Origin of the sequence: Streptomyces sp. BHT-5-2 (assembly GCF_019774615.1) — a bacterium.
GTDB lineage: Bacteria > Actinomycetota > Actinomycetes > Streptomycetales > Streptomycetaceae > Streptomyces.
In genome coordinates this window covers 5,441,166-5,554,829 of the sequence record NZ_CP081496.1, presented here as the reverse complement: position 1 = coordinate 5,554,829, position 113,664 = coordinate 5,441,166, and the positions used below count along the sequence as shown (strand labels likewise).

General features: G+C 73.6%; 97 protein-coding genes, 1 tRNA gene and 2 pseudogenes (2 of these 100 running past the window's edge). 58 read left to right on the top strand and 42 right to left on the bottom strand.

The features are described 5' to 3' along the window. From K2224_RS24605 to K2224_RS24585, 5 genes are all read left to right on the top strand, one after another. On the top strand, positions 1–33 hold the end of the coding sequence (locus K2224_RS24605) for a transglycosylase family protein (protein WP_221908683.1). 546 nt of this gene lie to the left of the window's left edge; the window shows 33 of its 579 coding nt (coding positions 547–579); its start codon lies off the left edge, out of view; it ends in the stop codon at positions 31–33. A gap of 227 nt (positions 34–260) precedes the next feature. Further along, on the top strand, positions 261–1,520 hold the full coding sequence (locus K2224_RS24600) for a glycosyltransferase (protein ID WP_221908682.1): 1,260 nt from the start codon (positions 261–263) through the stop codon (positions 1,518–1,520). An 83-nt stretch (positions 1,521–1,603) separates the two neighbouring features. Further along, on the top strand, positions 1,604–2,470 hold the full coding sequence (locus K2224_RS24595) for a hypothetical protein (RefSeq protein ID WP_221908681.1): 867 nt from the start codon (positions 1,604–1,606) through the stop codon (positions 2,468–2,470). A gap of 10 nt (positions 2,471–2,480) precedes the next feature. Continuing rightward, the gene (locus K2224_RS24590; RefSeq protein WP_313904793.1) at positions 2,481–3,416 is read left to right on the top strand and encodes a MerR family transcriptional regulator; all 936 of its coding nucleotides are present in this window, start codon (positions 2,481–2,483) and stop codon (positions 3,414–3,416) included. 377 nt (positions 3,417–3,793) lie between these two features. Then, the gene (locus tag K2224_RS24585) at positions 3,794–4,018 is read left to right on the top strand and encodes an I78 family peptidase inhibitor (protein ID WP_221908680.1); all 225 of its coding nucleotides are present in this window, start codon (positions 3,794–3,796) and stop codon (positions 4,016–4,018) included. Between the two features lie 120 nt (positions 4,019–4,138). Here the strand turns inward: K2224_RS24585 and K2224_RS24580 are convergent, their stop codons facing one another. Both K2224_RS24580 and K2224_RS24575 read right to left on the bottom strand, forming a co-directional pair. Further along, positions 4,139–5,173, bottom strand: coding sequence for a phosphatase PAP2 family protein (locus K2224_RS24580; protein ID WP_221908679.1), 1,035 nt, complete (start codon positions 5,171–5,173; stop codon positions 4,139–4,141). 265 nt (positions 5,174–5,438) lie between these two features. Beyond that, entirely contained in the window at positions 5,439–6,632 is a 1,194-nt protein-coding gene (locus K2224_RS24575) for a hypothetical protein (protein WP_221908678.1), read from the bottom strand. A 223-nt stretch (positions 6,633–6,855) separates the two neighbouring features. Between K2224_RS24575 and K2224_RS24570 the strand changes: the two genes are divergently transcribed. After that, positions 6,856–8,490, top strand: a complete 1,635-nt coding sequence (locus tag K2224_RS24570; protein WP_221908677.1) for an MFS transporter — start codon at positions 6,856–6,858, stop codon at positions 8,488–8,490. Positions 8,491–8,623: 133 nt separating this feature from the next. After that, complete coding sequence (locus K2224_RS24565) at positions 8,624–9,817, top strand: acyl-CoA dehydrogenase family protein (protein WP_221908676.1); 1,194 nt, start codon at positions 8,624–8,626, stop codon at positions 9,815–9,817. Between the two features lie 36 nt (positions 9,818–9,853). Here the strand turns inward: K2224_RS24565 and K2224_RS24560 are convergent, their stop codons facing one another. The 3 genes from K2224_RS24560 to K2224_RS24550 all read right to left on the bottom strand — a co-directional run bounded on the left by K2224_RS24560 (position 9,854) and on the right by K2224_RS24550 (position 12,055). Then, on the bottom strand, positions 9,854–10,303 hold the full coding sequence (locus tag K2224_RS24560; RefSeq protein WP_221908675.1) for a cell division protein SepF: 450 nt from the start codon (positions 10,301–10,303) through the stop codon (positions 9,854–9,856). 292 nt (positions 10,304–10,595) lie between these two features. Then, positions 10,596–11,552, bottom strand: a complete 957-nt coding sequence (locus K2224_RS24555; protein ID WP_221908674.1) for an ABC transporter substrate-binding protein — start codon at positions 11,550–11,552, stop codon at positions 10,596–10,598. Continuing rightward, positions 11,549–12,055, bottom strand: a complete 507-nt coding sequence (locus tag K2224_RS24550) for a GNAT family N-acetyltransferase (RefSeq protein WP_221908673.1) — start codon at positions 12,053–12,055, stop codon at positions 11,549–11,551. Before K2224_RS24550 ends, K2224_RS24555 begins: the two co-directional genes overlap by 4 nt. 500 nt (positions 12,056–12,555) lie before the next feature. Between K2224_RS24550 and K2224_RS24545 the strand changes: the two genes are divergently transcribed. The 10 genes from K2224_RS24545 to K2224_RS24500 all read left to right on the top strand — a co-directional run bounded on the left by K2224_RS24545 (position 12,556) and on the right by K2224_RS24500 (position 24,072). Beyond that, positions 12,556–13,419 carry an amino acid ABC transporter permease gene (locus tag K2224_RS24545; protein ID WP_221908672.1) on the top strand — a complete coding sequence of 288 codons (864 nt, stop codon included), beginning with the start codon at positions 12,556–12,558 and terminating at the stop codon, positions 13,417–13,419. After that, positions 13,416–15,302, top strand: coding sequence for an FAD/NAD(P)-binding domain-containing protein (locus tag K2224_RS24540; RefSeq protein ID WP_221908671.1), 1,887 nt, complete (start codon positions 13,416–13,418; stop codon positions 15,300–15,302). The genes K2224_RS24545 and K2224_RS24540 overlap by 4 nt, the downstream gene beginning before the upstream one ends. A gap of 2 nt (positions 15,303–15,304) precedes the next feature. Next, positions 15,305–16,237 carry an amino acid ABC transporter permease gene (locus tag K2224_RS24535; protein WP_221908670.1) on the top strand — a complete coding sequence of 311 codons (933 nt, stop codon included), beginning with the start codon at positions 15,305–15,307 and terminating at the stop codon, positions 16,235–16,237. Continuing rightward, the gene (locus K2224_RS24530) at positions 16,234–16,995 is read left to right on the top strand and encodes an amino acid ABC transporter ATP-binding protein (RefSeq protein ID WP_313904792.1); all 762 of its coding nucleotides are present in this window, start codon (positions 16,234–16,236) and stop codon (positions 16,993–16,995) included. Before K2224_RS24535 ends, K2224_RS24530 begins: the two co-directional genes overlap by 4 nt. A 40-nt stretch (positions 16,996–17,035) precedes the next feature. Next, on the top strand, positions 17,036–18,004 hold the full coding sequence (locus K2224_RS24525; RefSeq protein ID WP_221908669.1) for an ABC transporter substrate-binding protein: 969 nt from the start codon (positions 17,036–17,038) through the stop codon (positions 18,002–18,004). Positions 18,005–18,051: 47 nt separating this feature from the next. Beyond that, positions 18,052–19,164: an LLM class flavin-dependent oxidoreductase gene (locus tag K2224_RS24520; protein WP_221908668.1), complete on the top strand. Its 1,113-nt coding sequence runs from the start codon at positions 18,052–18,054 to the stop codon at positions 19,162–19,164. Then, positions 19,164–20,483 carry an NtaA/DmoA family FMN-dependent monooxygenase gene (locus tag K2224_RS24515; protein ID WP_221908667.1) on the top strand — a complete coding sequence of 440 codons (1,320 nt, stop codon included), beginning with the start codon at positions 19,164–19,166 and terminating at the stop codon, positions 20,481–20,483. The genes K2224_RS24520 and K2224_RS24515 overlap by 1 nt, the downstream gene beginning before the upstream one ends. A 1-nt stretch (position 20,484) precedes the next feature. Beyond that, a complete protein-coding gene (locus tag K2224_RS24510; RefSeq protein WP_221908666.1) occupies positions 20,485–21,291 on the top strand; it encodes a DUF1684 domain-containing protein in 807 nt (268 codons plus the stop codon). Between the two features lie 380 nt (positions 21,292–21,671). After that, entirely contained in the window at positions 21,672–22,625 is a 954-nt protein-coding gene (locus tag K2224_RS24505; protein WP_221908665.1) for a slipin family protein, read from the top strand. A gap of 418 nt (positions 22,626–23,043) precedes the next feature. After that, complete coding sequence (locus K2224_RS24500) at positions 23,044–24,072, top strand: S1 family peptidase (RefSeq protein WP_221909902.1); 1,029 nt, start codon at positions 23,044–23,046, stop codon at positions 24,070–24,072. A 115-nt stretch (positions 24,073–24,187) separates the two neighbouring features. Here K2224_RS24500 and K2224_RS24495 read toward each other — a convergent pair whose 3' ends face one another. Together K2224_RS24495 and K2224_RS24490 are read right to left on the bottom strand one after the other, a co-directional pair. Then, a complete protein-coding gene (locus K2224_RS24495; protein WP_221908664.1) occupies positions 24,188–24,628 on the bottom strand; it encodes a subtilase-type protease inhibitor in 441 nt (146 codons plus the stop codon). A gap of 301 nt (positions 24,629–24,929) precedes the next feature. Then, a complete protein-coding gene (locus K2224_RS24490; RefSeq protein WP_260693039.1) occupies positions 24,930–25,673 on the bottom strand; it encodes a TetR/AcrR family transcriptional regulator in 744 nt (247 codons plus the stop codon). Between the two features lie 118 nt (positions 25,674–25,791). On the opposite strand from K2224_RS24490, the gene K2224_RS24485 reads away from it, so the two are divergent. Continuing rightward, the gene (locus K2224_RS24485; protein ID WP_221908663.1) at positions 25,792–26,562 is read left to right on the top strand and encodes an SDR family NAD(P)-dependent oxidoreductase; all 771 of its coding nucleotides are present in this window, start codon (positions 25,792–25,794) and stop codon (positions 26,560–26,562) included. 154 nt (positions 26,563–26,716) lie between these two features. Here K2224_RS24485 and K2224_RS24480 read toward each other — a convergent pair whose 3' ends face one another. Beyond that, positions 26,717–27,790 (bottom strand): DUF3533 domain-containing protein, encoded by a 1,074-nt coding sequence (locus K2224_RS24480; protein WP_221908662.1) that lies wholly within the window; start codon positions 27,788–27,790, stop codon positions 26,717–26,719. 184 nt (positions 27,791–27,974) lie between these two features. Between K2224_RS24480 and K2224_RS24475 the strand changes: the two genes are divergently transcribed. From K2224_RS24475 to K2224_RS24465, 3 genes are all read left to right on the top strand, one after another. Further along, positions 27,975–31,538 carry a DNA polymerase III subunit alpha gene (locus K2224_RS24475; RefSeq protein WP_221908661.1) on the top strand — a complete coding sequence of 1,188 codons (3,564 nt, stop codon included), beginning with the start codon at positions 27,975–27,977 and terminating at the stop codon, positions 31,536–31,538. After that, positions 31,535–32,608, top strand: a complete 1,074-nt coding sequence (locus K2224_RS24470; RefSeq protein ID WP_221908660.1) for a hypothetical protein — start codon at positions 31,535–31,537, stop codon at positions 32,606–32,608. The genes K2224_RS24475 and K2224_RS24470 overlap by 4 nt, the downstream gene beginning before the upstream one ends. 307 nt (positions 32,609–32,915) lie before the next feature. Beyond that, a complete protein-coding gene (locus tag K2224_RS24465) occupies positions 32,916–33,773 on the top strand; it encodes a triacylglycerol lipase (protein WP_221908659.1) in 858 nt (285 codons plus the stop codon). A gap of 94 nt (positions 33,774–33,867) precedes the next feature. Here K2224_RS24465 and K2224_RS24460 read toward each other — a convergent pair whose 3' ends face one another. After that, complete coding sequence (locus K2224_RS24460) at positions 33,868–35,160, bottom strand: APC family permease (RefSeq protein ID WP_260693037.1); 1,293 nt, start codon at positions 35,158–35,160, stop codon at positions 33,868–33,870. An 81-nt stretch (positions 35,161–35,241) separates the two neighbouring features. Here K2224_RS24460 and K2224_RS24455 point away from each other — a divergent pair, with 81 nt between their 5' ends. After that, positions 35,242–35,709: an Lrp/AsnC family transcriptional regulator gene (locus K2224_RS24455; protein ID WP_221908658.1), complete on the top strand. Its 468-nt coding sequence runs from the start codon at positions 35,242–35,244 to the stop codon at positions 35,707–35,709. Between the two features lie 31 nt (positions 35,710–35,740). On the opposite strand, the gene K2224_RS24450 is transcribed toward K2224_RS24455, so the two are convergent. Continuing rightward, positions 35,741–36,703 (bottom strand): lytic polysaccharide monooxygenase, encoded by a 963-nt coding sequence (locus tag K2224_RS24450; RefSeq protein ID WP_221908657.1) that lies wholly within the window; start codon positions 36,701–36,703, stop codon positions 35,741–35,743. A 324-nt stretch (positions 36,704–37,027) separates the two neighbouring features. After that, complete coding sequence (locus tag K2224_RS24445) at positions 37,028–39,559, bottom strand: SpoIIE family protein phosphatase (protein WP_221908656.1); 2,532 nt, start codon at positions 39,557–39,559, stop codon at positions 37,028–37,030. Between the two features lie 181 nt (positions 39,560–39,740). Here K2224_RS24445 and K2224_RS24440 point away from each other — a divergent pair, with 181 nt between their 5' ends. From K2224_RS24440 to ddaH, 4 genes are all read left to right on the top strand, one after another. Further along, entirely contained in the window at positions 39,741–40,430 is a 690-nt protein-coding gene (locus K2224_RS24440) for a bifunctional 2-polyprenyl-6-hydroxyphenol methylase/3-demethylubiquinol 3-O-methyltransferase UbiG (protein ID WP_221908655.1), read from the top strand. Between the two features lie 433 nt (positions 40,431–40,863). Then, positions 40,864–42,714 carry an asparagine synthase (glutamine-hydrolyzing) gene (gene asnB / locus K2224_RS24435; protein WP_221908654.1) on the top strand — a complete coding sequence of 617 codons (1,851 nt, stop codon included), beginning with the start codon at positions 40,864–40,866 and terminating at the stop codon, positions 42,712–42,714. Positions 42,715–42,874: 160 nt separating this feature from the next. Then, positions 42,875–43,261: a GntR family transcriptional regulator gene (locus tag K2224_RS24430; protein ID WP_221908653.1), complete on the top strand. Its 387-nt coding sequence runs from the start codon at positions 42,875–42,877 to the stop codon at positions 43,259–43,261. A 71-nt stretch (positions 43,262–43,332) separates the two neighbouring features. Then, positions 43,333–44,109: a dimethylargininase gene (gene ddaH / locus K2224_RS24425; RefSeq protein ID WP_221908652.1), complete on the top strand. Its 777-nt coding sequence runs from the start codon at positions 43,333–43,335 to the stop codon at positions 44,107–44,109. A gap of 111 nt (positions 44,110–44,220) precedes the next feature. Here the strand turns inward: ddaH and K2224_RS24420 are convergent, their stop codons facing one another. Beyond that, entirely contained in the window at positions 44,221–45,333 is a 1,113-nt protein-coding gene (locus K2224_RS24420) for a DUF5925 domain-containing protein (protein WP_221908651.1), read from the bottom strand. 501 nt (positions 45,334–45,834) lie between these two features. On the opposite strand from K2224_RS24420, the gene K2224_RS24415 reads away from it, so the two are divergent. Continuing rightward, positions 45,835–46,542 carry a YoaK family protein gene (locus K2224_RS24415; RefSeq protein ID WP_221908650.1) on the top strand — a complete coding sequence of 236 codons (708 nt, stop codon included), beginning with the start codon at positions 45,835–45,837 and terminating at the stop codon, positions 46,540–46,542. Between the two features lie 69 nt (positions 46,543–46,611). On the opposite strand, the gene K2224_RS24410 is transcribed toward K2224_RS24415, so the two are convergent. Then, positions 46,612–47,850, bottom strand: a complete 1,239-nt coding sequence (locus tag K2224_RS24410; RefSeq protein WP_221908649.1) for a S8 family peptidase — start codon at positions 47,848–47,850, stop codon at positions 46,612–46,614. A 314-nt stretch (positions 47,851–48,164) separates the two neighbouring features. Here K2224_RS24410 and K2224_RS24405 point away from each other — a divergent pair, with 314 nt between their 5' ends. Continuing rightward, positions 48,165–48,971 carry an SGNH/GDSL hydrolase family protein gene (locus tag K2224_RS24405; protein ID WP_221908648.1) on the top strand — a complete coding sequence of 269 codons (807 nt, stop codon included), beginning with the start codon at positions 48,165–48,167 and terminating at the stop codon, positions 48,969–48,971. Between the two features lie 239 nt (positions 48,972–49,210). After that, positions 49,211–49,474, top strand: a complete 264-nt coding sequence (locus K2224_RS24400) for a hypothetical protein (RefSeq protein WP_221908647.1) — start codon at positions 49,211–49,213, stop codon at positions 49,472–49,474. Between the two features lie 176 nt (positions 49,475–49,650). On the opposite strand, the gene K2224_RS24395 is transcribed toward K2224_RS24400, so the two are convergent. Beyond that, positions 49,651–50,922, bottom strand: coding sequence for a type ISP restriction/modification enzyme (locus K2224_RS24395; RefSeq protein ID WP_221908646.1), 1,272 nt, complete (start codon positions 50,920–50,922; stop codon positions 49,651–49,653). 195 nt (positions 50,923–51,117) lie between these two features. Here K2224_RS24395 and K2224_RS24390 point away from each other — a divergent pair, with 195 nt between their 5' ends. Continuing rightward, positions 51,118–52,539, top strand: a complete 1,422-nt coding sequence (locus K2224_RS24390) for an MFS transporter (protein WP_221908645.1) — start codon at positions 51,118–51,120, stop codon at positions 52,537–52,539. A 17-nt stretch (positions 52,540–52,556) separates the two neighbouring features. Here the strand turns inward: K2224_RS24390 and K2224_RS24385 are convergent, their stop codons facing one another. Beyond that, positions 52,557–53,306 carry a GntR family transcriptional regulator gene (locus K2224_RS24385; RefSeq protein ID WP_221908644.1) on the bottom strand — a complete coding sequence of 250 codons (750 nt, stop codon included), beginning with the start codon at positions 53,304–53,306 and terminating at the stop codon, positions 52,557–52,559. A gap of 33 nt (positions 53,307–53,339) precedes the next feature. Further along, positions 53,340–54,665 carry a homogentisate 1,2-dioxygenase gene (gene hmgA / locus K2224_RS24380; RefSeq protein ID WP_221908643.1) on the bottom strand — a complete coding sequence of 442 codons (1,326 nt, stop codon included), beginning with the start codon at positions 54,663–54,665 and terminating at the stop codon, positions 53,340–53,342. Positions 54,666–54,993: 328 nt separating this feature from the next. Between hmgA and K2224_RS24375 the strand changes: the two genes are divergently transcribed. From K2224_RS24375 to K2224_RS24365, 3 genes are all read left to right on the top strand, one after another. Then, complete coding sequence (locus tag K2224_RS24375; RefSeq protein ID WP_260693500.1) at positions 54,994–55,695, top strand: TetR/AcrR family transcriptional regulator; 702 nt, start codon at positions 54,994–54,996, stop codon at positions 55,693–55,695. A 38-nt stretch (positions 55,696–55,733) separates the two neighbouring features. After that, a complete protein-coding gene (locus K2224_RS24370; RefSeq protein WP_221908641.1) occupies positions 55,734–57,128 on the top strand; it encodes an aldehyde dehydrogenase family protein in 1,395 nt (464 codons plus the stop codon). 79 nt (positions 57,129–57,207) lie between these two features. Next, positions 57,208–58,308 (top strand): Zn-dependent alcohol dehydrogenase, encoded by a 1,101-nt coding sequence (locus K2224_RS24365; protein ID WP_221908640.1) that lies wholly within the window; start codon positions 57,208–57,210, stop codon positions 58,306–58,308. On the opposite strand, the gene K2224_RS24360 is transcribed toward K2224_RS24365, so the two are convergent. Both K2224_RS24360 and K2224_RS24355 read right to left on the bottom strand, forming a co-directional pair. After that, on the bottom strand, positions 58,305–58,484 hold the full coding sequence (locus K2224_RS24360; RefSeq protein WP_221908639.1) for a DUF397 domain-containing protein: 180 nt from the start codon (positions 58,482–58,484) through the stop codon (positions 58,305–58,307). The genes K2224_RS24365 and K2224_RS24360 overlap by 4 nt on opposite strands. Next, a complete protein-coding gene (locus K2224_RS24355) occupies positions 58,481–59,110 on the bottom strand; it encodes a TetR/AcrR family transcriptional regulator (protein WP_221908638.1) in 630 nt (209 codons plus the stop codon). The genes K2224_RS24360 and K2224_RS24355 overlap by 4 nt, the downstream gene beginning before the upstream one ends. Before the next feature lie 89 nt (positions 59,111–59,199). Here K2224_RS24355 and K2224_RS24350 point away from each other — a divergent pair, with 89 nt between their 5' ends. Continuing rightward, positions 59,200–60,354, top strand: coding sequence for an acyl-CoA dehydrogenase family protein (locus tag K2224_RS24350; protein WP_221908637.1), 1,155 nt, complete (start codon positions 59,200–59,202; stop codon positions 60,352–60,354). Positions 60,355–60,475: 121 nt separating this feature from the next. Next, entirely contained in the window at positions 60,476–61,099 is a 624-nt protein-coding gene (locus K2224_RS24345; protein WP_221908636.1) for a TetR/AcrR family transcriptional regulator, read from the top strand. Between the two features lie 39 nt (positions 61,100–61,138). Here the strand turns inward: K2224_RS24345 and K2224_RS24340 are convergent, their stop codons facing one another. Next, the gene (locus K2224_RS24340) at positions 61,139–61,600 is read right to left on the bottom strand and encodes a MaoC family dehydratase (protein WP_221908635.1); all 462 of its coding nucleotides are present in this window, start codon (positions 61,598–61,600) and stop codon (positions 61,139–61,141) included. A 126-nt stretch (positions 61,601–61,726) separates the two neighbouring features. Here K2224_RS24340 and soxR point away from each other — a divergent pair, with 126 nt between their 5' ends. The 3 genes from soxR to K2224_RS24325 are packed head-to-tail and all read left to right on the top strand — an operon-like array spanning position 61,727 to position 63,252. Then, positions 61,727–62,284, top strand: coding sequence for a redox-sensitive transcriptional activator SoxR (gene soxR / locus K2224_RS24335; protein WP_221908634.1), 558 nt, complete (start codon positions 61,727–61,729; stop codon positions 62,282–62,284). A gap of 57 nt (positions 62,285–62,341) precedes the next feature. Next, a complete protein-coding gene (locus K2224_RS24330) occupies positions 62,342–62,776 on the top strand; it encodes a hypothetical protein (RefSeq protein WP_221908633.1) in 435 nt (144 codons plus the stop codon). Positions 62,777–62,814: 38 nt separating this feature from the next. Beyond that, positions 62,815–63,252 (top strand): hypothetical protein, encoded by a 438-nt coding sequence (locus K2224_RS24325; RefSeq protein WP_221908632.1) that lies wholly within the window; start codon positions 62,815–62,817, stop codon positions 63,250–63,252. Positions 63,253–63,377: 125 nt separating this feature from the next. Here K2224_RS24325 and K2224_RS24320 read toward each other — a convergent pair whose 3' ends face one another. The 3 genes from K2224_RS24320 to K2224_RS24310 form a co-directional block, all read right to left on the bottom strand. Next, the gene (locus K2224_RS24320) at positions 63,378–64,820 is read right to left on the bottom strand and encodes an amidase (RefSeq protein ID WP_221908631.1); all 1,443 of its coding nucleotides are present in this window, start codon (positions 64,818–64,820) and stop codon (positions 63,378–63,380) included. A 417-nt stretch (positions 64,821–65,237) separates the two neighbouring features. Beyond that, on the bottom strand, positions 65,238–65,969 hold the full coding sequence (locus K2224_RS24315; protein ID WP_221909900.1) for a 3-keto-5-aminohexanoate cleavage protein: 732 nt from the start codon (positions 65,967–65,969) through the stop codon (positions 65,238–65,240). A 79-nt stretch (positions 65,970–66,048) separates the two neighbouring features. Further along, positions 66,049–66,663 (bottom strand): hypothetical protein, encoded by a 615-nt coding sequence (locus tag K2224_RS24310; RefSeq protein ID WP_221908630.1) that lies wholly within the window; start codon positions 66,661–66,663, stop codon positions 66,049–66,051. 262 nt (positions 66,664–66,925) lie between these two features. Here K2224_RS24310 and K2224_RS24305 point away from each other — a divergent pair, with 262 nt between their 5' ends. Together K2224_RS24305 and K2224_RS24300 are read left to right on the top strand one after the other, a co-directional pair. Further along, on the top strand, positions 66,926–69,748 hold the full coding sequence (locus K2224_RS24305) for a penicillin acylase family protein (RefSeq protein ID WP_221908629.1): 2,823 nt from the start codon (positions 66,926–66,928) through the stop codon (positions 69,746–69,748). Between the two features lie 157 nt (positions 69,749–69,905). Continuing rightward, positions 69,906–70,964, top strand: a complete 1,059-nt coding sequence (locus K2224_RS24300) for a LysR family transcriptional regulator (protein ID WP_221908628.1) — start codon at positions 69,906–69,908, stop codon at positions 70,962–70,964. Positions 70,965–71,001: 37 nt separating this feature from the next. Here K2224_RS24300 and K2224_RS24295 read toward each other — a convergent pair whose 3' ends face one another. Both K2224_RS24295 and K2224_RS24290 read right to left on the bottom strand, forming a co-directional pair. After that, on the bottom strand, positions 71,002–72,327 hold the full coding sequence (locus K2224_RS24295; RefSeq protein WP_221908627.1) for an MFS transporter: 1,326 nt from the start codon (positions 72,325–72,327) through the stop codon (positions 71,002–71,004). A gap of 98 nt (positions 72,328–72,425) precedes the next feature. After that, a complete protein-coding gene (locus K2224_RS24290; RefSeq protein ID WP_221908626.1) occupies positions 72,426–73,706 on the bottom strand; it encodes an exo-beta-N-acetylmuramidase NamZ domain-containing protein in 1,281 nt (426 codons plus the stop codon). Positions 73,707–73,909: 203 nt separating this feature from the next. On the opposite strand from K2224_RS24290, the gene K2224_RS24285 reads away from it, so the two are divergent. From K2224_RS24285 to K2224_RS24275, 3 genes are all read left to right on the top strand, one after another. Continuing rightward, a complete protein-coding gene (locus K2224_RS24285; RefSeq protein ID WP_221908625.1) occupies positions 73,910–74,683 on the top strand; it encodes an SDR family oxidoreductase in 774 nt (257 codons plus the stop codon). Then, positions 74,680–76,332: a class I adenylate-forming enzyme family protein gene (locus K2224_RS24280; RefSeq protein WP_221908624.1), complete on the top strand. Its 1,653-nt coding sequence runs from the start codon at positions 74,680–74,682 to the stop codon at positions 76,330–76,332. The genes K2224_RS24285 and K2224_RS24280 overlap by 4 nt, the downstream gene beginning before the upstream one ends. 108 nt (positions 76,333–76,440) lie before the next feature. Beyond that, positions 76,441–77,052: a TetR/AcrR family transcriptional regulator gene (locus K2224_RS24275; RefSeq protein ID WP_221908623.1), complete on the top strand. Its 612-nt coding sequence runs from the start codon at positions 76,441–76,443 to the stop codon at positions 77,050–77,052. Positions 77,053–77,227: 175 nt separating this feature from the next. On the opposite strand, the gene K2224_RS24270 is transcribed toward K2224_RS24275, so the two are convergent. The 6 genes and pseudogenes from K2224_RS24270 to K2224_RS24240 all read right to left on the bottom strand — a co-directional run bounded on the left by K2224_RS24270 (position 77,228) and on the right by K2224_RS24240 (position 83,138). Beyond that, the gene (locus K2224_RS24270) at positions 77,228–78,454 is read right to left on the bottom strand and encodes an acyl-CoA dehydrogenase family protein (RefSeq protein ID WP_221908622.1); all 1,227 of its coding nucleotides are present in this window, start codon (positions 78,452–78,454) and stop codon (positions 77,228–77,230) included. A 7-nt stretch (positions 78,455–78,461) separates the two neighbouring features. Further along, positions 78,462–79,511 (bottom strand): phosphotransferase family protein, encoded by a 1,050-nt coding sequence (locus tag K2224_RS24265; RefSeq protein WP_221908621.1) that lies wholly within the window; start codon positions 79,509–79,511, stop codon positions 78,462–78,464. Positions 79,512–79,690: 179 nt separating this feature from the next. Then, positions 79,691–80,647: an MBL fold metallo-hydrolase gene (locus K2224_RS24260; RefSeq protein ID WP_221908620.1), complete on the bottom strand. Its 957-nt coding sequence runs from the start codon at positions 80,645–80,647 to the stop codon at positions 79,691–79,693. Positions 80,648–80,750: 103 nt separating this feature from the next. Continuing rightward, positions 80,751–81,302 carry an NUDIX domain-containing protein gene (locus tag K2224_RS24255; RefSeq protein WP_221908619.1) on the bottom strand — a complete coding sequence of 184 codons (552 nt, stop codon included), beginning with the start codon at positions 81,300–81,302 and terminating at the stop codon, positions 80,751–80,753. A 179-nt stretch (positions 81,303–81,481) separates the two neighbouring features. Then, positions 81,482–82,128 (bottom strand): annotated as a pseudogene (locus K2224_RS24245) (TetR/AcrR family transcriptional regulator). A 113-nt stretch (positions 82,129–82,241) separates the two neighbouring features. Then, positions 82,242–83,138 (bottom strand): DMT family transporter, encoded by an 897-nt coding sequence (locus K2224_RS24240; protein WP_221908618.1) that lies wholly within the window; start codon positions 83,136–83,138, stop codon positions 82,242–82,244. 327 nt (positions 83,139–83,465) lie between these two features. On the opposite strand from K2224_RS24240, the gene K2224_RS24235 reads away from it, so the two are divergent. Continuing rightward, the gene (locus K2224_RS24235) at positions 83,466–84,188 is read left to right on the top strand and encodes a winged helix-turn-helix domain-containing protein (RefSeq protein WP_313904791.1); all 723 of its coding nucleotides are present in this window, start codon (positions 83,466–83,468) and stop codon (positions 84,186–84,188) included. Beyond that, positions 84,185–85,567, top strand: a complete 1,383-nt coding sequence (locus tag K2224_RS24230; RefSeq protein WP_221908617.1) for an MFS transporter — start codon at positions 84,185–84,187, stop codon at positions 85,565–85,567. Before K2224_RS24235 ends, K2224_RS24230 begins: the two co-directional genes overlap by 4 nt. A gap of 55 nt (positions 85,568–85,622) precedes the next feature. Here K2224_RS24230 and K2224_RS24225 read toward each other — a convergent pair whose 3' ends face one another. Together K2224_RS24225 and K2224_RS24220 are read right to left on the bottom strand one after the other, a co-directional pair. After that, positions 85,623–86,369 carry a response regulator transcription factor gene (locus K2224_RS24225; protein WP_221908616.1) on the bottom strand — a complete coding sequence of 249 codons (747 nt, stop codon included), beginning with the start codon at positions 86,367–86,369 and terminating at the stop codon, positions 85,623–85,625. A gap of 172 nt (positions 86,370–86,541) precedes the next feature. Continuing rightward, the gene (locus tag K2224_RS24220) at positions 86,542–86,949 is read right to left on the bottom strand and encodes a (2Fe-2S) ferredoxin domain-containing protein (RefSeq protein ID WP_221908615.1); all 408 of its coding nucleotides are present in this window, start codon (positions 86,947–86,949) and stop codon (positions 86,542–86,544) included. A gap of 142 nt (positions 86,950–87,091) precedes the next feature. On the opposite strand from K2224_RS24220, the gene K2224_RS24215 reads away from it, so the two are divergent. Continuing rightward, the gene (locus K2224_RS24215) at positions 87,092–88,519 is read left to right on the top strand and encodes a cytochrome P450 (RefSeq protein ID WP_221908614.1); all 1,428 of its coding nucleotides are present in this window, start codon (positions 87,092–87,094) and stop codon (positions 88,517–88,519) included. Positions 88,520–88,863: 344 nt separating this feature from the next. Continuing rightward, positions 88,864–90,489: an ABC-F family ATP-binding cassette domain-containing protein gene (locus K2224_RS24210; protein WP_221908613.1), complete on the top strand. Its 1,626-nt coding sequence runs from the start codon at positions 88,864–88,866 to the stop codon at positions 90,487–90,489. A 49-nt stretch (positions 90,490–90,538) separates the two neighbouring features. Here K2224_RS24210 and K2224_RS24205 read toward each other — a convergent pair whose 3' ends face one another. Beyond that, positions 90,539–91,222: an HAD family hydrolase gene (locus K2224_RS24205; RefSeq protein ID WP_221908612.1), complete on the bottom strand. Its 684-nt coding sequence runs from the start codon at positions 91,220–91,222 to the stop codon at positions 90,539–90,541. Positions 91,223–91,897: 675 nt separating this feature from the next. Between K2224_RS24205 and K2224_RS24200 the strand changes: the two genes are divergently transcribed. Beyond that, positions 91,898–92,800, top strand: coding sequence for an RNA repair domain-containing protein (locus tag K2224_RS24200; protein WP_221908611.1), 903 nt, complete (start codon positions 91,898–91,900; stop codon positions 92,798–92,800). 66 nt (positions 92,801–92,866) lie between these two features. Here the strand turns inward: K2224_RS24200 and K2224_RS24195 are convergent, their stop codons facing one another. The 4 genes from K2224_RS24195 to K2224_RS24180 form a co-directional block, all read right to left on the bottom strand. Continuing rightward, positions 92,867–93,652: a hypothetical protein gene (locus K2224_RS24195; RefSeq protein ID WP_221908610.1), complete on the bottom strand. Its 786-nt coding sequence runs from the start codon at positions 93,650–93,652 to the stop codon at positions 92,867–92,869. A gap of 111 nt (positions 93,653–93,763) precedes the next feature. Beyond that, the gene (locus tag K2224_RS24190) at positions 93,764–97,816 is read right to left on the bottom strand and encodes a GDSL-type esterase/lipase family protein (protein WP_221908609.1); all 4,053 of its coding nucleotides are present in this window, start codon (positions 97,814–97,816) and stop codon (positions 93,764–93,766) included. A 193-nt stretch (positions 97,817–98,009) separates the two neighbouring features. Continuing rightward, positions 98,010–98,351 carry a hypothetical protein gene (locus K2224_RS24185; RefSeq protein WP_221908608.1) on the bottom strand — a complete coding sequence of 114 codons (342 nt, stop codon included), beginning with the start codon at positions 98,349–98,351 and terminating at the stop codon, positions 98,010–98,012. 515 nt (positions 98,352–98,866) lie between these two features. Next, positions 98,867–99,409: a hypothetical protein gene (locus K2224_RS24180; RefSeq protein ID WP_221908607.1), complete on the bottom strand. Its 543-nt coding sequence runs from the start codon at positions 99,407–99,409 to the stop codon at positions 98,867–98,869. Positions 99,410–100,051: 642 nt separating this feature from the next. Between K2224_RS24180 and K2224_RS24175 the strand changes: the two genes are divergently transcribed. Further along, positions 100,052–100,198 carry a hypothetical protein gene (locus K2224_RS24175; RefSeq protein WP_221908606.1) on the top strand — a complete coding sequence of 49 codons (147 nt, stop codon included), beginning with the start codon at positions 100,052–100,054 and terminating at the stop codon, positions 100,196–100,198. Between the two features lie 88 nt (positions 100,199–100,286). Here the strand turns inward: K2224_RS24175 and K2224_RS24170 are convergent. Next, a tRNA-Leu gene (locus tag K2224_RS24170) sits at positions 100,287–100,374 on the bottom strand. Positions 100,375–100,677: 303 nt separating this feature from the next. On the opposite strand from K2224_RS24170, the gene K2224_RS24165 reads away from it, so the two are divergent. The 3 genes from K2224_RS24165 (at position 100,678) to K2224_RS41445 (ending at position 103,582) form a co-directional block, all read left to right on the top strand. Further along, the gene (locus K2224_RS24165; protein ID WP_221908605.1) at positions 100,678–102,003 is read left to right on the top strand and encodes a M20/M25/M40 family metallo-hydrolase; all 1,326 of its coding nucleotides are present in this window, start codon (positions 100,678–100,680) and stop codon (positions 102,001–102,003) included. 246 nt (positions 102,004–102,249) lie between these two features. Beyond that, entirely contained in the window at positions 102,250–102,483 is a 234-nt protein-coding gene (locus tag K2224_RS24160) for a chaplin (protein ID WP_221908604.1), read from the top strand. 196 nt (positions 102,484–102,679) lie between these two features. Then, positions 102,680–103,582 (top strand): chaplin, encoded by a 903-nt coding sequence (locus K2224_RS41445; RefSeq protein WP_221908603.1) that lies wholly within the window; start codon positions 102,680–102,682, stop codon positions 103,580–103,582. Positions 103,583–103,666: 84 nt separating this feature from the next. Here the strand turns inward: K2224_RS41445 and K2224_RS24150 are convergent, their stop codons facing one another. Next, positions 103,667–103,855, bottom strand: a complete 189-nt coding sequence (locus tag K2224_RS24150) for a DUF5703 family protein (RefSeq protein ID WP_014059547.1) — start codon at positions 103,853–103,855, stop codon at positions 103,667–103,669. A gap of 47 nt (positions 103,856–103,902) precedes the next feature. Here K2224_RS24150 and K2224_RS24145 point away from each other — a divergent pair, with 47 nt between their 5' ends. Then, the gene (locus tag K2224_RS24145) at positions 103,903–104,586 is read left to right on the top strand and encodes a hypothetical protein (RefSeq protein WP_221908602.1); all 684 of its coding nucleotides are present in this window, start codon (positions 103,903–103,905) and stop codon (positions 104,584–104,586) included. An 87-nt stretch (positions 104,587–104,673) separates the two neighbouring features. Here K2224_RS24145 and K2224_RS24140 read toward each other — a convergent pair whose 3' ends face one another. Both K2224_RS24140 and K2224_RS24135 read right to left on the bottom strand, forming a co-directional pair. Further along, positions 104,674–107,085: a helix-hairpin-helix domain-containing protein gene (locus K2224_RS24140; RefSeq protein ID WP_221908601.1), complete on the bottom strand. Its 2,412-nt coding sequence runs from the start codon at positions 107,083–107,085 to the stop codon at positions 104,674–104,676. Beyond that, positions 107,082–108,065, bottom strand: coding sequence for an aldo/keto reductase (locus K2224_RS24135; protein WP_221908600.1), 984 nt, complete (start codon positions 108,063–108,065; stop codon positions 107,082–107,084). Before K2224_RS24135 ends, K2224_RS24140 begins: the two co-directional genes overlap by 4 nt. Positions 108,066–108,224: 159 nt before the next feature. Between K2224_RS24135 and K2224_RS24130 the strand changes: the two genes are divergently transcribed. Both K2224_RS24130 and K2224_RS24125 read left to right on the top strand, forming a co-directional pair. Next, entirely contained in the window at positions 108,225–109,280 is a 1,056-nt protein-coding gene (locus K2224_RS24130; protein WP_221908599.1) for an LLM class F420-dependent oxidoreductase, read from the top strand. Between the two features lie 257 nt (positions 109,281–109,537). Next, on the top strand, positions 109,538–110,326 hold the full coding sequence (locus tag K2224_RS24125) for a ferritin-like domain-containing protein (RefSeq protein ID WP_221908598.1): 789 nt from the start codon (positions 109,538–109,540) through the stop codon (positions 110,324–110,326). 24 nt (positions 110,327–110,350) lie between these two features. Here K2224_RS24125 and corA read toward each other — a convergent pair whose 3' ends face one another. After that, on the bottom strand, positions 110,351–111,343 hold the full coding sequence (corA, locus tag K2224_RS24120; protein WP_221908597.1) for a magnesium/cobalt transporter CorA: 993 nt from the start codon (positions 111,341–111,343) through the stop codon (positions 110,351–110,353). Positions 111,344–111,428: 85 nt separating this feature from the next. Between corA and K2224_RS24115 the strand changes: the two genes are divergently transcribed. The 3 genes and pseudogenes from K2224_RS24115 to K2224_RS24105 form a co-directional block, all read left to right on the top strand. Further along, the gene (locus K2224_RS24115) at positions 111,429–112,127 is read left to right on the top strand and encodes a histidine phosphatase family protein (protein ID WP_221908596.1); all 699 of its coding nucleotides are present in this window, start codon (positions 111,429–111,431) and stop codon (positions 112,125–112,127) included. A gap of 132 nt (positions 112,128–112,259) precedes the next feature. Continuing rightward, positions 112,260–112,850, top strand: coding sequence for a DUF3090 domain-containing protein (locus tag K2224_RS24110; protein ID WP_221908595.1), 591 nt, complete (start codon positions 112,260–112,262; stop codon positions 112,848–112,850). Between the two features lie 5 nt (positions 112,851–112,855). Further along, positions 112,856–113,664, top strand: a pseudogene (locus tag K2224_RS24105) (SCO1664 family protein) (it continues 68 nt past the right edge of the window).

Genomic DNA, 113,664 nt, shown 5'->3' with positions numbered 1-113,664 from the left:
CTGTGCGCCGGTCTCCGGCTCAGGCTCCGCTGACCCGCGGACGCCGCCGGGGCGCGGGGCACGCCGTCCGGAGAGTTCCCTACCTGCCATACCGATGCCCTAACTTTTTCGGCACGACTTGGCCAATACCCCCAACCCCGAAGGCCGTTCCGCGGTCTTACTCTTCAACAGCCGGACGACCGGGCGCCGTCGTGCGCCCGGCGGCCGGGAACCGCGGGGGAACCAGGACGAGTGCGAGGGACCAGGGGACACGGGGACGGATGCACATCTCATTCCTGATTCACCATGCGTACGGCACCGGCGAGACGGTCCGGGCGACCTTCGGTCTGGCAAAGGCGCTCGCCACCCGGCACGACGTGGAGATCGTCTCCGTCCTGCGGCGCCGCGACACCCCGGCGCTGGACCTCGGGCCCCGGGTGGCGCTGCGGCACCTGGTGGACCTCCGGGAGCACGGGCCGACCGGCGACCGCATGGACCCCGCGCGCGGCCGGCCCGCCCGGGTCTTCCCGGCCGCCGAGCCGGGCTCCGCCCAGTACAGCGAGCTCACCGACCGCCGGATCGCCGAGCATCTGCGCCGGACCGAGGCCGACGTGGTCGTCGGCACCCGGCCCGGCCTCACCGTGCACGTCGCCCGGCAGACCCGCCGCGGACCGCTCCGGGTCGGCCAGGAGCCGCACTGCCTGGCCGCGCACGGACGGGAGCTGCGGCTGGCGCTGCGCGGCGCCTACCCGCGGCTGGACGCGCTGGTCACCGCCACCGAGGCGGACGCCCGCGCCCACCTCCGTCTGATGCGGTTGCCCGGTGTCCGGGTCGCGGCGGTGCCCCGGGCGGTCCCGGCCCCGCGGCTGGCGCCCGCCGACGGCACCGGCCGGTGGGTGGTGGCGGCCGGCCGCCTCACCCGGGCCAGGCGCTACGACGTGCTCGTCCGGGCCTTCGCCGCGGTGGTCGCCGAGCGCCCCGACTGGCGGCTGCGGATCTACGGCGGCGGCCCCGAGAAGCCCGCGCTGCGCACCCTGATCGACGAACTCGGCCTCTACAACCACGTCTTCCTGATGGGCCCGGCCGGCCCGCTGGAGTCCGAGTGGGCCAAGGGCGCCGTCGCCGTGGACCCCGCCTGCCGGGAGCCCGCGGGGACGGCCCTGGCCGAGGCGATGCGCTGCGGGCTGCCGGTCGTCGCCACCGACAGCCCCTACGGGCCGGGCGAACTCGTCGAGGACGGTGTCACCGGGCGGCTGGTGCCCGCCGGCCACCCCGCCGCCCTGGGCACCGCCCTGCTGGAGCTGATCGGCGACGACGCCGCCCGGACGGTGCTGGGCGCCGCCGCGCTCGCCTCGTCCACCCGCTTCGACCCGGCCGAGGTCGCCGGGCGGCACGCCGCGCTCTTCGGCGAGCTGCTCGACCGGCGGCGCGGCAGCGGACTGCGCGGCTCGCTGCACCGCGCCCGGGGCGCGCTGATCGGCGGCGCCTACGCCACCAAGGATGCGGCCCGCGCCGCGGTGAGAGGGGTGCGGACGGTATGAACGCCTCGACGCAGTCACCCGTGACCGGGCCCGGAGCGGCCGAGCGCCCGCGGCGGACCGCCGCGACAGGAGGAGGGGCGCCGGTGCCCGTGGACCTGAAGGCCGACTGCATCGCGGACTCCGCGGGCGGCCTCACCTTCGACCTGGACGTCCCTCAGGGCACCGGCGCCCCCTGGAGCGCGGCCCTGGTGCTGCGGTTGAGGGACGGCGCGGACGAGACCGGCGGCACCGCCGACAACGATGCCGACGACGAGGTGCGGCTGCCGCTCGGGCCCAACGGCCCCGGCCGGCTGCGCGCCGTGCTGCCCAGTACCGTCGCGCTCGCCGAGGGCCGCTGGCACGCCTACGCAGACCTCGGCGACGGTGCCGACCCGCGCCGGCTGCTGCCCGGCGTCAACGACCTGCGGTCGCTGGTGGACCGCCGTCCGCTGGCCGGCATCGGCCGGCTCGGCGTGCGCATCCCCTACGCCACCAAGCTGGGCAACCTCGCCCTGCGCAGCTGGCTGCGCGGGCCGCACGCCGAGGCCGGCGACATCATCGTCGCCCCCGAGGGCATCACCGTCAGCGGCCGTCTCTACGGGGCGGTCCCCGGGCCAGGCGCCCGGGCCGAGGCCGGTCCCCGCAGCGGCGGCCGGGATCCGGTCGCCGTCCCGCTGACCGTCGACGGCCCGGACTTCCACTTCCACTTCACCCTCCCCTACGGCGAGCTGGCCGCCCGCCGGCGGCACGGCAACGAGCACTGGGACCTGTGGCTGCGCCCCGACGACGGCGCGCCGAGGGTCCGGATCGCCCGGCTCCTGGACGACGTCCCGGAGAAGGAGCAGGTGTTCAGCTATCCGGCGCGGCCGGTCCCGGCGCCCGGCGGCGAGCTGCGCATCGGCCCGTACTACACGCTCGACAACGATCTGGCCGTACGGGTCACCGGCCCGGCCGGCCGGGGCACGCCCTAGGGGCCGGCCCGTGGAGCGGGTGCCGGGCGGGGAGCTGCTGGGGATCGGGGAGCTGGCCCGCCGCGCGGGCGTGACGGTCAAGACGGTGCGCCACTACTCCGACGCCGGGCTGCTGCCGGAGTCCGGCCGGAGCGCCGGCGGGCACCGCCGCTACGCCCCGGACGCCCTGGACCGGCTGCACCGGATCCGTGATCTGCGTGCCGTGGGGATGCCGCTGCCCGCCGTGGCCGAGGCGCTCGCCGGCGGATCCCTGGAGCAGGCGCTGGCCGAGCAGTTGGCCGCCGTCGGGGACCGGCTGGTCGCGCTCCGCTGGCGGGAGGCCGCCCTGCACGCGCTGACCAACGCCCCCGAGGAACGCCGCCCGGAGCTGCTGCGCCTGCTGGGCGGCCTCCCGCAGCCGCCCACCTCCGACGCGCTGGTCCGCTTCTGGCACCGGCAGCTGCCCCGCGCGCTGCCGCCCGCGCTGCGCGCCGCCGTCGTCGAGGCCGCGGTGCCCGCCCCGCCCACCGACCCCCGGCCCGCCCAGGTCGTCGGCCACGCCCGGCTGCACGCACTCGCCGCGGACCGCGCCGGCGGGCTGGCGGAGCGCTGCCGCCGGGTGCGCGCGGCCGCCGCCCTGCCCGGCGAGACCGATCCGGTGGCGCTCTACGAGGGCCTCGCCGAGGCGTACGCGCTGGCCGCGACGGCCCTCGCCGCGGGCCGCCGCCCGGCGCCCGGGGACGAGGCGGACTGCTTCGTGGCCGCGCACGCCCGCGCGTACCGGCGGCGGGACGGCGCCGCCTTCCGCGCCGCGCTGCGGGCGTCCCTGCGGGCCGGGGACGATCCGCGGATGCGGGCGTACTGGCGGTACGCCGAGGAGGCGGCCGGCGGCGGGGGCCCGTCGATGGGTGCCGCGCACGACTGGCTGGTCGCCGCCCTCGACGCCGAGGACGCGGCCGGGGCGTGAGCCCGCCCGCTGGGCCGCCCGTTGGGCGATGTGCGGGAAATGTGTGCGGAATGTGTGTCGTTGGCCAATTCCGGGACGGCCGGAAAAGGGCGTCCGGTAAGGGGATTCCGGGGCGGTCGGGCGATTAATTCCGGCGTGCTGTCCGGGCTTGCCCGAACCGGCGGCACGCCCTTCCGTAACTGATCAAGGGGGAATTCCGGCCGCTTTGTTTTCCACCCGGTTGCGGTGGTGTACCGCGCGTAAGGGCGACGGAGGTTCCGGCAAACGCGGGAGCGTGCGCCGTGACACAAGTGTGACCAATGGCGGACCGCCACGGGACGTCGCTGTGCGCGGGACCGCCCTTCCACCCGCCGCCGCGGGCGCCTACGGTGGCTGACATGGCACCCGAACCGAACCTTCCCGGCGACATACCGGAGATCCACGACGACCCCGAGGCGTATGTCGGCCTCGGCCAGGCGGCCGCCGAGGAGCGGGCCCGGGAGCAGGGCTGGAGTACCGTCCGGGCGCTGCCGCCGGGCGCGATGATCACCATGGAGTACCTCGTCGGCCGGATCAACTTCGAGGTCGAGAACGGCGTGGTGGCGCGCAGCTGGCAGGGCTGACGGGCGGTCCGCCCGCGGCCCGGCGGACAACGGCGAAGGCCCCGGCCGCTTCCCAGGGGGAGCGGCCGGGGCCTTCGTGCGGGGCGGGGTTGTGCGTACCGGGCCCCGCCGCCGGGGTGGTCAGCCGGTGCCGTTGCGGGGGCGGCCGGCGGTCGGGCCGAACGGTGCGGCGCCGCGCGGGACGCGGTCCGCGTGCGGCGGCCGGCGGCTGCCGGTCGGGGTGACCGGGGTGCGCTCGGCGCGCGAGGTGTGCGGGCGCGGCGGGTGGTGCGGCCAGCCGTCGGGGGCGCGGGTGGCGCGGCCGGTGGCGGCGCCGACCGCCTCCCGCACCAGGAACTCGCCGTCCGGCGCGATCCGCTGCCGGGAGAGCTCCGAGGCCAGTGCGCCGGCCGGCAGCGGGCCGCGCAGCGAATCGGGGCGCAGCCGCAGCCACAGCCGCAGCAGGACGCCCATGAGCCGGTCCTCGACCCAGGTGATGCCCGGCTCCAGCCACGGCATGGCGAGCAGCACCAGCAGGCCCGCGGCCCAGCCCAGCAGGACGTCGCTGACCCAGTGGGTGCCGAGGTAGACGGTGGTCATCCCGACGCCCAGCGCGCCCAGCGCGGCGATCACCGACAGGGTGCGGCGGCGCAGCGGGGTGGTCGCCAGATAGGCCAGCACGCCCCAGGTGACCACCGCGTTCGCGGTGTGGCCGGAGGGGAATATGTCGCCGTTCTGCCACATCTCGTTGGAGCCGACCGTCGTCGCGTAGTGCGGACCGAGCCGGCCCATCCCGAGCTTGGCGGCGCCGACGGTGATGTTCAGCAGCAGCAGAGAGGCGCCGAGCACCAGCAGCGGGTGGAGGTTGCGCTGCCGCCAGCAGCGCCAGCCCAGCCAGGCCGCCACCGCCACCGCGGTCGGGCCGCGCTGCCCCAGCACGACGAAGTAGTCGAGGAAGGCATGGATCTCCGGCCACTGCTTGTACGGCCGGAACAGCATCAGCTGCCAGTCGATGGTGACCAGGGAGGTGTCGGCCAGCACCCCGGCGACGATCACCGCATACACCGCCAGCGTGCCCCAGAACAGCCACAGGCGGGTCCGGGTCATGCGCGGCGGTCTGACGCGATCGGTCGGGAGGCGCTCCTCCATCTGGTCGAGCTTGTCATCGGTACGCACTCAAACGACGTTACCGCGTGTGATGTATGCACTTGGTCAAACCGTGCGCTTTGTAATGACGATGTGATGTGGAATGGGTCTCAATCCCGGTCGGCTTCCCGGGATTTCGAAGAGAATTCTCCGGGCGCCGGATTCCGTTCCAGCCATCCGCGTGTCGCCGTCATAGGTGCTTATCTGTTTTTCGCCGTCGGAGTTTATCCGCCATTCGTACGGGTGTCGCGGCGCGTTTTCCTCGGCGCGGCGTTTACGGAGCGGGATCTTCCGGTCACGGCGGGCCGGAACCGTTGAGCCAGAACGCGCCGTAGACCGCCGAGCCGGCCGCCACCACCCCGATGACCAGCCACGACCGTGCCGGGCGCCACCGGGCCAGGCCCGCCGCGAGCGGCAGCAGCAGCGGGAAGGCCGGCATCATCAGCCGCGGTTTCGACCCGAAGTAGCCCTTGGCGGTGAGTGCGATCAGCAGCACCGTTCCGCCGTAGACCGCCAGCGGCAGCGGCTGGCCCTTTCGGACGCCGTGCACATACAGCCAGATCACCAGTGCGACGCCGACCAGCAGGGCCAGGCCGGCGGCGAAGGCGGGTCCGGTGAGCTGGTGCCCGATGAAGGAGGCGAAGGCGAGGCCGCCGTCGAAGCCGTTGTGCCAGCCGGCCTGGACGTCCAGATAGCCGGTGAGCGAGCCCTGGCGGGCGCCGACCCACAGGACGTAGGCGCACCAGCCGAGCGGGGCCAGTGCCACGCCGAGCAGCATCCGCCGGTGCCGGCCGCGGAGGAGGGCGCGGGCCCGGACCCCGCCGGCCCGCTCGTTCGCCACCGTCACCGCTGCGCTGATCCATACCGCGGCGACCACCGCGGCGCCGACCGGCCGGGTCAGCCCGGCGAGCGCGGCCAGCGCGCCGGCCCAGACCCAGCGCCCGGTCAGTACGCAGTAGACGCCCCATGCCGCGAGGGCGGTGAACAGCGACTCCGAGTACGCCATCGACTGCACGATCCCGACCGGCAGCGCGGCCCACAGTGCGGCCAGCAGCACCCCGGCCCGCGGTCCGTGCAGCCGCTCGCCGGTGACGTACAGCGCGGCCGCCGCGGCCAGCGACGCCGTCCAGGCCACGGCCATCCCGGCGTCCGCGGCGGACAGCGGGGCGAGCGCCGACAGGCCGCGCTCCAGCCAGGGCAGCAGTGGGAAGAAGGCCAGGTTGGAGTGGACGTCGCCGTTGGGCAGGTGGACGGTGTAGCCGTAGCCCTGCTCGGCGACCCGGGTGTACCAGAGGGAGTCCCAGCGGGCGGTCAGCAGGGTGTGCCAGTCCTTGCCGTCGGCGGCGGACCAGGCCATGAGCACGATCAGACCGAGCAGCCGGATCGCCGCGTACGCCGCCAGGCCGGGGACGGCGCGGCGCAGCGCGGCACGGACGGCGGGCGGACACAGGGCCCGGCCGGGTGCGGCGGTGGAGGCAAGATCGTTCATCCGGACGATTATCCAGGTGGCGGGGGCGCGACCGTGCGGTGCGGTCGCGCAACGTCGGGGCTGCGACGAGCGTCTCACCGTGAGGTGGACCACGCGGGCCTCCGGGCGACTCGCGTAGTCTGACGTCTCAACTCGCCCGTGCCGCCGGTTCCGCCGGCGCGTCGTCGCGCCCTTGACCGCGGCCGCGAGACCACTACGGCGAGCGCATGACAGGAGGTACTGGATGTCAGGGACGACCGCGTCCGGCAGGGGGCGGACGGGTGGTGTTCCCGGGCACACAGGCGGCGGCGTGAACCGCTGGACGGTGCTGACGGTGCTGTGCGTGAGCCTGCTCTTCGTCGCGCTGGACACCACCATCCTCTACGTGGCGGTGCCCTCCATCACCGAGGACCTGCGCCCCGGTCCGGTCGAGCTGCTGTGGATCGTCGACGTCTACCCGCTGATCGCGGCCTCGCTGCTGATCCTCTTCGGCACCCTCGGCGACCGCGTCGGCCGCCGCCGGGTTCTCCTGCTCGGCTACGGGCTCTTCGCGCTGGCCTCGGCCGCCGCGGCGCTCGCGCCCAACCCGCAGATCCTGATGGCGGCCCGGGCGCTGCTCGGTATCGGCGGCGCCATGATCATGCCGGCGACGCTGTCCATCCTGCGCCAGGTCTTCCCCGACCGGCGGGAACGGGCGGTGGCGATCGGGGTGTGGAGCGCGGTGGCCGCGGTCGGCGCCGCGGTCGGCCCGGTGCTCGGCGGCTTCCTGGTCGAGAACTTCTGGTGGGGCTCGGTCTTCCTGATCAACATCCCGATGATGGCGGCGATGTTCCTGATAGGGCGCTGGCTGCTGCCGGAGTCGCGGGGCGAGCGCAACGGGCCCTGGGACCTGGCCGGCGCGCTGATCGCCGCCCTCGGCGTGCTGGGCATCGTCTTCGGCGTCAAGCGGCTGGGCAGCGGGGCGCCCATCGTCGGGGTGACGACGCTGCTGCCGATCGCCGTCGGCGTCGTGCTGCTGATCGTCTTCGTCCGCCGGCAGGGCCGCCGTGCCCATCCGCTGATCGACATGCGGCTGTTCGCCCGGCCCGCGTTCGGCACCTCGATCGGGTGCATCGTGCTGGCGATGCTGGCCCTCGTCGGGCTGCAGTTGATCGCCGTCCAGTACCTCCAACTGGTGCTGCACCTGAGCCCGCTGGCGACCGGGCTGCGGATGCTGCCGCTGGTGTTCGCCGCGATGGCCGCCGGGCTCACCGGCTCCCGGCTGCTACAGGCCCTCGGCCCGCGGCTGATGGTCTCCGGTGGCTTCACCCTCACCGCGATCGCGGTGGTCTCGCTGACCGCGCTGGGCGGCCAGGACCGCTTCTGGCAGCTCTCCCTCGGCTTCGTGCTGCTCGGCTTCGGCTTCCAGTCCACGCTCTTCGGGGCCTACGAGTCGATGCTCAGCGAGGCTCCGGCGGCGCAGTCCGGCGGTGCGGCGGCGCTCGGTGAGACCGCCTACCAACTGGGCGCCGGGATCGGTGTGGCGCTGCTCGGCAGCGTGATGAACGCCGCCTACGCGCCGGGTCTGAACCACGTCGCCGGGGTCTCCGACCGGGCCTCCAACTCGGCGTCGCACTCGCTCGGCGAGGCGTACAAGGTCGCCGCCGGGCTGGGCGAGCACGCCCGGGAGGCGCTCCGGCTGGCCGCCCGGGACTCCTTCGTGCACGGCCTGCGGGTCACCCTCGTCGCCAGTGCGGTGCTGCTGCTGGCCGGTGCCGGGCTCGCGCTGCGGCTGCCGCGCCGGGCCGCGGAGTCCGCGGAGCGGGCCGACGCCGCGGCCGAGGAGGGCGCCCCCGCCGGGCGCGAGGGGACGCCGGCCCCCGCGAGCTCCGGCCGCTGACGGGGCCGGGACGGCCGGTCCCGCCGCGCGGCGGCGACCCTTGCCCGCCCGGCGCCGCGGACCGTACCGTCGGGCGCACGTGACTACCACTGCTAGTTTTCGTGCGAGCGCCGATACCGCCGGAGGACCCGCCATGCCCGCAACGCCGTCCCCGCTCCCGCCGTTCGACCCCAGCGACCCCCTGGGCCTGGACGACCTGCTCTCCGACGAGGACCGCGCGGTCCGCGCCACCGTCCGCCGGTGGGCCGCCGACCGGGTCCTGCCGCACATCGCCGACTGGTACGAGCGCGGCGAACTCCCCGCAGTCCGTGAACTCGCCCGCGAACTGGGCTCGCTCGGCGCCCTGGGCATGTCCCTGACCGGCTACGGCTGCGCCGGCGCCTCGCACGTCCAGTACGGACTGGCCTGCCTGGAGCTGGAGGCCGCCGACTCCGGCATCCGCTCCCTGGTCTCCGTGCAGGGCTCGCTGGCCATGTACGCGATCTGGCGGTTCGGCTCCGAGGAGCAGAAGCGGCAGTGGCTGCCGCGGATGGCCGCCGGCGAGGTCATCGGCTGCTTCGGGCTGACCGAGCCGGACCACGGCTCCGACCCCGCGGGCATGCGCACCCACGCCGAACGGGACGGTACGGACTGGGTGCTGACCGGGCGCAAGATGTGGATCACCAACGGGTCGGTGGCCGGCGTCGCGGTGGTCTGGGCACAGACCGACGACGGCATCCGCGGCTTCGTCGTCCCCACCGACAGCCCCGGATTCGCCGCACCCGAGATCCGGCACAAGTGGTCGCTGCGCGCCTCGGTCACCAGCGAGCTGGTCCTGGACGGGGTGCGGCTGCCCGCCGACGCGATGCTGCCGGAGGCCCGCGGGCTGGGCGGCCCGCTGCGCTGCCTGAGCCACGCCCGCTACGGGATCGTCTGGGGCTCGATGGGGGCGGCGCGGTCCTGCTTCGAGGCGGCGCTCGACTACGCCCGCACCCGCGAGCAGTTCGGCAAGCCCATCGGCGCCTTCCAGCTCACCCAGGCCAAGCTCGCCGACATGGCGCTGGAACTCCACAAGGGCGTGCTGCTCGCCCACCACCTCGGGCGGCGGTTCGACGCCCGGCGGCTGCTGCCGGAGCAGATCAGCTTCGGCAAGCTCAACAACGTCCGCGAGGCGATCGACATCTGCCGCACCGCGCGGACGATCCTCGGCGCCAACGGGATCTCGCTGGAGTACCCCGTCATGCGGCACGCCACGAACCTGGAGTCGGTGCTGACCTACGAGGGCACCGCCGAGATGCACCAACTGGTGCTGGGCAAGGCGCTCACCGGGCTCGACGCCTTCCGGTGAGCGCCCCGCGGCCGCCGGCAAGGATCCGCGGGCCGCTCAACTCTGGTTGAAGAAGCCGCCGTTGCGGTTCCCGCGGGGCTCGCCGGTGACGATCTGGTAGTCGGCGGGGGTGAGCAGGAACACCCGGGTGGCGACCCGCTCGATGGAGCCGCGCAGACCGAAGGTGAGGCCGGCGGCGAAGTCCACCACGCGCTTGGCGTCGGCGGGCTCCATGGCCGTCAGGTTGACGATCACCGGGACGCCGTCCCGGAACAGCTCGCCGATGCCACGGGCGTCCCGGAAGGAGGCCGGGGTGACCGTGGCGATGCGGGTGCCCTGGGTGCGGGCGGCCTCGTCGGCGACCCGGACCCGGGGGTCGGTGACCCAGGGACTGCCGGCCGAGTCGGCGGACTCGGGTCCCTCGGCGTAGTCGTCGTCGTAGTAGCGCTCGTCATCGTTGTCGTCGACGAGGCCAAGCCAGGCGCTCGCCTTGCGTACCGATCCCATTGACGCCTCCTCTCACTCGCGGCGGGTGCGTTCCGTTCTCCCTATCGTCGTCCATGAGGGCGAGGGTGTGCCAAGCGGATAGCCGCCGCACGGGGGGTTCGTGACATATCTGGTGCAAAGAGGGTGGTGCACCGTCAGTGCGCGTGCCCTGGCGGTGAACTGACAGTATGAAAGGCGTCACGATCGGTGTGTGCGGGGTGCCGGCGGCCGGCCGGCGGGGCGGGAGCGGTGGCGGTTCGCGAGGAGGATCGGGCGTCGGACCGGGGTTCGGGGCCGTGGCGGTACCGCCGGGTCAGTGGATTTCCGGCGGGCTGATCCGTGAGACGGCGAGGGCGGAGGGGGTGGTTCCCCACTTTCTGAGGATCCGGTCGTAGGTCCCTTCCTTCTTGAGCCGGTTGACCGCGGCCCGGAAGGCGGGGGCCAGCGGGGTGCCCTTCTTGAAGGCGAAGCCGACGTCCAGGCGCTTGAACTCGTTGAGGAAGCGCAGGCCCGGCTGCTGGGCGACGGCGTAGCGCAGGCCGTTGACGGTGCTCATCACCACGTCGCTGCGGCCCTGCTGGAGGGAGATCCACAGTGCGCCCTGGTCGGCGTAGGTCTGTACGTCGTAGGGCGGCTTCCCGGCGTCCGTGCACTCGTGGCGGTGCTCGGCGAGGGTGGCCTCGAAGGTGGTGCCGGCGCCGGTGGCCACCTTCAGGCCGCACAGCCGGGTCAGTGCGGTGACCTTTTTCAGCGGGCTGTCCCGGCGGACCGCGAAGCCCTGGCCGTCGTTGATGTAGGTGACGAAGTCGAGGGTCCTGCGGCGTTCGTCGGTGACGCCGAAATTGCCGGTGCCGACGTCGTACTTGCCGCTGTCCAGGGCCGGCAGGATCGCCTCGAATCCGGCCACCTCCCGGGTGAGTTTCAGGCCGAGCACCTTGCCGACCGCGTCCGCGAAGTCGATGTCCTGGCCGGCCGGCGTCCGGCCGTCGGGCAGGTAGGTGGCGCCGGGCGGGGTGCCGATGCTGCTGGCCAGGCGGAGGGTGCCGCGGGCGCGGACGTCGGCGGGCAGCAGCGCGGCGGCGGCCGGGTCCTTGCGGACGCCGGAGACCACGTCGGTGGTGGGGATCCGGGCCTGCGCGGCGGCCGGTCCGGCGTCCCGGGCGCCGGCGGCCGTCCCGCCGGCGCCGCAGGCGGTGACCGTCAGGGCGGCGGCGACCAGGAGGGCGGCGGTGCGCGGCGCGGTGGCGGCGGGCATACGGGTGCGGGTCATGGGCGCGGGGTCTCCAGGTGCTTCTCGAACGGCAGCGGGCCGATCGACTCCGGGTCGGCGGTCAGGTCGAACAGCGGGCGGTAGCCGGCCGCGAGGTAGAGGCCCCGGGCCTCGGGCTGGCGGGGGCCGGTGGTGAGGTGGATCCGGGTGTAGCCGCGCGCGGCGGCGTGCTGTTCCAGGGCGGTCAGCACGCGCCGGGCCAGGCCGCGGCGGCGGTGCGCGTGGTGCGTCCAGATCCTCTTGAGCTCGGCGGTGTCCGGGGCGTGGCGGCGGTAGGCGCCGCCGGCGACCGGGGCGCCGTCCTCCAGGAGCAGCAGGAACGCGCCTGTGGGCGGGGTGAATTCGGCGGCGGGGCACTCCCGGCTCAGGTCGACGGGGCGGCCGTAGCGGGTGGTGTACTCGTGCGTGAGCTCGTCCAGGAGCGGACGGGCGAGCGGATCGGTGACGGTGGTGTGACGGATCGTCAGGCGGGCCGCGCGGGGCGGCCGTGGCGCGACGGGCATCGGGGCGCCTCCGTGGTCGTGACGGTGCTCGGCGGTGTCCGAGCGTGCCGGTTGAACGGGGGGCGGAGAAGGGGGAGTTGGCGGGGTGCGGCGTGCGCGGTGGTGCGAGGGGAGGGGTGCGCCGGACGGCGGCGCGGGTGTGAAGGCGCGCGGCGGGGAAGGAGAAACCGCGGAAAGGGCCCGGCCGGGAACGGCGGGCCGCAGGGGCAGGGGGTCAGCTCAACAGGAGGACGACCACACACGACCGAAGTCGATGTGGTCACGGGTGACCAGCCGCTGCCATGGATGCATGCGACCAAGTGGAACAGGCATCCGTTTCCGCGTCAACCACGACGTGATCCATCGCTCACCGTGCGCCCCGTGTCCGGCCGGCCCTTGACAACCGGCGGTGCCCTCCCCATAGCCTCAAGGGCCGGTCGTGCTGAGGGGTGCGACCCGTTCTGCCTGTGTGAAGGCGCTCAACTCCCGTGCTGGAACCCACGTGTCCACGGAGCCTTCGCATGCCTTCCCGCACCCTCGACGTCCCCGCCGTGCCCGCGGCGCCACCCGGTCCACCGGACCGCGCCGTCCCGCGCATCGTGCCGCGCCGCCGCACCGGCCAGTGGGCGGCCGCCGCCGTCCTCCTCGCCCTGCTGGCGCTCGCCCTGGCCTCCGCGGTCCGCAACCCCGCCTTCCAGTGGGACGTGGTCGCCGACTACTTCCTGACCCCCGCCGTGCTGCGCGGCCTGGGGCTGACGCTCTGGCTGACCGCCGTGGTGATGGTGCTCGGCTTCGCGCTGGGCACCCTGCTCGCCGTGCTGCGGCTGTCCGGCAACCCCGTGCTGCGCGGCATCGGCCGGGGCTATGTCTGGCTGTTCCGGTCGATGCCGATCCTGGTGCAGCTGCTGTTCTGGTTCAACATCGGGGCGCTGTACCCGGTCGTGCTCGGCGTCCGGACCGTCGACCTGCTCTCGCCGGCCGCCGTCGCCGTCATCGGACTGACCCTGCACGAGGCCGCGTACGCCGCGGAGGTGGTCCGCGGCGGCATCCTCTCCGTCGACCGGGGGCAGTCCGAGGCCGCCCAGGCGCTGGGGCTGGGGGCCGGGCGGCGGCTGCGCCGGATCGTGCTGCCGCAGGCGATGCGGTCGATCCTGCCGCCGACCGGGAACATGCTGATCGGCACCCTCAAGGGCACCTCCATCGTCAGCGTCATCGCCGTCCAGGACCTGCTCTACTCCGTCCAGTTGGTCTACCACCGCACCTACCAGGTGATCCCGCTGCTGCTGGTGGCGACCCTCTGGTACGTCCTGGTCACCTCGGTCCTCGGCGCCGGGCAGTACTTCGTCGAGCGGCACTACGCCCGCGGCACGGCCGGTGCCCGGTGAGCCCGGCCGCGCGCAACCCGGCCCGGCCGTCCGTGGTCATCGTCGGCGCCGGCCCGCGGGGCACCGGAGTGCTGGAGCGGATCGCCGCCAACGCCCCCGAGTTGTGGGGCGACGCGCCGCTCGACCTGCACCTGGTCGATCCGCACCCGCCCGGCGGCGGCCGGATCTGGCGCCGGGAGCAGTCCCCGCTGCTGTGGATGAACTCCACGGCCGAGGACGTCACCATGTTCACCGACGAGACCGTCGAGCAGGCCGGGCCGGTGCGCCCCGGCCCCTCGCTGGCCGAGTGGGCCCGCGCGGTGCGCGAGGGGCGGCTGCCCGCCCCGCCCGGCCCCGGCGGGGACGCGGCGGCGCTGGGCCCGCGGGACTTCGCCGGGCGCCGGCTGCTCAACGGCTACCTCCGCTGGGCCCACGAGGACGCGGTGGCCGCCCTGCCGCCCGGCGTCACCGTGCACACGCACCGGACGACCGCGGTACGCGTCTCCGGCCCGCGCGAGGGGCGCCAGCGGGTGTGGCTGGCCGGCCGCGCCGCCCCGCTGCCGGCCGACGCGGTCGTGCTGACGCTGGGCCACCTGGAGTCCCGACCGGGACCGGAGGAACGGGAGTTGGGCGGGTTCGCGGCCCGGCACGGGCTGACGTACCTGCCGCCGGCGTTCACCGCCGACAGCGACCTGGGCGTGCTGCGGCCCGGTGAGCCGGTGCTGGTGCGCGGCTTCGGGCTGGCCTTCGTCGACCTGATGGTGCTGCTGACCGAGGGGCGCGGCGGGACGTACACCACCGGCCCCGGCGGGGAGTTGACCTACCACCCCTCCGGCCGGGAACCGGTGCTGCACGTCGGATCCCGGCGCGGGGTGCCCTACCACTCCAAGATCGGCTACCCGCCGGTCGGCGAACGGCCGCCGCTGCCACGGTACTTCGGACCAGCCGAGGTCGACGCGCTGCTCGCCCGCCCCGGCGGCGTCGACTTCGGGCGGGACGTCCGGCCGCTGATCGACAAGGAGCTGGGCTTCGCCCACTACCACCGGCTGTTCACCGCCCACGCCGACCGCACCCGGATGGCGTGGCCGGACTTCGAGGAGAAGTACGCCGCGTGCGAACCGGGCGGTGCCGCCCTCCAGGCCCTGGTCTCCGCCGCCGTCCCCGACCCGGCCGACCGGCTCGACCTGGACGCGCTGGACCACCCGCTCGACGGCGTCCGCTACGCCGACGACGCGGCGCTCCAGGCCGGGCTGCGCGGCCACATCGAGGCCGACCTCAAGCGCCGCCACGACCCCGCGCACAGCCCCGACCTGGCGGTCTTCCTCGGGCTGCTGTCGGTCTACGGCCAGTTGACCCGACTCGGCGACCAGGGGCCCTGGTGGCACGGCTTCTTCAGCTTCCTCGCCTCCGGGCCGCCCGGCCCCCGGCTGCGGCAGCTGTCGGCGCTGTCCCGGGCCGGGATGGTGCGCTTCCTCGGCGCCGGGCTGACCGTCACCGCCGACGAGGCCCGCGGGGTGTTCCGTGCCCGCTCCACCAGCCTGCCGGGACCGGGGACCACGGCCCGGGCCCTGGTGGAGGCGCGCCTGCCGGAACCCTCCGTGGCCCGCACCACGGACCGGCTGCTGCGCGCCCTGCACGCCGACGGCGCCCGCGCCACCGCCGGCGGGCTGCTGGCCGTCGACCCGGCCGACGGCCGGATCCTGGACCGCGCCGGCCGGCCGCACCCGCGCCGGTTCGCCCTCGGTCCGCACACCGACGCCCGGTCGAGCGGTGCCTTCGTCCGCCCCCGTACCAACGCGCCCGCCCTCCGGCAGAACGACGCGAGCGCCCGGGCCCTGCTCACCCTCCTCCGCGACCGCACCGCCCCACCGGTCCCGGTCCCCGCACTCACCCCCGAGGACTGACCATGCCGCTGACCAGCGACTCCGCCCTCGCCGGCGATCCTCCCGCCGGCCCCGCCCCGGCCGCCCGGCCCGTCCCGCAACGCGCCGGACCACCGGCAGGGGACGATCCGGTGGCCCTGAAGGTCGTCCCCGTACGCCACCCCTGGCGCTGGGCGGGCATCGCGGTGACCGCGGTGCTGCTCGCGCAGTTCGCCCACGGCCTGATCACCAACCCGGCCTGGGAGTGGGGGGTGTTCGCCCGGTTCTTCACGAGCGGCACGATCCTGAAGGCCGTCGGGGTCACCCTCCAGCTGACCGCCTACGGCACCGCCCTCGGCTTCGCGCTCGGCCTGGTGCTGGCCCTGATGCGGCTGTCCGCCAGCCCGTTCCTGCGCTGGGTGGCCTTCGGCTACGTCTGGGCCTTCCGGTCCATCCCGCTCATCGTCCAGCTGCTGTTCTGGTTCAACCTCGCCTATCTCTACCGGCGGCTGGACTTCGGGATCCCGTTCGGCCCCGGCCTCTTCCACTTCGACACGATGGGGCTGGTCGGCGCGATGGGCGCGGCGGTCCTCGGGCTGGCACTGCACCAGGCCGCGTACGCCGCGGAGATCGTCCGGGCCGGGGTGCAGGCCGTGGACGGCGGCCAGGTGGAGGCCGCCGCCGCGCTCGGCCTGCCGCGGCTGCGCCGGCTGCGCCGGATCGTGCTGCCGCAGGCGATGCGCTCGATCCTGCCGAACGCCACCAACGAGGTGATCTCCCTCTTCAAGGGCACCTCGATCGTCTCGGTGATGGCGATCGGCGAACTCTTCTACCAGGTCCAGGTCGTCTACGGACGGAACGGCCGGGTGGTGCCCCTGCTGATGGTCGCCACCGCCTGGTACATCCTCCTCACCACCGTGCTCTCCGTCCTCCAGCACTACGTCGAACGCCACTACGCCAAGGGGGCCGCACGATGAGCGCCATGGTCGAAGTCCGGTCCGTCCACAAGAGTTTCGGGTCCAACGAAGTGCTGCGCGGCATCGACCTCGCAGTCGCCGCCGGCGAGGTGGCCGTCGTCCTCGGCCCGTCCGGATCGGGCAAGTCCACGCTGCTGCGCACCATCAACCACCTGGAGAAGGTCGACAGCGGCTGGATCAGCGTCGACGGCGCGCTGGTCGGGTACCGCAGGTCCGGCGACAAGCTGTACGAGCTGCGGGAACGGGAGATCCTCAAGCAGCGCACCGGGATCGGGTTCGTCTTCCAGAACTTCAACCTCTTCCCGCATCTGACGGTGCTGGAGAACCTCGTCGAGGCACCGGTCGCGGTGCAGCGCCGCCCGCGGGCGCAAGCCGAGGACACCGCCCGCCGGCTGCTGGCCCGGGTGGGCCTGGCGGAGAAGGCGGACGCCTACCCCCGGCAGCTCTCCGGCGGTCAGCAGCAGCGGGTCGCCATCGCCCGGGCGCTCGCCCTGGAACCCCGGCTGCTGCTCTTCGACGAGCCGACCTCGGCGCTCGACCCCGAGCTGGTCGGCGAAGTCCTGGACGTCATCAGGGACTTGGCGCACCAGGGCACCACCATGATCGTCGTCACCCATGAGATCGGCTTCGCCCGCGAGATCGCCGACACCGTCGTCTTCATGGACGGCGGACGGATCGTCGAGCAGGGTCCGCCCGCCCAGGTGCTCGACCACCCGCGCCACGAGCGCACCCGGGCCTTCCTCTCGAAGGTCCTGTGACGTGACCGCCGCCCCCGTACGCCGCCCGAGGAGGCACCCCGTGATCCGCCGTACGCTCGCCGCCGCCCTCGCCCTCGCCGCCGGCGCCGCCCTGCTCACCGCCTGCGGCACCGGTGACACGGCGAGCGCGGAGGTCGCCGCGGGGAACGGCGGCCCGAAGCTCGACATCGGCCCCGACCAGCACCGCATCCGCGGCAGCAAGGACCCGGCGAGCGCCGCGCTGGTGCCCGCCCGGGTCAGGCGGACCGGTGAACTGCGGATCGGTGTCGGCGCCGAGAGCAGCCCCCCGCTGACCTTCTACGCCACCGACGACACCACCCTCATCGGCGTCGAGGAGGACCTGGCGACCCTCGTCGCCGACACCCTCGGGCTGAAGCCGCACTTCGAGCCGCTGTCCTGGGAGAACCTCTTCGTCGGCCTGGACAGCGGCAAGCTCGACGCGGTCTTCGCCAACGTCACCGTCACCGAGGAGCGCAAGGAGAAGTACGACTTCGCCACCTACCGCCTGGACCAGCTGGCCATGGAGGCCAGGAAGGGCAGCGGCTGGAAGGTGCGCGGCCCCGCGGACGTGGCGGGCCGGACCATCGCCGTCGGCTCCGGCACCAACCAGGAGAAGATCCTGCTGGACTGGAGCCGGGAGGACGAGCGGGCCGGCCGCAGGCCGGTGGACGTCAAGTACTTCCAGAAGCCCTCGGACGTGCAGCTCGCGCTCCAATCGGGCCGGATCGACGGCTACTTCGCGCCCGACCCGACCGTCGCCTACCACGTCGCCGCCGCCGGCCGGACCGAGATCGCCGGCACCTTCTCCGGCGGCGGCGCCCACCTCCGGGGCGAGATCGCCGCCACCACCGGCAAGGGCAGTGGCCTGGTCGGGGCGTACGCCGCGGCCCTGCGCAAGGTCATCGCCGACGGCCGCTACGCCCGGGTGCTGGCCCGCTGGGGGCTGTCCGGCGAGGCCGTGGCGACCTCGCGGATCAACCCGCCCGGACTGCCCAGGACCGCCGACTGAACCCCGACCCAGGCCCTGGCCCCTTACCGCACGGAAAGGCCCCCACCATGCCCGTACCGCACCACCCGCCGCGGCTGGCCGTCGCACTGGACGCCCCGCAGGACCCGCCCCGCCCCGACGCCGCCCACTACACCGCGCTCGCCCGGCTCGCCGAGCGCGGCACCCTGGACTTCGTCACCCTCGGCGACCGCTTCGGCGGGCCCGGTCCGGACGCCCTCGCGGTGCTCGCCCGGATCGCGCCGGCCACCGCCCGGATCGGGCTGGTCCCGACGGTGACCACCACCCACACCGAGCCGTTCCACGTCTCCACCGCCGTGGCCACCCTGGACTGGGTCAGCCGCGGCCGGGCCGGCTGGACGGTTGAGGTGTCCACCACCGAGGCCGAGGCCGCGCTCGTGGGACTCCCCCAAGTGCTCGGCTTCGCTCGAACAGGGAGGGACCCCCATCCGGCCGCCCCGTCCGCCGAGGTCTGGTCGGAGGCCGGCGAGGTCGCCGAGGTCGCCGGGCTGCTGTGGGACAGCTGGGAGGACGACGCGGAGATCCGCGACCGGGCCACCGGCCGCTTCGTCGACCGCGACCGGCTCCACCACGTCGACTTCACCGGCCGGACCTTCTCGGTCCGCGGGCCGTCCATCGTGCCCCGGCCGCCGCAGGGCCGGCCGGTCACCGTCGTCGACGCGACCGGGGACACCGGCGGGCCCGACGGGGGTCCCTCCCCGTTCGGGGGAAGTCCGGAAGCCGGGGGAGCGGCCCGCCTGGAGGTGGCCGCCGCCCGGGCCGATGTCGCGCTGGTCCGGGCCGAGGACCCGCAGACCGCCGGCGCCGCCCGCGCCGCACTGCGCGAGCGGGCCCGGGCGCACGGCCGCGACCCCGGCGCCCTGCTGGTGCTGGCCTCGCTGCCGGTCGAGCTGGAGTCCGCGGCCGACGCCGCCGGCCTCGCCGACCTGCTCGGCGACTGGTACGCCCAGGGCGCCGCCGACGGCTTCCATCTGCGCCCCGCCGACCCCGCCCGGGACCTGTCCCGGATCGTCGAGGGCACCGTCCCGCTCCTCCGGGAGCGCGGCCTGCTCCGCCGCTCCTACGAGGGCACCACCCTGCGCGCCCACCTCGGCCTGCCGCGCCCCGCCAGCATCTACGCCCTCGCCCGGGAGGTTTCCTGATGGGCACCGACCCCCGCCCCCGCAAGCAGATCCACCTCGCCGCGCACTTCCCCGGCGTCAACAACACCACCGTCTGGGCCGATGACCGGTCGGGCAGCCAGATCGACTTCGCCTCCTTCGAGCACCTGGCGCGCACCGCGGAGCGCGGCCTGTTCGACTTCTTCTTCCTGGCCGAGGGGCTGCGGCTGCGCGAGCACAAGGGCCGGATCCACGACCTCGACGTGCTCGGCCGGCCCGAGTCGCTCACCGTCCTCAACGCCCTGGCGGCGGTCACCGAGCGGCTGGGCCTGGCCGGCACGGTCAGCGCCACCTTCAACGAGCCCTACGAACTCGCCCGCCGGTTCGCCTCCCTGGACCACCTCAGCGGCGGCCGGGCCGCCTGGAACGTCGTCACCACCTCCGACGCCTTCACCGGGGAGAACTTCCGCCGCGGCGGCTACCTCGACCGCGCCGACCGCTACACCCGCGCCGCCGAATTCCTCGCCACCGCACGGGAGTTGTGGGACTCGGGCGCGGACGGCGGGGTGCCGCACCGGGTCGAGCACCGCGGCCCGCACTTCACCGTCCGCGGCGAGTTCGCCCTCCCGCGCAGCCCGCAGGGCCACCCCGTCGTCATCCAGGCCGGGGACTCCGCCGAGGGCCGGGAGTTCGCCGCCTCGGCCGCCGACGTGATCTTCACCCGGCACAGCGGCCAGGAGGCCGGCCGGGCCTTCTACGCGGACGTCAAGCGCCGGCTCCCGGCGTACGGGCGGCGGCCCGCGGACCTCAAGATCATGCCGGGGGTGACCTTCGTCCTCGGTGACACCGCGGCCGAGGCCCAGGAGGCGGCCGTCGAGATCCGCCGCCGGCAGGTCTCCCCGCAGACCGCGCTGCTCACCCTGGAGCAGGTCTGGGGAGTGGACCTGTCCTCCTACGACCCCGACGGGCCGCTGCCGGAGATCGACCCGGACCCGGACGGCGAGCTGGCCCGGGGCCGGGTCCGGATCGCCGACCCGCAGGCCGTCGCGGACAAGTGGCGGGCGCTCTCCCGCGCCAAGGGGCTGTCCATCCGGGAGACCGTCATCGAGGCCACCGGGCGGCAGTCCTTCGTCGGCACCCCTGCGAGCGTCGCCCACGAGATGGACGCCTTCGTGCAGAGCGACGCCGCCGACGGCTTCATCCTCGTCCCACACCTCACCCCCGGTGGCCTGGACCCGTTCGTGGAGCGGGTCGTCCCGCTGCTCCAGGAGCGCGGCGTCTTCCGCACGGAATACACCGGGACCACCCTGCGCTCCCACCTGGGGCTGCCGGAACCGGCGCGCCCCGCACGGAAGGACTGAGATGACCCGCAGCACGACCCCGCCGGACGCCGCCCGGGAGTGGCAGGAGTGGCACGAGGCGCGCCTGGCCACGGTCACCGGCCCCTACGGCCCGCTCGCGCTCGCCGGCACGCACTGGCTCGCCGACCACCCCGACGGCCGGATCGACGGGCTGCCGGGCCGCTGGACGGCCGCCGCCGACGGCACCGCGGTGATCCTGGAGGCCGCGCCCGGGGACGGCCTCACCGTGGACGGCGCACCAGCCGCCGGCACCCACCTGCTCGACCAGGACGCCGGGCCCGCGGCCGCCCGGGTCCGCCACGGCGCGCGCCGCCTGGTGGTGCTGCGCCGCGAGGGGCTGTGGGCGGTCCGCGACTTCGACCCGGAGTCCCCGGCCCGGCGCGCCTTCGCCGGCCTCGACGCCCATCCGTACGAGGAGCGCTGGGTGCGGCCGGGCCTGTTCCGCCCGTACGCCGCGCGGCGTACGGTCCAGGTGGCCAACGCCGACGGGCGGGAGCGGGACTTCGTCCTCGGCGGGGAGCTGGCCTTCCCCCTCGACGGCGACGAGCACACCCTCCAGGTCGCGGTGGAGCCGGACGGCTCGCTGTGGGCGGTGCTGGCCGACGCCACCAGCGGCACCGACAGCTACCGTTTCCGCTTCCTGCGGCCGCCCGCGCCGGCCGCCGACGGCACCGTGCCGGTCGATCTCAACCGCACCCAGCTGCCGCCCTGCGCCTTCGCCGACCACTTCCTGTGCCCCTTCCCGCCGCCCGGCAACACCCTGCCGTTCGCGCTGCGGGCGGGGGAGCGGCGCGCGCTCTTCGGCTGAGCCGGGCCCGTCCCGCCGCCCCGGCAGCCGCCAACCCGGCTGCCGGGGCGGCGCGTTGGGGACGTCCGGCGGGGTGGTGCGCCGGGGCGCGGAATCGGGTCCTGCCTCTTGCACCGCGGGACGGCGAACGCCACGGTGAACCACGGCAACGGCGACATCGTCTCCGGCCTCATCCGGACCACGGTCGGCGCCGAGCCCGGCGACAGCGGCGGCCCCCTTGTCCGGCCGCGCGGCGGCGGAGGGCCCTTGCCGACCGGTCGACGAGGGCCCGGCGGCGGCCCTGCCGCGAGCCTCGCCCCGGCCACTGGGCCGGGCCTACCATGGGAGACAGGTCGACCTGGACGACGCGACGACGCAACGGCACATGTCAGGGGGCCGTGATGGTCGGAGAAGTGGTGGCGGCCGTAGTGGCGCTGGCCTCCGCGGGGACGGTCTATCTGATGGCCGCGGCACGGGTGGTCAAGCAGTACGAGCGCGGTGTGGTGCTGCGCCTGGGGCGGCTGACCTCGCCGGTGCGCGAGCCGGGGTTCACCATGATCATTCCGGCCGTGGACCGGATGCGCAAGGTCAACATGCAGATCGTCACGATGCCGGTGCCGGCCCAGGAGGGCATCACCCGGGACAACGTCACGGTCCGGGTCGACGCGGTGGTCTACTTCAAGGTCGTGGACGCCGCCGACGCGATCGTCCGGGTCGAGGACTACCGCTTCGCGGTCTCCCAGATGGCCCAGACCTCGCTGCGGTCGATCATCGGCAAGAGCGAACTGGACGATTTGCTCTCCAACCGCGAGAAGCTCAACCAGGGCCTGGAGCTGATGATGGACAGCCCGGCCATCGGCTGGGGCGTGAGCGTGGACCGGGTCGAGATCAAGGACGTCTCGCTGCCGGAGACGATGAAGCGCTCGATGGCCCGCCAGGCGGAGGCGACCCGGGACCGCCGGGCCCGCGTGATCAACGCCGACGCCGAGCTGCAGGCGTCCCGGAAGCTGGCGGAGGCCGCCGCGGCCATGTCCGACCAGCCCGCCGCGCTGCAACTGCGGCTGCTGCAGACGGTGGTGGCGGTCGCCGCCGAGAAGAACTCCACCCTCGTCCTGCCCTTCCCGGTGGAGCTGCTGCGCTTCCTGGAGCGCTCCGGCCTCCAGGCCCAGGCGCAGACCGCGTACGCGGAGGCGGCGGCCGAACGCGCCCGCGGGCAGCGGCCGGCGACCCCCGACGCGGCCCCGGCCCCGGCGGCCCCGAGCCCGCCGCCGGCCCCGTCTCCGGTGGAGAACGGCCACATCGACGACGTCCTGCCGGCGCTGGAGGACCTCCCCGAGGCCGAGAACCTCCCGTAGCAACCCCGAGGCACTGCCGCACGGCCCCGGTTTTCCGCCCCCCGCTCCGGAAAACCGGGGTCGTTTTCCGGACAGGTGCGACCCTCACACTTCGCGCGCCCCCGGAGGCGCCGTCCCCCCTCTGATGTCCGCACTCGGGATACGGGTGCGCGCATATCGGTGTGAACGAGGCGTGCCGAAAACGTGAACTCCCGTACCGGAGACCGGAACCCGGTCTTGTGCACGAGTGGGACGGATGGGAATACTCGGCTGCGTTGGCATGGACGCGACGCCCCGTGGCGGTCGCCACGGAGCCGACCCGTCCGTGCTCGGTACTCGCACCTCGCTCTCGGGCCCGCCCGACTCCCCACAGTCCCGGGCCCATCCCCCCACGGGAGGCACTGAGTTGACGCACCGACGCATATCCCACCGTCGCGCGATCCTGGCCGGCGCGGGCGCCATCGCGCTCGCCGCCACCGCGACCGTCACCCTCGCCAACGCCCACGCGGCCCCCGCTCCCACGGTGGCCAGGCTCTCCCCGGACGCGGCGACCACCCTGGCGTCCCAGCTCAAGTCTGGTACGGCCGGCGCGTTCTACGACGCCAAGGCGCAGAAGCTGGTCGTCAACGTGGTGGACGAGGCGTCCGCCGCGGCCGTCCGGGCCAAGGGCGCCGAGGCCAGAATCGTCAAGCACTCGATGGCCCAGCTCGACGCGGCCCGGCAGACGCTGAAGGACCGGGCGACGATCCCCGGCACCGCCTGGGCGATGGACCCCAGGACCAACAAGGTCGTGGTGTCCGCCGACCGCACGGTCACCGGCGCCGGGCTGGACCGGCTCACCAAGGTCGCCAAGGGCCTCGGCGACACCGTCGAACTCCGGCGGACCAAGGGCGAGATCAAACCCCTGATCGCCGGCGGCGACGCGATCTGGGGCAGCAGCGCCCGCTGCTCGCTCGGCTTCAACGTCACCAAGGGCGGCCAGCCGGGCTTCCTGACCGCCGGGCACTGCGGCAACGACGTCAAGGAGTGGTCCGACCAGCAGGGCGGCCAGACGATCGCGACCACCGAGGATTCCAAGTTCCCCGGCAACGACTACTCGTTCGCCAAGTACACGGGCAACACCGAGCACCCCAGCGAGGTGGACCTCTACGGGGGCACGCAGAAGATCTCCAAGGCCGCGGACGCCACCGTCGGCGAGAAGGTGAAGCGCAGCGGCAGCACCTCCAAGGTGCACGACGGCAGCGTCAAGGCGCTCAACGCCACCGTCAACTACCAGGAGGGCACGGTCAACGGCCTGATCCAGACCGACGTCTGCGCCGAGCCCGGTGACAGCGGCGGCGCCCTCTTCGACGGCGAGAGCGCCCTCGGCCTGACCTCCGGCGGCAGCGGCGACTGCAGCCAGGGCGGCGAGACCTTCTTCCAGCCGGTGCCGGCCGCCCTCCAGGCGACGGGCACGCAGATCGGCTGAACCGGACGGCCGATCGGCTCCGGCCAACGGCACGAACCGGCCCCCGGACGCTCTCCTCGTCCGGGGGCCGGTGCCGTTCCGCCGCGGCGACGCGTCATCGCGCCGGCGTGCCGGCTCAGAACTCGAAGACCGTGCCCTTGCCGTCCGCCATCTCGCAGGAGTTGGCGAAGGTGTGGGTGTACGAGATCCGGCGGCCCTGCCAGACGCCGTCCGCGGTGACCACTATGGGGGCCCAGATCTTGTTGCACATCCGCTGGCCCTCGGCCTCGGTCACCTTGGTGAAGTCACCGGAGACCAGGCGAAGTTGGGCGCAGGCGGCCTTCGCGTACGGGTGGCTTCCGCTCGCGGTCGGCATACAGCTCAGCGTCGCCGCGCGCAGCGACGTGGCGGTCGCGCGGCTGTCGCCCTGACCAACTGTCAGGACCATCTCGGTGGGCGCGTAGAGGCCACCGGTCCGGGCGGGCTGGGCCGGCGCGGTGGCGGCCTGCGCGGTGGTGGACAGCGCGCCCAGAACCAGCGCCGCGCCGAGTGCGACCGCCCCAGTGATGTACCGCATGACGAACACTCCTTTGTGTCGTGGGTGGAGATTCCGGACGGGAGTCTGGCCCAACCGCATCTCAAACGCACGCGGCCCGATCACTTTCAGTCGATAGATGAAAGCTGAGGGTAATGGCGCGAAAGTGCCCGGGGGTGGGGGAGTGGTGTGCCCGGGGTCGGTGCACTGCCAGCGCGGATGGAATCCCTCCGGTGGGGTTCGAGCCGCCCCCGGGCGGGGGATTCCGGCCGCCGACCGTCCGTTCGGCCGGGCTTCGATCTCCGGCGATTGGCCGAAGGGCGGGGCCGGATCCGCGGATGGATCAGCGTGCGGACGGGTCCCGGCGGCCGCCGGTGGCCCCCTCGGGACCGTCCGCACTCCCGTCGCCGCCGCCCCGCCCGCCGGGGCGCCCGTCCAGATCGGCCAGTCCCGCGGTGAGCGCCCGCATGGCGCGGACGACCAGCTCCGCGGGGCCGTGCGGGCCGTCCGCCCGTGCGTCGCCCGCGGCCCACTCCTCCACCGCGACCCGCATCGCGGTGTTCGCGGCGGCCGCGGCCAGCCGCACGGTCAGCGGATCGGCGCCGGTGAGCCGCGCCAGCACCGGCCGCAACTCCTCCTCGGAGTCGTGGTGGACGCGGTGCCAGACCGCGCGCAGCGCCGGGTCGCCGGGCATCGCGCGCAGCAGCCCGCGGGTCCAGCGCAGCGCCTCCGCGGCCGGTTCGTCGGCGGGGGTCAGCGCCCGGCGCGCGGCCTGCTCCAGCGCCGTGCGGGCGGGTGGTGCGTCCGGCCCCGCGGTGGCGGCGGCCAGGTCGCCGATCCACTGCCGGACGCCGACCGCGAGCAGCGGGGCCACCGCGTCCTCCTTGGTGCGGAAGTACCGGTAGAAGGTGCGCAGCGCGACGCCCGAGGTGCGGGCGATCTCGTCGGCGGTGGCGCCGGGCCCGCGCTCCGCGAACAGTGCCGCCGCGGTGCGGGCGATCTCCAGCTGGGTCTCGGCCTTGCGGCGCTCGGTGAGGGACGGCCGCGCGGGGGTGGACGCGGCGGCGGGGCGTGGTGCGGTGGGCATGGGGCCAGCTTACGGAGCGCGGTGGCATGTAGGCATGTCATGCGAATCTGGCACATTGTGCCAAGTGGGCGTACGGTGCGGAGAAGCCCCCAGGCCCTTCACGAAACGGAGCAGGACCATGAACCGCTTTGACGGACGCCGCGCACTGATCACCGGAGCCGGCTCGGGCATCGGGCAGGCCACCGCCCACCGGATCCTCGCCGAGGGCGGCCGGGTCGTCGCGGTGGACGTCGACGAGGCGGGCCTGGCGGCCACCGCCGAGCGGGCCGCCGCGGACGGCGCCGCCCGCCGCCTGGAGACCGCGCGGCTGGACATCGCGGACGAGGCCGCGGTGCGGTCCGGCGTGGCCGCCGCGGTGGACCGCCTCGGCGGGCTGGACGTGCTGGTCAACGCGGCCGGCATCCTGCGCTCCGCGCACACCCACGCGACCACCCTGGAGCTCTTCAACCGGATCGTCTCGGTCAACCTGACCGGCACCTTCCTGATGATCCGTGAGTCGCTGCCGGCCCTGCTGGCGGGGCAGGCGCCGGTGATCGTCAACTTCAGCTCCACCTCGGCCTCGTTCGCCCACCCGTACATGGCGGCGTACGCGGCCAGCAAGGGCGGCATCCAGTCGATGACCCACGCCATCGCGAGCGAGTACAGCCGGCAGGGGCTGCGCGCGGTGTGCGTGGCGCCGGGCTCCATCGCCAGCAACATGACCACCGGCCGCGGCCCGGGCCTGCCCGAGGACGCCGACATGAGCCTGTTCACCAAGCTCGCCCCGGCCATCGGGCAGGGCTTCGCCGGCCCGGAGACCGTCGCCGGCGTGATCGCGATGCTCGCCTCGGAGGACGGCGCGTTCATCACCGGCACCGAGATCCGGATCGACGGCGGCACGCACATGTGACGGACCGGCGGCGGCCGGGAATCGACGGTTCCGCGGGGGTTTGCCCGCGGGCCGGACCGAAGACCGCGAGAATGGGGACGGCGCCTCGTGCGTGCCGCGTCGGGAGGGGCGTGGCAGGCGCGGGGCGCTTCTCGTCCGTGCCGGGCGCCCGGGGTCAGGCCGGCAGGCTCCCGGCGTCGCCGGTCGGCCCGCCGCCGGCCCGGTCGTCGGCCGTCCGGTGCAGCGTCGCCAGGACGACGGTGACCAGCGCGCCGCCCACCGCCCAGGCGGAGAGCACCAGCAGCGGCCCGGTCAGCGCCCGGCCCCCGAAGTACGCGATCGAGCGCGCCGCCCAGGTGCCGGCGCCCGGCGGCAGCGCGGGCCCGATCGCCCGCCAGAACGGCGGCAGCAGCGGATACGGATAGGCGCCGCCCGCGCTCGGGTTGCCGAACACCACGATCACCAGGATCGCCAGGCCGATGCCGATGATGCCCAGCAGCCCCTGGAAGGCCAGGGTGGTGGCGCCCACCGCGAAGACGGTCAGCGCGCCCAGGCCCCACAGCCCGAAGAGGCTGCCGGGCAGCGCGCCGAGCACCGGGCCGACCACGAGCGCCCCGGCCAGCCCGGCGGCGATCGCGTAGAGCGCCAGCGCGGCCAGCCGGATGACCGCCCGCGGGCGGTTGGCCGGGCGGGCCCCGGCGCTGATCGCCAGGATCGCGGCACACAGATAGCCGCCCACGCACCATCCCACGACGAGGTAGAAGGACGACAGGCTGCGGCCGTCGCCGGGGTCGGCCGGGATCACGTCCTCGGTGCGGACGGTCCGCCCCTGCTGCTTCTCGGCCGCCGTCACCACCGCCTCGACCGCCTGCGCCAGCGAGGCGCCGCCGCCGCTCGCGACCAGCAGCCGGTCGGTGGTGCCGCGCGGATCGACCAGCAGCGCGGCGTCGCGGGTGCGGTCCCCGATGCGGCGCCGGGCGTCGGCTTCGGAGGCGGCCGGGCTCGGGTCCAGCGGTGCGCCCGGGAGCCGGTCGAGCTTTCTCACCAGCTCGCCGCGGACCTGGGCGGGGGCGACCACGGCGAGTGGCACCCGGTCCGGCTCGGGGTGGTGGAAGGCACCGGCGTACGACGTGATGAACGCGACCATCAGGCCCAGCACCCCGATCACCAGGAGCGCCGCGCGGGTCGTCACGGCGCTCCGCACCTCCTCGACGAAGGTGAGGGGCCTGCCGTCGTCGGTCGTGGCCATGCGCCGCTCCGTTCGGGATCCGTAGATCTTCCAGGTGTTTTATATCTCTTTGCGGCGATATCTCCCGGCCAGAGCGGCCCCCGGGCGTGTGTTCGTACGAATGTTCGAAGACGCGTTATGGTGGAGGAAGTGAAACAAGGGACGCGAATACAGCCGGGGGGCGTATGAGGTGCAGGAGGTGCGGATGCCCGAGTTCACGCATCTGCACACCGCTTCGGGCTTCTCGCTGCGCTACGGCGCCTCCCATCCGGAGCGGCTGGCCGAGCGCGCCGCCGAGCGCGGGCTGGACGCCCTCGCGCTGACCGACCGGGACGGGCTCGCCGGCACCGTGCGGTTCGCCAAGGCCGCCGCCGAGGCCGGCGTCCGGCCGCTGTTCGGCACCGAACTCGCCGTGGCCGAAGGGGAACCGGCGCCCCGGCCCGCCGCTCGTCCCCGCACCCCGGTGCGCGGCGGCGCCTTCCTCGACGAGTCCGCCGCCCGGGTCGTCTTCCTGGCCCGGGACGGCGCCGTCGGCTGGGCCGCCCTGTGCCGGCTGGTCTCGGCCGCCCACGCGGCCCGGGGCGAGCGGCCCGTACTTCCCGCGGACGCCCTGGAATCCGCCACGGACGGGCTGACCGTCCTGCTCGGACCGGACTCCGAGGTCGGCCGGGCGCTGTCCGCCGCCCGCCCGGACCGCGCCGCCCGGCTCCTCGCCCCCTGGCGCGAGCGGTACGGCGACGCGCTGCGCCTGGAGGTCGTCGACCACGGCCGGCCCGGCAGCGGCCCCGGCTCCCTGCGGCTGGCCGCCCGCACCCTCGGCTTCGCCGTCGACCAGGGCGTCCGCGCCGTCCTGACCAACGCGGTCCGCTACGCCGACCCCGGCCAGGGCCCGGTCGCCGACGTCCTGGACTCCGCCCGCCGCCTGGTGCCGGTGGACCGCCGCCGCCCCGAGACCTGGGACGGCGGCGAACGCTGGCTCAAGGACACCGCCGCGATGGCCGCCGCCGCCGAGCGGATCGCCGAGGCGGCCGGCTTCCGGCGCGGCCTCGCCCACCGGCTGCTCGCCATGACCGAGGAGACCGCGGGGGAGTGCCGGGTGGATCCGCGGGGCGACATCGGACTGGGCCGCATCCACTTCCCCGAGCCCCGGCTGGTCGGCGCGGAGCACCGCACCGCCGCCCGGGTGCTGCGCTCCCGCTGCGCCGCCGCGATGGTGCTGCGCGGCCACGACCGCGACCGGGAGCGCTGGGCGCGGCTGCACGAGGAGCTGCGCACCATCGAGCGGCTCGGCTTCCCCTCGTACTTCCTGACGGTTGCTCAGGTCGTGGCGGACATCAGGGAGATGGGGATACGCGTCACGGCCCGCGGGTCCGGCGCAGGCTCGCTGGTCAACCACCTCCTGGGCATCGCGCACGCCGATCCGGTCGAGCACGGGCTGCTGATGGAGCGGTTCCTGTCCGAGCGGCGGCGCGCGCTGCCGGACATCGACATCGACGTCGAGTCGGCCCGCCGGCTGGAGGTCTACCGCGCGATCTTCGACCGCTTCGGCGCCGAGCGGGTGGCGACCGTCTCGATGCCCGAGACCTACCGCGTCCGGCACGCCGTACGGGACGTGGGTGCCGCCCTCGGCATGGACCCGGCGCGGGTGGACCGCCTCGCCAAGGCGTTCCCGCACATCCGGGCCCGGGACGCCCGCGCCGCGCTGGCCGAACTGCCCGAGCTGCGCGGGGTGCGGGAGGGCGCCGACGAACGACTGTGGGAACTGGTCGAGGCGCTGGACGCGCTGCCCCGCGGGATCGCCATGCACCCGTGCGGGGTGCTGCTCTCCGACGCCACGCTGCTGGACCGCACGCCGGTCGTGCCCACCAGCGGCGAGGGGTTCCCGATGTCCCAGTTCGACAAGGACGACGTGGAGGACCTGGGGCTGCTCAAGCTCGATGTGCTGGGCGTCCGGATGCAGTCGGCGATGGCGCACGCGGTCGCCGAGATCGGCCGGGCCACCGGCGTCCGCCTCGACCTGGACGACCCCGCGCAGGTGCCGCCCGGCGACCCGGCCACCTACGGCCTGATCCGCTCGACCGAGACGCTGGGCTGCTTCCAGATCGAGTCGCCCGGCCAGCGCGACCTGGTCGGCCGGCTCCAGCCCGCCACCTTCCACGACCTGGTCGTCGACATCTCCCTCTTCCGGCCGGGCCCGGTCGCCGCCGACATGGTCCGGCCCTTCATCGAGGCCCGGCACGGCCGCGCGGCCGTCCGCTACCCGCACTCCGACCTGGCGGAACCGCTGCGCGAGACCTACGGGGTGGTGGTGTTCCACGAGCAGGTCATCGAGATCCTGCGGATCATGACCGGATGCCGCCGGGACGAGGCGGACGAGCAGCGGCGCGCCCTGGCGGACCCGGAGCGGCAGGCCCGGGTGCGCACCTGGTTCGCCCGGCGGGCCGCCGCCCGCGGTTACGCACCCGACGCCGTCGCGCACACCTGGGAGATCGTCGAGGCGTTCGGCGCCTACGGCTTCTGCAAGGCGCACGCCGTCGCGTTCGCGGTGCCCACCTACCAGTCCGCCTGGCTCAAGGCGCACCATCCGGCGGCCTTCTACGCCGGGCTGCTCACCCACGACCCCGGGATGTACCCCAAGCGGCTGCTGCTCGCGGACGCCCGGCGGCGCGGGGTGCCGGTGCTGCCGCTGGACGTGAACCGGTCGGCGGTCGCCCACCGGATCGAACTGGTGTCCGGTAAGGAGGGTGCCCCCGACGCCTGGGGGCTGCGGCTGGCCCTCTCCGACGTGCACGGAATGAGCCGGGCCGAGGCCCGCCGGATCGCGGACGGGCAGCCCTACCGCTCGCTCCAGGACCTCTGGCAGCGGGCCCGCCCCAGCCGCCCGGTGGCCGAACGCCTCGCCCGGGTCGGCGCGTTGGACGCCTTCGGCGCCAACCGGCGCGACCTGCTGCTGCACCTCGCCGAACTGCACCACCACGGACGGAGCGCCCCCGCCGGGCAGTTGACGCTCCACACGGCTCAGGAGGAAGCGGCCGACCCGATCGAGCCGGCGGGCCTTCCCGACCTCACCGACGTGGAACGGCTCAGCGCCGAACTGGGCGTCCTCGGCATGGACGCCTCCCGCCATCTGATGGCCGACCACGGCGCGTTCCTCACCGAGCTGGGCGCGGTGCCGGCCCGGCGGCTGCGGGACGTCCGGCACGGCGAGACGGTGCTGGTCGCCGGTGCCAAGGCGGCCACCCAGACACCGCCGATCCGCTCCGGCCGCCGAGTCATCTTCACCACCCTCGACGACAGCACCGGCCTGGTCGACTGCGCCTTCTTCGACGACACTCACCAGACCTGCGCCCGCACCATCTTCCACTCGTGGCTGCTGCTGGTGCGCGGTACGGTCCAGCGGCGCGGCCCGCGCAGCCTCAGCGTGGTCGGCAGCGCTGCCTGGAACCTCGCCGAGCTGGCCGAACTCCGCCGCACCGGCGGCCTGGAGGCGGTCACCGCCGAGCTCTCCGGTGCAAGCACCGGCTCCACCGGAGCGGCTGGCGCCGCGCCCCTTGCTGCGTCCCCGGAGCCCGTGCTCCGGGACGGCGCCCCGGCGGACGGCGCCGCCCGCGAGCCCGCGCCGGAGCCCGCCGAGGCGCCCGGTTCCGGCCGCACCATCCGCCTGGAGACCGGCTACGAGCTGCACCCGTGGGCCGACCTCCAGCCGCCGGGCGAACGCGCCGCCACCGGCCGCAAGTTGTGGCACGCCAGCCCCGGGAGCGCCGGATGACCCCCAAGGCCCCACCTGTCCCGCCGCCCCCGGCCGGTGCCCGGCGCCCGCCCGGCACGCTGTACGTCCGCTTCCGGACCGCCGCCGGCGAGCCGGTGGGCGCCCGCCGGTACGAGCAACTGCTCGGCCTGCTGGGCCAGTTCACCCCGGTCGTCCAGGCGCTGTCGCCGGACGCCGCGCTCGCCGACGTCCGCGGCGCGCTGCGCTACTTCGACCGCGACGCCGCGGGCATCGCCGCGCTGGTCCGGCTGCGCGCGCTCGCCTGGTACGGCGTGCGGTGCACCATCGGCGTCGGCGCCAACCCGCAGCTCGCCCGGATCGCGGCCCAGGACGCCCCGCCCGGTGGGATCGGCGCGGTGCCCGCCGACCCGCGGTCCGTCGCCGCCTTCCTCGACCGCCGCCCGGCCTCCGCGCTGTACGGCGTCGGACCGGCGGCCGCCCGCGCGCTGTCCGCCTACGGGCTCGACAGCATCGGCAAGATCGCCGCCGCACCGCCCGCCACCCTCCAGCGGATCCTGGGCGCCCGGGCCGGCCGGGCGGTCTCCGAACGCGCCCGCGGGATCGACCCCACCCCCGTCACCCCCGACGCGGTCGCCCGCTCGATCGCCGCCGAACACCGCTTCGCCCACGACGAACTGGACCCCGACCGGCGCCGCCGGGCGCTGCTCTCGCTCGCCGACGAACTCGGCGCCCGACTGCGGGTCGACGGGCAGGCGGCCCGCGCGCTCACCCTCACCGTCCGCTACGCCGACCGCTCCACCACCACCCGCACCCGCCGGCTGGACGCACCGACCGCTCACGGTCCCGCGCTGACCGCGGCCGCCTACGCGCTGCACGCCGCCCTCGGCCTCCAGCGGGCCCGGGTGCGCGCGCTGGCCCTGCGGGCCGAGGACCTGTGCCGGGCCGAACGCGCCGCGCGCCAGCTGACGTTCGACGCCGCCGACGACAAGGCCCACCGCATCGAGGCGGCCGTCGACCGCGCCCGGGCCCGCTTCGGCGCCGCGGCGATACGCCCCGCCGGAGCGTTCGGACCGGCCCCGGGAACGGCCCGCCGGCACCCCCGGCCGTAGGGCCCGGCCCGGCACCGCCCGGCCGCCGCGACTCCCCTTCCCCAACTCCCCTTCCCAACTCCACTTCCGCTAACGGTCATTGAGGGTCGTATACCCCGGGCCGCCGTCTCCCCCGCATGCAACCGGTATTGCGCGCCCGGGCGTGCGGTGCGGATCGCGTGCTGCTTCCTTCACCGTCACGACACTGGTACGTCCTGCTTACCCGCTCGTAACTTACTGGGAAGTCACCACGTCGGCCCTCGCGATCCGGATCGCAGCTGAAACGGCTCACCGAGCCCCGGAACCCCCTCATCCGCAAGGAGTTCGTATGAAGCTGCGCTGGTCGAGACTGTGCGCCGTCCTTCCGGCGGCCGCCCTGGCCCTCGGTCTCACCACGGCGACACCCGCTGCGGCGTCCCCCACCGTCAGCAGCGGTTGGAACGACTTCTCGTGCAAGCCCTCCAGTGCCCATCCCCGCCCCGTCGTCCTCGTCCACGGCACCTTCGGCAACGCCGTCGACAACTGGGTCGGCCTCGCGCCCTACCTGGTCGCCCGCGGCTACTGCGTCTTCTCCCTGGACTACGGCCAGTTGCCCGGCGTCCCGGTCTTCCACGGGCTCGGCCCGGTGGACGCCTCGGCGCAGCAACTCGCCGACTACGTCGACCGGGTGCTGGCCGCGACCGGCACCGACAAGGTGGACCTCGTCGGACACTCGCAGGGCGGCATGATGCCCCGGGTCTACCTGAAGTTCCACGGCGGCGCGGACAAGGTGCACACGCTGGTCGGACTGGCACCGGACAACCACGGCACCACCCTCAGCGGCCTCACCAGGCTGCTGGGCCTCTTCCCGGGCGCCAAGCAGTACCTCGACAAGTTCACCCCGGGGCTGACCGACCAGGCCACCGGGTCCGACCTCCTCAACCGCCTCAACGCCGGCGGCGACACCGCCCCCGGCGTCCACTACACCGTCATCGCCACCAAGTACGACGAGGTCGTCACGCCCTACACCTCCGGTTTCCTCAACGGCCCCGACGTCCACAACGTCGTGCTCCAGGACCTGTGCGCGGCGGACCTCTCCGAGCACGTGGCCATCGGGACCGTCGACCGGATCGCCTTCCACGAGACGGCCAACGCCCTCGACCCGGCCCACGCCACCCCGACCACCTGCGCCTCCGTGGTGAGTTAGGGCCGGTCGGGAGGCCGACAGGCCGGACCGGCCCCGCTCCGGCCCGGCCCGCGGTCGGCGCGCGGGCCGGGCCCCGGGCCGGGGCGCCCGTCAGTCAGCGGGTGCCCCGGCCCGTCCTGCGCAGCGTCAGAAAGCCGGCGGACGCGCCCGCCAGCACCACCGGGATCAGCAGCAGCCACCCGGAGAAGGCGAGCACCCCCGCGGTCAGCAGGGCACTGGCCAGCCCGCCCCACCACAGCGGGGTGCGGCGCGGCAGCAGCACCAGTGCGGCGGCCAGCCCCGCCAGGGTCACCGCGGCCAGGCAGGTGGCGGTGGCCCGCATCAGCAGGTCCAGGTCGGCGACGCCGGACGCGGCCGGCACCGCCAGCGCCGCGGCCACCACGCCGAGCACCGCCAGCGACCGGCGCGGCACCTCGCCCGGCTCGCCGCCCTTGGCCAGCCAGCGGGGTGCCGCCCCGTCCCGGCCGAGCGCCGCGCCGAGCCGGGAGGCCCCGGCCAGATACGAGTTGACCGCCCCGAAGGTGAGGAACAGCGCCGCCGCGGCCGCCACCGGGCGGGCGGCGGTCCCCACGCTCTGCGCGAGCAGCGCGGTCAGCGGGGTGTCGGTCCGGGCGGCGGCCGGCCCCAGCGCCCCGATGGTGGTGACCGCCAGGCCCAGGTAGAGCACGGTGATCACGGCGAGCGTGCGGCGGGTCACCCGCGGCAGGTCCCGCGCCGGGTCGGCGAACTCGCCGGAGAGGTGACTGGCCGCCTCCCACCCGGCGAACGCGAAGAACAGCACCGAGGCCGCCGACCCCACCGACGTCCAGCCGCCCGGCAGGAACGGCGTGAAGTGCGCCGCGGACACCCGGGGCGCGGCGGCCAGCACGGCGCACAGCAGCACCGCCGCCAGCAGCCCGCCGAGCAGCAGCTGCACCCGGCCCGACATCCGCAGCCCGACCGCGTTGGAGGCCAGCGACCCGACGAGCACCGCGGCGCCGACCGCGGCCGCGCCGCCCCCGCCCCAACCGGCCGCGTCCGCCACGTACTTGCCGCCGATCCAGGCGGCCGAGACCACCCCGAGCGGCACCGCCCCGTAGAACCACCACCCGACCACCGCCGCGGCCCGCGGCCCGACCGCCCGGTGCACATACGTGGCCACGCCCCCGCCGTCGGGGAACCGCGCGCCCAGCGCCGCGAACGACGCGGCCACCGGGACGCACATGGCCAGCAGGACGACCCAGGCCAGCAGGGAGGCGGGGCCGGCCGCGGCGGCGGCCAGCGACGGCAGCGTCAGCACACCGGGGCCCAGGACGGCGCCGGCGCACAGCGCGGTACCGCCACCGATACCCAGCCGCCGTACATCCGGCCGTGCGGAAGCAGTGAGAGATGTTTCTTGTACGGACACAGCCGCAGACGCTAGCCGTAACTTTGATCATATTGATGCGCTGCCGAACAAAATTCGGTGACGACGGGCACCATGGGGGGCATGGACGACATTGATTCGGCGATTGTCCGGGAACTCCAGCGCGATGCACGGCAGACCAACCGCGAACTGGCCGGCAAGCTCGACATCGCCCCCTCCACCTGCCTGGAGCGGGTCCGCGCGCTGCGCGCCCGCGGCGTGATCACCGGCTACCGCGCGACGGTGGACCTGCGCGCCCTCAACCGCCCGGTGCAGGCGCTGCTCACGGTCCGCATCCGCCCCATGAACCGCGAGGTGATCGAGCGGTTCAAGGCGTTCCTGACCTCCCTGCCCGAGGTGCTCAACGTCTACGTCGTGGCCGGCGGCGACGACTTCCTGGTGCATGTCGCGGTGCCGGACGTGGACCGGCTGCACGCCCTGCTGATGGACCGGATCTTCAAGCGCCGCGAGGTCGTCGACTGCCGCAGCTCGGTGATCTACCAGCACGTCGCCAACGACATCGTCGAGCCGCTGCCGCCCGAGCGGTCCTGACGGGACCGGCCGGGCGGCAGCGGCGGGCGGCTCAGCCCTGCCGGGCGGCCTTGCGGCGGGCGGCCGCGAACAGCACGCCGGCGCCCAGCGCGAGCACCGCGGCGCCCCCTACGGCCAGCGGGGCGGTGGAGCCGTCGCCGCCGGTCTCGGCCAGGCGCTTCCCGCCGACCGGCTTCGACGCGCCGTCCGGGTGCGCGCCGCCGGCGGCCGGATCCGCGCCCGTGGCCCCTCGCCCGGGGGCGGCGGCGCCCATGGCGTGGTCGTGGTGGCTCATGTCCATCGAGGACCGGCCGGCGCCTGCCGCGATCTGCCGGTCGGTCGGCGCGGCCGCCGTCGGCGTGCCGACGGCCCCGCCGCCGGCCTTGCCGAAGACCACGTCGGAGCAGGTGTAGAAGGCTTCCGGGCTGTCCGAGCGCTGCCAGATGCTGTAGATCAGGTGGCGGCCGGACCGGGCGGGCACCGTGCCGTCGAAGACGTAACTGCCTTTGGTCAGCGTCGGGTTCGTCACCTTCGCGAACGGGGTGGCCTCCAGATCGGACCACTTCAGCGGCTTCGTCGGGTCGTAGCCGGCCTTGGTGAGGTACAGCTCGAACGTGCCCTTGTGCGGGGCGGTCGCCTTGTAGTGGAAGGTGTGCCTGCCGGCCTTCATCGGGGTGGACGGCCAGTCCGCGCGCGCCAGGTCGAGCCCCTTGTACTCGTCGTTGCCGGCGCTGCACAGCTTGCCGTCGGGGATCCGCTCCCTGGACCTGCCGCCGGCGTTGCCGTCCCGGACCGCGTTCCAGTCGTAGAGCGCCTGGGCGCCGCCGACCTGTACGGCGGCCTTGCACGCGGCGGAGGTGGGGTGTTCGGGGCCCTCCGCATAGCAGGCCGCGACCCTGCTGACCGGGTTCGTCATCGACCCGTGCGCGGCGGCCGGGGTCGCGGTGAGCGCGGTGAGCGCCAGCGGGCCGAGGCCGAGCAGCGCGAACACGGTGGCCTTGCGTCCAGCGGTCATCGTGGGGGGTCTCCTTCGTCGGATGTGGGGGGTGGGGGTGTGGGGGGGGCGCGCGGCGCACCGAGGGGCGGGAGGTGCGCCGCGCGCGTCCGGGGTGGCAGGCGGGGTGGGGGGTCGGTCCCGCCGGTGCCGCCCCCGGTGAACGGCACCGGCGGGCCCGCGAACCCGCCTTGCGGAGCTGACGCTAGCCGCCCTGAGCAGCGGATCTGAGCCCGGAAGGCGGTTCGGGCGGATCCTTATGGTCCTCTTAAGGAGCCGCTAAGCGGGGCCACAGGAACGTTGCCGGGAAGGGGAGTTGGGAGAGTCCTGCGGGGGCGGTCGCGCTCACCGGCCGGTGTCGGGGAGCGGTGTCGTCGGGTCGCCGAGACCGTCGAGGTCCTCGGCGAGCGCGTCGAACGCCGGCGCCGCCGGGGCGTCGGGGTCGGCTTCCAGCGGGAGTTCGGCCCAGATGAACTTGCCCTGCGGGGTGTGGCGGGCGCCCCACCGCCGGGCGTACCCGGCGATCAGGAAGAGCCCCCGGCCGCCCTCGTCGGTCGTCCGGGCGTGCCGCAGATGCGGTGCGGTGCTGCTGCCGTCGGAGACCTCGCAGATCAGCGTGTCGGCCCGGATCATCCGCAGCCCGATCGGCCCGGAGGCGTGCCGGATGGCGTTGGTGACCAGCTCGCTGACGATCAGTTCGGTGGAGAACTCCAGCCCCGACAGCCCCCATCGGGCGAGCTGGCCGACGACCGTGCGGCGGGCCTCGCCGACCGCCGACGGGTCCGCGGGGATGTCCCAGGTCGCCAACTGCTCCTGCGGCAGGGCCCGGGTGCGGGCCAGCAGCAGTGCCACGTCGTCCACCGGGCGGGGGCCGGGCAGGGTGCCGACGACCCGCTCGCACAGCTCCTCCAGTGGGGCCTGCGGATCGGCCAGCGCGGTCCGCAGCCGGTTGATCCCGCCGTCCGGGTCGAGGGCCTTCCCCAGCAGCAGCCCGTTGGTGTAGAGCGCCAGCAAGCTGCCCTCGGGCAGCGGCAGTTCGACGGACTCGAAGGGCATCCCGCCCAGCCCCAGGGGCGGTCCGGTCGGCAGTTCCACCATCTGGCAGCCGCCCGCCGGCCCGACCAGCAGCGGCGCGGGGTGCCCGGCCCGGGCCATCGAGCAGCAGCAGGCCACCGGGTCGTAGACCGCGTACAGGCAGGTCGCCCCCACCACCCCGTCGTCGCTGTGCGCGTCGTGCGCGACCCGGTTGACCATGTCGTCCAGGTGGGCCAGCAGTTCCTCCGGGGACAGGTCCAGATCGGCCAGCGCCTGCACGGCGGCCCGCAGTCGGCCCATCGTGGCCGCGGCGTGCACCCCGTGGCCGACCACGTCGCCGACCACCAGCGCCACCCGCGCCCCGGACAGCGGGATCACGTCGAACCAGTCGCCGCCCACCCCGGACCGCGAGTCGGCGGGCAGATAGCGGTAGGCCGCCTCCACCGCGCTCTGCTCGGGCAGGTCGCGCGGCAGCAGACTGCGCTGCAGGGTGAGTGCCGCGGAGTGCTCCCGGGTGTACCGGCGGGCGTTGTCGACGGACATCGCCGCGCGGGTGACGAACTCCTCGGCCAGGACCAGGTCGTCGGGCTGGAACGGGCCGGTGGGGCGCCAGCGGGCGAACGCCGCCGCGCCCAGGAAGTTGCCCCGGGCCCGCAGCGGCACCACCATCAGCGAGTGGAAGCCGAGCTCCCGCAACTGCCCGGTCCGCACCGGGTCGTCGGCCGCCCAGTCGGCCAGCTCCAGATCCAGGTCCGGGATCAGCACCGACTCGCCCTCGGTCAGGCTCAGCACCACCGGCGCCGACGGCGGGTAGGCGGTCCGTTCCCCGATCTCCACCACCGCCTCCGGGCAGCCCTCCCGCACCGACCGCTGCCCGGCCCGGCGCATGGTGAACAGGTCGGCGGTCCCGACCGGTCCGGACGCGGGCTCGTCACCGGTGAGCATCGCGTCGAGCAGGTCGACGGTGACGAAGTCGGCGAGATCCGGAACGGCCACGTCCGCCAGTTCCTGGGCGGTCTGCCAGACGTCCAGGGAACCGCCGATCCGCTCACCGGCGCGGTTGAGCAGCGCCATCCGCTGCCGGGCGCGGTAGCTCTCGGTGACGTCGATGACCATGTAGCAGATGCCGAGCACCTGGCCGGTCTCGTCCTGCAGCCGGAAGAAGGACGTCGAGTAGGCGTGCTCGTGCTGCGGATCGGACTCCGGGTGTCCGAGGTACTCGAAGCCGAGGGAGGGCACTCCGGTGCGCAGCACCCGCCCCATCTCCGCCTCCACGGACTCCACCGCCAGCCCCGGCAGCACCTCGCCCAGCCGTTTGCCCAGCCGCTCGGCGCGGGAGGTGCCGCCCATCCGCTCCAGGGTGTCGTTCAGCCAGACGTACCGCAGCTCGCGGTCGAGCATCGCCACCCCGATCGGGGACATCCCGAGGATGCCGTTCAGCAGTGACCGGCCCGCCCCCGTCCAGGGCGTACGGGCCGTCTCGGCGGCCAGCACCAGGCGCGCGGACGGCTCCCGGCCGGCCAGCACCGGCAGCACCCGGACCTCCAGGTCGAGCCGCCGGCCGGCGCGGTCGCGCACCGCCGTCAGCCCGCTCCAGCCGTCCTGCGCCGCGAACCGCTCCCGCCAGACCCGCTCCCCGACCGCCGACCGGGCGTCCGCCGCCGCGAACAGCTCCGCCAGCGGGCGGCCGACGGCGGCGGACACCGGATGGCCGAGCAGCCGCTCGGCGCCGGCCGTCCAGCCCCGCACCACTCCCGTCCGATCGGCCAGCACCACGGCGGTCCGGGTGAGGTCGAGGGCTCCGTCTCCGGGGAGGCCGTTGCTGCTCGGGGAGGCACTCATAGACGACCGTTCCAATGCCGGCTCGGGCCCTGCGGCGGTCCTGCCGCCGGCCGCCGCCGCGCACCACCAGCCCCTCCAACGGTACTCCCGGAACCTCCCGGGGCGCTTGCCCGCGGCCCCGCCGCCGGGCCGTCCGCACAGCTCACCGGCGGTTGTCAGTGCCGGCTGGCACTCTTGCGACATGAGCCCCGAAGCATCCGCCGCATCCGCCGCAGCCGGCGAATCCGCCGTGTCCGCCGCACCGGCGCCCGGACCCCTGCCCGACGCGACCGCCGCCTACTGGCAGGCGGTCGCGGAGACCTACGACGACGAGCCCGACCACGGCCTGCGCGACCCGTCCGTCCGCACCGCCTGGGCCGACCGGCTGCGCGGCTGGCTGCCGCCCGCCCCCTCCGCCGTCCTCGACCTCGGCTGCGGCACCGGCAGCCTGGCCCTGCTCGCCGCCGAGGAGGGGCACCGGGTCACCGGCGTCGACCGCTCACCGGCCATGCTGGCCGTCGCCCGGCGGAAGCTCGCCGGCCGGGCCGCCGTGCTCGTCGTCGGCGACGCCGCCCAACCACCCGTGGGGGAGCGGCGGTTCGACGCCGTCCTGGTGCGCCATCTGCTGTGGGCGCTGCCCGACCCGGCGGCCACCCTGCGCCGCTGGGCGGCCCTGCTCGCCCCCGGCGGCCGGCTGGTGCTGGTGGAGGGCTGCTGGGGCGAGTCCGCCCGGATGGGCCTGACCGCCGCCGAACTCACCGCGCTGACCGCCCCGTTGGCCTCCCGCACGGAGCTGATACCCCTCTCCGGCGACCCGGCGCTGTGGGGCCGGGAGGTTGCCGACGAGCGGTATGCGCTGGTCGTCCATGTCGCCTCCGGACGCGGAGCGTGACCGACGTCAGGTCCGCCCCGACTCCCGCACCTCCTCGCCGCACCCCCGGTAGCCGAGGCCGTGGTTGACGGCGCGCATCGGGCGTTGGCGGCGTCGTTCGGGGGTGCGGATCGGCGCCGAAGCCCGCGCCGGTGCGCAGCCGGACGCCGGGGGCTGGGTGGTGGGCAGCGGCGGCAGCGCGGCGGACGGTACGCCGGTGCGGTGCGCTCCGCCGCCCGTTTGCCGGGCGCCGGTGACGTTCCGGGGCCACTTCCGCCGTGCGTGGTACGGGAGTTGACGGTGGTTCTCCGGTGAACGGTGAGGGCGTGGCTCATTCCGGACGGTCGCCCCGATGTATAGGTGGTGCCTGCAACTATCCGGGCGTACGGTGATCGCGCAGGCCACCGTCGGGAAGGCGGGCGGCCCGCCGTACCCCGAAGGAGGAGCCGCAGGCATGTGCGGAATCACCGGATGGATCTCCTACGACAACGACCTCACCACCCAGCGCCCCGTCCTCGACGCGATGACCGCGACGATGACCTGCCGCGGCCCGGACGCCGGCGGCATATGGCTCGCCCCGCACGCGGCGTTCGGCCATCGCCGGCTCGCCGTCATCGACATCGACGGCGGCACACAGCCGATGAGCGTCGAGCAGGACGGCCGCACCCTGGTCGTCACGACCTACAGCGGCGAGGTGTACAACTACCGCGAACTCCGCGCCGAACTGGAGAAGCTGGGCCACGCCTTCCGAACCAGCAGTGACACCGAGGTCGTGCTGCACTCCTACCTCCAGTGGGGCGAGGCGTTCGTCGAGCGCCTCAACGGCATGTACGCCTTCGCGCTCTGGGACCCGCGCACCGAGCAACTCCTGCTGGTCCGCGACCGGATGGGCATCAAGCCGCTCTTCTACCGCCCGACCCGCGACGGTGTCCTCTTCGGCTCCGAGCCCAAGGCGGTGCACGCCCACCCGGACGTCCACCCGGTCGTCGACGCCGAGGGCCTGGCCGAGCTGATCACCTTTACCAAGACGCCCGGCCACGGCGTCTACAAGGGCCTGCACGAGGTCCGCCCCGGCCACGTCGTCCGGGTCGACCGCAACGGTGTCCACGTCAGCCGCTACTGGGCGCTGGAGGCCCGGGAGCACACCGACGACCTCGACACCACCGTCGCCCGGATCCGCGAACTGCTCGACGACATCGTCGCCCGCCAGCTGATCGCCGACGTCCCGCTGTGCACCCTGCTCTCCGGCGGCCTGGACTCCTCGGCCATCACCGCGCTCGCCGCCAGGGCCCTGGGCGCCCAGGGCAGCGGCCCGGTCCGCTCGTTCGCCGTCGACTTCACCGGCTACACCGAGAACTTCAAGCCCGACGACCTGCGCGGCACGCCCGACGGCCCGTACGCGCACGCGCTGGCCGAGCACGTCGGCGCAGACCACCACGACATCGTGCTGGACACCGCGGCCCTGATGGACCCGGCCCACCGCGCCGCGGTGCTCGCCGCCCGCGACCTGCCCAACGGCTTCGGCGACGGCGACACCTCGCTCTACCTGCTGTTCAAGGCGGTCCGCGAACAGTCCACGGTCGCCCTGTCCGGCGAGTCCGCGGACGAGATCTTCGGCGGCTACCGCTGGTTCCACGACCCCGAGGCGGTCCATGCCGACACCTTCCCCTGGATCGCCGCGGGCGTCGCCGGCCGGTTCGCCGGCGGCGACGCGGTCCGCGAGGCACTGCTCGACCGCGCCCTGCTCAAACGGATCGACCTGCCCGGCTACGAGCACCGCCGTTACCGCGAGGCGCTCGCCGAAGTCCCCTACCTGGACGGCGACACCGGCCACCAGCGCCGGATGCGCGAGGTCAGCTATCTGCACCTGACCCGCTTCGTGCAGATCCTGCTGGACCGCAAGGACCGCGCCAGCATGGCCGTCGGTCTGGAGGTCCGGGTCCCGTTCTGCGACCACCGTCTGGTCGACTACGTCTTCAACACCCCCTGGGCGATGAAGACGTTCGACGGCCGGGAGAAGTCGCTGCTGCGCGCCGCCGCCCGCGACGTGCTGCCCGACCTGGTCGCCGACCGCGTCAAGAGCCCCTACCCCAGCACCCAGGACCCCGGCTACGGCGAGGCGCTCCGCGGCGAGCTGCGGGAGCTGGCCGCCGACCGCGACGCCCCCGTCCGCCCGCTGGTGGACTCCGGGGCGCTCGCCGAGGCCACCGCCCCCGGTGCCGGGCACGACATCCGCCCCGGCGCCGAACTGGTCCTGGGCATGGACGCCTGGCTGCGCACCACCGGCACCACCGTGGAGCTGTAGGGACTGCCGACACAGGCCCCAGGTCCCCTCGCCCGGCCCCCGGGCACGGTGGCCGCTCCTGGCGCACAATGGATGCGACAAAACCGCGCACCCGCGCCGGCGGACCCGCGCACCCCGCACCTCCGCCGCCCGCGCCACCACCAGCACCAGGAGCGCCACCGTGTCCCCGCAGACGCTGACGATCACCATCGACCCGGAGGCGGCCGAGGCCCCGTTCGAGCAGGTCCGCACCCAGATCGCCGACCAGGCCCGGACCGGCACCCTGCCGGTCGGCCACAAGCTCCCCACCGTCCGCGGCCTCGCCGAGGAACTGGGCCTGGCCGCCAACACCGTCGCCAAGGCGTACCGCGCCCTGGAGACCGACGGGGTGATCGAGACCCGCGGCCGCAACGGCAGCTTCGTCGCCGCGGCCGGAGACGCCGCCCGGAAGGAGGCCGCCGCGGCCGCCGCGACCTACGCCCACCGCGCCCACCGCCTCGGCCTGGACCGCGCCGCCGCGCTCGCCGCCGTCACCGACGCACTGCGCGCCACGTACGACGACGCCTGAGGGACCGTCCCCGACCAGCGGCCGGGCCCCCGACCGGGCGGCCCGGCCCCGCCCCAGCTCCGGAGGAGCCCATGCCCAGCCGGCACGCCCTCGTCCGACGCCCCGGACCCCGCCTGACCGACGGCCTGGTCACCCGTATCGAGCGGCGGCCGGTGGACGCCGCACGGGCCCTGCGCCAGTGGGAGGCGTACGTCCAGCTGCTGCGCGACCACGGCTGGCGGACCACCGAGGTCGCGCCCGCCGACGACTGCCCCGACGCGGTCTTCGTCGAGGACACCATGGTCGTCTTCCGCAACGTCGCGCTGCTCGCCCGCTCCGGCGCCGACGCCCGCCGCCCCGAGCTGCCGGCCGCCCGCGAGGCCGCCGAGGCGCTCGGCTGCTCCCTCAACGCGGTGCGCGCCCCCGGTACCCTCGACGGCGGCGACGTCCTCAAGGTCGGCGACACCGTCTACGTGGGCCGCGGCTGCCGCACCAACCTCGAAGGGGTCCGGCAACTGCGCGCCGCCTTCGAGCCGTTGGGCGCCAAGGTGATCGCCGTGCCGGTCAGCCGGGTGCTGCACCTGAAGTCGGCGGTCACCGCCCTCCCCGACGGCACCGTCGTCGGCTATCCGCCGCTGGTCGAGGACCCGTCGGTCTTCCCGCACTTCCGTCCCGTCCTGGAGGAATCCGGGGCGCATGTCGTGCTGTTGGGCGGCGACGCGCTGCTGATGGCGGCCTCCGCGCCCCGGACCGCCCAGCTGTTCACCCGCCTCGGCTACCGCCCGGTGCCCGTCGACATCAGCGAGTTCGAGAAGCGGGAGGGCTGCGTCACCTGCCTGTCGGTGCGCCTGCGCGAACTGCACGAGTAGGCGTACGGGCACCCGTACGCGGCCGGGCGTCGGGATCCGTCGGGAGGTGATGGTGCCTCAGGAGCGCTGCCCCGACGCCGTCACGCGTCGACCGCGCATCGACGGCGGGCGTCACAGGTACAGCCCCGACGCCGTGCCCCGGGGCTGGGACGGCAGCCCGGCGGGCCCGCTGCCGCGGCGGAGGGCGTACAGCTCGGCCAGGGTGGCGCCGTCGCGGCCGATGCCCTCCTCGGTGCCGAGCCAGGCGAGGGCCTCCGGGCGGGACAGCGGGCCGACCTCGATACGGGCCAGGCAGCGGCCGGGCCGGACCACTGCGGGGTGCATCCGCTCCAGATCCTCGTTGGTGGTGACGCCGACCAGGACGTTGCGCCCCTGGCCCAGCAGGCCGTCGGTGAGGTTGAGCAGGCGGGAGAGCGCCTGGCCGGCGGTGTGCCGGGCCTCGCCGCGGATCAGCTCGTCGCAGTCCTCCAGCAGGAGCAGCCGCCAGCGGCTCCGGCCGGCGGCGTCGTCCTCCCCGATGGCGATGTCCATCAGATAGCCGACGTCGGAGAAGAGCCGCTCCGGGTCCAGTACGCAGTCCACCTGGCACCACTCCCGCCAGGACCGGGCCAGGGTGCGCAGCGCGGAGGTCTTGCCGGTGCCGGGCGGGCCGTGCAGCAACAGCAGCCGGCCGGCGATCTCCTCGGGGGACACCGCCATCAGTCGGTCCATCGCCGCGGCCACCGGCGCGGTGTAGTTGGCCCGGATCTCCTCCCACGACCCGGCGGCGATCTGCCGGGAGGTGCGGTGCGGGCCGCGGCGCGGGGAGAAGTACCAGAAGCCCATCGGGACGTTCTCCGGCTGGGGTTCGGGTGCGTCCTCGGCGCCGTCCGTGGCCTGCCCGAGGACCTTCTCCGCCAGCTCGTCGGTGACCGCGGTGACCGTCACGTCGGCGCCGCGGTTCCAGCGGGACACCAGCAGCGTGAAGCCGTCGCCCTCGGCGAGGGTGGCGCCGCGGTCGTCGTCCCGGGCCGAGCGCAGGATCCGCACCCCGGGCGGCAGCAGCGTCCGCCCGGTCTTCACCCGGTCCAGGGTGCGGCCCCGGGCGCAGGGCTGCTCGCCGCTGGCGAACCGGCCCAGGAAGAGCGCGTCGACGACATCCGACGGCGAGTCGCTGTCGTCCATGGTCAGCCGGAGCGGCACGGACTCCTCGGCGCGGGCGGGCGGGACCTGATCGGCACTCATACCGGCATGATCCGCCAGAGCGGCCCCCCGCGTACAAGGAATATCCGGGCCGCGCCGGCCGCTTGCGCCGACCGGTCCCCCGGGGGCGGTACGCGCGCCGGAACGCGCCCTGTGCGCGCCCGCCGGGCCGGTCCTAGGGTGGTCCGCCGTGCGACGTCGAGGTGGGGAACGTCAGGGGCGGCCGGACGGGCCGGGGCGAGCGGACGGCGGGCGGCTGCGGGGGCGCCGGGGGACGGCCTTCGGGGTGGCGGTCGTGGTCGGGGTGGCGGCGCTGGCGCTGCTGCTGGTGATGTGCGGCGCGGGCGGTGGACACCGGGCCGCGTCCCGGGCGGGCCCGGCGGCGGACGGCCGGTCCCGCACCGTCCCGTGCCGACGCCCCGTCATGGCAAGGCGCCCACAGACGGCGCAATGGCCCGGTACCGCGAGGGCCGTCCGGAGACTGACAGGACGCCGAACTGTCGGGACGCCGAATCGGGGTGCCCGGTGGAAGGAGCCGATCCCGTGGAGCCGCCGAGCGGAGCCGCCCTGACGGTGGTGATGGTCTGCCTGACCGTGGTGACCGGTGTGCTGGACGCCGCCAGCTTCCTGACCCTCGGGCATGTCTTCACCGCGAACCAGACCGGCAATCTGCTCTTCCTCGGCTTCGGCCTTGCGGGACAGGGCGGGCTGCCGGTGGCCGCGCCGGTGGTCTCGCTCGGCGCGTTCCTGGCCGGGGTGGTGGCCGGGGCCCGGCTGGAGTCCGCGCTGGGCGTCCGCCGGCGCCCGTGGTTCCCGGTGGGCCTGCTCGTCGAGGCGGCCCTGCTGGCCGGCGCAGCGGCGGCCGGCTGGGAGTCCGGACCGGCCCGCGAAGTCGCCCCGGCGCAGCGCTATCTGGTGATCGCGCTGATGGCGGTGGCGATGGGGGTGCGCAATGTCACCGCGCTGCGGGTGGCCGCCCCGGACCTGCCCACGACGGTGGCGACCCGTGCGCTGACGGCCCTGGTGAGCGGTTCGGCGCTGGGCGGCGACCGGCGGCTGGGCTACGGCACCGGCGCGCTGCCCCGTCGGCTCGGCTCGGTCGGCGGGATGCTCGCGGGCGGGCTGCTGGGCGCCTGGCTGATCGGACTGGGCACCCGTACGCCGCTGGTCCTGCTGCTGGCGGCGGTGACCGTGGCGGCCACCGCCCTCCTCGTGCCCGGCCTCGCCCACGGGCGGAACGCCGACGGCTGACCGGCCGCCGGCGTCCGCACCCGGCAGGCCCCGGCAGGGCCCGCCTTCGGGGCCCCGCCGGGACGTCCGCTACGGGACGAGCTTCAGCAGCTTGTTGGGCGAGCCGCTGCCGGGGTTGGTCACGACCCCGGAGGTGGCGCCGTTCACCAGGGCCGCGGCGACCTGGGCCGGGGTGGCGGTCGGGTGCCCGGCGAGGTAGACCGCGGCGGCGCCCGCGACGTGCGGGGTGGCCATCGAGGTCCCGGAGATGGTGTTGGTGGCGGTGTCGCTGGTGTTCCAGGCGCTGGTGATGCTGCTGCCGGGCGCGAAGAGGTCCACCCGGGAACCGTAGTTGGAGTACGAGGCGCGGGCGTCGGTCGAGGTCGTCGCGCCGACGGTGAGGGCCTCGGGGACCCGCGCGGGGGAGTGGTTCTGCGCGTTGTCCCCCGAGTTGCCGGCCGCGACGGCGTAGGTCACGCCGCTCTTGATGGAGTTCTGCACCGCGGTGTCCAGCGCCGCGTCCGGGCCGCCGCCGAGCGAGACGTTCGCCGCCGACGGGCCCTTGTGGTGCTTGGTGACCCAGTCGATGCCCGCGACGACCTGGGCGGTGGTGCCGGAACCGGAGTCGTCCAGCACCCGCACGGCGACGATCTTCGCCTTCTTGGCGACGCCGTACGACGTGCCGGCGATGGTCGCCGCGACATGGGTGCCGTGGCCGTTGCCGTCCTGGGCGACGTTGTCGTTGTCGACCGCGTCGTAGCCGTTCGCCGCCCGGCCGCCGAAGTCCTTGTGGGAGATCCGCACGCCGGTGTCGATGACGTACACCGTGGCGCCGGAGCCCGCGTCGGCGGGGTAGCTGTACTTCTTGTCCAGCGGCGGCTTCGCCTGGTCGATCCGGTCCAGGCCCCAGGACGGCGGGTTGTTCTGGGTGTCCAGGGCGTGCACGGTGCGGTCCTGGTAGACGCGGTCGACGGCGGGGTCGGCCGCCAGGCGTCTCGCCTGGGCCTCGGACAGCGTGGCGGCATAGCCGTTGAGCGCGGCCGTGTAGGTGCGCCTGACGGTGCCTCCGTAGGCGGATATCACACCGCGGCCGTCCGCCGAGGCGGCCTTGAGGCCGGCGCTCGGCTTGAGCGTGACGAGGTAGCTGCCGTGCACGGCGTCCGCGGCACCGGCGCCGACGACGGTGCCCTGGGCGGGTGCCGCCTGGGCGGGCAGCGCCAGGGCGCCGAGCGTGGCGGCGGCCGCGGCCGCGGTGACCGCCGTGGCGATCCGCAGGGTGGTGGCACGCCGGTGGGCGGCCCGGGTGGTGGTGGAACGCATCACTGCCATCGCGAGGGATTCCTCCTCATCGGTGGCGCGCCGTGGTGCGCGCGCAAGGTGGGCGTACGGGTTCGGTACGCAATCAGCCGATCCAGGAACGTCCTTGACCGGTCGTCAAAAGGTTCGATGAGTCGTGGGCCGGTATCAAGAGTCCCAACGCGATGTCATATACGCGTCATAGAAAGGCAATGCCGGTGCAGTGCGGAATCTGACATGGCGGCAGATTTGTGATGAACTCTGTAGCACTTTTGGCATGGACACTATCAACGGCACGGGTCTCCTGATACGACGGATCGAGCAGCGATCCTGCTATGGGAGGTTCCATGAGAGTGTCCCGATATGCGGCATTGACATCCGCCTTCTTCGTCGCCTCGTCGCTCGCGCTCACCGGCGCCGGCGCCGCCGCGGCATCCCAACTCCCCGCCGCCGGAGGCTATGTGGCCCTCGGCGACTCCTACTCCTCCGGGGTCGGCGCCGGCGACTACGACAGCGGCAGCGGCTCCTGCAAGCGCAGCACCAGGGCGTATCCGGCGCTCTGGGCGGCCGCGCACCACCCGTCGTCGTTCGCCTTCACCGCCTGCTCGGGAGCCCGAACGGGTGATGTCGTCAGCGGCCAGCTCGGCCCGCTGAACTCCGCCACGAACCTGGTGAGCATCACCATCGGCGGCAACGACGCCGGCTTCGCCGACACCATGACCACCTGCAACCTCCAGGGCGAGAGCGCCTGCCTCGCCCGCATCGCCCAGGCCCGCACCTATATCGACAACACCCTCCCGGGCAAGCTCGACACCGTGTACACGGCCATCAAGAACAAGGCGCCCAACGCACACGTCGTCGTCCTGGGATACCCCCGCTTCTACGAGCTCGACGGCGACTGCGCCGTCGGCCTCACCGAGAAGTCCCGGGCCGCCGTCAACGCCGCCGCCGACGACATCGACGGCGTCATCGCCAAGCGCGCCGCGGACCACGGCTACGCCTTCGCCGATGTCAACCCCGCCTTCGCCGGCCACGAGCTGTGCTCCGGCAGCCCGTGGTTGCACAGCGTGACCTATCCCGTCGACGAGTCCTACCACCCCACCGCCGCGGGCCAAGCCGGCGGCTATCTCCCGCCGTTCGGCTCCGCTGCGTGATCTTCCGTGCACAGGGCGCGGGGGTGGGTGCCTCCCCCTCCGCGCCCGGCCGTCGCCGGACCCTTCCGCGGTCGCCCAACTCGCCCTGGCGCACGCGCAGTACGTGACATTCCGTATGGTGTTCGTCAACGTCAAGGCAAGGCAGGTGAATCCGTTGACCGGTCTGCACGCGTGTCCTCCAAGAGAGATAGGGTTACCCTGCCCGTTGGCCGGGTGCCCTCGTACGGGTGGGGAGAGTCATGGAACAGATAACAGTGCGCAGCAGGGCGCGGGTCCCTGCCATCACATGCGGGAGCAGCGCGTCCAGCGCGCGGCTCGACCGTCATCTCGCGGTGCTCGGCGGTCCCGCCATCCCGCAGCGCGAGGTGGAGGGGGCCACCTCGCTGATGCAGGAGATCACCGCGCGTGACCACACGCGCATGAGGAAGAGCCGCGGACACCGGGTGTCGCTGTTCGCCCCGCTGCGCAGGCTCCGCCGCTCGCTCTTCGGCGGCCACGGCTGAGCCACTTCTGAAGCGGCACCACCGGCTCAGGGGACCCACCGCCCCGGCTCGGCACAGCGCCAGGTGCCTCCTTCTCACCACCCGTCACCTCGTGGCGGGTGGTTCCTTGTGTACCCGGACACCTGCCGCGCGGCGCGCGCCGGCGGCGCCGGAGCGGGCTGCTCCCGATAGCAGGTTCACAAGAGCGCGAACTGGCCGTCCGGGCCCTCCTCCCGGTGGTCCAGCACGGACGCCGGACGGGTCGCCGCGGGCGGCACCGGCAGCACCCCCGCGGCCCGCAGCTCCGCCGCCCCGATCAGTGGACCGTCCGCCACCGCCCCCGCCAACTGCGCCAGCTCCGGCTCCAGTTCGGCCCGCAGCGCCAGCACCGTCACCAGCTCCAGCAGCTCCGACGTCCACTCCTGCGGCCAGGCCGCGGGCCGCAGCGCCGCCAGGGAACCGGGCTCGGCGGGCTCGCCGCCGGCGGCCCCGGCGCCCGCGCGCTGTGCGAACCACTCCGCCAGCACCCGTACGCCCCCGGCGTGGAAATCCCAGGCACCCGACGGGACCGGTGCGATCCGGCCGGCGCCGAGCGACAGCGCCTCGTCGTCGGGGTCGTAGCCGAGGGCGTCGGGCAGTCCGCGGGCGGGCAGCGCGGCCCGGACGTAGGGCCGCCGGCCGCCGGGCAGCCGCGGCCGCCCACCGGGCCCGTCCGGGCCGCCGCCCTGGTACGCGCCCCAAGTGGACAGCCACAGCAGCCGGGTGCCGAGCGCCACCCCGCGGTCCCACAGGGCCGGGTCGGCGGTGAGCGGCACGGCGGTGCCGTCGGGGGAGTGCACGGCGGTGGCGGCGATCCAGGCGAGCAGGCCGTCCGGTGGGACCGTGCGGCCCAACCGGCGGGCGAGGAGCGCCACGAGGCCCGGCGCGAGGTTGGGTTCGGTGCCGCCGGGCCGGCGGTGGAGCGGACGGATCCGGCCGGGGCGCCCGGCGGGCGAGCAGCCGTCCGGGAGCAGCGCGGAGCAGACCACCGCGGGGCCGGAGGTCCCCGGCACCTGCCCCAACTCCACCAGGAACAGCTGGTGTTCGTCGGCCACCCGCCACAGCTCCGGGCGGGCCGCGTCGATCAGCCGGTGGTCGGGCAGCAGCCACTGCCGGTCGAACGGCCCGTGCAGCACCCGCACCGGCTCCGGGCACGGACCGACCGCCCGCGCCAGCCGGGCGGTCGGGGTGTCCCGCCCGGGGAGCTGGCCGACCGCGGAGTGCAGGGTGCGGGCCCGGGACGGGCGGAACAGCCGCTCCCGGTCGGCCGGCTCCGCGGTGTCCGCGAGCATCTTCCAACGGGCGCGCAGGGTGGCCGGATCCGGGCCCATCACCCAGGAGCGGCCGAGCCGCAGCGGCGCCGTGGACCACGGCATCAGATCGGACAGCCGTGGTGCGTCCAGCCCTGGCGCGCCCTGCTTCGCCGTCACGCGGAGCCCCTCCCGGACCGTGTCGTTGACCCCCGGCATCGTAGCGGCGGGCCCGGCGCCCGTTCACCGTGCCCGTCCCGCCGCCGACCGCGGCCGCCCCCGCCGCGGGCCGCCCGTGGGGAGGACGCGGTCTTCCGCTTGCCGATCTTGGCCGGGTACCGTCCTGGCCGGAACGCCTGCCGAGGGAGGAGCGCCATGCCGGAGACTTCCCCCATGCCCGAACGGCGCGCGGGGACCCCCGACGCCATGCCCGCACCGCGTCGAGGGGCCGCCGCCGGGGCCCGGGTCGCCGCCCGGCTGGACCGGCTGCCGCCGTCCCGATGGCACCGCCGGATCACCCTCGTCGTCGGCATCGGTGCCTTCTTCGACCTCTACGAGATCTTCCTCGGCGGGGTGCTCGCCGCGGTCCTGGCCGACCGGTGGGGCCTGGACCACACCGCCAAGTCCTGGGTGATCGCCGCCGGGTTCCTGGGGATGTTCGCCGGTGCCAATGTGCTGTCGGTGCTCGCCGACCGGCTCGGCCGGCGCCGGATGTTCCTCGTCAACCTGGGCGGCTATGCGCTCTTCTCGCTGGCCGCGGCCTGCGCGCCGGACCTCGGATGGCTGCTCGCCCTCCGCTTCCTGTCCGGCCTCGGACTCGGCGCCGAACTCGTCCTGGTCGATACCTATTTGGCCGAGTTCCTTCCGAGGGCGGTCCGCGGCCGCTACCTCGCCTGGGCCTACACCTTCGGATTCGTCGGCGTCCCGGTGGCGGCACTGCTCGGCGCCCGTCTGGTGGCCGGACACCCGCTGTTGGGCGTGGACGGCTGGCGCTGGCTGCTGGTCGCCGGCGCGCTGGGGGCCGTCTTCATCCAACTGATGCGACGTCAACTTCCGGAGTCACCGAGGTGGTTGTGCGTGCGGGGGCGCGAGGGGGAGGCCGACGGGATCGTGTCCGGCATCGAGCGGCGGGTGGCGGCGGAGGTCGGCACCAGCCTGCCGTCCGTCCCGGACGTCGAGGAGATCCCGGAACGGAAGGTGCCGCTGGGGGAGATGTTCCGCGGCGACCACCGGCGCCGGACGTTCATGTGGTGGATCTTCCAGGTGCTCCAGACCGTCGGCTACTACGGTTTCGGTTCGCTGGCGCCGGTGGTGCTCACCGCCAAGGGGCACACCGTCACCGACTCCCTGCTGTACGCGGCGCTGAGCTTCTGCGGCTATCCGATCGGCTCGGCGGTGTCGGTCCCGCTGATCGACCGGATCGAGCGCCGGACGCTGATCGTCGCCTCCGCGCTCGGCATGGCCGGCTGTGGTCTGGCCTTCGGCTTCGCCGCCGCCACCTGGGCGATCGTCGCCTTCGGCTTCCTGCTGACGGTGTGCAGCAACGTCTTCTCCAACGCCTTCCACGTCTACCAGACCGAGATCTTCCCGACCGGCCTGCGCAGCAGCGCGATCGGCATCGCGTACTCGCTGTCCCGGCTCACCTCGGCCGTGCTGCCGTTCGTCGCGCTGAGCGTGCTGTCCGCCCTCGGCGCGCCCGCGGTCTTCGTCGGCTCCGCGGTGCTGCTGGTGCTGCTCTGCCTGGACGTGGCGCTGCTGGGGCCGCGCAGCACGGGACGGAGCCTGGAGCGGATCTGAGGGGGCGCGTCCGCCGCTCAGTGCGCGTCCAGCGTCACCGTGAACGAGAACCGGTCGCCGCGGTAGTGGATCAGGGCGACGTCCAGCACCCGGCCGGACTCGTCGTAGGTGATGCCGGTGTAGTGCAGGATCGGGCTGAGCAGCGGCACCCGCAGCAGCCGGGCGGTCTCCGGGTCGGCCAGCCGGGCCTCGACGGTGTCGGTGATCCGGCCGATCCGGATGCCCACCGCGTCCCGCAGCACCTTCGTCATCGGCCACCGCTCCAGGTCCGCGAGGTCGATCCGGGCGGCGACGTCGGGGCGGACGTAGTTGCGCGCGTGGTTGGTCGGCTCCGCCGTCGCCTCGTCGCTGCGCAGCCGCCGAAAGCCGGCCACCTCCGCCATGTCCGGGAAGTACTCGGACAGTTCGGCGGGGACCGGAACCGGCCCGTGCTCCAGCAGGGCGGTGCGCATCCCGGACTGCTGGGCCACGATCGCGTCCACGGAGCCGAGCAGCCGCACCGGCGCACCGCGCCGCGCATGCGGCTCGATGAAGGTGCCCCGGCGCCGGTGCCGGCTGATCAGCCCCTCCTCCTCCAGCTCCTTGAGCGCCTGACGCATCGTCAGCACGCTGACGCCGTAGTGCGCCGCGAGCGCGTCCTCGGTCGGCAGCCGCAGCGGCGCCTCCGGGGAGCGGCCGAGTATGGAGGCGCGCAGGGACTGCGAGACCTGGTACCACAGCGGCAACTTGCGGTTCAGGGCGAGCGAGTCGGGAGCGAAGGTGGTCAAGGGCGTTCCCCGGTCTGTAGAGCTGGACACGCCCTACGGGCGGAAGTGGCGCTGGAGACCCTGCCACACGCCGTCGTAGCCGCGCTGGAGGTGGTCGGCGTCCCGGGCCTGCTCGGTGAGGGTCAGCGGCCAGCGGGTCTCGAACATGAAGGCCAGCCCGTCGTCGATCTTCTGCGGGGCCAGCTCCGCGGCGCTGGCCCGCTCGAAGGTCTCCCGGTCCGGGCCGTGCGCCGACATCATGTTGTGCAGCGAGCCGCCGCCCGGGACGAAGCCCTGCGCCTTGGCGTCGTAGGCGCCCTCGATCAGGCCCATGTACTCGCTCATCACGTTGCGGTGGAAGTACGGCGGCCGGAAGGTGTCCTCGCCGACCAGCCAGCGCGGCGCGAACACCACGAAGTCGACGCCGGCCAGCCCCGGGGTGTCCGAGGGCGAGGTCAGCACCGTGAAGATCGACGGGTCCGGGTGGTCGTAGCTGATCGTGCCGATGACGTTGAAGCGGCGCAGGTCGTAGACGTAGGGGACGTGGTTGCCGTGCCAGGCGACCACGTCCAGCGGCGAGTGGTCGTAGGTCGCGGTCCAGAGGTGGCCGCAGAACTTGTTGACCACCTCGACCGGCTCCTCGACGTCCTCGTAGGCGGCGGTCGGGGCCAGGAAGTCCCGGGCGTTGGCCAGGCCGTTGGCGCCGATCGGGCCGAGGTCGGGGAGCTCGAAGGGACGGCCGTAGTTCTCGCAGACATAGCCGCGCGCGGTGGCGTCCAGCAGCTCGACCCGGAAGCGGACCCCGCGCGGGATCAGCGCCACATGGCCCGGCTCGGCCCGCAGCAGCCCGAACTCGGTGCGCAGCAGCAGCCCGCCGCGCTCCGGCACGATCAGCAGCTCGCCGTCGGAGTCGCCGAACACCCGCCGTTCCATGGAGGTGTTGGCGTGGTAGAGGTGCACCGCCATGCCGGTGCGCTGGGTGACGTCGCCGTTGCCGCCCAGCGTCCACAGGCCGTCGACGAAGTCCGTCGGGTCGGTGGGCTCCGGCAGTGGGTCCCAGCGCAGGCGGTTGGGGTCGGGCAGGCACTCGGTGAACGGCGCGGAGCGGATCTCGCCGCGGTTGGCGCGGGCGAACGGCGGGTGCGCGGCCGACGGCCGGATGCGGTACAGCCAGGACCGGCGGTTGTGGCGGCGCGGCTCGGTGAACGCCGAACCGCTGAGCTGCTCGGCGTAGAGCCCGAGGGGGGCCCGCTGGGGGGAGTTGCGGCCCACCGGCAGCGCGCCGGGGACCGCCTCCGAACTGTGTTCGTTGCCGAAGCCGGAGGAGTGGGCGAGGCCCTCGGCCGCCTTCCTCGCCTGCTCGTTGGCCGTACCTGTCATCACACGCTCCCGCCGCTCACGGAACCAGACGTCCACGGAATCGAAGGCACCACGGGATCCGGGACCGGCCCAGAATCCTATGCAAGACCTTAGGATTGAGTGGAGGGCACGTCAACGAGGGGTGCCGCCCTGTTCGGGCCGGGCCGGGAAGGCCGGGCCGGGGAGGCGCGGGATCCCGGCCGGGGTGGCCGGATCGCCCCGCCCGGCGATCCCCGGCCCGCGGGCCGGGCAAGATGAGCCCGTGCAGCCTTCGACGCCCCCACCGGTCCCCCGGTCCGCCCCCGTCCCGCCGCCCGCCGCCACCCCCGCGCCGTCGTCGCTCCGCCGTGTGCCCGTCCAGCGGCGCAGCGCCCAGCGCCTGGCCCGGATCCTCGACGCCTGCGCCGAACTGCTCGACGAGACCGGCTACGAGGAGCTGAGCACCCGCGCGGTGGCCGGCCGCGCCGGGGTCCCGATCGGCTCCGTCTACCGCTTCTTCCCCAACAAACGCGCCATGGCCGAGGCGCTCGCCCGGCGCAACCTCGACGTCTACGCGGACCGGATCAGCGCCCGGCTGGCCGCCCCCGGGCAGCCGCCGGGCTGGCGCGCCGCGATGGACGTGGTGATCGACGAGTACCTGGCCATGAAGCGGACGGTGCCCGGCTTCGCCCTGGTGGAGTTCACCGTGCCCGCCCCGCGCGAGTCCCGCGAGGCCAACCACGAGGTCGCCGACCGGCTGCTGCGGCTGCTCGCCGGGCGGCTCGGCCTGGACCCCGCCGACGACCGGTTGCGCACCGTCTTCCTGGTCGGCGTGGAGACCGCCGACGCGCTGCTCCAACTCGCCTTCCGCACCGACCCGGAGGGCGACCCGGAGATCGTCACGGAGACCAAGGAACTGCTCCGGGCCTACCTGGCCCGCGACCTGGACAGCGCGCCCGGGACGGCCGGCGCGTCCGAGCCCGCCGTGACGGCCGGATCCGCCGACGGCACCGAAACTAACGGCGCTAGTTTGACCGGTGGCACCCTGGGAAGGGCCCCTGGGCACCCCTAGGGTGCGACCACCGGCAGTCGGCCAGGGAGGACCACGGCGTGCAGCACCACGACACGATGTACATCGGCGGGCGCTGGCGGCCCGCCGCGGGCAGCGGCACGATCGAGGTCGTCGATCCGGCCGACGAGCAGGTCATCGGCACCGTCCCGGCCGGCTCCGCCGAGGACGTGGACGCCGCGGTGCGGGCCGCCCGCGCCGCCCTGCCCGGCTGGGCCGCCACCCCGCCCGCCGAGCGCGCCGACCGGCTCGCCGCCCTGCGCGACCGGCTCGCCGAACGCACCGAGGAGATCGCCGGGACCGTCACCGCCGAACTCGGTGCGCCGCTCGCCTTCAGCCGGACCGTGCACGCCGGGGTGCCGGTCGCGGTCTGCGGCTCGTACGCCGAGATCGCCCGTGCGCACGCCTTCGAGGAGACCCTCGGCAACTCCACCGTGCTGCACGAACCGGTCGGCGTGGTGGGCGCGATCACCCCGTGGAACTACCCGCTGCACCAGATCGTCGCCAAGGTGGCCCCGGCGCTGGCGGCTGGCTGCACCGTCGTCCTCAAGCCCGCCGAGGACACCCCGCTGGTGGCCCGGCTGTTCGCCGAGTGCGTCGACGCGGCCGGGATACCCGCCGGTGCCGTGAACGTCGTCACCGGACTCGGCCCGGTCGCCGGCCGGGCGCTGGTCGAGCACGACGGCGTCGACCTGGTCTCCTTCACCGGCTCGACGGCCGTGGGCCGGACCGTCGGCGCGCTCGCCGGCGGCGCGGTCAAGCGGGTGGCCCTGGAACTGGGCGGTAAGTCCGCCAACGTCATCCTGCCGAGCGCGGACCTCGGCCGGGCGGTCGCGGTCGGCGTCGCCAACGTCATGGCCAACTCCGGCCAGACCTGTAGCGCCTGGACCCGGATGCTGGTCCACCGGGACCAGTACGACGAGGCCGTCGCGCTGGCCGCCGCCGCGGCCGCCAAGTACGTCCCCGGCGAGCGGCTCGGGCCGCTGGTCAGCGCCCGCCAGCGGGACCGGGTGCTCGGCTACCTCGAACGCGGCGTCGCCGAGGGCGCCCGGCCCGTCGCGGGCGGCCCGCGCCCGCCCGAGGGCCCCGGTTTCTACGTCCACCCCACCGTCTTCGCCGACGTCACCCCGGAGATGACCATCGCCCAGGAGGAGATCTTCGGCCCGGTCCTGACGGTGCTGCGCTACGAGGACGAGGACGACGCCGTGCGGATCGCCAACGGCACCGTCTACGGCCTGGCCGGCGCGGTCTGGGCCGGCGACGACGCCGAGGCGGTCGCCTTCGCCCGCCGGCTGGAGACCGGCCAGGTCGACATCAACGGCGGCCGCTTCAACCCGCTCGCCCCCTTCGGCGGGTACAAGCAGTCCGGGATCGGCCGGGAGTTGGGGCCGCACGGCCTGACCGAGTACCTCCAGACCAAGTCCCTCCAGTTCTGAGCCCCGCCCGGCACCGGGCCGGGCCCGCCCGCCGCGGCCCCGGCCGTCCCGCCACCCGCCCACGCCCCGAGGAGTTCCCGTGGTACGCGCCGCCGTCCTGCCCGCCGTCAACGCCCCGCTCCGGGTCACCGAGATCGAGCTGCCGGAACCCGGCCCGGGCCAGGTCCGGATCAGGCTCGCCGCCGCCGGCGTCTGCCACTCCGACCTCTCGCTGTCCAACGGCACCCTGCGCCAGCCGGCCCCGGCCGTGCTCGGCCACGAGGGGGCGGGCACCGTCACCGCGGTGGGGCCGGACGTGACCGGGGTGGCGGCCGGCGACCGGGTGGTCCTCAACTGGGCGCCGTCCTGCGGTGACTGCCACTTCTGCGGACTGGCCGAGCCCTGGCTGTGCGCCGACGCCGGGCGGGCCGCCGGCGCCCCGTACGCCACCCTCGGCGCCGACGGCAGCGCGCTCTACCCGGGCCTGGGCACCGCCGCGTTCGCCGAGGAGACCGTGGTGCCCGCGCGCGCCGCGCTGCCGCTGCCGGACGGGATCCCGCTGACCGACGCGGCCCTGCTCGGCTGCGCGGTGCTCACCGGCTGGGGCGCCGTCCACCACAGCGCCCGGGTCCGGGCGGGGGAGTCGGTGCTGGTCTTCGGCGTCGGCGGGGTGGGCCTGGCGACCCTTCAAGCGGCGCGGATCGCCGGGGCGGGCCCGATCGTGGCGGTGGACGTCTCGCCGGCGAAGGAAGAGCTGGCCCGCGCGGCCGGCGCCACCGACTTCCTGGTCGCCGACGGCCCGGCGTTCTTCGAGAAGGACGGCGCCAAGCGGGTCCGGGCGCTCACCGGCGGGGTCGGCGCCGATGTCGCGGTGGAGTGCGTGGGCCGCGCGGAGACCATCCGCGCGGCCTGGTCCGCGACCCGCCGCGGCGGCCGGACGACGGTGGTGGGCATCGGCGGCAAGGACCAGCAGGTCGTCTTCTCCGCCCTGGAACTCTTCTACTTCGGCCGCACGCTCGCCGGCTGCGTCTACGGCAACAGCGACCCGGCCCGCGACCTGCCGGTGATCGCCGAGCACGTCCGCTCCGGCGCGCTCGACCTCTCCGCGCTGGTCACCGACCGGATCGGACTGGACGGGATCCCGGCCGCGTTCGAGGCGATGCTCGCCGGGAAGGGCGGCCGGGCGCTGGTGGTGTTCTAGGCCACCGCTCCGCCTTTGACGGCGGCCACGAAGGCCCCCCAGGCACCCGCGGGGAAGACGAGCGCGGGGCCGTGGGGGTCCTTGCTGTCGCGTACGGGGACGAGGGCGGGGGGGTTGTCGGCGATCTCGATGCACTGGCCGCCGTCCGGGTTGCTGTAGCTGGACTTGCGCTTCACCGTTCCGGATGCTGGAGCGCCAGCCCGTCCACCAGGGCCCGCAGGCCGTCCTCGAACGCGCCCTCGTCCACCTGGCGTTGGTGCTCGGCAAGCCGGTGGGCCTGGCTCAGGTGGGGGTAGTCGGCGGGGTCGTACGCGCTCGGATCGTCCACGAAGCCGCGGGCGAACGAGCCGAGCGCCGAGCCCGCGACGAAGTACCGCACCATCGCGCAGACCCTGGTGGCCAGCGCGGGCGGCCAGCCCGCCTCGACCATGCCGCCGAAGGCCGCGTCGGCCATCCGCAGCCCGGCGGGCCGGCGGCCGGGGCCCTGGGCGAGGAACGGGACGATGTGCGGATGGGCGGCGAGTGCCGCGCGGTAGGAGCGGGCCCAGGCGAGCAGGCCGGCCCGCCAGTCGGTGCCGTCGGCCAGGGCCGAGACGTCGACCCGGGCGACGACGGTGTCGGCCACCGCGTCCAGGATCTCGTCCTTGGTCGTGAAGTGGTTGTAGAGGGAGGGGCCGCTGACGCCCAGTTCCGCCGCCAGCCGCCGGGTGGAGAGCGCGGCCAGCCCCTCCGCGTCGATCAGTGCCAGCGCGGTGGTGACGATGCGCTCGCGGCTCAGCAGGGGCTTGCGGGGTCGGGCCATGCCGCACATAGTAGGGGCTGCTCCACAAAAACTAGCACCGCTAATTAATGGCCGCCGCACCTCCCGTTCCCGCCGACAAGGGGCCCGAGATGAACCTGGAGCTCACCCCCGAGCAGTCCGCCGTACGCCGACTCGCCGCGGACTTCACCGACCGCGAGATCGCCCCGCACGCCACCGCCTGGGACCGCGCCGAGGAGGTCGACCCGGGCATCGTCCGGAAACTCGGCGACCTGGGCTTCCTGGGGCTGACCATCCCCGAGGAGTACGGCGGTTCCGGCGGTGACCACCTCGCGTACGCGCTGGTCACCGAGGAACTGGGGCGCGGCGACTCGTCGGTCCGCGGCATCGTCTCGGTCTCGCTGGGGCTGGTCGCCAAGACCCTCGCCGCCTGGGGCGACGAGGAGCAGAAGCGCGCCTGGCTGCCCCGGCTGACCTCCGGCGAGGCGCTCGGCTGCTTCGGGCTGACCGAGCCCGGCACCGGCTCCGACGCCGCGTCCCTGACCACCCGCGCGGTCCGGGACGGCGAGCGCGGCGACTGGATCGTCGACGGCGGCAAGATGTTCATCACCAACGGCACCTGGGCGGACCTCGTCCTGCTCTTCGCCCGCACCGGCGGCCCCGGTCACAAAGGGATCAGCGCCTTCCTGATACCCGCCGACACCCCGGGTCTGACCCGCCGCCCGATCCACGGCAAGCTCGGGCTCCGCGGCCAGGCGACGGCCGAGCTCGTCCTGGAGGGCGTGCGGGTGCCCGCCGGTGCCCTGCTGGGCCCCGAGGGCAAGGGGTTCTCGGTCGCCATGTCCGCCCTGGCCAAGGGCCGGATGTCGGTCGCCGCCGGCTGCGTCGGGATCGCCCAGGCCGCGCTGGACGCCGCGCTCGGGTACGCCGGGCAGCGCGAACAGTTCGGCGCCCCGATCGCCGGGCGCCAGCTCGTCCAGGAACTGCTCAGCGACATCGCGGTGGACGTGGACGCGGCCCGGCTGCTGACCTGGCGGGTGGCCGATCTGATCGACCGCGGCGAGCCGTTCGCCACCGAGGCGTCCAAGGCGAAGCTCTTCGCCTCCGAGGCCGCGGTCCGCGCCGCGGGCAACGCCCTCCAGGTCTTCGGCGGCTACGGCTACATCGACGAGTACCCGGTCGGCAAACTGCTGCGCGACGCCCGGGTGATGACCCTCTACGAGGGCACCAGCCAGATCCAGAAGCTCCTCATCGGCCGCGCACTGACCGGCGTCCCCGCCTTCTGATCGGCCCGTCGCCGGCCCGTCGCCCCCTCCCGGGCAGCCCCTAAGCGCTTGCTCAGCGGCACGGTATGGTGTTCGATCCGGCAGAGGAAGGCCCCTGGCGGAGCGAGAGCGGGGAGAGGCGATGGGTGCGGCCGAGCGGGCGGCGGAGGAGAGCGACGAGTGGTCCGACGTGACCCCGGACGCCGCGCGGCGGCTGGTCGCCGCGGCCGTCCAGGCGTTCGCCGAGCGCGGCTACCACGCCACCACCACCCGTGACATCGCCGGCCGCGCCGGGATGAGCCCCGCCGCGCTCTACATCCACTACAAGACCAAGGAAGAGCTGCTCTACCGCATCAGCGGCATCGGCCACGAGAAGGCCCTGCGCATCATGGGCGCCGCCGCCGAGGCCGGGGGCAGCGCCACCGACCGGCTCCGCGACGCGGTGCGCACCTTCGCCCGCTGGCACGCCGAGCACCACACCACCGCCCGCGTCATCCAGTACGAGCTGCAGGCCCTCGGCGCGGACCACTACGCCGAGATCGCCGCGCTGCGCCGCCGTACCGACCGTATGCTCCGGCAGATCATCCAGGACGGCGCGGACAGCGGGGAGTTCGGCGTGGACGACGTGCCCGGCACCACCCTGGCCGTGCTGTCGCTGTGCGTGGACGTCGCCCGCTGGTTCTCCGCCGAGGGCCCGCGCACACCCGACGAGGTCGGCGCCCTCTACGCCGACCTCGTCCTGCGGATGGTGGGCGGCGCCTCCTAGGTCCGGTCCGACGGGCCGTGCCCGGGGCCGCCGCACCGGCTAGAGGTGGAACCGGCTGACCGACTCCGCCACGCACACCGGCTTCTCCGCGCCCTCCCGCTCGACCGTGACCACCGTGGTGAGCTGCACCCCGCCGGTCACCTCGGCCACCTCCGCGATCCGCGCCCGGGCCCGGATCCGCGAGCCGACCGGGACGGTGGCCGGGAAACGCACCTTGTTGGTGCCGTAGTTGATGCCCATCTTCACGTTGTCCACCCGCAGCAGCTGCGGGACCAGGACGGGCAGCAGGGACAGCGTCAGGTACCCGTGGGCGATGGTCGTGCCGAAAGGGCCGGCCGCGGCCCGTTCCTGATCGACGTGGATCCACTGGTGGTCGCCGGTGGCCTCCGCGAACAGGTCGATCCGCTTCTGGTCGATCTCCAGCCAGTCGCTGGGGCCCAGCTCCTCGCCGACCGCCGCCCGCAGTTCCTCGACCGACCCGAACACCCGGGGCTCTGCCATCCTCGTCCGCCTCCTCAGCCGGTGTTACTAAGCGCTTGCTCAGGATGCGAGGGCGGGCGCCCGCTGTCAACGCCCCGGGCGGCGGGCGCCCCGGCGGATCCCCGGGCAGGCCGTAGGGTTGACGGCGTGCCCCAGCTTCCGTTCAAGGTCCATGAGCTCTCCGTCGGCCAGCTCTCCGCGCGCAGCGGCGCGGCCGTCTCCGCGCTGCACTTCTACGAGTCCAAGGGGCTGATCAGCAGCACCCGGACGGCCGGCAACCAGCGCCGCTACACCCGCGAGACGCTGCGCCGGGTCGCGTTCATCCGGGCCGCGCAGCGGGTCGGCATCCCGCTCGCGGTGATCCGCGACGCCCTGGCCGAGCTGCCGGACGAGCGCACCCCCAACCGCGAGGACTGGGCTCGGCTCTCCGAGGTCTGGCGCACCGAACTCGACGAGCGGATCGGCCAGCTCGTCGAGTTGCGCGACCGGCTCACCGACTGCATCGGCTGCGGCTGCCTGTCGCTGCAGACATGCGCGCTGTCCAACCCCTACGACAACCTCGGCGTACAGGGGCCCGGCGCCCGCCGGCTGCGGGTGGACCGGCGCGCCGAGGACCCGGCGTCGGCCCCGAAGGCGGCTTCCCCGACCTGTGCCCCGGACGCCCCGACCTGTGCGCCCGGGGAAGCAGAGCACCAAGAGCCCTGACGGTCGCCGGCCCCGGAGGCCGTCACCGCACCCGACAGCCCCGCGCAGCGGCTGGACATGCCGACCAGCCCCGCACTGCTGGGCCGGAAGACGCACAAGGGCAAGCCCGTCCGCGACGACCAGGGCAGCCCGATCAGGGCCACCGAAACCCCCGTCGTGACCCGCGAGGAGTTCGACCGGATCGGCGCACTACTGGCGCCCAAGCCGACGGTGGAGAAGGCGCCGACGCGCAAGGACTCGGCGGCGCTGCCGCTGCGCGTGATCCACTGCACCGGATGCGGCAGCCGCATGTACCTGAACAAGTCGTCCAACGCCCTCAAACCGACGCCCACACCCAGGGAACCCTCTGGCCGGGAAGTGAAGCCCCGGAAGCGCCGCCGGCGAGCGGCCACCCCCGGACGACATGAGCAGATAGCACACGCACGCTGTGAGCCTCGTTCGGCCATGTGTCGGACGAGGTTTCACTTATCCATCCATGGAACGGCATGGTAGGCATCGTTGATCACGAACGCGCTCACGTAGGGGAGAGCATGAAGCGCATAACCACGGCCGTACTCGCAACGGCGGTTGCCATCGCGGCACTGTCCGCATGCGACATCGACGCCCCGAGCACCAAAACGCCCAGGCCCGCGCCGACGACCACGGCACCCACCGCCGGGAGCACCCCGAACGGCGAGGACATGGGCGCACCGACGAACGGCCCCGCGCCCTCCCCGAACGCTGAACAGACCCAAAAGCTCATGGGCGCACTCAAGGCCGTAGACCCGGCCCTGGGCGGCAACCAGCGATGGGCAGTCACTGCGGCCAAGACCATCTGCGCAGACATCCAGGCGGGCCAGGCCGACCCCGATGTGCGGCAGGGGGCGCAACTGCGTTTCCAGGGGTCCACGCCCGGCACCCTCAAGTCAGTGTCGGATGGCCAGGCGCGCCGGATCGTCGATGCGGTGAAAACGTCGTTCTGCCACTGAGCGCTACTGACCAGTGCCCCGTCCGGGACCACTCCGGACGGGGCACTCTCAGGCCCATCACAGAAGTACCGGTACGAGCTTCGGGCAGCCGACAACAGGGGAAGCCGGCCGAGCGCAGCGCGTACTCACCAGATGGGCGGCTTGCGGTGCGCCCACGGGCGGGCCGCCTCCAGCTGCGCGGAGAGTGCGATCAGGGTGGCCTCGTCGCCGTAGCGGCCGGCCAGCATCACGCCGATCGGCAGCCCCTCGGCGTTCCAGTGCAGCGGGACGTTGACCGCGGGCTGACCGGTGATGTTGTAGAGGGCGGTGAACGGCGTGAAGCGGCCGACCGCGGCGAACTCCGCCTGCGGGTCGTCGTCGTGCCGCAGTGCGCCGACCGGGTGCGGCGGCGCGGCCAGGGTGGGGGAGAGGAGCACGTCGTAGCCGGTGCCGGGCGGCATCAGCACGTCGGCGACGGCCTGGGCGAGCGACCGGAAGGAGTAGAGGGCGTCGGCGAAGTCGGTGCCGCCGACCTCGCGGCCGCGCGCCCGCAGATAGCGGGTGAGCGGCATCAGCAGCTCCTCGGCCTCCGGCGGGACGGGGCGGTTGGCGGCCGCCACCGACCAGACCCGGGTGAAGTCGTGCAGGATCCGCCCGTCGACCGGGAACGCCAACTCCTCGGCCCGATGGCCCAGTTCGCCGAGCAGCGCGGTGGTCTCCGCGACCGCGGCGAGGCAGTCCGGGTGCATCTCGATGTCCGGGAGCGGGGCCCGGGTGAGCACCCCGATCCGCAGCCGGCCGGGGTCCCGGCGGACCTGCCCGGCGAACGTCTCGCCGGGTGGCAGGGACGGGGCGGCGTACGGGTCGCCGGGCAGGGTGCCGGCCATCGCGTCCAGCAGCGCGGCCGCGTCGGCGACCGTACGGGCCAGCGGGCCCGAGGTGCTCAGTCCCGTCACGTCGTGCAGCAGGGGGCCGCCGCTGACCCGGCCGCGGCTGGGCTTGATGCCGTAGAGCCCGCAGGCCGACGCCGGGATGCGGATCGAGCCGCCGCCGTCGCTGCCGTGCGCGATCGGTGCCAGCCCGGCGGCCACCGCCGCGGCCGCCCCGCCGCTGGAGCCGCCCGCCGAGCGCGCCAGGTCCCAGGGGGTGCGGGCGGGCGGGGCGAGGGCGTTCTCGGTGTAGCAGGGCAGCCCGAACTCGGGGGTGTTGGTCTTGCCCAGCAGGATCGTGCCGGCCCGGCGCAGTGCGGCGGCGACGTGGTCGTCGGCGTCCGGGACGTGGTCGGCCAGCGCGGCCGAGCCCATCGTGCAGCGCACCCCGGCGACGTGGTTGAGGTCCTTCACGGGCACCGGGACGCCGTGCAGCGGCGGCAGCGCGCGGCCCTGGCGGCGGGCCGCGACGGCCTCGCTCTCGGCCTCCGCGGCCTGCTTGCGGGCGATCTCCGGGGTACGGGTGAGGAAGGCGCCCAGGGTGTCGTCCAGGCGCTCGATCCGTGTGAGGTAGTGCTCGGTGAGTTCGACCGGGGAGAGTTCCCCGGCCCGGATCTCCTCGGCCTGTTCGAGCGCGGTGAGGTCGTGCAGTTCGGCCATGGACGTCCACCTTCTCGTCAGGGCCCGCGCGACCCGGGTGCCGTGCGGGCGGAACGGGCCGGCGCCGGGGCGTACGTCCGCCGGTGATCAGCCCGTGCACAGTTGTTTCAGTTCGCGGGCCGGCTGGCAAAGGCCGTCGGGCGAACGGGGCGACCACCGGTGGCCGGACGGCGAACGGGAGGGCGGTGCGGGGTGGGGCGGGGATCGGGCAGGGGTCGGGCGCGGGTCGGGGTCCCTCCGGCTTGCCGCCTGCGGGCCGGCCGAGCGGCGTAAGTTGTCATGAATCGTACCGAATTCACCGCCGGGGCGGGTGGGCGCCGAGCGCCGCCCGCCCCGGCGAACAATGGCCGGGAAGTGTCGCTGATCGGCGCGATCGGCCGGTGTCGGCCCGGCGCCCCGGGCGGCTCCGGCCCGGCCTCAGGCGGCGGCCGGCCCGCCCGTCAACGCGGTCGCGCAGGCAACCAGATGGGAGTTCCCGACCGCCGGGGAGCCGTCGGCCAGGGTGAGGGTGTCCTCGATGCCTATACGGCTGGCCAGGCCCAGCTCCCCGGCCAGTCGCAGCACCGGCCAGGCGCCGCCGTCGAAGCCGTGCAGCAGCACCGGGCGGCCGTGCGGGATCCGCGCCAGCTCGGCGAGCAGCGCCCGGGCGGTGGCGGGCGCGGTGTCCGGGTCGGTGTCGTCGATGACCTCGGCCAGCACCCGCAGCACCCGCGGCGCCAGCGGGGAGGCGGCGAAGCGGGCGGCGGCGGGCGTCCCGGCCCAGATGCCCGCCTCGACGCCGACGCCGCGGTCCAGCAGCGCGGCGGCGACCGAATCGGCGCCGTCCTCGTGCCAGTTGACCGAGGCGTGGTCGGGGAGCACCGTCCAGGACGCGATCAGCTCGACCCGGCGCGCGGGGTCGGGCTCGGCCCAGGCGCCGGTCGTCACGCCCACCGGTACGTCCACCGCCTCCCGTATCGCCGTCAGGGCCGGGCCGACCACCCTGGGCGAGAGGGAGTCCTGGCCGCACGGGGTCTTGGGGTGGACGTGGACGTCCTGGGCGCCGGCCGCGACCGCCTGCCGCGCCGCCTCCGCGAGCGCGGCCGGCGACAGCGGCACCGCACCCGAATCGGCCGCCGTCCGGGCGCCGTTGAGACACACCTGAAGCATCTGAAGCATGGGTCCGATGATGACAGGCGGGTCCGACAGTCCGCCGTGTGCGGGTGGCGAGGTGCCGCACGGAAGGGGCTCAGGCCGCCGCGAAGGTCTCCGCGCCGGGTACCCCGGCCGCCGTGTGCAGGGCCTCCGGGGTCAGCACGGACGCCGGGGCGAGCACTCCGCACTCCCGGCAGGCCGGACCGGCCGCCGGGCAGCCGCCCGGGCCGGGGGCCCATGCGAAGCGGGTGCCGCCGCAGACCGGGCAGTCGCGGCGCGGGCGTCCCGCCTCCATCGCCGCGATCATGCGGCGCAGCACCTCGGAGAGGCGGGCCGCCGGGTGCCGCTGCGCGGAGACGCAGGGCACGATGTCGCAGCCGCCCCAGGTGCGGCGGTGCCACTCGTCGAGCGTGCCGGGCTGGCGGATGCCGTGGTGCTTCTCGCGGCGGCGCCGGGCGGCGAACTCCTCCTCGTAGGCGAGCCAGAGGGCACGTGCCTCCTCCAGCTCGGCCAGCGCGGCCACCAGCCGCGCCGGGTCGGGTTCGCGTTCGTGGGTGGTGAATCCGGCCCTGGTGCACAGATGGTGCCAGGTCGCGCGGTGCCCGTAGGGAGCGAAGCGCTCCAGGCACTTGCGCAGTGCGGTACGCCGCCGAACGGTGACGAGTCGCGGATCGCGGACCTGTTCTGCGAGGGCTCTGAAACCGGCCATGGTGCTTCCACCTCCGAGGAGGATCCCGAATGGACAGGGAATGGACGTGGGCGCCCACCACCTGGATCCATCGAATACTTTTGCGGTTTTGGGTGGCGATGTGACGGGGTGTCCGGCAGTCGGCGCCCCCGATCGCCTTCCCGCTGTGGGGAATTCAAAAAGGTGACCGTTGTTCATCTTCCCGTAACGGGTAACCGACGGTAACGTCCGGCGCACCCTCCCCCGAGCTCCGGACGAGCAGGGGCCCCTCCGAGGAGCAGGAATGCGACGACGTACCGGAAGGCTCAGGGCCGCCGCGGCGGCGGCCCTGTTCGCCCTGGGTGCCACGTTCTTGGCACCGCCACCCACCGCGGCCGCGACCGCGGCGCACGACTCCGACGACTACTGCCAGGGCCAGTGCGCGGACATCCTGCCGCCCGGCGCGACCGGCAACGCCACCCTGGTGCAGATCCTCGGCAACAAGCTGTTCGGCACCCACCCGGCGCACTCCACCGACCAGATCGCCCCCTACAACGCCCTGGCCGGCGGCTACCGTTCGCTCACCGACGCCACGCTCACCGACTTCTTCAACGACGCCTCCTTCGGCGTCCCCCAGGACCAGGTGGGCTCGGTCACCAGGCCCCGGTCCGACGTCACCATCACCCGTGACAAGAAGACCGGCGTCCCGCACATCAAGGGCACCACCCGCTACGGCACCGAGTACGGCGCCGGCTACGCCGCGGGCCAGGACCGACTGTGGCTGATGGACCTCTTCCGGCACATCGGCCGCGGCGAGCTGACCTCGTTCGCCGGCGGCGCCCTCGCCAACCAGGGCCTGGAGCAACAGTTCTGGCCCTCCGCCCCGTACACCGAGGCCGACCTCCAGAAGCAGGTCGACGCCATCCGCAACGGCAACGGCGCCCGCGGCCAACAGGCCATGGCGGACGCCCAGGCGTACGTGGACGGCATCAACGCCTACCGCGAACAGTCCAAGAACGGCCGGTACTTCCCCGGTGAGTACGTCCTCACCGGCCACATCGACGCGATCACCAACGCCGGCGAGATCCAGCCGTTCAAGCTCACCGACCTGATAGCCCTGGCCTCCGTCGTCGGCGGCCTCTTCGGCAACGGCGGCGGCGGCGAGGTCCCGTCCGCCCTCGCCCTGCTCTCCGCCCAGCAGAAGTACGGCCTGGAGAAGGGCACCAAGGTCTGGGAGTCCTTCCGCGAGCGGAACGACCCCGAGGCGGTCAAGACCCTGCACGACGGCCAGAGTTTCCCCTACGCCGTCAAGCCCGCCAGGGCCAGGGGCACCGCGCTGCCCGACCGCGGCTCGGTCACCGCCGAACCGCTGGTCTTCGACCGCACCGGCGCCGCCGCCTCCAAGAGCGCCACCCCGCCCCGCGACCCGGTCAGGGCACCGGAGAAGTACCGCAAGCTGGAGGGCCTCTTCAAGGACGGCGTGCTGCCCAACGGGAGCTTCGACCCGACCCGGCACCGCGGGATGTCCAACGCCCTGCTGGTCTCCGGCAAGCACACCGCCAGCGGCCACCCGGTCGCCGTCTTCGGCCCGCAGACCGGCTACTTCGCGCCCCAGCTGCTGATGCTCCAGGAGATCCAGGGCCCCGGTATCAGCGCCCGCGGCGCCTCGTTCGCCGGCGTCGGGATGTACGTCCAGCTCGGCCGCGGCCAGGACTACGCCTGGAGCGCCACCTCCGCCGGCCAGGACATCACCGACACCTACGCCGTCGACCTGTGCGACCCGGACGGCTCGGCGCCCACCAAGGACTCCACCTCCTACCGCTACCACGGCAGTTGCCTGCCGATGGAGAAGCTGGAGCGCACCAACTCCTGGAAGCCCACCATCGCCGACCCCACCGCCGCCGGCTCCTACCGGATGCAGGTCTTCCGCACCAAATACGGCATCGTCACCCACCGCGCCACCATCGGCGGCCGACCCGTCGCCTACACGGCGCTGCGCTCCACCTACCGCCACGAGGCCGACTCCATCATCGGCTTCCAGATGCTCAACGACCCGTCGTACGTCCACGACGCCAGGAGCTTCCAGCAGGCCGCCCAGCACATCGGCTACGCCTTCAACTGGTTCTACGCCGACTCCCGCGACATCGCGTACTACAACAGCGGCCGCAACCCCGTCCGCAACCCCGACGTCGACGCCGCACTGCCCGTCAGGGCCGAACCGGCCTACGAGTGGCAGGGCTTCGACCCCGCCACCAACACCGCCGCCTACACCCCGCCCGCCCAGCACCCGCAGTCCATCGACCAGGACTACTACGTCTCCTGGAACAACAAGCAGGCCAAGGACTACGACTCGGCCGGCTTCGGCAACGGCTCGGTGCACCGCGCCAACCTCCTCGACGACCGGGTGCGCGCGCTCACCAAGGAGGGCGGGGTCACCCGGGCCGCCCTGACCCGGGCGATGGCCGACGCCGCCCTCACCGACCTGCGGGGCGAGGACGTCCTGCCGGAGCTGCTGCGCGTCCTGGACAGCAAGCCGGTCGCCGACCCCGCGCTGCGCACCGCGGTGCAGCAGCTGGACGCCTGGCGCAAGGACGGTGCCCAGCGCCGCGAGACCACCCCCGGCTCGCACACCTACGCCCACTCCGACGCGGTCCGGCTGATGGACGCCTGGTGGCCGCTGATGGTCAAGGACGTCTTCCGCCCCGGCCTCGGCGGCGACCTCTACGACGCGTTGAACGCCAACCTCGCCATCGACGAGTCCCCGTCGGCCGGCCACGGCCCCACCGGGGCGCACGCCGGATCGGCGTTCCAGTACGGCTGGTGGAGCTATGTCGACAAGGACCTGCGCGCGGTGCTCGGCGACCGCGTCCAGGGCCCGCTCGCCGCACGCTACTGCGGCAACGGTGACCTCTCCGCCTGCCGCGACACCCTGCTGACCACTCTTCGGCAGGCCGGTGCGCGGACCGCCGCCCAGGTCTACCCCGGCGACGACAACTGCAAGGCCGGCGACCAGTGGTGCGCGGACGCCATCGTCCACCGCGCCGTGGGCGGTCTGACCCACGACAAGATGAGCTGGCAGAACCGCCCCACCTACCAGCAGGTGGTGGAGTTCCCCGCCCACCGGTAGCCGGGCGGCGGAACGGCAGCGGCGCCCACGCCGCGCACCGCGCGGGCCCCGGGTGTCGGCACCCGGGGCCCGCGCCCACTGCGGCGCCGCCGGAAAATCCGGTACGGCTATGCTGCTCCTTCCTGAATTGGGGGGAAGGGAAAGCGAGTAGGGGCGCATGACCGTGACAGGTCCGCAGCAGAATCCACGTCCGCGGCAGACCTCGGGGCCGCGGCAGTATCCGGCGGAGCTGCTCGACACCACGATGGACCAGCTGCGGACGCTGATCACGGTGTACGAGGAGGGCACCGCGCTGGCCGCGGCCCGCCGGCTGGGCCGCGAGCAGTCCAGCGTGCAGAAGCAGCTGGACACCATGAACCGCACCTTCGCGGCGCTCTGCGGCGAGGAGTTGGTGCTCAAGCAGGGGCGGGGCCGCGACGCGCTGTTCACCGCCACCGGCGAGGCCCTGGTCGAACTGGCCCGGCGCACCCTCGGCGAGTGGTCCGCCGGCGTCCACGACGCCCGCCGCCGGCTCGGCCGCACGCTCTCCGTCGGCACCACCCGCTACACCCTCGGCTTCCTCCTGGACGCGGTGGAGTACGTCAGCGCGGACTTCGACCGCGAGGGCGTCGACCTCAAGATCACCCACGTCCGCACCGCCGACCTCTTCACCAAGCTCCGCTCCCAGGAGCTGGACCTGGTCTGCGGCAGCGTCGTGGTCACCGAGGGCGAGGAGGCCGCCCAACTCGCCCCGTACGAGGTGATGGAGTGGCGGCGCAGCGGGCTGTCCCTGCTGACGAACCTGCCGCCGGAGCGGCTGCCCGCCGGCCCGTTCCCCGCCGGCGAACTGCCGCGGCTGCCGCTGGTGCTCTCGACCGGCGGGCTGATCGACCGCTTCCTGACCGCCTGGTACGGCACCGACTACCGCCAGAAGCTGACCGTCGCCGCCGAGATAGAGGCCGCGCACTACGGCTTCGAACTCCTCCGCTCGGGCGTGGTCAGCGGCGCGATGCTGGTCACCCGGGGCCTGGGGGAGGCCGCTTCGGACGGCCACCTGCCGGAGGCCGAGGGCCTGCGCACCCTGGAGGTCGCCGGGGACGTCGGCCCCCGGACGGAGGTCCTCGTCGGCGTCTTCACCCGGCGCGGCGAGCGGGGCTCCTACGGGCCGGAGCACCCGCTCAACCGCCTCTGGGAGGCGCTCTCCTGGGAGAGCGAACGCTGGTGGCTCCGGCCCTGACCGCCCTCTAGGGGGCGGCCGCTCCCGGGGCGGCCGCTCAGTCCGGGAGTTCCCGCTGCCGGGTCTCCGGCAGTGCCAGGACGCAACCCAGCGACACCAGCGCCATCGCGCTCACGTACCAGCCCACCGACGCCGAGCCGAACGCCGCCTGGAGCCGCGTGGCGACCAGCGGCGCGACCGCCCCGCCCAGCACGCCGCCCAGGTTGTAGGCGAGCGAGGCGCCCGAGTAGCGGACGGTGGTCCCGAACAGCTCCGGCAGGTAGGCGCCCATCGGGCCGTAGACCACGCCCATGCAGAACAGTGCGCCGCCGACGCCCAGCGCGATCAGCACCGGCTGCCGGGTGTCCAGCAGCGGGAAGAGCACCGGCCCCCACGCCACCGCCAGGCCCGCGCCGCCCAGCACCAGCTTCCGGCGCCCGATGCCGTCGGAACGGGTCGCGGCCAGCCAGGTGCCGGCCGCCAGGAACAGACAGGCGACCAGCGAGAGTCCGAGCATGGTGGTGCGGGAGACGCCCAGGGTGCCGGTGGCGTACGCGAGGCAGTAGGTGGTGGCGGTGTAGAAGAGCCCGTACGCGACGATCATCCCGCCGGCGCCCAGCAGCAACTCCCGTGGATGCCACCGCAGGACGTCCACGGCCGGCACCCGGCCGGCCTCCTGCGCGTCCCGCACTCTTGCGAAGACCGGTGTCTCGCTGATCTTCAGCCGGACGAACAGCCCCACCCCGACCAGCAGGAACGACAGCAGGAACGGCACCCGCCAGCCCCACGAGCGGAACGCCGCGTCGCTCATCGCCTCGGACAGCAGCCAGAACACCCCGGTCGCCGCGAAGAACCCCACGGACGGCCCCAGTTGGGGGAACGCGGCGTACAGCCCGCGCCGGGCGCGCGGCGCGTGCTCGACGGCCAGCAGCGCCGCGCCGCCCCACTCGCCGCCCAGCCCGATGCCCTGGAGGAACCGCAGCAGGATCAGCACCAGCGGCGCCCAGATCCCCCAGGTCCCGTATCCGGGCAGCAGTCCGACGCACGCCGTGGACAGCCCCATCAGCAACAGCGAGGCGACCAGGACCGACTTGCGTCCGACCCGGTCGCCGAAGTGCCCGAACACCAACGATCCGAGCGGCCGGGCGGCGAACGCCACCGCGTAGGTGGAGAACGACGCCAGTGTGGCGTTGACCGGATCCAGTGTCGGAAAGAACGCCTTGTTCAGCACCAGCGCCGCGGCCGTGCCGTAGATGTAGAAGTCGTAGAACTCGATGGCCGTTCCGATGAACGAGGCCACGGCGACCCGCCGCAGGCTCTCCCCGCCGACCGCCGTCCCGACCGGCGCACCGGCCGGCTTCGCTGATGTCGCGTCACTGTGCACGAGCCGCACTCTCACGGTCGGCGCAGAGGGCAGTCAATAGCCGGAATGGCCCGTCCCGGATGGTGAGATGTCGGGCGCGACCCGCCGCCGGCCTGCGCTCACCGGTATCGCAGATACCGCTTCCGCACCGCCCGGAAGCTTCGCAGCCCGTCGTGCCAGGACTCGGTGATCTCGTCGAGGCCGGCGCCCGCGTCGATCTGCCTGCGGACGGTGTCGGTGCCGGTCAGGTGGTCGAAGTGGTCGGGGATCCAGGCGAAGTCCTTCCAGAGGCGTCTGGCGGTGAGCAGGAGGCCGAGGCCGGTGCGGATCGGATCGAAGACGGAGCGGTCGTGGACGTGGAGTTGGAGGCCGCCGATCGTCTTTCCCTGGAACTTGGAGAAGGTGGGGGCGAAGTACGCCTCGCGGAAGTACACGCCGGGCAGGCCCAGTTCGGTCGCCGCGTCCGCCCAGCGGTGGTCCAGTCCCTCCGCGCCGAGGAGTTCGAAGGGGCGGGTGGTGCCGCGGCCCTCGGAGAGGTTGGTGCCCTCGAAGAGGCCGGTGCCGGAGTAGACCAGGGCGGTGTCGGCGGTGGGCATGTTGGGACTGGGTGGCACCCAGGGGAGGCCGGTGGCGTCGAAGAAGTCGGCGCGGCGCCAGCCGGTCATCGCGACGGTCTCCAGCGCCACCGGCCGTCCGGCGGCACGTGGCACGAAGCGGTCGTTGAAGAGCAGCGCCAGTTCCAGCACCGTCATGCCGTGCGCCTGGGCGATCGGTTCCCGGCCGACGAAGGAGGCGAACCGCCGGTCCAGGACGGGGCCGGTCGCGCTGCGGCCGGTCACCGGGTTGGGGCGGTCGAGCACCACGAACCGCTTGCCCGCCAGCACGGCCGCCACCATGCAGTCGTAGAGCGTCCAGATGTAGGTGTAGAAGCGGGCGCCGACGTCCTGGATGTCGAAGACGACGGTGTCCACCCCGGAGGCGGTGAAGACGTCGGCCAGTTCCCGGCCGCTCTTGTCGTAGGTGTCGTAGACGGGCAGGCCGGTGGCCGGATCGTCGTAGCGGCCCTCGGAGCCGCCGGCCTGGGCGGTGCCCCGGAAGCCGTGCTCCGGGCCGAAGACCGCGGTGAGCCGCACTCGGGGGTCGGCGTGCATCACGTCCACGATGTGCCGGACCGCCCGCCGCGCGGTGGTGACGCCGGTGGGGTTGGTGACGACGCCCACCCGCCGGCCGTCCAGGAGGCGGTAGCCGTCCGCGGCCAGGCGGTCGAAGCCGGTGCGCACCTTCCGTCCCTCGGTGCGCGGCGCGGCCTGGGCGGAGCCGCCCGGACCCGCGGTGACCGCCGCCGCGGCCGCCCCGGTCGCCGCCAACTGCCCCAGCAGAACACGTCTCGACAGAGCCATGCGCACACCTCCGTGAGCGGTGGTCGACCCGATGTGTGTCGTGGGCACGCTAACGCGGTCGGGGCCGGGGCGGAACGCGCCCGGCCGTGACGGAAAACAGAGGCTTCCGCCGAGACATACCGACTGGTTAGTCTGCCCTTGCCGGTGCGCCGGCGTGACCGGTGCGCGGACGGAGCCAGGACGACGACCGAGGGAGACACAGCGTGGCAGCCGTACGGGACAAGGCCGTTGTCGTAACCGGAGCGGGCGGGGGGATCGGCGCCGCGCTCGCCCGCCGGTTCGCCGCCGAGGGCGCCCGGGTCGTGGTCAACGACCTGGACGAGGCCAAGGCCCGCAGGACCGCGGAGGAAATCGGTGCGATCGCCGTCCCCGGCGACGCCTCCGGCATCGTCGGCCCGGCCCGCGAGGCACTCGGCGGCGCCGTGGACGTCTTCTGCGCCAACGCCGGCGTCGGCACCGGCGGCGGCCCCGAGGCACCCGAGGACGACTGGGCGCTGGCCTGGGACGTCAACGTCATGGCCCATGTGCGGGCGGCGCGCGAGCTGGTGCCGGAGTGGCTGGCGCGCGGCAGCGGCCGCTTCGTCTCCACCGTCTCCGCGGCCGGCCTGCTCACCATGGTCGCCGCGGCCCCCTACAGCGTCACCAAGCACGGCGCGTACGCCTTCGCCGAGTGGCTGTCGCTGACCTACCGCCACCGCGGCATCGACGTGCACGCCATCTGCCCGCAGGGCGTACGGACCGACATGCTCGCCGCCACCGGGGCCGCCGGCGACCTCGTGCTGACCCCGACCGCCATCGAGCCGGACGCGGTCGCCGACGCGCTCTTCGCCGCCATGGACGCGGGCCGCTTCCTGGTCCTGCCGCACCCGGAGGTGGCCGACTACTACACCGCCCGCGCCACCGACCCGGACCGCTGGCTGACCGGCATGAACCACCTCCAGCGGAGGCTGGAGGAGCGAGCGGGGGAGGCCCGGTGACCTCCTACCAGGACAAGCCGTGGCTGGCCCTGCTCACCGAGGCCCAGCGCGCCCCCGTCCAGCCGCCGCCCTCCCCGCTGCACGCCTTCCGCGCCGCGGCCCGCCGCGCCCCCGACCGCACCGCGCTCGCCTACTTCGACGGCCGGGTCTCCTACGCCGAGACCGACACGCTCTCCGACGGCCTCGCCGGCCACCTCGCCGCCCGCGGCTTCCGGCCCGGCGACCGCGCCGTGGTGATGCTCCAGAACACCCCGCACTTCGTGCTCGCGGCGCTCGCCGTCTGGAAGGCCGGCGGCGTGGTCGTCCCCGTCAACCCCATGTACAAGGCGGCGGAGACCCGGCACATCCTCGACGACGCCGAGGTCGCCGCCGTCCTCTGCGCGGACCGCACCTGGGCCGGCTTCCTGCGCGCCACCGCCGCCGAGTCGCCCTCCGTCCGCATCGCGCTCACCGCCGACGAACGCGGACTCCAGACCCGCGACGACCCCCGCGTCCTGCGCGGCGAACCGGCCGGTCCCCAGGACGGCGCCGACGACCTGCTCACCGCGGCCCGGACGGGCGGCGCCGCCCCCGCCGCCCCCGAACCGGCCGCCGACGACATCGCGCTCATCAGCTACACCTCCGGCACCAGCGGCACTCCCAAGGGCGCCACCAACACCCACGGCAACATCAGCTACAACGCCGAACGGATGCGCACCGGCCTCGAACTCCCCGAGGGCGCCACCTACTTCGCGCTCGCCCCGCTCTTCCACATCACCGGCATGGTCTGCGAACTGGCCGCCTGCCTCGCCAACACCGGCACCCTGGCGCTGGCCCACCGCTTCGAGGCCGGCGCCGTCCTGGACGCCTTCCTGGAGCACCGCCCGGCCTTCACCGTCGGCCCGTCCACCGCCTACATGGCGCTGATGGCCCATCCGTCGGCCACCCCCGGGCACTTCACCTCCTTCCGGACCGTGAGCTCCGGCGGCGCACCGCTGCCGCCGGCCCTGGTCGAGAAGTTCCGCACCGCCTTCGGCCCGCACCTCCACAACGGCTACGGCCTGACCGAGTGCACCGCGCCCTGCGCCACCGTCCCGCCCGGCAGGGAGGCGCCGGTCGACAAGGTCTCCGGCACCCTCGCGGTCGGCGTCCCCGGCCCGGACACCGTGGTGCGGATCATCGACGAGGCCGGCCGGGACCTGCCGTTCGGCGAGCAGGGCGAGATCGCGGTCCGCGGCCCGCAGGTCGTGCCCGGCTACTGGCGCCGCCCGGACGCCACCGCCGAGACCCTCCCGGACGGCGAACTGCGCACCGGCGACATCGGGTTCATGGACCGCGACGGCTGGCTGTACGTCGTCGACCGCAAGAAGGACATGATCAACGCGTCCGGGTTCAAGGTCTGGCCCCGCGAGGTCGAGGACGTCCTCTACACCCACCCCGCGGTGCGCGAGGCGGCCGTGGTCGGAGTGCCCGATCCGTACCGGGGCGAGACCGTCAAGGCGTACGTCAGCCTGCGTCCCGGCGCGTCCCCCGCCCCCGGCGAACTGGCCGCCTACTGCAAGGAGCGGCTGGCCGCGTACAAATATCCCCGGGTGGTGGAGATCCTGCCGGAGCTTCCCAAGACCGCGAGTGGCAAGATCCTTCGACGGGAGCTGCGCCGACGCGTATGAAAGAGCGCAGGCCGGCGCGCCGGCCGGACGCGGGCAGGCGCCCATGATGGACGCAGGCCGGGTGCGCATGACGGACGCACATGAGGAACAGAGGAACAGGTGAGGGCGATGGCCGGCATCAAGGACGGCGCGGGCAACGGGAGCGGCACGGCGAAGCCCGTCGCGCAGCGGCTGCTGGCCACCGCCACCAGGCTCTTCGCGGAGCAGGGCTACGACCGCACCTCGGTGCAGGAGATCGTGGACGCGGCGGGCGTCACCAAGGGCGCCCTCTACCACTACTTCGGCTCCAAGGAGGACCTGCTCCACGAGGTCTACGGCCGGGTGCTGCGGCTCCAGCAGGAGCGGCTGGACCGCTTCGCGGACGCCGACGCGCCGGTGGAGCGGCGGCTGCGGGACGCGGCCGCCGACGTGGTGGTCACCACCATCGAGAACCTCGACGACACCAAGATCTTCTTCCGCTCGATGCACCATCTGAGCCCGGAGAAGGACAAGCAGGTGCGGGCCGAGCGGCGGCGCTACCACGAGCGGTTCCGGGCGCTGATCGAGGAGGGCCAGCGCACCGGGGTGTTCACCGCCGACGTCCCCGCCGACCTCGTCGTCGACTACCACTTCGGCTCGGTGCACCACCTGGGCACCTGGTACCGCGAGAACGGCCCCCTCACCCCACAACAGGTCGCCGACCACCTGGCCGACCTGCTGCTACGTGCGTTGCGGCCGTAACGCGCCGGTGTTCACTGCGCCGCGTCGCCGTGTCCGCGTCCGTGAGCCTACGCGCGGGCACCTCGACTCCCCGAGCGCCGGAAGCGCTACCTCGTTCCATGACTCTGGGGCTTCGGGGCTACGGGGTCGTGGGGCGTGTCCCCTACGCCCCCACGACCCCACGGGCACCGCCCGCCTACTGGTACCGCTTGATTTCCCGCCGTGCCAGCGACCGCTGGTGGACCTCGTCGGGGCCGTCCGCCAGTCGGAGCGTACGGGCGGCGGCCCACAGCTCGGCCAGCGGGAAGTCCTGGCTCACCCCGGCCGCGCCGTGCAGCTGGACCGCCTTGTCGAGGATGTCCACGACCGTGCGCGGTGTGGCGATCTTGATGGCCTGGATCTCGGTGTGCGCGCCCTTGTTGCCGACGGTGTCCATCAGCCAGGCGGTCTTCAGCACCAGCAGCCGCAGCTGCTCCACCGCCACCCGGGCGTCCGCGATCCACTCCTGGACGACGCCCTGTTGGGCCAGCGGCTTCCCGAAGGCGGTACGGCTCACCGCCCGCCGGCACATCAGCTCGATCGCCCGCTCGGCCATCCCGATCAGCCGCATGCAGTGGTGGATCCGGCCGGGCCCCAGCCGGGCCTGCGCGATGCCGAAGCCGCCGCCCTCCTCGCCGATGAGGTTGCCCACCGGAACCCGGACGTTGTCGAAGACGACCTCGGCGTGCCCACCGTGGGAGTGGTCCTCGTAGCCGTAGACCTGCATCGCGCGCTTCACCGTCAGGCCGGGGGTGTCGCGCGGCACCAGCACCATCGACTGCTGGCGGCGGACGTCCGCGCCGTCGGGGCCCTCGGCGGTCGCCGTCTTGCCCATCACGATGAAGATCCGGCACAGCGGGTTCATCGCCCCGGAGATGTACCACTTGCGGCCGTTGATGACGTAGTAGTCACCGTCCCGCTCGATCCGGGTCTCGATGTTGGTGGCGTCCGACGAGGCCACCTCCGGCTCGGTCATCGCGAACGCCGACCGGATCTCGCCCGCCAGCAGCGGCTCCAGCCACCGCTTCTTCTGCTCGTCGTCGCCGAACTGCGCGAGCACTTCCATGTTGCCGGTGTCCGGCGCCGCGCAGTTCAGTGCGGTGGGCGCCAACTGCGGGCTGCGGCCGGTGATCTCGGCCAGCGGCGCGTACTGGAGGTTGGTCAGCCCCGCGCCGTACTCCTCGTCCGGCAAGAACAGGTTCCACAGGCCCTGCCGACGGGCCTCGGCCTTGAGCTCCTCGACGACCGCCGGGGTGTCCCACGGCGAGGCCAGCGCGGCCCGCTGCTCCTCCGCGACCGGCTCGGCCGGGTACACGTGCTCGGCCATGAACGACTCCAGCTTCGCCCGCAGTTCCTCGGTACGGGCGTCGAATGCGAAGTCCATCGGTGCCTCAGCCTTCCTTGAGAGTGGTCAGTCCGCGGTCGATGAAGACGGGCACCAGCTCGCCGATCCGGTCGAAGCCCGCGCCGACCGTCTGGCCGAGCGTGAAGCGGTAGTGGATGCCTTCGAGGATCACCGCGAGTTTGAACCACGCGAACGCGGTGTACCAGGCGATCCGCGAGGTGTCCCGTCCGGAGCGTTCGGCGTAGCGCGCGATCAGCTCCTCCGGGGCGGGGTGCCCCGGCGCGCCGCTGGTGGTGCTCACCGGCGACTTCGGCAGCCCTAGGTCGGTGCAGTACATCACCAGCAGCCCCAGGTCGGTCAGCGGGTCGCCGAGCGTGGACATCTCCCAGTCCAGCACGGCGGTGATGGTGTCGTCGGCACCGACGAGGACGTTGTCCAGCCGGTAGTCGCCGTGCACCACGGCCGGCGCGGGGGAGGGGGGCAGCGCCCGGCCCAGTGCCTCGTGGAGCGCGTCGATGCCGGGCAGGTCGCGGTTCTTGGAGGCCGCCAACTGCTTTCCCCAGCGCCGGAGTTGGCGCTCCAGGAAGCCGTCCGGCCGCCCGAAGTCGGCCAGTCCGGCCGCCACCGGATCCACCGCGTGCAGCTCCACCAGCGTGTCGACCAGCGACAGCACCACCGCGCGGGTCCGCTCCGGGCCGAGCGGGGCCAGCTGGTCCGCGGTCCGGTACGGGGTACCCGCCACCAGCTCCATCACGTAGAACGGCGCGCCGAGGACCGTCTCGTCCTCGCACAGCAGCAGCGTCTCCGGTACCGGCACCGCGGTGTCGTGCAGCGCGCTGATCACCCGGTGCTCGCGGCGCATGTCGTGCGCGGTGGCCAGCACGTGGCCGAGCGGCGGCCGGCGGACGACCCAGGAGCCGGCGCCGTCGGTGACCCGGTAGGTGAGGTTGGACCGGCCGCCCTCGATCAGTTGCGCACGCAGCGGCCCGGAGACCAGGCCCGGCCGCTCCCGGTCCAGATGCTTCCGCAGGCGCTCCGGATCGAGGCCGGGTGGCGCCTTTCCGGCGGCCGGCGGGGGCGGGGTGCCGTTGCTCATCGTGCTTCCTCCGTACGGAGTGACGGTTGGGCGGTGCAGGGCCTGCGGGCCCGTCCCGCCTGATCATGCCGACTAGTCGGTATGGAGTCCAGTGCCCCGCCGTGGGGCGTCGGTCACCCGACGTGTTTCCGCCACGGGGCGGCCCGGCGCCCACCGGCCCGGCATGCCCCACCGCCCGCTCAGGCGTGGCAGGCCGGCAGCACTCCGCCGTTCATCTCGGCCATCGCCAGGAACCCCGCCGCCACGTCCAGCGGCGCCCCCGGGGCCGCGCCGTCCAGCTCCGCGTACGCCCGCAGCAGGTTGGCCACCAGCCGCTCGCGCTCCGCCAGCCCGGCGAACGCGCCCGGCTCCGCCTCCCGGGCCACCTCCAGCGGCGTCCGCCCGGCCGCCCGCCCCTCCCGCGCCAGCTCCCCGACGAACCGCAGATACCGCTCGACCTCGTCGTAGACCTCCGGCCCGGCCACCGGGCCGTGCCCGGGCACCACCGTCTCCGCGCCCAGCGACCGCAGCAGCTCGATCGCCCGCAGCGACCCGCTCAACGACCCCATCAGGACGAACGGCGTGCCCCCGTGGAAGACCAGGTCACCGGTGAAGACCACCCGCTGCCGCGGCAGCCAGACGATCGTGTCACCGGGCGTGTGCGCCGGCCCCGGATGGATCAGCCGCACCTCGAACTCCCCGACGTGCACGGTCATCCGGTCCTCGAACGTGACCTCCGGCGGGGTGAGCCGGATGTCGCCGTACGTCACCTCGGGCCACACCGCGTGCAGTTGGTACCCGGCGGCCAGCACCTCCCGCCGGCAGGCCGCGTGCCCGATGATCGTCGCCTCGGGCGCGAACACGCCGTTGCCGTAGGTGTGGTCGCCGTGGTGGTGGGTGTTGACGACCGTACGGGGCGCGGGCGCGCCGGTCTCCGCGATCCGGCGGCGCAGCAGCCGCGCCCGCCGCTCGGTGGCGGCGGTGTCCACGACCAGGGTGGCGGTGCCGTCGGTGACGAAGCCCGCGTTGTTCAGGCACCAGCCGCCGTCCGGCTGGACGAACGCGTGGACGCCCGGGGCGAGTTCGGTGAGGTAGGGCTCGGGCACCGCGCCGGCGCCCGTGCCCGCGTCCGTGGGGGTCCGTCGATGGTCCGTCATGGCCGCTCCATGCTGGTCTCGATCGGTCCGCGCGGACACCGGGGGCCGGCGGCCGGACCGGCGCCGCACGGACCCGGTAACGGTACCTCCCGGCCCCCGCCGATCAGATCTCCCCGGCCGCCCGACGGGCCGTCAGCTCCCGGTACGCGGCCAGCCCGTCCGGCGTCCACGGCCACTCCTCCAGCCGCCGGGCCAGCTCCTCCTCGGGCAGGAAGGCATGCCAGTCGATCTCCGCCTCCTGAGGCGCCACCGGAAGCGTGCAGCGCACCTCGTAGACCGCCGACCACCAGGTGTGCTCGGGCGTCTCGTACAGGAACCGGAACAGCGGCTCCGGGCGGGCCAGCCCGGACACCCCCAGCTCCTCCTCGGCCTCCCGCACCGCCGCCTCGTCGTAACTCTCGCCGGTGCCGACCACCCCGCCCACGAACATGTCGTAGTGCGAGGGGAACACCAGCTTCCGGGGCGTGCGGCGGTGCACGAAGATCCGGTCCTCGGCGTCCCGGACCAGGACGAACGCACACCGGGTGCGCAGCCGGCGGGCGTAGGTCACCGCCCGCGGCGCCTGCCCCACGACCCGGTCGTGCTCGTCGACGACGTCGAGGATCTCGTCCGCGTTGAGCGGCTCCCGCTCGCTGACTGGTCGCTGATCGGTCATGGAGCCATCGAACCACCCGCGGCGGCGCCCCCGGTTCCGCACCCGCCCGGGGTGCCGCCACCGGGTGCCGCCTCAATGCCCCATGACGTACTTCACGGTCGGCCCGGTGGTCCAGCCGCCGTTCACCGCCGGCTCGGCGCCGCTGAGGTCGGCAGCGGGGAACGCCGGGGTGGACCCGCTCATGGTGAACGCTTTCGTTCGGGGGCGGTGGCGAGCAGGAACGCCGTCGTCGTCCCGGTGAGATCGGCGAGAAACAACTCCTCGCCCGCCAGGGGGGTGACGCCGTCCAGGTACTGCCGGGCCCGGTCGGCCAGCGCCGCGCCGATCAGCGTCAGCGCGAGGTCCAGCCGCTCCAGCCGCACCGCCTCCGGCAGCCCGGCCGCGGCCAGCGCCTCCTCGACCCGGCGGATCAGCCGCCAGTACGCGGTCCCGGCGAGCGTCGGGTGCGGGACCCGGGCGCGCACTCCGCTCTCGTGGCCGAGCTGCGCCGAGATCCGCAGGCAGCGCCGCCCGCGCTCGGACCGCAGCTCGGTGGCCTCCGCCGCGACCAGCATCCCGATCAGCTCCCGCGGCGCCGGCCCGCCGGCCTCCGCCGCGGTCAGCACCGGCGCCAGCGCCGCCTCCGTACGCGCCAGCCGGCCGGCCATCACGGCGTCCAGCAGACCGGCCCGCGAGCCGAAGTGGTACTGCACCGCGGACGGGTTGCTCTGACCGGCCAGCGCCACGATGTCGCGCAGCTGGGCACCGTCCACGCCGTGCGCCGCGAAGATCTCCTCGCGGCGCGGATCAGCTTCTCCCGGGTCTCGGGGCCGGATGTCCTGGGCATGCCCCGATTCTGATGCCGAGCATTAACGAACTGGGCAGGAGGCGGCCGCCGGCATGTCGGATGCCGGTATCCCGATCGCTCCTTCCGGCGCCCGGCCGCGGGCGCGACCGGCCTCAGCGCGGCTGGAGTTCCCGTACGTCGTCGGCCGCGCCGCTCCCGGGCGGCATCGCCGGATGGCTGCCGATCAGCACGATCCCCGCCACCACCGCCACGATCCCGGCCGCCTGGAAGGCCAGCGCCCCGGGCGTCACCCGCAGCTGGTCGCCCAGGAAACCCACCCCGCAGGCGATTCCCGCCAGCGGCTGCGCGGCGGTCAGCGCGGGCAGCGACATCCGCAACGGCGCCGACTCGAACGCGCTCTGCACCATCACCAGCGCCAGCACCCCGAGCACCACGATCGCGTACGGTTGCCAACTGGTCAGCAGCGCGCGCCAGCCGCCCGCCGTGAACCGCAGTCCGCTGATCCGCGTCAACGCGTCCTGGAGTCCGTACAGCAGCCCGGCCGCCACCCCCAGCAGCGCGGCCTCCAGACTGACGTGCACCCGCTCCCGTTTGGCGACCGCCGCCAGCACCAGGGCGACGCCCAGCACCCCGCCCATGATCAGCCACTGGGCCAGCTGCCCCACCTCGCTGTTGTGCCCGCCGTGCGGCTGCCCGGCCACGATGAACGCGGTCACCCCGCCGGCCAGCAGCCACAGGCCGGCCCACCCGCTGCGGCCCAGCCGCTGCCGGGAGATCCGGCGCGCCAGTGCCATCGCGAACAGCAGGTTCGTCGCCATCAGCGGCTCGACCAGGGTGATGTCGCCCATCCCCAGCGCCACCGCGCCCAGCGCCATCCCCGTCACCATCAGCGCGATCCCGGCCACCCAGCGCGGCATCCGCACCAGGTCGAGCAGCAGCCGGAAGGAGAGGTAGTCCTGCGGCGGGGCGTGCTGCGCCGCGATCTGCTGGAGGACGAACCCGGTGCCCAGACAGCATGCCGCGGCAAGGGCGAGCAGGATCACCGTCACGTCGCACACCTCGTATCGCGCGGGGCGGGGGATGCGCCCGAGGATAGTCAGCCACCATGGCCGAAACGCGGCCCTGGGCGGCGCCATTCGCGCGCGTACCCGTCTGTACCACCGGCCACCGCCGTTACGGGGACGGCGGTCAGGCGGCGGGTCGCCTCCGGCGGCGCGCACGCGAGTCCGAGAGACGTCCTGGCGTGTCCGAGGAGGGTTCTCCCGTCCGCATCCGCATCCGCATCCACAGAGGGAACTCTGCGGAGAACCATGTGCAGAGAACTCTATGCAGAGAACTCTATGCAGAGAGTTCTCTGCAATCCTAGGCTGACGTTCATGAGCCATGACGACGTGCCCGAAGGTGACCGCCCCGCAGGGGGCGGCGCCCCCGCGCCCCGCCCCACCCGCCGGATGGACGCCCGCAGCCTGCGCGGCATCGCCCACCCGCTGCGGATGCGCATCCTGGAGCTGCTGACCCTCGACGGCCCGGACACCGCCACCGGTCTCTCCCGCCGGCTCGGCGAGAACACCGGCACGGTCAGCTGGCACCTGCGCCACCTCGCCGACCACGGCTTCATCGAGGAGGAGACCGGCCGGGGCACCCGGCGCGAGCGCTGGTGGCGGGCGGCGGCGGTCTCCCACCGGCTCGACACCACCGACTTCCGCGACGACCCGGACGCCCGTGGCCCGCTCTCGGTCTACGTCCACGAGATCGTCCAACAGCACTTCAACCAGGTCGTCGACTACCTCGCCGACGACTGGGGCCCGGAGTGGCGCGACGCCGGCGCCGTCGCCCAGTGGCACGACCTCGCGCTGACGCCCGATCAACTCACCGCGATGAACCAGGAATTGGCGCAGGTCGTGGAGCGGTATCGGGGCGTCGCCACGGCGGACGGCGCAGGGGGCGGCGGGGAAGGCGGCGTGCCCGCCGCGCAGCCCGTGATCGTCCAGCTACAGTCCTTCCCCCGTAGGCCGCGGGCCGACGTTCCACCGCGGCACGACACCGCGCACCGGGACCGCACCGACCGCACCGACCGCATCGACCGGACCAACCCGTGAGCGGCCTGCTCCGCCGCCACCGCGACTTCCGGTTGCTGTGGTGCGGGGAGGTCGCGGGCAAGTTCGGGGCCGCGGTCACCGGGGTGGCGATGCCGCTGACCGCCGTCGCCGCCCTGCGTGCCGACGCCTTCGCGGCCGGCCTGCTGAGCGCCTGCGGCTGGCTGCCCTGGCTGCTGATCGGGCTGCCGGTCGGAGCCTGGGTGGACCGGGTCCGCCGCCGCCCCCTGATGCTGGGAGCCGCGGTGCTCTCCATGGTGGTGTTCGCCGCGGTCCCCGTCCTCACCTGGTGCGGCGGGCCGAGCCTCGGCCTGCTGATCGGCGCGGCCCTGCTGAGCGGCGCCGCCGCGGTGGTCTTCCAGACCGCGTACAGCGCCTACCTCCCCGGCCTCCTCGCCCCCGCCGACCAGCCCGAGGGCAACGCCAAGCTGCACGGCAGCGCCTCGGCGGCGCAGCTGGCCGGGCAGGGCGCCGGCGGCTTCCTGGTCCAACTCGCCGGCGCCGCGAACGGGTTGTTCGCCAACGCGGCCACCTTCCTGGTCTCCCTGCTCTGCCTGCTCGGCATCCGGCACCGCGAGGCGCGCCCGGCCGGCACGGGGGAGCGCGCCGCGCGGTCCCTGCGGGGCGAGGTGTCCGAGGGGCTGCGGCTGGTCGCCGGCGACGTCTGGCTCCGTACGCTGACGCTCTTCGGCGCCGCCTCCAACCTCGCCCTGATGGGATACCAGTCGATCCTGCCGGTCTTCCTGGTGCGCGAGGCCGGGCTGACGCCGGGCACCGTCGGCACCGTGCTGGCGGTGGCGAGCACCGGCGGGGTCGCGGGCGCCTTCGCCGTCCGCCGGGTCGCCGCCCGGCTCGGCACCGCCCGCGCCACCCTGCTCTTCGAACTCGGCCTGCCCGCCGCGGCGTTGCTCATCCCGCTCACCACCTCGGGGCCCGGCGCCGTCCTGTACGTCGTCGGCGGCTTCGGCGTCACCGCGGGCGTGGTCGGCGGAAACATCCTCAAAGCCGGCTTCCAGCAGGCGTACTGTCCGCCGGCGCTGCTCGGCCGGGTGACCGCCGGCTCCGCCTTCCTCAACTACGGCACGCTGCCGCTGGGCGCCCTGCTCGGCGGCGCGCTCGGCACCGCCTTCGGCGTCCGCACGGCCATCTGGATCACTACCGCCGGCGTCCCGCTCGCCGCCCTGATCCTCCTGGCCTCACCGATCCGCACGGCCCGCGACCTCCCGTCCCGCCGCCCGGAGGAGAGCGCCTGCACGGACGCCTGCACGGACGCAGGCACGGGCGCAGGCACGGACGTCGCTACGGACGCCGACGTGAAGGCCGACGGGCACGCCGACAAGAAGCCGGACACGCCCGACCGCGACCGGCTCGCCCGGCCCTGACCCGCACCCCGGCGCCGCCCGCGCCGACTCCCCGGCCCGGCCCGCCCACCAGCCCCTACACCGCCCCCATTCCCATCCCCAGCATCGTTTCCGTCCCCGTCCCCACGGACACCACCTCTCCGCCCCCGGGATCGAAGCGGTATCCGGACCCCCACACCTCCGTCAGCAGCCGGGGCGCGCCCGGATCCGGCGCCGCCCCGTCCAGCTCCGCCCGCAGCCGCGCCATGCGCGCCGCCACCGCCGACAGGTCGCCGAAGTCCCGTCCCCAGACCCGCTTGAGCAGCTGCTCCCGGGAGAACACCCGCCCCGGGTGCCGCATCAGAAACACCAGCAGCGCGAACTCGTCCTCCGACAGGGCGAGTTCACGTCCGACGCGGAGCGCCCGCCCGGTCCCGGTGTCGGCGGTCACCTCCCCGGCCCGCAGGACGGCCGAGGACCGGTCGGCCGGTGCCACGTCCCCTCCCGCACCTCCGCCCCCGCGCAACGCCTCCGCCACCCGCGCCACAAGTTCCCGCATCCCTACGGGCCCGCCCTCGGTCAACGGCACCACGGGAACCGACGGCCCGCCCGCGCGCCGCCGCAGCCGGCGGCGCAGCTCCAGGCCGTCGATGCCCGGCAGCGCCGGATCGAGGACGACGGCGTGCGGGCGGAAGTCCGCGGCGAGTTCGAGGGCGGTGAAGCCGTCGGTGGCGCAGGCGGTGGTGTGGCCGGCGCGGGCGAGTCCGGCGGTGACGGCCGTGGCGACGGCCGGCTCGTCCGCGACGACCAGGACACGGTGCGGCGGCCCGGATGCCGGCCCCACGGGAGCGGACGGCGCTGCCCGGCGCACCGCTCAGCCCGCCGTTCCCGCGAGGCGCGTCCCGGGGCGCGCCGTCAGGAGAAGCCTCATACCTCCAGCCAACACCCGTCCGCGCACCCGCGCGCGCCGAGAACCCGGCCGCGCCGCCGCGCCCCGTGCCCCCGGCCTCCGCCCGCTACTTCTCCAGCTGCTCCCGCACCCGTCGCGACACCGTGAACGCGTACAGGTCCAGTACGCCGGGCGGCTCCGCGAGGCCCGGCCCGCCGGCCCGTATCCAGGCGGCGATGTCCGCCAGCGCCGCGTCGTCGTTGACCAGGCCCAGCCACACCGGTCGCCCGCCCGCGGCCCGCCCGTCCGCCGAGGGCTGCACCACGACCACGTTCGCCTGGTCGCAGACGTCCAGGCACTCCGAGGCCCGGACCGGTGCCGCCCCGTCCAGCGCCGCCCGCAGCCGCGGGATCTGCCCGGCGTGGTCGACCCCCGGGATCTTCGCCCCGTCCCCGCAGCAGCAGCCGCGGCAGACGGTCACCCGGCACTGCTGTGCGGTGGCCCGCCCCGCCCGCCCGACCTGCTTTTCGATCATGCGGCCATGCTACGGGGCCGCTCCACGCCGGCCGCCGGCCCCCGGCCATCCGCCCCACCGCCCACCGGCGCCGCCCCGCCCGTTGCGCAGACCACGCCGGGGCGCGACATTCCCCGGCCCGTTCCTGGACAGACATCCGGGCATGTCCCCGACCAACCCTTCGCCCCGTACCGGCGCCGGCACCGTACGCACCTCCTCGGCCACCGTCCGGCGCCCGGTCCCCGGCCCCGCCGGCCTCCCCGTGATCGGCTCCCTGCTCGACCTGCACCGCGACTCGCTCGGCGCCTTCTTGAGCGCCCGGCGCGAACACGGAGACGTGGTCCGCCTGGAGGCCGGCCCGCCCGGCTTCCGCAGCGTCTTCTACGCGGTCTTCGCGCCCGAGGGCGTCCAGCAGATCCTCGCCGCCCAGGCCGCCAACTTCCGCAAGGACCACCCGTTCTACGAGGAGGTCCGCCAGTCGTTCGGCAACGGCCTGCTCACCAGCCAGGACGCCGACTACCTCCGGCAGCGCCGGCTGGTGCAACCGCTGTTCACCAGGCGCCGGGTCGACGGCTACGCCACGGCGGTCACCACCGAGGCCGACGCGGTCGCCACCCGCTGGCGCTCGGCCGGGGACGGCGTGGTCGACCTCGTCCCCGAGATGAACCGGCTCGCCCTGCGCACCGTCGCCCGCATCCTCTTCGGCGTCGACGCGGAGGTCGCGACCACGGCCATCCACCGCTGCGCGCCCGTCGTCAACGACTACGTCGTCCGCCGCGCCTACGCCCCCGTGAAGGTCCCGCGCGACTGGCCCACCCCCAGGAACCTCCGCAACCGCCGGGTCACCGCCGAACTCAACGCGCTCTGCGACCGGATCGTCGCCGAGCGCCGCACCGCCTCCGGCACCGCCACCGGGGAGCCAAACCACAACGACCTGCTCTCCCTGCTCGCCGCGGCCGGCAACGACGAGGACGGCACCCTCGACGCCACCGAGGTCCGCGAACAGGTCCTGATCTTCCTGCTGGCCGGCCACGAGACCACCGCCACCTCGATGGCCTTCACCCTCCACCTGCTGGCCCGGCACCCCGACGAACAGTCCCGGATCCGCGCCGAACTCGCCCGGGTGCTCGGCGACCGTACCCCCACCGCCGCCGACCTGGACCGACTGCCGCTGCTCGGCCGGGCGTTGAAGGAGTCCATGCGGCTCTACCCGGCGGCCCCGGTCGTCAGCCGCCGCGCCGTCGAGGCCACCGAGGTCGCCGGCTTCCCCCTCCCGGCCGGCGCCGATGTCGTCGTCTCCCCCTGGGTCACCCACCGCCACCCGGACCTGTGGGAGGACCCCGAGCGGTTCGACCCGGAGCGCTTCACCCCCGAGCGCGAGGCCGAGCGCCACCGCTACGCCTGGTTCCCGTTCGGCGGCGGCCCGCGCGCCTGCATCGGCCAGCACTTCTCGATGCTGGAGTCCGTCCTGGCCCTGGCGACCCTGCTCCGTTCCCACGAACTGACCGCCCTCGACCGGGAGGTGCCGGTCGCCGCCGGCATCACCCTCCAGGCCACCGGCCCGGCCCGGGTACGCCTCCGCGTGCTGTAGCGACCCGGGGCGGGACCGGCCGGCCCGGGGCAGGGAACCGCGGGCGGGAATGCAAACGCAACAGAAATAGCGTTTGCATTCCCGCCCGCCACCCTCTACGGTCGTGGACGTCCACCCCGCCAGGGCAGTGCCCGGCGGGTTTCCCTCCCGACAGGAGAAGGCCGTTGCTCGTCTGAGGTCCGGCAGACACCGCGCCCGCGACCGGCGATCCGTTCCACGATCCCGCTCCCGCGAGCCCGTCCGCGACCTCGGCGTACGCACGGCGTACCCGATCCCCGGCACTGCCGCGGTGTCTCCCTGCGCACATATCGCCCCACCCCGCGCACACCTCCCAGGAGACCCGTATGTCAAAGCCCCCCGCCGCGTCCGCCGCGGCCGTCGTCTGCACCAACACCGGCTTCGCCTGGCCCGACGGCACCCCCGTCCTGGACGGCTTCCAGTTCTCCGTCGGCCCCGGCCGCACCGGCCTGGTCGGTCTCAACGGATCGGGAAAGTCAACCCTGTTGAAGCTGATCGCCGGTGAACTCACCGCCACCGCCGGCAGCGTCAAGGCCGTCGGCGAGGTCGGCTACCTCCCGCAGCACGCCTCCCTCGACACCCACCTGAGGGTCGACGAGGCGCTCGGCATCGCCGCCACCCGAGCCGCCCTGCACGCCATCGAGAACGGCGACCCGAGCGAGGAACACTTCGCGTCCGTCGGCGACGACTGGGACGTCGAGGAGCGCGCCCGCGCCACCCTCGACCAACTCGGTCTGCACGCCATCGGCCTCGACCGCACCGTCGGCGAGCTCTCCGGCGGCGAGTCCGTGCTGCTCCGGCTGGCCGCCCTGCTGCTCCGCCGCCCGGACGTGCTGCTCCTCGACGAACCCACCAACAACCTCGACCTGCCCGCCCGCCGCCGCCTCTACGACACGGTCGCCACCTGGTCCGGGGTCCTCCTCGTCGTCAGCCACGACCGCGAACTCCTCGAACACGTCGACCGGATCGCCGACCTCCGAGCCGGAGAAGTCCACTGGTACGGCGGCAACTTCAGCGCCTACGAACAGGCCCTCGCCGTCGAGCAGGAGGCGGCCGAGCGGATGGTGCGCGCCGCCGAGTCCGACGTCGCGCGCCAGCAGCGCGAACTGGCCGACGCCCGGGTCAAACTGGCCCGCCGGGTCCGCTACGGCAACAAGATGTACGCCCAGAAACGCGAACCCAAGATCGTCATGAACGCCCGCAAGGGGGAGGCCCAGGTCTCCGCCGGCAAACACCGCGCCCTGCACACCGAACGCCTCCAGGAGGCCAGGGAGCGGCTCGACGAGGCCGTCGAGGCCGTCCGCGACGACGACGAGATCCGCGTCGACCTCCCGTACACCGCCGTCCCGCCCGGCCGCACCGTCCTCACCGCCACCGGCCTGCGCACCCGCCACGGCACCCGCGCCGACCTGGAGATCCGCGGCCCCGAACGGATCGCGCTCACCGGCCGCAACGGCTCCGGCAAGACCACCCTGCTCCGCACCCTCACCGGCGACCTCCGGCCGGCCGCCGGCACCGCGGAGGTCCACGTCCCGCACCGCTTCCTCCCGCAGCGCCTCGACGAGGTCCTCGACCACGACCTCACCGTCGTCGAGAACGTCGCCCGCTACGCCCCGGAGGCCACCAACAACCGCATCCGCGCCCGCCTCGCCCGCTTCCTCTTCAAGGGCGCCCGCGCCGACCAGCAGACCGGCACCCTCTCCGGCGGCGAACGCTTCCGGGCCGCCCTGGCCGCCCTGATGCTCGCCGAACCGGCCCCCCAGTTCCTGCTCCTCGACGAACCCACCAACAACCTCGACATGTCCTCCGTCCGCCGCCTGGTCACCGCCCTGCACTCCTACGAGGGCGCCCTCCTCGTGGTCAGCCACGACCCCCGCTTCCTGCGCGAACTCTCGCTCACCCGCTGGCTGACCCTCGAATCCGGCACCCTCACCCCCGCCGACCCGCTCTGACCCGCCCCGGCCCCGGCCCCGGGACCCCGCTCCCGGGGCCGGGCCGGCGCTAGAAGTGCCGCACCAACTCCCCGAACGCCCCCAGCCGCAGCACCTTCGCATCCGCCGGATCCAACTCCTCGTGCTCCAGCACCCAGGTGTGGTCGTGCGGGATGTACACCGCGTTCAGCCCCGCCGACCGCGCCGGCAGGATGTCCGACTTCGGGGAGTTCCCGATCATCCACGTCCGCTCCGGCACCAGCCCGTAGGCCCGGGTCAACTCCTCGTACGCGGCCACGTTCTTCTCCGGCACGATGTGCACCCCGCGGAAGTGCCCGGTCAGGCCCGACGCGTTCACCTTCCGCCGCTGCTCCTCCTGGTCCCCCTTGGTCAGCAGCAGCAACTCGTGCCGCCCCGCCAGCTCCGCCAGCGTCTCGGCCACCCCCGCGATCAACTCCACCCGGTCCCCGGCGAACGCCGCCTGCCACCCGGCGATCCGCGCCCGCTCCGCCGCCGTGGCCGCCCGCCCCCGCACCCGCTCCAGGCACTCCCCGAGGCTCCGCAGGAACACCCGGCTCCCGTACCCCAGCGTCACCGCGTTCGCCGCCTCGATCCCGTTCAGCACGGACCGCACCGCCCCCCGGTCCATCCCCGGCCCGGCCAGCCACCCCGTGAACTCGTCGATCACCCGCTCGAAGATCACGTTGTTCTCCCACAACGTGTCGTCCGCATCGAAGATCAACACAGCCCGCACTCCTCTCACCCGCCATGAACCCGCCACGAACGGGGGCACCCTACGCACGCCCCCACCGCCCCCGCACGGGAATTCCGCGCACTTCCGCGCACCGTGCACCGGCGCCGACGGGGAAGTCCGGCAACGACGCGGTCCGGTGTCCAGGAACGGCGAAAGACCCCGGATCCGAAGATCCGAGGTCTGTCGCCTTGTGGTGTCCGAGGGGGGACTTGCACCGTACGCACATGCCGGTGATGCGGGGGGGGGGGGAATGCAGCTGGCGTAGCCGCGCACGGCTGGCACATGTCTACCGCGTGCCGCACAGGAAGCTCTCCCCTTTCCGCAAGTTACTACTCTGCGGGTGCGCAGACACATAGCCCGTCCGCATGAAGGCTCGTGCTGTGATACGGGCAGGCAGCGCCCGACATGGAATTCGGTGAGGCCGGAAGGTAGTCCGCGGTGTCCACGCTCAGCGTTCGCACCGGTGCCTCTCGACGACGGCCGGACCAGGGTTCACCCGACGCCGACACTCGGCGGCGTCATTTGACGCCGAGTTGACCGAGAACTCGTCTCGACATACGCGGCACCGTCACACACCGCACCTGATATGTCACGGTGCGAGCGGAACAACGGTCGAAGACCGAGCAGGCGGCACCCTGGAGGAAGAGAAGGTGTGAAGGCGGGAGAGGAGGCGTGATGCGAACCAGCGACGAGATCTATCACCGGGTCCGCTGGGACTCGCGGTTCGACCCCACCCGGTTCGTGCTGGGGATCAGCCAGCGCAGGGATGCCGTCAAACGCGTCCCGCTGCCTTCCTTTGTGCCCGGGGGCGACATCCCGTGGCACCGGGTGATGTTCATCGAGGCGGACGGCGAGGTGGTCTGGGACCGGGCCACAGGTGTGGACCGCATCGACGCGTCGGGGGCCGGCCGGGTGCGGGCCCCACAAGCGGACCCGAGCTTCGCCAGGAGCGAGCCCGCCGGCGTCCTCGATGTGTCCCCGACGGCCCGCACGGCGGTGGCCTGGATCCCGCCTGCGGAGCTGTGGCCGCCGATCCAGGACATCCGCCGGGATTACGATCCACAGATCCACCGCTGGCCGCCGCACGTCAATGTGCTCTTCGGTTTCGTCCCGGAGTCCGACTTCGAGCGGGCGGCCCCGTTGCTCGCCGCAGCGACGGCTGAGACGCCGGTCTTCACCGCCCGGCTGGGCGGGGTGCGCACCTTCCGGCAAAGGGCGTACGTCACCGTGTGGCTCGACCCGACGGCGGCCGGCGAAGCACCGTGGGTGGATCTGCACCGCGTACTGCAGCAGCGGTTCCCGCGGTGTCGTGGGCCCGCAAAGAACTTCACCCCACATCTGTCCCTGGGCCGGACCCGGGATCCGCGGCGAGTCACCGCAGACTGCGCCACCCGGCTCGACGCCATGACGGCGACGGTCTGGGAACTCGTCCTGCTCTCACGCAGCGGCGTCGGGCCGATGAGGGCACGGGCCACGGTCGCCCTGCGCACGGGCGAGGTCCGCTGGCTGCCCGCGCCCGGCCTCGAAGCGCCGGGCCCGGAGGACACGGCATGGCTCTCCGAGATCACCGACAGGTGAGGGGCGGGGAGGCAACGTAGGCGGCCGGTGCCCGAACTGATCGGACGCGGTGCGCGTGAAGGCTCTCTAACTTATAAGGACTTCACCCTTTTTGGACATCTTGTAGTAGTCGGTGACCGGTAATTCCAGTTTGAACACCATTCCGTACTGCTTGCGTATGTCGGCCACCGTCTTCTGCGCCGGTTCGCGCAGGCACCGTGTGACTGGCGGATCGCTCTTCATGCACGGGCTCAGCTCTTGCACCAGCCGCCTCTTGCTGCTGCGTACGGTGTCCCATGACAAGGTCTGCGAGGGGTTGAACACCTGGGCCGGTTCCTGCGTGTCCGGGCCCGTCGGGTTCGGGCCGTGGCCGCGGTAGTAGCCGACGAGGCGCCTGCGGTAGGAGTCGTGGTTGAACGGGATGGTGTCCCCGTGAGCGCCGTCGGAGGAGTAGTGGTCACCGGTGGTGAAGATGCCGTCCAGGACGTCTCCGATGCGGTGGGGGTCGGCGCCGTAGTAGGCGGTGAGGCGCAGGGCGCAGCGGATCTTGTACTGGTCTTTTCCGTCCTGGAAGAACCACTGTTTGGCTTCTCCGCCTGAGCAGATGTCGTCCACGGTGATCAGGGCCAGGGTGAGGGGGGTTTTCTTGTCGTAGGCGTCTGCGATGGATCGCAGGTGTTTCTCTGCCTTGTGCCGGGACTCTTCGGCCTGTTTGCTTCCTGCGAGTCTGCGTACCTCTTTGGGGCTGGTGGCGCGGTTTTGGGAGGAGCAGGCGGTGAGAGCGAAGATGAGGAGGACGGAGAGGAGTCCGAAGAGACGTTTGCCTGCGTTGCGTAAGGCGGTTGCGGCGTTCTTGGTCTGCTTCGTGGTCATGCGGCCATTGTGGCAATGCAGTCTGTGGCGTCTATCCATCCTGATGCTCATCTCCTGCGGGTACGGGGGCACCCCGTGTGGGGTGCCCCCGCTGATCGTGGCTGGGTGCGGTTACAGGCCCATGCCTGCCAGGGTGCGTTCCAGGGAGTTCGCGTAGAGGAACGCTCCTCCGATCTTGGGGTGGAACGACTGGGCGGAGAGGCCGTACTTGTTGATGAGCGGCCAGTCCTTGATCGGATCGTCGGATGCGGTGAGAGTCTTCACTATGCCGTGGACCTGTTCGGGGTCACCGCATACCGCCTGGCCCTCGAAGTCGTTCTTCGGGTTGGAGAACCAGACGGGTATGCCCTGCCTCTTGGCGTCGTCGGCTGCGCCCTGCATTGCGGTGGCGAGGGTGCCGGCGGTGTTGTTGAGCCATTCCGTCGACTCTGGGGTCAGGCCGATGATGGGAAGGCCCAGGATGCTGAGTCTGAGACAGGAACCGGTGTTGGAGATCAGGGGTGGGTAGCCCATGAGGGCGATCTTCGCGTTCGGGGCGAGCGCGTGGATCTGGTAGAGGGTCTGGGTGATGTCGGGTCGGACGATTTCGTTGATGATGCCGGGGGCGGCGTTCTCCAGTGGCTGTCCGACGAACTTCTGGTCCCTGCCGTGGACGTCGTCGTCCGGCTTGTCGAACGCCTTGTCCTTGCAGTTGCCGCTTCCGAAGGAGATCAGGCACTTCTGGATGATGTCGGAGAAGCGGGCGTCGTTGCCGCCGATGGAGATGGTGACCAGGGTGGTGTTTTCGTCGAGGTAGCCTTGGTCGATCTGCGGGAGTTCACCACCGCTGTCCTGGACCTTGCTCAGGACGTTGTAGGTGCGGGCTCCGGAGCAGGCGATGAGGTGGTAGTCCATGTCGAGGTCTAAGTTGTCGTCGAGGTAGCCGATCGGCTGGGGCTGGCCGGGAAGTTTGGCCAGCCGTGACCAGGTGTAGCGGGAGCGGTGGCAGGCGTCGCGGGCCTTGTCGTTGTTCTTGTTGCGGTAGTTGGTTTCGGGGTAGTAGTCGCGGTTGCCTTCGGATGCGCCTTCGCCGGAGGAGTACGAGTCGCCCATGGCGACGATCATGTTCTTCGGCTTGCCGGGGAGCGGCTGGAAAGCGACGGCTCCCCAGGCGATGTCTTCGTCGGCTGTTCCGTCTTTGGTGTTGTTGGACAGCTCGACCTTGGGCGTTCCGTTGAAGTGGAAGACACCGAGGCTGACCCATCGGCCTGCGCGCTGCTCGACGACGCGTTCTGCGCTGTGACTGTCGGTGTTGAGGACCCTGTATTTCGCCTGGCGGGTCTGTGCGCCGGTGTCGGGGAGATGGACCAGGACGCGCGCCCATCCGAGGGTTTCGGGGTCGGTCCAGGTGCCGTTGATGGTCATGGGGCCGTTTTCGCCACCGAGGTGGGCGGCGTCGCGGGTGCGGGCGTACCAGAAGTGGCCGCCGTAGCCGCCGCCGACCTGGTGAAGGTCTTCCTTGGCTTCGTACTGGTTGTCGCTGTCGGGGTAGAAGGTGAACTGGAAACTGCCTGATGAAGCGATCTGTCCGCAGTCACTCCACGTTTTGGTGGCGTCGGGGACGGAGGCGACCACATGGGAGCCTGATGGGGCGCCACAGATGGGCTGTCCGTACTGGAGACGGTAGCCGCGGCCGGGCTCGGTGATGAGCTTTTCGTACTTGATGTGCTCGTTTCCGCAGGTGGTGTTGCAGTCGGGCTTCCATGTGGCGTTGAGCTGGTGCCACCAGTACTGCTGGTAGCACTCCTTGTTGGGGCAGTCCGGCGGGGTGGCGGTGGAGCAGTTGTTGTTGCTGTTGCAGAAGGTGCTCAGGGGTGGCGAGACGGCGCTGCGGGCGGTGGTGGAGGTCCACCAGGCCGGGTAGAAGCCGGCGGTGGCGTAGCCGGATTCACCGGGCCAGTCCTGGCGGCCGGAGGTGGCGTAGGAGAAGCCGGTGTCGATGGACCAGGCGGACCAGCCCATCACCTTCTCCTCATAGGGCCAGTCCTGGGGGTGGGCGGCGTCCCTGATCGCCGTGGGGCCGTCGACGTCGGTGTCCATGAAGGGGTGGCCCCAGCCCTTGGCGTAGACGGGGTTGGCGGGGTTGTTGTACCAGCCCAGGCCCCAGTGTCCGTTGTTGGCGCCGGCATCGGCGGGGGTGTTGAAGCCGAGGTTGTAGTTCCAGATGGCGGTGAACCAGTTCTCGACCTTGGAGGGGTCGTCGTTGTTCACGGTGACTTTCTGGCCGTCGGTGTGAACCTCGTTCCACTTGTCGGCGAGGATCTGGACGGCTGCGGCGATGTTCGTGGCGTAGTCGATGGCCACGGCCTTCTGCTTTTCCGGTGGCAGGTTGGGGATCTTGTGCCCGGACGGGTCCGTCTTCTCGAATCCGTTGAGGCGCATGCCGTCGGTGACCTGTCCGACGCCGTATCCACAGTCGGACTTGTCCCAGTGGATTTTCCAGTAGGCGTTCGGGTCGCCTTCGACGGCCTTGCGGCCGTAGTAGCCGTCAGTGGCAGCGAGCGGACTGCCCATCTGGCCGGGGATGGAGCCGGATTCTGCCTGCCACAGGTTGGATTCCTGGGCCAGGATGCCGAGGAGGACGTTCGCGGGGACTCGTCCACCGCCCTTCAAGGTCGGTGCCGGGAATAAGCCCTGCGGGTCGATCGTGGCCAGATCCGCCTGGCTGCGGTAGCCGGTCTGTGTCAGGTAGTTGGCGTGCAGTTCGCCTCGGATGGCCATGTCGACCGCCCATTCCACCTGGTTGGGGGTGGGCTGCAGCGCCTGGACGTGGACGTCGTTGCGGGAGATCGCGCAGTGGCGATCCGGATCGGTGGGGTCGTGGGAGACACCGGCCGCTGCGAGGGAGCGCGGCTTCTCGCCCGTAGCGGCCAGGGCTGGCGAGGGGCGGGAGGCGGATGCGCTCGGCGCCTGCTGGGTGACGCCCTGGGTGACGGCGGTGCCGGTGGTGGTGGCTGTCGAGGTGACGGTCAGGGGCTGACTGTCGGGCCTGTTCGCCCCGCGCGCCTTGAGCTTCGCTGCGCTCTCCTTCGTGAATCCCTTGCCGGCGTTGGCGATCCGGTCCAGCCCGGCTTTGACGCCCGGGAACAGGACGGGCGCCGTGGCCAGGCGGCCCTCCGAGGAGATGTCGGAAGTGGCGGGAGCGTTCAGGGGTGTGATACCGGTACCGGCTGTGCTCGCCTTGCCTGCTGGGTGTCCGGTGAGAAAGACGCGGGAGGCGCCTTGGGCGAGGGCAAGATCGCCGAGGCGGCCGGTGGCGACCACGGTCGGCTCTCCGCTGCCCTTCCACACCTTTGCATGTGCTGTCTTGTCCCCGTCCCGTTCGATAAACGCCACACCCGTACCCTGGGTCGGGCGGATGTCGAACGGAACGCCCCCGGCTGCTGTGAGGGTGTTCACCTTGCCGGTGCGGTCGAGGTGGATGACACGGTTGCCACGGGCGGCAACCGTGCCGTCGGCCACGGGAACGGCCGACGTCACCTCGCCGCCTGCCGTGACGTCGCCGGTCGTGCGTCCGGCGGTGCTGACCGTGACCACCCGCGTCTCCATGCCCTTGATGTCGTTCATGCCGCGGAAGGCGGTGAAGGCGGCGGTGTGGGTGGCGGGGTTGCAGGTGGGGTCGAAGTATGCGAGGGAGGCGGTGAACGGCAGCTTCGTCACCGCACCGGTCCTGACGTTGACGATGGCGGTGAATGCACCGCCCTGCATCAGATCCGGCTTGTTGGTGAACGTCCGGGGGGCGTACACGGCTGCGACGTGATCGGCGTCCATGACGCACTGGTTGCCGATCCACGAGTCCGCGGGCATGCCTGGCTCGGACAGAGTGGCGGCGGTTTTCCACTCGTACGCCTTGGCGCTGTCGGCGACGAGGATCTTCAGACCATCGGCGTCAGCCGCTGCGGTGATGGCCCGGTCAGAGGACGTGTTCCACCCTTTGCCGAGTTTCTTGTCCGGGTCCGTGACCCGGGTTGGCGGCGGTGTCGGCTTGGCAGATGGTGTGGGCGACGGTTGCGGTTTGGTGTCGGCGAACGCCGGTATGGCGGCGGCCGGTATGAGCCCGGTCAGGATCGCCGTGGCCGCCAGGCTTGCGACCGCGACGCGGGCCTGGCGGGCTGGTCTGGGCACTCTTAACAACCTTTTCCCTTCTAGGGTCTCGTAGTCCTGCTTGCGCTAACTCGCGTTGTTCTTGAGGAGGTTCTTCACGTCGGACTGGACCAGGCGGGCCTCGGGCGTGGATCTCGTCGGTGGTCGTAAGCGCAGTGCCAGTCATGGCAGCGGACCGGTGTCGATCCTGTGGATACGGACGGGTTACGCGATGTCAGCTGCGCATTTCCCGCCGCGAGATGCGCTCGATGGTGATCTGGGGGTGCTGGGGTACTGGCTTACCCGGGTCGCTGACGGTGGGTTCGACCGGCCATGAGCCACCCGGATAGACCCCGACGACGTCGGTGTCGACATGCACGGTCGCGTCAAAGCCGCCCGGCCCCTGCACCCGTACGTCGACCTTGTAGAACGCCCGCCGAGAGCCGCTGTTCTTGATCTCCACAGGAACGATCAGTCCCGTTCCCGCACGGACGGGGAGGTAGACCGTCACATCCCCTTTGACAACCGCGTGCTGCTGGAAGTTCTTGTCGTCCGCCCCCGAACGCCCGGGGCGCACGGGATCACCACTGGGGGCGCTCGCAGCCCGTTCGGCATCAGCCCGCGCGCCAGCATCCCGGTCCCACACATTCCTCGGGCTGGGGCCGGCCACGGGTGCGGCCGGAGACGCGGCCGGCGAATGGGCCGTCGACGCAGACGCCGAGGGCTCCGGGGTGGCGACGGTCGCCATAGCGTGCGGGCTGCTCGACGGTGCAGCCGTCGGGTGGCTGCTGCACCCCACCGCCAGTGCGCCCGCAGCCAGCGTCGCGATCGCCAGCGCCGCGGTCTTGGCCCTATCGGGTATGCGGCGGCACGTATGAGATGAGTCAATTACAGAAGACGGCATGTCGGCCTGGCCTTTGTCGGGTCGTCGGTTCTCGACGAGCACGGAACACTCACCGGGCGTGCTGGTGTGCCTGCAAGCACACCAGCACCTGTGTCACGCGGGCAGACTACCGATGGCGTCTCCCGTCACACCTCGGCATGCTTCGCTAACTCCCCCTGTTCTAACCAGAGTTAGTCAGCCCGCGCTGGTCAGTCGCACGGGGTTGCGTAATCCACCCGGTTGATCAGGTAGGAGCCCGAGCCGGCGGAGTTCTTCATGAGCGCGGTCACCTTGGAGCAGAAGACGTAGTCCCCCGTGATCCGAACAGGGCCGGCGTACTGGGAGAAGGTGCCCTCATCCACGCTGCATCTCGGGTTGACCTGGTTCTCGCAGAGCGCGAGCTTCATGTACTTGGACGAGCCCATGTTGTTGTCGAAAATCGCGCAGGCGGCCGTGTTGTCGCTGTTGTTGTAGAGGAAGAGAGTTCCCCGCCGACTGCTTGCATCTGGCAGGCGCTGGGCCACCCACAGCGTAAATTCCGAGCCGCACAGGTAGCCCGCGTACTGGGCGGCCTTCGGCTCGGCCGCGGCAACCGCGCGGGTCTCCTTGCTCGCCTTGGACGAGATCGCCACACCCGCCACGGCGCCGGGCCCGTCGGTCGCCGAGGCTTGCGGCGCAGTGATCCCGAGTGTGGCCACAGCGGCCACGACGGCAAGCCCGCGAAGCGCGGCGGTCTTACTGATGATGGACATACGTCCCCCCTTGAAGGCTCTGCTGTTCATGCAATGGGCACGCATGACCACCCGACCGTTCAGCCGGATGGAAGGGCCCGGCCGTCGGCGGAAACACCGCACAACGCCTGGTGCCCCGTGCAGAGATGGAAGCGCGACACTCCCAACGATCGTCGCGGCTTGCCCCCCGATGCCCCGTTACGTGCCCACGGCCTGGTCGGATGACCGGAGGCGGACTAGACCATAGGTCCGAAGGCGGTGCAGGGCACGTGGTTAACCGACCAGTGACCGAAAAGCCGCTCTCTCAACTCGTAGAGATCCAGAGTTTGTTGTGGTCGCTGAGCTGCCCAGTAGCCACGGGTGGGACACGTGGAGGCAATTCTTCCCCTTTGCGGGGTTGACTTATTTTATTTCCGCAAGAGTCACGTATTGCAGCCTGTGAGTAGTGCGGCAAGAAACCTGCGGCGATTGTGGCCTTTGCGGCGATCGGGCCGGTAGCTGAGCCGCCAACGCTGCCACAGGCAATGTCTCGGAACACGGCTTCACGTTGCGCGCCGGTCGCCGCACGAAGGCCGAGACGGAGACAGAGAACCACCGCGTGCGCGTGAGACAGAGAACCCAGCGGATACCGGGTATCCGCGAGGTGCCGGGGTCCGGCGCGAAGTGCACCCGGCGGGCACCCTCTCCGCGAACGTCCGGCACCACTCGCCGGGCTACACGATGGCCCGCTACGGCCACAGCAGGAAGAACGGAGCCTGGAAGCTCGCCGCCTCCGGGGCCAACGGGCTCGGCCTGTCATCCCTGGTCTGACCTGGGGATTCGCTGGGCCGTTGGTCACGTGGTTGGTCACGCCACTGCCCAGAAATGACGAAAGCCCCTGGTGAGGGGCTATTCGTACTGGTGTCCGAGGGGGGACTTGAACCCCCACGCCCGATAAAGGGCACTAGCACCTCAAGCTAGCGCGTCTGCCATTCCGCCACCCGGACAAGGTGTCTGTCTTCGCGGCCTCCGGGCCGTTCTGACGAGGAAAACAATAGCAAACGTTCGGGGGTGGTCGATCACGCCCGGTCCGGAGCCGCCGCGGGGCTGTGATCGGCACATGTCGGGAGTATTGCGGCCTTGGGCGGAGCGGGCGCCGGGTGGAGGATGGCGGTGGACCCCGCCGCGGGGTGCCCTCGGGTGCGCCGCGGCCGTGAACCAAGAGGAGGCAGAGTGAGCGAGCTTCGCGAGCGAACCATGGAGAGGCGCGGGCCCCGCGCGGGCCGGGCCGGGCGAAGCGAGGTCCGGGCATGAGCGAGGCGCGGCCGGCCCGTACGGTCACCGGCGAGGACGAGGTCGTCGACCTGTGCCGGGACCTGATCCGGATGGACACCAGCAACTACGGCGATCACTCGGGGCCGGGGGAGCGCGTCGCCGCCGAGTACGTCGCCGAGAAGCTCGCCGAGGTCGGCCTGGAGCCGCAGATCTTCGAGTCGCACAAGGGGCGGGCCTCGACCGTCGCGCGGATCGAGGGCGAGGACCGCTCGCGGCCGGCCCTGCTGATCCACGGCCACACCGACGTGGTGCCGGCCAACGCCGACGACTGGACCCACCACCCGTTCTCCGGGGAGATCGCGGACGGCTGCGTGTGGGGCCGGGGCGCGGTCGACATGAAGGACATGGACGCCATGACGCTGGCCGTCGTCCGCGACCGGCTGCGCACCGGGCGCAAGCCCCCGCGGGACATCGTGCTGGCATTCCTCGCCGACGAGGAGGCCGGCGGCACCTACGGCGCGCGCTACCTCGTCGACCACCACCCGGAGCTGTTCGAGGGCGTCACGGAGGCGATCAGCGAGGTCGGCGGCTTCTCGTTCACAGTCAACGAGAACCTGCGGCTGTATCTCGTGGAGACGGCCCAGAAGGGCATGCACTGGATGAAGCTGACCGTGGCCGGCTCGGCCGGGCACGGTTCGATGATCCACCGGGACAACGCCATCACCGAACTGTCCGAGGCCGTCGGCCGGTTGGGGCGGCACGAGTTCCCGGTGCGGGTCACCAAGACCCTGCGGGCCTTCCTGGACGAGCTCGGGGACGCGCTGGGCACCGAGCTGGACCCGGAGAACATGGACGCGACGCTGGCCAAGCTCGGCGGGATCGCCAAGCTCATCGGCGCCTCGATGCGGAACACCGCCAACCCCACGCAGCTGGGCGCCGGTTACAAGGTCAACGTCATCCCGGGCGAGGCCACCGCCCACGTCGACGGCCGCTTCCTGCCCGGCTTCGAGGAGGAGTTCCTGGCCGACCTGGACCGGCTCCTCGGCCCGCGGGTCAGGCGCGAGGACATCCACGCGGACAAGGCGCTGGAGACCACCTTCGACGGCTCCCTGGTGGACGCGATGCAGTCGGCGCTCCAGGCCGAGGACCCCATCGCGCGGGCCGTGCCGTACATGCTCTCCGCGGGGACGGACGCCAAGTCCTTCGATGATCTCGGCATCCGGGGCTTCGGGTTCGCGCCGCTGAAGCTGCCGCCGGAGCTGGACTTCGCCGGGATGTTCCACGGCGTGGACGAGCGGGTTCCGGTGGACGGGCTGAAGTTCGGGGTGCGGGTCCTCGACCGGTTCATCGACCAGAGTTGAGGCAGCGGGGCGACGGGTGCGCGAGGTGCGACGGGGCGGTTTTCCGTCCCATCGGCCCTGCCCGCCTTGGGAGTTCGCCTCGCGAAGTCGTCCGCATAACGTGAAGTCGGCCTCAATTCCCTGTCTATGACGCCGACTTCGCCGGAACGGGTGAATGCTGCGATGTGTTCGTAGCTTCATGCGCCTTACCTCCGTTGACGGGGGTGCGGTCCGCGGCTGGGATCGCATTGCCTACAAGGAGGAACCATGATCAAGAAGGTCGTAGCCGCAGCAGCGGTCGCCGGTGGCTTCGTCATCGCCGGCGCCGGCCTGGCCGTTGCCGACTCCGGTGCCCAGGGTGCCGCGGTGCGCTCCCCGGGTGTGCTGTCCGGCAACGTCGTCCAGGCTCCGGTACACGTGCCGGTGAACGCCTGCGGCAACACGATCTCCGTGGTCGGCCTGCTGAACCCGTCCTTCGGCAACCACTGTGTGAACCGCTGACGTTACCGACGGCCTCTCCGGCCCGATTGCGGGCCCGGCTCGGTCCGGCTCCGGAATGTCCTTCCGACATTCCGGGGCCGCTGGGCATTTCGCGGGTGGAGGCCCCTCCCCGGGAGGCAGTCCGCGGAGCGTTCTCTCACCTCCGCCGGCGGTCATCCGCCCGCATTCCTGTAAAGCACTAGGCAGGGGAACACCAATGAGACAGGTCGCGAGGAAAGGTCTGATCACCATGGCGGCCGCGGGCGGCGCGCTCGCCATGGCCGCCGGAGCCGCGCACGCGGACTCCGGAGCCATGGGCCGCACGGCACACTCGCCGGGTGTCGGTTCCGGGAACACCATCCAGGCTCCCGTCGACGTCCCGATCAACGTCTGCGGCAACACCGTCAACGTCGTCGGCGCGCTCAACCCGTCGTTCGGCAACAAGTGCGGGAACGGGGCCGACGACCACGGCCACGGCCACGGCAAGCACCGGCGGCCGCCGGGCGGGCACGGCGGCGGCAGTGCGACGGGCGGGGCGACGCACTCCCCCGGCGTCGGCTCCGGCAACACCGTCCAGGCGCCGGTCGACGTCCCGGTCAATGTCTGCGGCAACAGCGTCGACGCGGTCGGCGTGATGAACCCGTCGTTCGGCAACGACTGCGGGAACGCCTCGCCGGGCGGCCCGGGCCACCCGGGACACCCCGGGCACCCCGGTCAGCCTGGACACCCGGGTCAGCCGGGGCACCCCGGTCAGCCTGGACACCCGGGTCAGCCGGGGCACCCCGGTCAGCCTGGACACCCGGGTCAGCCCGGTCACCCGGGTCAGCCGGGGCACCCCGGTCAGCCGGGTCAGCCGGGGCACCCCGGTCAGCCCGGTCACCCGGGGCAGCCGGGCCACCCGCACGGGCCGGGCGGGGCGCATGTGCCTCCGGCCGGCACCCCGCAGGCGCCGGGCGCCCCGGCGTCGCACGCGGGAAGCCACAACGTGACGGCACCGGAAGGCGGAGCACAGCTCGCGCACACCGGTGCCGGGACGCTGGGCTACGCGATCCCGGCCAGCGCGGGCCTGCTGCTCGGGGGAGCCGTCCTCTACCGCCGGGCACGTACCGCCCGTAGGTGATCAACGGCACTCCGTAGCACGCACGACGGAGCGGGCCCCGTCCTGGACGGGGCCCGCTCTGCCGTACTCACACCGTCCCCGGGCTCACCACGTCGCGCGCAGCTGGCGGATGATCCGGCGACGCAGCCGCACCCGGCGGCTGCCGTCGGGATTGAGACGAAGTCGGTCCAACTCCCAGTGCCCGTACTCGGCGTGGTCGGTCAGCAGGCGTGTGGTGGCCTTGCGGGAGACACCCCGTGGCACATACACATCGCAGAATTCGTATTCCGGCATCGCATCTATTGTGCGGGACCGGCCCCGGTACGGATAGCGTCTGCACTATGTCTGATGCTGCGCAGCCTTCCGCTGCCGAGGTACGTGCCGCCGCTGAGGCGGTCAAAGCCGCGCTGGACCGTCACCTCGACGCGGTCGAACGCCGCACGGGGGCGGACGATCCCGCCGTCTACGCCGCGTTCGACGAAGTCGCCGCGGCTGCCGAGCGCTATGACGAGCTGCTCTACGACGCCTACGACGAGGTCACCCCCTTCGAGATCCCCGGGAACGACGCCCTGCCCGCGTATGCCGGGCCCGAGGAACCGAGCGCGCTGAGCGTGCTCATCCGGCGCGACTACACCGTCGCCAAGCCGCAGCGGCTGCTGCATCAGGCCCAGCGCATCGCGGCCCTGGACCCCGATGCCGCGGACGACGCCACGGGCAACGCCCCGGACGCCGCCACGCTCGTCGGCAGCAGCGTGTACGCCGCGCTCGGTGTGCTCTTCGGGGAGTACGAACCGGACGAGATCGCCTCCCGGCACAAGGAGTTCGGCCTGGAGGAGGGCGACTCCACGCTGTGGGTGGCGGCCGTCGACGAGCCGGCCGAGCCGGGGGAGTGGCTCTCCGCGCCGTTCGACCAGGCGGATCCGCAGCGGGTGGTGTGCCGCTTCGACGTCAGCTCGGTCTTCGACGAGGAACTCGACGACGACGATGACGACGATCTGCTGGAGCCGGCCGACCGGAGCCGGTGAGGCACGACGGAAGGGGCCCGCGGGACGGACGGCCGATGCGCCGCCGCCCGCGGGCCCACCGCTGGGAACCCCCGGGCCGGGGGCGCGTCAGCCCTCGGACCCTTCCTCGGACTGCTCCTCGATCTGCGTCCGCAGCAGCGTCCGCAGCCGGGTGGTGCGCTCCTTGGCGGGGACTTCGGCGATCGCGCGGGACAGCGCCTGGCCCGCGCCCTGGACCACCGACAGATGCCGTTCGCCGCGGCTGAAGGCGGTGTAGGCCCAGGCGCGGGTCAGGCCGCCGGCGGCGTCGCCGGGGAGCACCACGACCGCGGCCGGCCAGCGCGACCCGGCCGCCTGATGGGCGGTGAGCGCCCAGCCGTGCCGGACCGCACCGGAGCCGACCTGCTCGCGCGGGACGACCACGGCGGTGCCGTCGCAGTCCAGGTGCAGGCCGTCGGCGTCGGCGCCGGTGACCGTGCCGGGGAGCGTACGGCCCGGCGCCGGGGAGTAGGCCACACGGTCGCCGGGGTCGAAGCCGCCGAACCGGCCGGGGCCGGGGTTGAGGCGCTCCTTGAGCGCGGAGTTCAGCGCGCGGGTGCCGGCCGCGCCGCCGTGGCCGACGGTGACGACCTGGGTCTGCTCGGCGGGAATGCCCAGCGCACGGGGGACCGAGTCGGCGACCAGCTGGACCGTGCGGTGCACCGCCTCGCGGGCGTCCCGCACCGGGACGGTGACCACCTCCTTGCCGGGCGCCTCGACCTCGGTCAGCTCGCCGATGCCGATGCCCGACACCAGCTCGCCGATCGGGCCGAAGTCCGGCGTGCGGGAGGCGACCTGGGGGCAGAACCGGGACTGCAGGACGTCCTGGAAGAGCCGCCCCGGGCCCGCCGACCACAGGACGCCGGGGTCGCCGCTGAGCACCAGGCGCGTCCCGTCGGTGAGCGATTCCACGAGCAGGGCGGTGGTCTCCAGATCCAGCTGGGGGGCGTCCAGCACGACCAGCAGGTCGAGGGCGAGCGCGCCGTCCGCGTCCCGCCCGGGGCCCTCCTGGCCGGACAGCAGACCGGCGACGGTCACCGCGGCCGGGCCGGCGGGCTCTGCCGGGGCGGAGTCCGGCGCGGCCTCGGCGAGCTGTGCGGCGAGTCGTCGGCGGCCGTCGGCGGTGTGGGCGGCGCCGAACGCCCGCAGCCCGAGGGCGCGGGCGGCGGCGATCAGCGCGGCGGGCTCGGCGCGGGCCGCCTCGCCGCCGGTGTGGGCCACCAGGCCGCTGTGCGCGACGGTCCGGATCAGCTCGCCGGCGGAGGACGAGGGGGCGGCCGCCGCGGCCTGCGCCCAGGCGTCGGCGGTGGGGTGGGCCCGGGGGCCGTCGGCCGGGTCGTCCGTGGCCGCGACGTCCTCGGTGTCCGCTGCCTCCTCGGTGTCCTCGTCCTCGGCGGACGGTGCCTGCACGACGTCCGCGCCGGAGTCCGCCACGGCACCTTCCGCGGCGCCGTCCGCAGCGCTGTCCGCGGCGCCGTCCGTCGGTTCGTCGGCTGGTTCGTCCGCCGGCGGTTCGAAGGTGTTCAGCAGCCGGGCCAGGCCGTCGGCGACGCTCTCCTCGGCCATGGCGAGCCGGTCCAGGCCGAGCAGCAGGCGGACCGGCTGCTCCTCCTCGCCCTCCGCCGCGGCGGCCCGGGGGCGGCCCGGGGTCTCCAGTGCGTCCTGGAAGACCAGCACCGCGCCGTCCGCGATGGCGCTCTGGAGGGCGTCGTCCGGATCCGGTACGGCGCGCTGGGCGAGGGCGGCGCGGAGTGCGGACGCCTCCAGGGCGGAGTGGCCGGCGACCGCGGCCTGCTCCAGCAGCCAGCCGATCAGCGCCTGGGCACGCCGCTCGTCACCGGGGCCGCAGGCGGGGCCGAGCAGCGCCCGGGCGAAGCCGTCGGCCTGCTCGGGGCGCACACCGGGCACCGCGAGCAGCTGCCAGGGGTCCTCGGTGAGCGCCTCGGCGGCCTGCTGGCCGAGCGCCTCCGCGGCCCGCTCGGCCAGTGCCTCGGGGGCGCCGCCGGCGGCCAGCACCCGCCGGACGCCCTCGACGCCGGGGGCCGGGGCGACGGCCGGGCGGGCCGCGGGGACCGCGGGGCCGGCCCCGGAGCCCTGGCCGCCGGCGTCCGGGACGGCTGGACGGGGCGGGGCGGGCGGCGGACCGGCGGGCCGCTGCGCGGCAACCTCGGGGCCCGGGCCCGCCGGTGCCGGCTGCGGGGACCGGCCCGGGCCGCCGGTGCCGGCCGGGCCGGTCGCGCCGTCCCGTGCCGGGCGGGCGGCCGGGGCCTTGGCGGCCGGCTTCGGGGTCTCGGCGAAGAACGACGCGGCGGAGCGCTCACCGCTCTCCACGGCCCGCACCGCCGCCGCCAGTGCCGCCACGGACGCGGCAGGGGCGGACCGCGCCGGGCCGTCGGCGCCGCCGGACTCGCCGCCCGGGCCGCCCCCGGGGGCCGCGGCCTCCTGCTCGGGCGGGTTGTCGCCGGCGCGGTCGGTACTCACAGCGTGCTCCAGTCGTGGTCGGGATAGTGGTGCACCGGAGCCGACACATCGTCCAGCGCCCGGAGGATCTCGTCAGGAAGACTAAGCGCCTCCACTGACAGTGCGGCTCTGAGCTGCGGCGCGGTGCGGGCGCCGAGGAGCGGGGCGGTCACGCCGGGGCGGTCGCGGACCCAGGAGAGCGCGACCTGCAGAGGGGTGACGGCCAGTCCGTCGGCGGCGGTGGCGACCGCGTCGACGACCCGGCTCGCGGTCTCGTCCAGATAGGGCGTGACGAACGGCGCCAGATGCTCCGAGGCGCCCCGGGAGTCGGCCGGCGTGGCATGGCGGTACTTGCCGGTCAGCACCCCGCGCCCCAACGGGGAGGACGGGAGCAGGCCCAGGCCCAGATCCCGGGCGGCGGGCAGCACCTCCCGTTCGACGCCGCGCTGGAGGAGGGAGTACTCCAGCTGCGCACTCGCCAGCCGGTTGCGGACGCCGGGGGCGGCCAGCTGCCAGGTGGCCGCCTTGGCGAGCTGCCAGCCGGAGAAGCCGGCCAGGCCCACATAGCGCGCCCGGCCGCTCGCCACCGCCAGATCGAGCGCCTGGAGGGTCTCCTCCAGCGGGGTGTGCGGGTCGAAGGCGTGCAGCTGCCAGAGGTCCACGTAGTCGGTGCCCAGGCGCTCCAGGGAGGCGTCCAGGGCCGCGAGCAGATGGCGGCGGGAGCCGTCCACCCGGCGGTCCGGCGCCAGGACGCTGCCCGCCTTGGTGGCGACGACGAGGTCCGTGCGCGGCACCAGCCCCTCCAGCAGCCGGCCGAGGAGGTACTCGGCGCCGCCGTCCGCGTAGATGTCGGCGGTGTCGACGAGCGTGCCGCCGGCCTCCCAGAACGTCTTGAGCTGTTCGGCGGCGTCCTGTTCGCCGGTGTCGCGTGCCCAGTTGAGGGTGCCCAGCCCGAGGCGGGACACCCGCAGGCCCGTGCGGCCGAGGTGCCTTTGCTCCATGGGCCAGACCCTACGCGCCGGGCCCCGCGCGCAGGGGACCTGTGGACAACCGCAGGTCCGCCGCGCCCGGACCGGCCTCCGGCCCACCGGTGACGGCCGCCGCACCCGCACGCTAGAGTCCCCGGAACAGCGACGTTACTGATGGGTAAGGGGAGCGGCATGAGGCTTGGCATCAACCTGGGCTACTGGGGCGCCGGCATGGACTCCGACAATCTCGCGGTGGCGAAGGAGGCCGACCGCCTCGGCTACGCCGTCTGCTGGGCGGCCGAGGCCTACGGCTCCGACGCCGCCACGGTGCTCTCCTGGGTGGCCGCGCAGACCGAGCGGATCGACGTCGGCTCGGCGATCTTCCAGATCCCGGCCCGTACGCCCGCGATGACCGCGATGACCGCCGCGACCCTGGACTCGCTCTCCGGCGGCCGCTTCCGGCTCGGCCTCGGCGTCTCCGGCCCGCAGGTCTCCGAGGGCTGGTACGGCGTGAAGTTCGACAAGCCGCTGGCCCGCACCCGGGAGTACGTGGAGATCGTCCGCAAGGCGATGACCCGCGAGCGGCTCTCCTACGAGGGCGCGCACTGGACGCTGCCGCTGCCGGGCGGCCCGGGCAAGCCGCTGAAGCTCACCGTGCACCCGCAGCGCGAGCACATCCCGCTCTACATCGCCGCGATCGGGCCCAAGAACCTCCAGCAGACCGGCGAGATCGCCGACGGCGCCCTGCTGATCTTCCCCTCCGCCGATCACCTGGAGGAGACCGCGATCTCCCACCTCCGGGCGGGCCGGGAGGCCGCCGGCAGGACCATGGACGGCTTCGACGTCTGCCCCACCCTGCCGCTGGCCCTCGGCGACGACAAGAACGTCAGCGCGCTCGCCGACTTCTTCCGCCCGTACACCGCGCTCTACGTCGGTGGCATGGGCAGCCGGAAGCAGAACTTCTACAACCAGCTGGCGCGGCGGATGGGATACGAGAAGGAGGCCGCCGAGATCCAGGACAAGTACCTGTCCGGGGACAAGGACGGCGCCGCCGCGGCCGTCCCCGAGCGGCTGATCGACCAGACCACCCTGCTCGGCTCGGTCGACCGGATCGCCGAGCGGATGCAGGCGTACGCCGCGGCCGGCGTGACCACCCTGACGGTGACGCCCGCCGGCTTCACCCTGGAGGAGCGGCTGGCCGCGCTCCGCGCCGGCACCGAGGCGCTGGAGCGGTCCGGCCTGGCGTAGCGCCACGCACCGCGCACACGCGAAAGCCCGGCGCGGAAGGCGCCGGGCCCGGGAAGCGCTGCGGCCGTGGTGGGGGCTCGGGGGTCTTCCCCGCCACGGCCGTCAAGGAACTCAACGCCCCAGGGACGGGCGGGTTACGGGCCTCACGCCCCGCGCGTCAGGCGAACGGGCGCAGCGGGCCGCGCCCCCGGTTGCCGGGGGCGGAACGCGGCATTTGACTCTCCGAGCACGGGTGTGTCCGTTCGGAGGTGACGCTGATGTTCTCGGCCAGGAGCCTGTTCCAGGAGATCGTCGACAACGACGCCTCCTACCGTCTCTTCTGCTCCATCGCGGCCAGCGGGGAGGCCCAGGGCGGCTGGGAGAACGGGCGGATCGCCGCACTGCTGCCGGCGTCCCACGGCGACCTGGCGCCCAAGGTCGCCCGGCACGGCGCCGACGAGGACAAGCACGGCCGGATCTTCCGCGCCCTGCTCCGCCGGCGCGGCCTGACGCCCGTCGAGGTTCCCGAAGCCACCGACTACACCATGCTGTTGGAGCGGCGCGGCATCGGACTGGCCCACGACAAGCTCCGCCGCGAAGAGCCGCTGGGCGAACGGGACATCGTCACCTACCTCGCGCACAGCCGGGTCACCGAGCAGCGCGCCGCGGAGCAGATGCTGCTGCTCCGGAAGTACTTCGGCGACCATCCCGAGCTGGGCCGGGCGGTCCGGATGATCTGCCACGACGAGGAGAACCACCTCGCGTACTGCCACGAGGAGCTGCTGCGGCTGGCCCGGGCCGGTCACGGACGCGCCATCCAGCGGACCCTGCGGCAGTCCGCGCTCGCCGAGATCGCCGTCCACCGGGACGTCGGCCTGGCCGTGATGGCGCGGATGGGCCGCATCCTGGGCTGGTCCCGGACCAGATCGGCACTGATCAGGGCCGGGATCCTGGCGTTCTACGGCTACGAGCGGCTGCTCGGCTGGCGGCGGATGGTCAGCCTCGCGATGCCCGAGCGGCGGAACGCGCTGGGCGGGCCGGCCGCCGCCGCGCCGGAGTTCGCCTGAGCAACCGCGGCCCCCGGCCCCCGCTCACAGCCAGCCGCGGCGCTTGAACAGCCGGTAGAGCAGCACCTCGATGGTCGCCATCAGCAGCAGGATCACCGGGTAGCCCAGCGGCCACTTCAGCTCCGGCATATCGCTGAAGTTCATGCCGTAGATGCCCGCGATCAGGGTCGGCACCGCGGCCAGCGCCGCCCAGGCGGAGATCTTGCGCATGTCGTCGTTCTGCCGGACGCCCATCTGCGCCAGATGGGCGGCGAGGATGTCCGACAGCAGCCGGTCCAGCGACTCCACCGACTCGTTGGCACGGGTCAGATGGTCGCCGACGTCCCGGAAGAACGGCCGGGCGTGATCGTGCACGAACGGCACACCGGGGTTCTGCAGGCGGTTCATCGGCTCGACCAACGGGACGGTGGCCCGGCGGAATTCGAGCACCTCGCGCTTGAACGCGTAGATCTGGGCGGCGGTGCCCCGGGTCTCCCGGCGGATCGGCGCGAACACCTCGGCCTCCAACTCCTCCATGTCCACCTGGAGTTCGCCGGCGACCTCGATGTAGTGGTCCACCACCGCGTCGCTGATCGCGTAGAGCACCGCGCCGGGGCCGTGCCGCAGGATCTCCGGATGGTGCTCCAGCCGCCGACGGACCGCCGCCAGCGGACTGGCCGTACCGTGCCGGACGGTGACGACGAACGAGTCGCCGACGAAGACCATCAGCTCCGAGGCGGTCACCGTGTCGGCCGTGACGTCGTAGGTGATCGGCTTCAGCACCACGAACACCGAGTCGTCGTAGACCTCCAGCTTGGGCCGTTGGTGGGCGTTGAGGGCGTCCTCCACGGCCAGCGGGTGCAGCCCGAACTTGCTGCTGACCTCGTCGAACTCGTGCTGGGTCGGCTCGTACATGCCCAGCCACAGAAAGGAGTGCCCCTCCGCCCGGGCCGCGGCCAGTGCGCGCGAGAAGTCCCGCGCGCACTCATGGCGGCGGCCCTCGCGGTAGATGGCGCAGTCCACGATCACACCAGGCATTCTCGCCCGCGGCAGAAGCCCCTGCCAGGGAAGAAGCCGACCCGCCCCGGGACCTTCTTGCCGGACAGGCCCTAGGGTGGCGGGCATGCCCACGCTGATCCTGGTGCGGCACGGCCGCTCCACCGCCAACACCTCCGGCGTGCTCGCCGGCCGGACGCCCGGCGTCGCCCTCGACGAGCGGGGCGCCGCCCAGGCCGCGGCGCTGCCCGCCCGGCTCGCGGACATCCCGCTGGCGCTCGCCGTCACCAGCCCGCTGCAGCGCTGCCGGGAGAGCCTGGGGCCGCTGCTGGCGGCCCGCCCCGGGCTGCGCCTGGAGACCGACGAGCGGATCACCGAGTGCGACTACGGCGACTGGTCGGGGCGCAAGCTCGCCGAGCTGGCCGACGAACCGCTGATGGAGACCGTCCAGCAGCACCCCTCCGCGGCCGCCTTCCCCGGCGGCGAGCCGATGCGGGAGATGCAGGCCCGCGCGGTGGCCGCGGTCCGGGACTGGAACGCCCGGGTCGAGGAGACCTCCGGTGCGGAGGCGGCCTACTTGATGTGCTCGCACGGCGACCTCATCAAGTCCCTGGTCGCCGACGCCCTCGGCATGCACCTGGACCTCTTCCAGCGGATCTCCGTGGAGCCGTGCTCGGTGACCGTGATCCGCTACACCCGGCTGCGGCCCTACCTCGTACGGCTCGGCGACACCGGCGACCTCGCCTCGCTGGTGCCCCGCGAGGACGCCGGCGGCGCCGGCGGCGAGCGGGACGCGGCCATCGGGGGCGGTGCGGGCGCAGCGTGATCAGCAGGCGCAGTAGGGTGGTGCGACGGCGCTGCCCGCGACGCCCCTGTGATCCGCGCCGTACCCCCTCCGGGACGCCGCGACCGCAGCGACCGCACTGACCCAAGCAGTCGACACAATCGGAGCAGGACGTTGTCCCGTCAGGTGTTCTTCTACGACCTACCGGACCGCTTCGTGGCCGGTACGGTCGGGCTGCCTGGCCGCCGTAGCTTCTTCCTCCAGGCCACCGCGGGTGGCCGCGTCACCAGCGTCGCCCTGGAGAAGACCCAGGTGGCCGCGCTCGCCGAGCGGATCGACGAGCTGCTGGACGAGGTGGTGCGGCGCAGCGGCGGCAGCGCCCCGGTACCCGCGGTCTCCCCGTCCGAGATGGCCGACACCGCGCCGTTGGAGACGCCGGTGGAGGAGGAGTTCCGGGTCGGCACCATGGCGCTGGCCTGGGACGGCGACGAGGAGCGGATGATCGTCGAGGCGCAGGCGCTGGTCGAGTTGGAGGCCGACAGCGACGAGGACCTCGCCGACGCCGAGGAGCGACTGCTCCAGGACGACGAGAACGGCCCGCCGATGCTCCGGGTGCGGCTGACCGGCACCATGGCCCGGGCGTTCGCCAAGCGGGCGCTGGACGTGGTCAACGCCGGCCGCCCGCCGTGCCCGCTGTGCAGCCTGCCGCTCGACCCGGAGGGACACGTATGCCCGCGCCAGAACGGATACCGGCGGGACGCCTGAACCCCATGGAGCCCGTCGCCGAACCGGCCGGCCCGGATGCCGCCCGCGCGGTCCCGCGGGAGCCGGCCCGGGAGCCCGTCGGGAGCCTGCCGCCGGCACTGCTCGCCGAGGGCGAGCTGACCGTCCGCGGCCAGGTCCCCGACGCCTCCAACGCCGTCCTCTACTGCACCGTCGAGCGCGACGGGCGCAGCGCCGCATGCGTCTACAAGCCGGTCGCCGGCGAGCGCCCCGCTGTGGGACTTCCCCGACGGCACGCTCGCCCAGCGCGAGGTCGCCGCCTACGAGGTCTCCCGGGCCTGCGGCTGGGACCTCATCCCCACCACCGTGCTGCGCGACGGCCCGTACGGCACCGGCATGGTCCAGGAGTGGATAGCGCCGCCCGGGGACGGCGACGAGGCGCCCGAGCTGCTGGCGCTGGTCGCCGAGGACGAACCGGCGGCGGGCTGGAAGGCGGTCGGCCGGGCGGAGATCGGCGCGGGCCGCACCGCGCTGCTGGTCCATGCCGACGACCCCCGGCTGCGCCGGCTGGCCGTCCTGGACGCGGTGATCAACAACGGCGACCGCAAGGGCGGCCATCTGCTGCCCGGGGCCGGTGGCGCGTTCTTCGCGATCGACCACGGTGTGACGTTCAACTCGGCGGACAAGCTGCGCACGCTCCTGTGGGGCTGGGCCGGCGAGCCGCTGCCCGGGGAGGCGCTGGAGGTGCTGCGCGGTCTGCGGGCGGCACTGGCCGACGGCGCGCCGCTCGCCGCCCGGTTGGCGGAGCTGATCACGGATGCCGAGCTGGCGGCGCTGCGCGCGCGGGTCGAGGGGC

What these genes read in the sequence shown, in the direction of transcription:
- K2224_RS24220 (WP_221908615.1), bottom strand. Translation starts at nt 86,949, where the DNA reads ATGATCGAAAAGCAGGTCGGGCGGGCGGGGCGGGCCACCGCACAGCAG.
- K2224_RS24485 (WP_221908663.1), top strand. Translation starts at nt 25,792, where the DNA reads ATGAACCGCTTTGACGGACGCCGCGCACTGATCACCGGAGCCGGCTCG.
- K2224_RS24215 (WP_221908614.1), top strand. Translation starts at nt 87,092, where the DNA reads ATGTCCCCGACCAACCCTTCGCCCCGTACCGGCGCCGGCACCGTACGC.
- K2224_RS24420 (WP_221908651.1), bottom strand. Translation starts at nt 45,333, where the DNA reads ATGAGTGCCGATCAGGTCCCGCCCGCCCGCGCCGAGGAGTCCGTGCCG.
- K2224_RS24585 (WP_221908680.1), top strand. Translation starts at nt 3,794, where the DNA reads ATGGCACCCGAACCGAACCTTCCCGGCGACATACCGGAGATCCACGAC.
- K2224_RS24490 (WP_260693039.1), bottom strand. Translation starts at nt 25,673, where the DNA reads ATGCCCACCGCACCACGCCCCGCCGCCGCGTCCACCCCCGCGCGGCCG.
- K2224_RS24480 (WP_221908662.1), bottom strand. Translation starts at nt 27,790, where the DNA reads ATGGCCACGACCGACGACGGCAGGCCCCTCACCTTCGTCGAGGAGGTG.
- K2224_RS24550 (WP_221908673.1), bottom strand. Translation starts at nt 12,055, where the DNA reads ATGCCCGTCGCGCCACGGCCGCCCCGCGCGGCCCGCCTGACGATCCGT.
- K2224_RS24560 (WP_221908675.1), bottom strand. Translation starts at nt 10,303, where the DNA reads ATGGGATCGGTACGCAAGGCGAGCGCCTGGCTTGGCCTCGTCGACGAC.
- K2224_RS24310 (WP_221908630.1), bottom strand. Translation starts at nt 66,663, where the DNA reads ATGGCCGGTTTCAGAGCCCTCGCAGAACAGGTCCGCGATCCGCGACTC.
- K2224_RS41445 (WP_221908603.1), top strand. Translation starts at nt 102,680, where the DNA reads ATGAGACAGGTCGCGAGGAAAGGTCTGATCACCATGGCGGCCGCGGGC.
- K2224_RS24545 (WP_221908672.1), top strand. Translation starts at nt 12,556, where the DNA reads ATGCCTTCCCGCACCCTCGACGTCCCCGCCGTGCCCGCGGCGCCACCC.
- K2224_RS24320 (WP_221908631.1), bottom strand. Translation starts at nt 64,820, where the DNA reads ATGGCCGAACTGCACGACCTCACCGCGCTCGAACAGGCCGAGGAGATC.
- K2224_RS24565 (WP_221908676.1), top strand. Translation starts at nt 8,624, where the DNA reads ATGCCCGCAACGCCGTCCCCGCTCCCGCCGTTCGACCCCAGCGACCCC.
- K2224_RS24345 (WP_221908636.1), top strand. Translation starts at nt 60,476, where the DNA reads ATGGGTGCGGCCGAGCGGGCGGCGGAGGAGAGCGACGAGTGGTCCGAC.
- K2224_RS24495 (WP_221908664.1), bottom strand. Translation starts at nt 24,628, where the DNA reads ATGCGGTACATCACTGGGGCGGTCGCACTCGGCGCGGCGCTGGTTCTG.
- K2224_RS24440 (WP_221908655.1), top strand. Translation starts at nt 39,741, where the DNA reads ATGAGCCCCGAAGCATCCGCCGCATCCGCCGCAGCCGGCGAATCCGCC.
- K2224_RS24600 (WP_221908682.1), top strand. Translation starts at nt 261, where the DNA reads ATGCACATCTCATTCCTGATTCACCATGCGTACGGCACCGGCGAGACG.
- K2224_RS24455 (WP_221908658.1), top strand. Translation starts at nt 35,242, where the DNA reads ATGGACGACATTGATTCGGCGATTGTCCGGGAACTCCAGCGCGATGCA.
- K2224_RS24135 (WP_221908600.1), bottom strand. Translation starts at nt 108,065, where the DNA reads ATGGAGCAAAGGCACCTCGGCCGCACGGGCCTGCGGGTGTCCCGCCTC.
- K2224_RS24400 (WP_221908647.1), top strand. Translation starts at nt 49,211, where the DNA reads ATGGAACAGATAACAGTGCGCAGCAGGGCGCGGGTCCCTGCCATCACA.
- K2224_RS24340 (WP_221908635.1), bottom strand. Translation starts at nt 61,600, where the DNA reads ATGGCAGAGCCCCGGGTGTTCGGGTCGGTCGAGGAACTGCGGGCGGCG.
- hmgA (WP_221908643.1), bottom strand. Translation starts at nt 54,665, where the DNA reads ATGACAGGTACGGCCAACGAGCAGGCGAGGAAGGCGGCCGAGGGCCTC.
- K2224_RS24125 (WP_221908598.1), top strand. Translation starts at nt 109,538, where the DNA reads ATGTTCTCGGCCAGGAGCCTGTTCCAGGAGATCGTCGACAACGACGCC.
- K2224_RS24515 (WP_221908667.1), top strand. Translation starts at nt 19,164, where the DNA reads ATGGGCACCGACCCCCGCCCCCGCAAGCAGATCCACCTCGCCGCGCAC.
- K2224_RS24265 (WP_221908621.1), bottom strand. Translation starts at nt 79,511, where the DNA reads ATGAGCAACGGCACCCCGCCCCCGCCGGCCGCCGGAAAGGCGCCACCC.
- K2224_RS24270 (WP_221908622.1), bottom strand. Translation starts at nt 78,454, where the DNA reads ATGGACTTCGCATTCGACGCCCGTACCGAGGAACTGCGGGCGAAGCTG.
- K2224_RS24115 (WP_221908596.1), top strand. Translation starts at nt 111,429, where the DNA reads ATGCCCACGCTGATCCTGGTGCGGCACGGCCGCTCCACCGCCAACACC.
- K2224_RS24260 (WP_221908620.1), bottom strand. Translation starts at nt 80,647, where the DNA reads ATGACGGACCATCGACGGACCCCCACGGACGCGGGCACGGGCGCCGGC.
- K2224_RS24465 (WP_221908659.1), top strand. Translation starts at nt 32,916, where the DNA reads ATGAAGCTGCGCTGGTCGAGACTGTGCGCCGTCCTTCCGGCGGCCGCC.
- K2224_RS24445 (WP_221908656.1), bottom strand. Translation starts at nt 39,559, where the DNA reads ATGAGTGCCTCCCCGAGCAGCAACGGCCTCCCCGGAGACGGAGCCCTC.
- K2224_RS24535 (WP_221908670.1), top strand. Translation starts at nt 15,305, where the DNA reads ATGCCGCTGACCAGCGACTCCGCCCTCGCCGGCGATCCTCCCGCCGGC.
- K2224_RS24145 (WP_221908602.1), top strand. Translation starts at nt 103,903, where the DNA reads ATGTCTGATGCTGCGCAGCCTTCCGCTGCCGAGGTACGTGCCGCCGCT.
- K2224_RS24530 (WP_313904792.1), top strand. Translation starts at nt 16,234, where the DNA reads ATGAGCGCCATGGTCGAAGTCCGGTCCGTCCACAAGAGTTTCGGGTCC.
- K2224_RS24290 (WP_221908626.1), bottom strand. Translation starts at nt 73,706, where the DNA reads ATGGCTCTGTCGAGACGTGTTCTGCTGGGGCAGTTGGCGGCGACCGGG.
- K2224_RS24160 (WP_221908604.1), top strand. Translation starts at nt 102,250, where the DNA reads ATGATCAAGAAGGTCGTAGCCGCAGCAGCGGTCGCCGGTGGCTTCGTC.
- K2224_RS24575 (WP_221908678.1), bottom strand. Translation starts at nt 6,632, where the DNA reads ATGAACGATCTTGCCTCCACCGCCGCACCCGGCCGGGCCCTGTGTCCG.
- K2224_RS24195 (WP_221908610.1), bottom strand. Translation starts at nt 93,652, where the DNA reads ATGACCACGAAGCAGACCAAGAACGCCGCAACCGCCTTACGCAACGCA.
- K2224_RS24325 (WP_221908632.1), top strand. Translation starts at nt 62,815, where the DNA reads ATGAAGCGCATAACCACGGCCGTACTCGCAACGGCGGTTGCCATCGCG.
- K2224_RS24350 (WP_221908637.1), top strand. Translation starts at nt 59,200, where the DNA reads ATGAACCTGGAGCTCACCCCCGAGCAGTCCGCCGTACGCCGACTCGCC.
- K2224_RS24130 (WP_221908599.1), top strand. Translation starts at nt 108,225, where the DNA reads ATGAGGCTTGGCATCAACCTGGGCTACTGGGGCGCCGGCATGGACTCC.
- K2224_RS24305 (WP_221908629.1), top strand. Translation starts at nt 66,926, where the DNA reads ATGCGACGACGTACCGGAAGGCTCAGGGCCGCCGCGGCGGCGGCCCTG.
- K2224_RS24255 (WP_221908619.1), bottom strand. Translation starts at nt 81,302, where the DNA reads ATGACCGATCAGCGACCAGTCAGCGAGCGGGAGCCGCTCAACGCGGAC.
- K2224_RS24410 (WP_221908649.1), bottom strand. Translation starts at nt 47,850, where the DNA reads ATGGCAGTGATGCGTTCCACCACCACCCGGGCCGCCCACCGGCGTGCC.
- K2224_RS24180 (WP_221908607.1), bottom strand. Translation starts at nt 99,409, where the DNA reads ATGTCCATCATCAGTAAGACCGCCGCGCTTCGCGGGCTTGCCGTCGTG.
- K2224_RS24315 (WP_221909900.1), bottom strand. Translation starts at nt 65,969, where the DNA reads ATGCTTCAGGTGTGTCTCAACGGCGCCCGGACGGCGGCCGATTCGGGT.
- K2224_RS24390 (WP_221908645.1), top strand. Translation starts at nt 51,118, where the DNA reads ATGCCGGAGACTTCCCCCATGCCCGAACGGCGCGCGGGGACCCCCGAC.
- K2224_RS24475 (WP_221908661.1), top strand. Translation starts at nt 27,975, where the DNA reads ATGCCCGAGTTCACGCATCTGCACACCGCTTCGGGCTTCTCGCTGCGC.
- K2224_RS24150 (WP_014059547.1), bottom strand. Translation starts at nt 103,855, where the DNA reads ATGCCGGAATACGAATTCTGCGATGTGTATGTGCCACGGGGTGTCTCC.
- K2224_RS24555 (WP_221908674.1), bottom strand. Translation starts at nt 11,552, where the DNA reads ATGACCCGCACCCGTATGCCCGCCGCCACCGCGCCGCGCACCGCCGCC.
- K2224_RS24300 (WP_221908628.1), top strand. Translation starts at nt 69,906, where the DNA reads ATGACCGTGACAGGTCCGCAGCAGAATCCACGTCCGCGGCAGACCTCG.
- K2224_RS24570 (WP_221908677.1), top strand. Translation starts at nt 6,856, where the DNA reads ATGTCAGGGACGACCGCGTCCGGCAGGGGGCGGACGGGTGGTGTTCCC.
- K2224_RS24510 (WP_221908666.1), top strand. Translation starts at nt 20,485, where the DNA reads ATGACCCGCAGCACGACCCCGCCGGACGCCGCCCGGGAGTGGCAGGAG.
- K2224_RS24210 (WP_221908613.1), top strand. Translation starts at nt 88,864, where the DNA reads ATGTCAAAGCCCCCCGCCGCGTCCGCCGCGGCCGTCGTCTGCACCAAC.
- corA (WP_221908597.1), bottom strand. Translation starts at nt 111,343, where the DNA reads ATGCCTGGTGTGATCGTGGACTGCGCCATCTACCGCGAGGGCCGCCGC.
- K2224_RS24405 (WP_221908648.1), top strand. Translation starts at nt 48,165, where the DNA reads ATGAGAGTGTCCCGATATGCGGCATTGACATCCGCCTTCTTCGTCGCC.
- K2224_RS24470 (WP_221908660.1), top strand. Translation starts at nt 31,535, where the DNA reads ATGACCCCCAAGGCCCCACCTGTCCCGCCGCCCCCGGCCGGTGCCCGG.
- K2224_RS24330 (WP_221908633.1), top strand. Translation starts at nt 62,342, where the DNA reads ATGCCGACCAGCCCCGCACTGCTGGGCCGGAAGACGCACAAGGGCAAG.
- K2224_RS24235 (WP_313904791.1), top strand. Translation starts at nt 83,466, where the DNA reads ATGAGCCATGACGACGTGCCCGAAGGTGACCGCCCCGCAGGGGGCGGC.
- K2224_RS24505 (WP_221908665.1), top strand. Translation starts at nt 21,672, where the DNA reads ATGGTCGGAGAAGTGGTGGCGGCCGTAGTGGCGCTGGCCTCCGCGGGG.
- asnB (WP_221908654.1), top strand. Translation starts at nt 40,864, where the DNA reads ATGTGCGGAATCACCGGATGGATCTCCTACGACAACGACCTCACCACC.
- K2224_RS24520 (WP_221908668.1), top strand. Translation starts at nt 18,052, where the DNA reads ATGCCCGTACCGCACCACCCGCCGCGGCTGGCCGTCGCACTGGACGCC.
- K2224_RS24200 (WP_221908611.1), top strand. Translation starts at nt 91,898, where the DNA reads ATGCGAACCAGCGACGAGATCTATCACCGGGTCCGCTGGGACTCGCGG.
- K2224_RS24275 (WP_221908623.1), top strand. Translation starts at nt 76,441, where the DNA reads ATGGCCGGCATCAAGGACGGCGCGGGCAACGGGAGCGGCACGGCGAAG.
- K2224_RS24450 (WP_221908657.1), bottom strand. Translation starts at nt 36,703, where the DNA reads ATGACCGCTGGACGCAAGGCCACCGTGTTCGCGCTGCTCGGCCTCGGC.
- ddaH (WP_221908652.1), top strand. Translation starts at nt 43,333, where the DNA reads ATGCCCAGCCGGCACGCCCTCGTCCGACGCCCCGGACCCCGCCTGACC.
- K2224_RS24165 (WP_221908605.1), top strand. Translation starts at nt 100,678, where the DNA reads ATGAGCGAGGCGCGGCCGGCCCGTACGGTCACCGGCGAGGACGAGGTC.
- K2224_RS24355 (WP_221908638.1), bottom strand. Translation starts at nt 59,110, where the DNA reads ATGGCCCGACCCCGCAAGCCCCTGCTGAGCCGCGAGCGCATCGTCACC.